Origin of the sequence: Arthrobacter sp. G.S.26 (genome assembly GCF_050847375.1) — a bacterium.
Taxonomy (GTDB): Bacteria; Actinomycetota; Actinomycetes; order Actinomycetales; family Micrococcaceae; genus Arthrobacter.
The window spans coordinates 227554-337718 of record NZ_CP193752.1 but is presented as its reverse complement, the minus strand read 5'-3'; the positions used below and the strand labels follow the sequence as shown (position 1 = coordinate 337718).

General features: G+C 68.1%; 112 protein-coding genes, 1 tRNA gene and 1 riboswitch (2 of these 114 only partly in view). Of the genes, 46 read left to right on the top strand and 67 right to left on the bottom strand.

The window, feature by feature from the left end:
* Both ACRB8A_RS01635 and ACRB8A_RS01630 read left to right on the top strand, forming a co-directional pair.
* Positions 1 to 6, top strand: partial view of a DUF4287 domain-containing protein gene (locus tag ACRB8A_RS01635; protein WP_050684200.1) — the final stretch only. Its footprint begins 204 nt before the window's first position; only the last 6 of its 210 coding nucleotides appear in the window; the start codon falls outside the window, past its left edge; it ends in the stop codon at positions 4 to 6.
* A 29-nt stretch (positions 7 to 35) separates the two neighbouring features.
* The gene (locus tag ACRB8A_RS01630; protein ID WP_432245435.1) at positions 36 to 1202 is read left to right on the top strand and encodes an SGNH/GDSL hydrolase family protein; all 1167 of its coding nucleotides are present in this window, start codon (positions 36 to 38) and stop codon (positions 1200 to 1202) included.
* A gap of 63 nt (positions 1203 to 1265) precedes the next feature.
* Here ACRB8A_RS01630 and ACRB8A_RS01625 read toward each other — a convergent pair.
* A tRNA-Lys gene (locus ACRB8A_RS01625) sits at positions 1266 to 1338 on the bottom strand.
* 187 nt (positions 1339 to 1525) lie between these two features.
* On the opposite strand from ACRB8A_RS01625, the gene ACRB8A_RS01620 reads away from it, so the two are divergent.
* The 4 genes from ACRB8A_RS01620 (at position 1526) to ACRB8A_RS01605 (ending at position 4680) form a co-directional block, all read left to right on the top strand.
* Positions 1526 to 2185 (top strand): hypothetical protein, encoded by a 660-nt coding sequence (locus tag ACRB8A_RS01620; protein WP_050684198.1) that lies wholly within the window; start codon positions 1526 to 1528, stop codon positions 2183 to 2185.
* Between the two features lie 289 nt (positions 2186 to 2474).
* A complete protein-coding gene (locus tag ACRB8A_RS01615) occupies positions 2475 to 3092 on the top strand; it encodes a DUF47 domain-containing protein (RefSeq protein ID WP_050684197.1) in 618 nt (205 codons plus the stop codon).
* A gap of 1 nt (position 3093) precedes the next feature.
* Complete coding sequence (locus ACRB8A_RS01610) at positions 3094 to 4107, top strand: inorganic phosphate transporter (protein ID WP_056601618.1); 1014 nt, start codon at positions 3094 to 3096, stop codon at positions 4105 to 4107.
* Between the two features lie 165 nt (positions 4108 to 4272).
* The gene (locus ACRB8A_RS01605; protein WP_050684195.1) at positions 4273 to 4680 is read left to right on the top strand and encodes a hypothetical protein; all 408 of its coding nucleotides are present in this window, start codon (positions 4273 to 4275) and stop codon (positions 4678 to 4680) included.
* A gap of 69 nt (positions 4681 to 4749) precedes the next feature.
* Here ACRB8A_RS01605 and pstB read toward each other — a convergent pair whose 3' ends face one another.
* From pstB to pstS, 4 genes are all read right to left on the bottom strand, one after another.
* Complete coding sequence (pstB, locus tag ACRB8A_RS01600) at positions 4750 to 5529, bottom strand: phosphate ABC transporter ATP-binding protein PstB (protein ID WP_050684194.1); 780 nt, start codon at positions 5527 to 5529, stop codon at positions 4750 to 4752.
* Between the two features lie 61 nt (positions 5530 to 5590).
* The gene (pstA, locus tag ACRB8A_RS01595) at positions 5591 to 6703 is read right to left on the bottom strand and encodes a phosphate ABC transporter permease PstA (RefSeq protein WP_050684193.1); all 1113 of its coding nucleotides are present in this window, start codon (positions 6701 to 6703) and stop codon (positions 5591 to 5593) included.
* Positions 6704 to 7636 (bottom strand): phosphate ABC transporter permease subunit PstC, encoded by a 933-nt coding sequence (gene pstC, locus ACRB8A_RS01590; protein WP_050684192.1) that lies wholly within the window; start codon positions 7634 to 7636, stop codon positions 6704 to 6706. It lies immediately after the preceding gene.
* A 105-nt stretch (positions 7637 to 7741) separates the two neighbouring features.
* Positions 7742 to 8863: a phosphate ABC transporter substrate-binding protein PstS gene (gene pstS / locus ACRB8A_RS01585; protein WP_050684191.1), complete on the bottom strand. Its 1122-nt coding sequence runs from the start codon at positions 8861 to 8863 to the stop codon at positions 7742 to 7744.
* Positions 8864 to 9096: 233 nt separating this feature from the next.
* Between pstS and ACRB8A_RS01580 the strand changes: the two genes are divergently transcribed.
* The gene (locus ACRB8A_RS01580) at positions 9097 to 10224 is read left to right on the top strand and encodes an FUSC family protein (RefSeq protein ID WP_432245434.1); all 1128 of its coding nucleotides are present in this window, start codon (positions 9097 to 9099) and stop codon (positions 10222 to 10224) included.
* Here the strand turns inward: ACRB8A_RS01580 and ACRB8A_RS01575 are convergent.
* The 4 genes from ACRB8A_RS01575 to ACRB8A_RS01560 all read right to left on the bottom strand — a co-directional run bounded on the left by ACRB8A_RS01575 (position 10221) and on the right by ACRB8A_RS01560 (position 15250).
* The gene (locus ACRB8A_RS01575; RefSeq protein WP_050684189.1) at positions 10221 to 11081 is read right to left on the bottom strand and encodes a PRD domain-containing protein; all 861 of its coding nucleotides are present in this window, start codon (positions 11079 to 11081) and stop codon (positions 10221 to 10223) included. The two genes, ACRB8A_RS01580 and ACRB8A_RS01575, sit on opposite strands and share 4 nt — an antisense overlap.
* Positions 11082 to 11121: 40 nt before the next feature.
* Positions 11122 to 12534, bottom strand: coding sequence for a glycoside hydrolase family 1 protein (locus tag ACRB8A_RS01570; protein WP_285241115.1), 1413 nt, complete (start codon positions 12532 to 12534; stop codon positions 11122 to 11124).
* Positions 12535 to 12582: 48 nt separating this feature from the next.
* The gene (locus ACRB8A_RS01565; RefSeq protein WP_056601625.1) at positions 12583 to 14487 is read right to left on the bottom strand and encodes a beta-glucoside-specific PTS transporter subunit IIABC; all 1905 of its coding nucleotides are present in this window, start codon (positions 14485 to 14487) and stop codon (positions 12583 to 12585) included.
* 175 nt (positions 14488 to 14662) lie between these two features.
* Positions 14663 to 15250, bottom strand: a complete 588-nt coding sequence (locus tag ACRB8A_RS01560; protein WP_050684186.1) for a TetR/AcrR family transcriptional regulator — start codon at positions 15248 to 15250, stop codon at positions 14663 to 14665.
* A gap of 83 nt (positions 15251 to 15333) precedes the next feature.
* On the opposite strand from ACRB8A_RS01560, the gene ACRB8A_RS01555 reads away from it, so the two are divergent.
* Positions 15334 to 15735 (top strand): DUF952 domain-containing protein, encoded by a 402-nt coding sequence (locus ACRB8A_RS01555; protein ID WP_050684185.1) that lies wholly within the window; start codon positions 15334 to 15336, stop codon positions 15733 to 15735.
* Between the two features lie 43 nt (positions 15736 to 15778).
* On the opposite strand, the gene ACRB8A_RS01550 is transcribed toward ACRB8A_RS01555, so the two are convergent.
* Positions 15779 to 16417 carry an ANTAR domain-containing protein gene (locus ACRB8A_RS01550; protein ID WP_056601628.1) on the bottom strand — a complete coding sequence of 213 codons (639 nt, stop codon included), beginning with the start codon at positions 16415 to 16417 and terminating at the stop codon, positions 15779 to 15781.
* Positions 16418 to 16587: 170 nt separating this feature from the next.
* Here ACRB8A_RS01550 and radA point away from each other — a divergent pair, with 170 nt between their 5' ends.
* Positions 16588 to 17961, top strand: a complete 1374-nt coding sequence (gene radA / locus ACRB8A_RS01545) for a DNA repair protein RadA (RefSeq protein ID WP_050684183.1) — start codon at positions 16588 to 16590, stop codon at positions 17959 to 17961.
* A gap of 30 nt (positions 17962 to 17991) precedes the next feature.
* Here radA and ACRB8A_RS01540 read toward each other — a convergent pair whose 3' ends face one another.
* Positions 17992 to 18252: a hypothetical protein gene (locus ACRB8A_RS01540; RefSeq protein WP_056601630.1), complete on the bottom strand. Its 261-nt coding sequence runs from the start codon at positions 18250 to 18252 to the stop codon at positions 17992 to 17994.
* A 117-nt stretch (positions 18253 to 18369) separates the two neighbouring features.
* On the opposite strand from ACRB8A_RS01540, the gene ACRB8A_RS01535 reads away from it, so the two are divergent.
* From ACRB8A_RS01535 to ACRB8A_RS01515, 5 genes are all read left to right on the top strand, one after another.
* The gene (locus ACRB8A_RS01535) at positions 18370 to 18840 is read left to right on the top strand and encodes an NUDIX domain-containing protein (protein ID WP_432245433.1); all 471 of its coding nucleotides are present in this window, start codon (positions 18370 to 18372) and stop codon (positions 18838 to 18840) included.
* 97 nt (positions 18841 to 18937) lie between these two features.
* Positions 18938 to 19825 (top strand): LysR family transcriptional regulator, encoded by an 888-nt coding sequence (locus ACRB8A_RS01530; protein WP_056601635.1) that lies wholly within the window; start codon positions 18938 to 18940, stop codon positions 19823 to 19825.
* A gap of 177 nt (positions 19826 to 20002) precedes the next feature.
* Positions 20003 to 20917 (top strand): 5-dehydro-4-deoxyglucarate dehydratase, encoded by a 915-nt coding sequence (gene kdgD / locus ACRB8A_RS01525; RefSeq protein ID WP_056601637.1) that lies wholly within the window; start codon positions 20003 to 20005, stop codon positions 20915 to 20917.
* A 26-nt stretch (positions 20918 to 20943) separates the two neighbouring features.
* Positions 20944 to 22554 (top strand): aldehyde dehydrogenase (NADP(+)), encoded by a 1611-nt coding sequence (locus ACRB8A_RS01520; RefSeq protein ID WP_432245432.1) that lies wholly within the window; start codon positions 20944 to 20946, stop codon positions 22552 to 22554.
* A 165-nt stretch (positions 22555 to 22719) separates the two neighbouring features.
* The gene (locus ACRB8A_RS01515; protein WP_050683548.1) at positions 22720 to 23553 is read left to right on the top strand and encodes a putative hydro-lyase; all 834 of its coding nucleotides are present in this window, start codon (positions 22720 to 22722) and stop codon (positions 23551 to 23553) included.
* A 6-nt stretch (positions 23554 to 23559) separates the two neighbouring features.
* Here the strand turns inward: ACRB8A_RS01515 and ACRB8A_RS01510 are convergent, their stop codons facing one another.
* Genes ACRB8A_RS01510 through ACRB8A_RS01500 form a run of 3 tightly spaced genes read right to left on the bottom strand, consistent with a single transcriptional unit; the run spans position 23560 to position 25251 of the window.
* Entirely contained in the window at positions 23560 to 23958 is a 399-nt protein-coding gene (locus ACRB8A_RS01510; protein WP_050683549.1) for a hypothetical protein, read from the bottom strand.
* Positions 23948 to 24532 carry an Asp23/Gls24 family envelope stress response protein gene (locus ACRB8A_RS01505; protein ID WP_285241117.1) on the bottom strand — a complete coding sequence of 195 codons (585 nt, stop codon included), beginning with the start codon at positions 24530 to 24532 and terminating at the stop codon, positions 23948 to 23950. Before ACRB8A_RS01505 ends, ACRB8A_RS01510 begins: the two co-directional genes overlap by 11 nt.
* Positions 24523 to 25251 carry an RNA polymerase sigma factor gene (locus ACRB8A_RS01500; RefSeq protein ID WP_050683551.1) on the bottom strand — a complete coding sequence of 243 codons (729 nt, stop codon included), beginning with the start codon at positions 25249 to 25251 and terminating at the stop codon, positions 24523 to 24525. The genes ACRB8A_RS01505 and ACRB8A_RS01500 overlap by 10 nt, the downstream gene beginning before the upstream one ends.
* A gap of 266 nt (positions 25252 to 25517) precedes the next feature.
* On the opposite strand from ACRB8A_RS01500, the gene ACRB8A_RS01495 reads away from it, so the two are divergent.
* From ACRB8A_RS01495 to ACRB8A_RS01470, 6 genes are all read left to right on the top strand, one after another.
* Positions 25518 to 26033 carry an Asp23/Gls24 family envelope stress response protein gene (locus ACRB8A_RS01495; RefSeq protein ID WP_056601644.1) on the top strand — a complete coding sequence of 172 codons (516 nt, stop codon included), beginning with the start codon at positions 25518 to 25520 and terminating at the stop codon, positions 26031 to 26033.
* Positions 26034 to 26184: 151 nt separating this feature from the next.
* Positions 26185 to 26367, top strand: a complete 183-nt coding sequence (locus ACRB8A_RS01490; protein WP_050683553.1) for a hypothetical protein — start codon at positions 26185 to 26187, stop codon at positions 26365 to 26367.
* The gene (locus tag ACRB8A_RS01485; protein ID WP_082484591.1) at positions 26364 to 26765 is read left to right on the top strand and encodes an Asp23/Gls24 family envelope stress response protein; all 402 of its coding nucleotides are present in this window, start codon (positions 26364 to 26366) and stop codon (positions 26763 to 26765) included. Before ACRB8A_RS01490 ends, ACRB8A_RS01485 begins: the two co-directional genes overlap by 4 nt.
* On the top strand, positions 26762 to 27322 hold the full coding sequence (locus tag ACRB8A_RS01480) for a DUF6286 domain-containing protein (RefSeq protein ID WP_056601649.1): 561 nt from the start codon (positions 26762 to 26764) through the stop codon (positions 27320 to 27322). Before ACRB8A_RS01485 ends, ACRB8A_RS01480 begins: the two co-directional genes overlap by 4 nt.
* A gap of 121 nt (positions 27323 to 27443) precedes the next feature.
* Positions 27444 to 28064, top strand: coding sequence for a hypothetical protein (locus ACRB8A_RS01475; RefSeq protein ID WP_056601652.1), 621 nt, complete (start codon positions 27444 to 27446; stop codon positions 28062 to 28064).
* A gap of 270 nt (positions 28065 to 28334) precedes the next feature.
* Positions 28335 to 28508 (top strand): CsbD family protein, encoded by a 174-nt coding sequence (locus tag ACRB8A_RS01470; protein ID WP_082178094.1) that lies wholly within the window; start codon positions 28335 to 28337, stop codon positions 28506 to 28508.
* Between the two features lie 75 nt (positions 28509 to 28583).
* On the opposite strand, the gene ACRB8A_RS01465 is transcribed toward ACRB8A_RS01470, so the two are convergent.
* The 6 genes from ACRB8A_RS01465 to ACRB8A_RS01440 all read right to left on the bottom strand — a co-directional run bounded on the left by ACRB8A_RS01465 (position 28584) and on the right by ACRB8A_RS01440 (position 36452).
* Positions 28584 to 29282: a GntR family transcriptional regulator gene (locus ACRB8A_RS01465; protein ID WP_285241118.1), complete on the bottom strand. Its 699-nt coding sequence runs from the start codon at positions 29280 to 29282 to the stop codon at positions 28584 to 28586.
* Between the two features lie 49 nt (positions 29283 to 29331).
* Positions 29332 to 31062 (bottom strand): acetyl/propionyl/methylcrotonyl-CoA carboxylase subunit alpha, encoded by a 1731-nt coding sequence (locus ACRB8A_RS01460; protein ID WP_285241119.1) that lies wholly within the window; start codon positions 31060 to 31062, stop codon positions 29332 to 29334.
* The gene (locus ACRB8A_RS01455) at positions 31059 to 32753 is read right to left on the bottom strand and encodes a carboxyltransferase domain-containing protein (protein ID WP_285241120.1); all 1695 of its coding nucleotides are present in this window, start codon (positions 32751 to 32753) and stop codon (positions 31059 to 31061) included. Before ACRB8A_RS01455 ends, ACRB8A_RS01460 begins: the two co-directional genes overlap by 4 nt.
* Entirely contained in the window at positions 32750 to 33508 is a 759-nt protein-coding gene (locus tag ACRB8A_RS01450; protein ID WP_285241121.1) for a LamB/YcsF family protein, read from the bottom strand. Before ACRB8A_RS01450 ends, ACRB8A_RS01455 begins: the two co-directional genes overlap by 4 nt.
* 90 nt (positions 33509 to 33598) lie before the next feature.
* Positions 33599 to 34828: a beta-ketoacyl-[acyl-carrier-protein] synthase family protein gene (locus ACRB8A_RS01445; RefSeq protein WP_285241122.1), complete on the bottom strand. Its 1230-nt coding sequence runs from the start codon at positions 34826 to 34828 to the stop codon at positions 33599 to 33601.
* Between the two features lie 10 nt (positions 34829 to 34838).
* Complete coding sequence (locus tag ACRB8A_RS01440) at positions 34839 to 36452, bottom strand: peptide chain release factor 3 (RefSeq protein ID WP_285241123.1); 1614 nt, start codon at positions 36450 to 36452, stop codon at positions 34839 to 34841.
* A gap of 264 nt (positions 36453 to 36716) precedes the next feature.
* Between ACRB8A_RS01440 and ACRB8A_RS01435 the strand changes: the two genes are divergently transcribed.
* From ACRB8A_RS01435 to disA, 8 genes are all read left to right on the top strand, one after another.
* Positions 36717 to 36932, top strand: a complete 216-nt coding sequence (locus tag ACRB8A_RS01435; protein ID WP_050683563.1) for a hypothetical protein — start codon at positions 36717 to 36719, stop codon at positions 36930 to 36932.
* A gap of 184 nt (positions 36933 to 37116) precedes the next feature.
* Complete coding sequence (locus tag ACRB8A_RS01430; RefSeq protein ID WP_235504799.1) at positions 37117 to 38160, top strand: LacI family DNA-binding transcriptional regulator; 1044 nt, start codon at positions 37117 to 37119, stop codon at positions 38158 to 38160.
* A complete protein-coding gene (locus ACRB8A_RS01425) occupies positions 38157 to 39149 on the top strand; it encodes an ABC transporter permease (protein ID WP_050683565.1) in 993 nt (330 codons plus the stop codon). The genes ACRB8A_RS01430 and ACRB8A_RS01425 overlap by 4 nt, the downstream gene beginning before the upstream one ends.
* A gap of 7 nt (positions 39150 to 39156) precedes the next feature.
* Positions 39157 to 40122, top strand: a complete 966-nt coding sequence (locus ACRB8A_RS01420; RefSeq protein WP_050683566.1) for a carbohydrate ABC transporter permease — start codon at positions 39157 to 39159, stop codon at positions 40120 to 40122.
* A 125-nt stretch (positions 40123 to 40247) separates the two neighbouring features.
* Positions 40248 to 41858, top strand: a complete 1611-nt coding sequence (locus tag ACRB8A_RS01415; protein ID WP_285241124.1) for an ABC transporter substrate-binding protein — start codon at positions 40248 to 40250, stop codon at positions 41856 to 41858.
* Between the two features lie 52 nt (positions 41859 to 41910).
* Positions 41911 to 43407, top strand: coding sequence for a glycoside hydrolase family 32 protein (locus tag ACRB8A_RS01410; RefSeq protein WP_285241125.1), 1497 nt, complete (start codon positions 41911 to 41913; stop codon positions 43405 to 43407).
* Positions 43392 to 44351: a carbohydrate kinase family protein gene (locus ACRB8A_RS01405; protein WP_285241126.1), complete on the top strand. Its 960-nt coding sequence runs from the start codon at positions 43392 to 43394 to the stop codon at positions 44349 to 44351. The genes ACRB8A_RS01410 and ACRB8A_RS01405 overlap by 16 nt, the downstream gene beginning before the upstream one ends.
* Before the next feature lie 352 nt (positions 44352 to 44703).
* A complete protein-coding gene (disA, locus tag ACRB8A_RS01400; RefSeq protein ID WP_050683571.1) occupies positions 44704 to 45780 on the top strand; it encodes a DNA integrity scanning diadenylate cyclase DisA in 1077 nt (358 codons plus the stop codon).
* Positions 45781 to 45819: 39 nt separating this feature from the next.
* On the opposite strand, the gene ACRB8A_RS01395 is transcribed toward disA, so the two are convergent.
* Entirely contained in the window at positions 45820 to 46488 is a 669-nt protein-coding gene (locus ACRB8A_RS01395; RefSeq protein ID WP_285241127.1) for a hypothetical protein, read from the bottom strand.
* A gap of 282 nt (positions 46489 to 46770) precedes the next feature.
* On the opposite strand from ACRB8A_RS01395, the gene ACRB8A_RS01390 reads away from it, so the two are divergent.
* From ACRB8A_RS01390 to ACRB8A_RS01380, 3 genes are read left to right on the top strand one after another with little or no spacing between them, the layout of a single operon-like run.
* The gene (locus ACRB8A_RS01390) at positions 46771 to 47589 is read left to right on the top strand and encodes an A/G-specific adenine glycosylase (RefSeq protein ID WP_350224289.1); all 819 of its coding nucleotides are present in this window, start codon (positions 46771 to 46773) and stop codon (positions 47587 to 47589) included.
* A 55-nt stretch (positions 47590 to 47644) separates the two neighbouring features.
* Entirely contained in the window at positions 47645 to 48076 is a 432-nt protein-coding gene (locus tag ACRB8A_RS01385; protein WP_432245431.1) for a DUF3592 domain-containing protein, read from the top strand.
* Positions 48077 to 48100: 24 nt separating this feature from the next.
* Complete coding sequence (locus tag ACRB8A_RS01380) at positions 48101 to 48586, top strand: hypothetical protein (protein ID WP_056601686.1); 486 nt, start codon at positions 48101 to 48103, stop codon at positions 48584 to 48586.
* 17 nt (positions 48587 to 48603) lie between these two features.
* On the opposite strand, the gene ACRB8A_RS01375 is transcribed toward ACRB8A_RS01380, so the two are convergent.
* The 10 genes from ACRB8A_RS01375 to lysS all read right to left on the bottom strand — a co-directional run bounded on the left by ACRB8A_RS01375 (position 48604) and on the right by lysS (position 59265).
* Positions 48604 to 48780: a hypothetical protein gene (locus ACRB8A_RS01375; protein ID WP_164468859.1), complete on the bottom strand. Its 177-nt coding sequence runs from the start codon at positions 48778 to 48780 to the stop codon at positions 48604 to 48606.
* Positions 48781 to 48857: 77 nt separating this feature from the next.
* Positions 48858 to 49547, bottom strand: a complete 690-nt coding sequence (dhaM, locus tag ACRB8A_RS01370; protein ID WP_285241129.1) for a dihydroxyacetone kinase phosphoryl donor subunit DhaM — start codon at positions 49545 to 49547, stop codon at positions 48858 to 48860.
* Positions 49544 to 50176 carry a dihydroxyacetone kinase subunit DhaL gene (gene dhaL, locus ACRB8A_RS01365; protein WP_432245430.1) on the bottom strand — a complete coding sequence of 211 codons (633 nt, stop codon included), beginning with the start codon at positions 50174 to 50176 and terminating at the stop codon, positions 49544 to 49546. Before dhaL ends, dhaM begins: the two co-directional genes overlap by 4 nt.
* 2 nt (positions 50177 to 50178) lie before the next feature.
* Entirely contained in the window at positions 50179 to 51180 is a 1002-nt protein-coding gene (dhaK, locus tag ACRB8A_RS01360) for a dihydroxyacetone kinase subunit DhaK (RefSeq protein ID WP_050684787.1), read from the bottom strand.
* Between the two features lie 229 nt (positions 51181 to 51409).
* Complete coding sequence (locus ACRB8A_RS01355; protein WP_050684788.1) at positions 51410 to 51919, bottom strand: amino-acid N-acetyltransferase; 510 nt, start codon at positions 51917 to 51919, stop codon at positions 51410 to 51412.
* Positions 51920 to 52018: 99 nt separating this feature from the next.
* Positions 52019 to 54136: a prolyl oligopeptidase family serine peptidase gene (locus ACRB8A_RS01350; RefSeq protein ID WP_432245429.1), complete on the bottom strand. Its 2118-nt coding sequence runs from the start codon at positions 54134 to 54136 to the stop codon at positions 52019 to 52021.
* A 145-nt stretch (positions 54137 to 54281) separates the two neighbouring features.
* Positions 54282 to 56774 carry an ATP-dependent Clp protease ATP-binding subunit gene (locus ACRB8A_RS01345; protein ID WP_050683655.1) on the bottom strand — a complete coding sequence of 831 codons (2493 nt, stop codon included), beginning with the start codon at positions 56772 to 56774 and terminating at the stop codon, positions 54282 to 54284.
* Between the two features lie 322 nt (positions 56775 to 57096).
* Positions 57097 to 57426: a histone-like nucleoid-structuring protein Lsr2 gene (locus tag ACRB8A_RS01340; RefSeq protein WP_050683656.1), complete on the bottom strand. Its 330-nt coding sequence runs from the start codon at positions 57424 to 57426 to the stop codon at positions 57097 to 57099.
* A gap of 130 nt (positions 57427 to 57556) precedes the next feature.
* Positions 57557 to 57724 (bottom strand): hypothetical protein, encoded by a 168-nt coding sequence (locus ACRB8A_RS01335; protein WP_164468860.1) that lies wholly within the window; start codon positions 57722 to 57724, stop codon positions 57557 to 57559.
* A 2-nt stretch (positions 57725 to 57726) separates the two neighbouring features.
* The gene (lysS, locus tag ACRB8A_RS01330) at positions 57727 to 59265 is read right to left on the bottom strand and encodes a lysine--tRNA ligase (protein WP_050683657.1); all 1539 of its coding nucleotides are present in this window, start codon (positions 59263 to 59265) and stop codon (positions 57727 to 57729) included.
* A 68-nt stretch (positions 59266 to 59333) separates the two neighbouring features.
* Between lysS and ACRB8A_RS01325 the strand changes: the two genes are divergently transcribed.
* Both ACRB8A_RS01325 and ACRB8A_RS01320 read left to right on the top strand, forming a co-directional pair.
* A complete protein-coding gene (locus tag ACRB8A_RS01325; RefSeq protein WP_050683658.1) occupies positions 59334 to 60188 on the top strand; it encodes an alpha/beta fold hydrolase in 855 nt (284 codons plus the stop codon).
* Positions 60189 to 60239: 51 nt separating this feature from the next.
* Positions 60240 to 61079, top strand: a complete 840-nt coding sequence (locus ACRB8A_RS01320; protein WP_050683659.1) for an alpha/beta fold hydrolase — start codon at positions 60240 to 60242, stop codon at positions 61077 to 61079.
* Between the two features lie 112 nt (positions 61080 to 61191).
* Here the strand turns inward: ACRB8A_RS01320 and ACRB8A_RS01315 are convergent, their stop codons facing one another.
* The 16 genes from ACRB8A_RS01315 to ACRB8A_RS01240 form a co-directional block, all read right to left on the bottom strand.
* Positions 61192 to 62673, bottom strand: a complete 1482-nt coding sequence (locus tag ACRB8A_RS01315) for a DHA2 family efflux MFS transporter permease subunit (protein ID WP_432245428.1) — start codon at positions 62671 to 62673, stop codon at positions 61192 to 61194.
* A gap of 142 nt (positions 62674 to 62815) precedes the next feature.
* Entirely contained in the window at positions 62816 to 63382 is a 567-nt protein-coding gene (locus tag ACRB8A_RS01310; RefSeq protein WP_050683661.1) for a type 1 glutamine amidotransferase domain-containing protein, read from the bottom strand.
* A 122-nt stretch (positions 63383 to 63504) separates the two neighbouring features.
* Positions 63505 to 64095 carry a TOPRIM nucleotidyl transferase/hydrolase domain-containing protein gene (locus ACRB8A_RS01305; protein WP_432245427.1) on the bottom strand — a complete coding sequence of 197 codons (591 nt, stop codon included), beginning with the start codon at positions 64093 to 64095 and terminating at the stop codon, positions 63505 to 63507.
* 33 nt (positions 64096 to 64128) lie between these two features.
* Entirely contained in the window at positions 64129 to 65055 is a 927-nt protein-coding gene (locus ACRB8A_RS01300; protein ID WP_432245426.1) for a 4-phosphopantoate--beta-alanine ligase, read from the bottom strand.
* Positions 65056 to 65057: 2 nt separating this feature from the next.
* Entirely contained in the window at positions 65058 to 65951 is an 894-nt protein-coding gene (locus ACRB8A_RS01295) for a Rossmann-like and DUF2520 domain-containing protein (protein WP_432245425.1), read from the bottom strand.
* A complete protein-coding gene (locus tag ACRB8A_RS01290) occupies positions 65944 to 67476 on the bottom strand; it encodes a PH domain-containing protein (protein ID WP_432246004.1) in 1533 nt (510 codons plus the stop codon). Before ACRB8A_RS01290 ends, ACRB8A_RS01295 begins: the two co-directional genes overlap by 8 nt.
* A 35-nt stretch (positions 67477 to 67511) precedes the next feature.
* On the bottom strand, positions 67512 to 68024 hold the full coding sequence (locus ACRB8A_RS01285; RefSeq protein WP_432245424.1) for a PH domain-containing protein: 513 nt from the start codon (positions 68022 to 68024) through the stop codon (positions 67512 to 67514).
* Entirely contained in the window at positions 68005 to 68538 is a 534-nt protein-coding gene (locus tag ACRB8A_RS01280; RefSeq protein ID WP_050683667.1) for a DUF3180 domain-containing protein, read from the bottom strand. Before ACRB8A_RS01280 ends, ACRB8A_RS01285 begins: the two co-directional genes overlap by 20 nt.
* The gene (gene folK / locus ACRB8A_RS01275) at positions 68535 to 69080 is read right to left on the bottom strand and encodes a 2-amino-4-hydroxy-6-hydroxymethyldihydropteridine diphosphokinase (RefSeq protein WP_050683668.1); all 546 of its coding nucleotides are present in this window, start codon (positions 69078 to 69080) and stop codon (positions 68535 to 68537) included. The genes ACRB8A_RS01280 and folK overlap by 4 nt, the downstream gene beginning before the upstream one ends.
* A complete protein-coding gene (folB, locus tag ACRB8A_RS01270) occupies positions 69077 to 69454 on the bottom strand; it encodes a dihydroneopterin aldolase (RefSeq protein ID WP_050683669.1) in 378 nt (125 codons plus the stop codon). The genes folK and folB overlap by 4 nt, the downstream gene beginning before the upstream one ends.
* A 7-nt stretch (positions 69455 to 69461) precedes the next feature.
* Positions 69462 to 70382 carry a dihydropteroate synthase gene (gene folP, locus ACRB8A_RS01265; RefSeq protein WP_056601714.1) on the bottom strand — a complete coding sequence of 307 codons (921 nt, stop codon included), beginning with the start codon at positions 70380 to 70382 and terminating at the stop codon, positions 69462 to 69464.
* Between the two features lie 10 nt (positions 70383 to 70392).
* Entirely contained in the window at positions 70393 to 71025 is a 633-nt protein-coding gene (folE, locus tag ACRB8A_RS01260; protein ID WP_050683671.1) for a GTP cyclohydrolase I FolE, read from the bottom strand.
* Positions 71026 to 71034: 9 nt separating this feature from the next.
* Positions 71035 to 73098 carry an ATP-dependent zinc metalloprotease FtsH gene (ftsH, locus tag ACRB8A_RS01255; protein WP_050683672.1) on the bottom strand — a complete coding sequence of 688 codons (2064 nt, stop codon included), beginning with the start codon at positions 73096 to 73098 and terminating at the stop codon, positions 71035 to 71037.
* A 206-nt stretch (positions 73099 to 73304) separates the two neighbouring features.
* A complete protein-coding gene (gene hpt / locus ACRB8A_RS01250; protein ID WP_050683673.1) occupies positions 73305 to 73856 on the bottom strand; it encodes a hypoxanthine phosphoribosyltransferase in 552 nt (183 codons plus the stop codon).
* A 31-nt stretch (positions 73857 to 73887) separates the two neighbouring features.
* Positions 73888 to 74943, bottom strand: coding sequence for a tRNA lysidine(34) synthetase TilS (gene tilS, locus ACRB8A_RS01245; RefSeq protein WP_350224290.1), 1056 nt, complete (start codon positions 74941 to 74943; stop codon positions 73888 to 73890).
* Between the two features lie 132 nt (positions 74944 to 75075).
* Complete coding sequence (locus ACRB8A_RS01240) at positions 75076 to 76206, bottom strand: zinc-dependent metalloprotease (protein ID WP_050683674.1); 1131 nt, start codon at positions 76204 to 76206, stop codon at positions 75076 to 75078.
* Positions 76207 to 76393: 187 nt separating this feature from the next.
* On the opposite strand from ACRB8A_RS01240, the gene ACRB8A_RS01235 reads away from it, so the two are divergent.
* Positions 76394 to 76597: a hypothetical protein gene (locus tag ACRB8A_RS01235; RefSeq protein ID WP_285241131.1), complete on the top strand. Its 204-nt coding sequence runs from the start codon at positions 76394 to 76396 to the stop codon at positions 76595 to 76597.
* Positions 76598 to 76614: 17 nt separating this feature from the next.
* Here ACRB8A_RS01235 and ACRB8A_RS01230 read toward each other — a convergent pair whose 3' ends face one another.
* Positions 76615 to 78135 carry a D-alanyl-D-alanine carboxypeptidase/D-alanyl-D-alanine-endopeptidase gene (locus tag ACRB8A_RS01230; protein WP_432245423.1) on the bottom strand — a complete coding sequence of 507 codons (1521 nt, stop codon included), beginning with the start codon at positions 78133 to 78135 and terminating at the stop codon, positions 76615 to 76617.
* Positions 78136 to 78293: 158 nt separating this feature from the next.
* On the opposite strand from ACRB8A_RS01230, the gene ACRB8A_RS01225 reads away from it, so the two are divergent.
* From ACRB8A_RS01225 to ACRB8A_RS01215, 3 genes are all read left to right on the top strand, one after another.
* A complete protein-coding gene (locus ACRB8A_RS01225; protein ID WP_050683682.1) occupies positions 78294 to 78785 on the top strand; it encodes an inorganic diphosphatase in 492 nt (163 codons plus the stop codon).
* 96 nt (positions 78786 to 78881) lie between these two features.
* Positions 78882 to 80207, top strand: coding sequence for a carboxylesterase family protein (locus ACRB8A_RS01220; protein ID WP_285241133.1), 1326 nt, complete (start codon positions 78882 to 78884; stop codon positions 80205 to 80207).
* 7 nt (positions 80208 to 80214) lie between these two features.
* Positions 80215 to 80967 carry a DUF429 domain-containing protein gene (locus ACRB8A_RS01215; RefSeq protein WP_432245422.1) on the top strand — a complete coding sequence of 251 codons (753 nt, stop codon included), beginning with the start codon at positions 80215 to 80217 and terminating at the stop codon, positions 80965 to 80967.
* A 33-nt stretch (positions 80968 to 81000) separates the two neighbouring features.
* On the opposite strand, the gene ACRB8A_RS01210 is transcribed toward ACRB8A_RS01215, so the two are convergent.
* On the bottom strand, positions 81001 to 81591 hold the full coding sequence (locus ACRB8A_RS01210) for a GNAT family N-acetyltransferase (RefSeq protein WP_432245421.1): 591 nt from the start codon (positions 81589 to 81591) through the stop codon (positions 81001 to 81003).
* Between the two features lie 147 nt (positions 81592 to 81738).
* On the opposite strand from ACRB8A_RS01210, the gene ACRB8A_RS01205 reads away from it, so the two are divergent.
* Entirely contained in the window at positions 81739 to 82482 is a 744-nt protein-coding gene (locus ACRB8A_RS01205; RefSeq protein ID WP_432245420.1) for a siderophore-interacting protein, read from the top strand.
* 40 nt (positions 82483 to 82522) lie between these two features.
* On the opposite strand, the gene ACRB8A_RS01200 is transcribed toward ACRB8A_RS01205, so the two are convergent.
* Positions 82523 to 84919, bottom strand: a complete 2397-nt coding sequence (locus tag ACRB8A_RS01200) for a phosphoketolase family protein (RefSeq protein WP_432246003.1) — start codon at positions 84917 to 84919, stop codon at positions 82523 to 82525.
* Between the two features lie 121 nt (positions 84920 to 85040).
* On the opposite strand from ACRB8A_RS01200, the gene ACRB8A_RS01195 reads away from it, so the two are divergent.
* Positions 85041 to 85640 (top strand): MarR family transcriptional regulator, encoded by a 600-nt coding sequence (locus ACRB8A_RS01195; protein ID WP_050683687.1) that lies wholly within the window; start codon positions 85041 to 85043, stop codon positions 85638 to 85640.
* A gap of 50 nt (positions 85641 to 85690) precedes the next feature.
* Here the strand turns inward: ACRB8A_RS01195 and ACRB8A_RS01190 are convergent, their stop codons facing one another.
* From ACRB8A_RS01190 to ACRB8A_RS01150, 9 genes are all read right to left on the bottom strand, one after another.
* A complete protein-coding gene (locus ACRB8A_RS01190) occupies positions 85691 to 86275 on the bottom strand; it encodes a histidine phosphatase family protein (RefSeq protein WP_285241137.1) in 585 nt (194 codons plus the stop codon).
* Positions 86272 to 86412, bottom strand: a complete 141-nt coding sequence (locus ACRB8A_RS01185; RefSeq protein ID WP_285241138.1) for a hypothetical protein — start codon at positions 86410 to 86412, stop codon at positions 86272 to 86274. Before ACRB8A_RS01185 ends, ACRB8A_RS01190 begins: the two co-directional genes overlap by 4 nt.
* Before the next feature lie 12 nt (positions 86413 to 86424).
* Complete coding sequence (locus tag ACRB8A_RS01180) at positions 86425 to 87282, bottom strand: Cof-type HAD-IIB family hydrolase (protein ID WP_050683689.1); 858 nt, start codon at positions 87280 to 87282, stop codon at positions 86425 to 86427.
* Positions 87283 to 87381: 99 nt separating this feature from the next.
* Positions 87382 to 89067: a dipeptide ABC transporter ATP-binding protein gene (locus tag ACRB8A_RS01175; RefSeq protein ID WP_432245419.1), complete on the bottom strand. Its 1686-nt coding sequence runs from the start codon at positions 89065 to 89067 to the stop codon at positions 87382 to 87384.
* On the bottom strand, positions 89064 to 90080 hold the full coding sequence (locus tag ACRB8A_RS01170; RefSeq protein ID WP_432245418.1) for an ABC transporter permease: 1017 nt from the start codon (positions 90078 to 90080) through the stop codon (positions 89064 to 89066). The genes ACRB8A_RS01175 and ACRB8A_RS01170 overlap by 4 nt, the downstream gene beginning before the upstream one ends.
* An 8-nt stretch (positions 90081 to 90088) precedes the next feature.
* Positions 90089 to 91036 carry an ABC transporter permease gene (locus ACRB8A_RS01165; protein ID WP_050683692.1) on the bottom strand — a complete coding sequence of 316 codons (948 nt, stop codon included), beginning with the start codon at positions 91034 to 91036 and terminating at the stop codon, positions 90089 to 90091.
* Between the two features lie 57 nt (positions 91037 to 91093).
* A complete protein-coding gene (locus ACRB8A_RS01160) occupies positions 91094 to 92737 on the bottom strand; it encodes an ABC transporter substrate-binding protein (RefSeq protein WP_056601725.1) in 1644 nt (547 codons plus the stop codon).
* Complete coding sequence (locus ACRB8A_RS01155; RefSeq protein WP_432245417.1) at positions 92734 to 94149, bottom strand: NtaA/DmoA family FMN-dependent monooxygenase; 1416 nt, start codon at positions 94147 to 94149, stop codon at positions 92734 to 92736. Before ACRB8A_RS01155 ends, ACRB8A_RS01160 begins: the two co-directional genes overlap by 4 nt.
* A 13-nt stretch (positions 94150 to 94162) precedes the next feature.
* Positions 94163 to 95260, bottom strand: coding sequence for an LLM class flavin-dependent oxidoreductase (locus ACRB8A_RS01150; RefSeq protein WP_050683695.1), 1098 nt, complete (start codon positions 95258 to 95260; stop codon positions 94163 to 94165).
* Between the two features lie 39 nt (positions 95261 to 95299).
* Positions 95300 to 95408: riboswitch (SAM riboswitch) on the bottom strand.
* A gap of 191 nt (positions 95409 to 95599) precedes the next feature.
* On the opposite strand from ACRB8A_RS01150, the gene ACRB8A_RS01145 reads away from it, so the two are divergent.
* Both ACRB8A_RS01145 and ACRB8A_RS01140 read left to right on the top strand, forming a co-directional pair.
* On the top strand, positions 95600 to 96751 hold the full coding sequence (locus ACRB8A_RS01145; RefSeq protein WP_432245416.1) for an LLM class flavin-dependent oxidoreductase: 1152 nt from the start codon (positions 95600 to 95602) through the stop codon (positions 96749 to 96751).
* A gap of 37 nt (positions 96752 to 96788) precedes the next feature.
* A complete protein-coding gene (locus ACRB8A_RS01140) occupies positions 96789 to 97175 on the top strand; it encodes a rhodanese-like domain-containing protein (protein ID WP_050683697.1) in 387 nt (128 codons plus the stop codon).
* Here the strand turns inward: ACRB8A_RS01140 and ACRB8A_RS01135 are convergent.
* A complete protein-coding gene (locus ACRB8A_RS01135) occupies positions 97172 to 98677 on the bottom strand; it encodes an MFS transporter (RefSeq protein ID WP_432245415.1) in 1506 nt (501 codons plus the stop codon). The two genes, ACRB8A_RS01140 and ACRB8A_RS01135, sit on opposite strands and share 4 nt — an antisense overlap.
* A gap of 202 nt (positions 98678 to 98879) precedes the next feature.
* Here ACRB8A_RS01135 and ACRB8A_RS01130 point away from each other — a divergent pair, with 202 nt between their 5' ends.
* Complete coding sequence (locus ACRB8A_RS01130; protein WP_432245414.1) at positions 98880 to 100253, top strand: PLP-dependent cysteine synthase family protein; 1374 nt, start codon at positions 98880 to 98882, stop codon at positions 100251 to 100253.
* Positions 100254 to 100300: 47 nt separating this feature from the next.
* Here ACRB8A_RS01130 and ACRB8A_RS01125 read toward each other — a convergent pair whose 3' ends face one another.
* The gene (locus ACRB8A_RS01125; RefSeq protein ID WP_432245413.1) at positions 100301 to 100735 is read right to left on the bottom strand and encodes a hypothetical protein; all 435 of its coding nucleotides are present in this window, start codon (positions 100733 to 100735) and stop codon (positions 100301 to 100303) included.
* Positions 100736 to 100993: 258 nt separating this feature from the next.
* Here ACRB8A_RS01125 and ACRB8A_RS01120 point away from each other — a divergent pair, with 258 nt between their 5' ends.
* Positions 100994 to 101530, top strand: a complete 537-nt coding sequence (locus tag ACRB8A_RS01120; protein WP_432245412.1) for a GNAT family N-acetyltransferase — start codon at positions 100994 to 100996, stop codon at positions 101528 to 101530.
* A gap of 10 nt (positions 101531 to 101540) precedes the next feature.
* Here ACRB8A_RS01120 and serS read toward each other — a convergent pair whose 3' ends face one another.
* The gene (gene serS / locus ACRB8A_RS01115; protein ID WP_050683702.1) at positions 101541 to 102821 is read right to left on the bottom strand and encodes a serine--tRNA ligase; all 1281 of its coding nucleotides are present in this window, start codon (positions 102819 to 102821) and stop codon (positions 101541 to 101543) included.
* Positions 102822 to 102910: 89 nt separating this feature from the next.
* Here serS and ACRB8A_RS01110 point away from each other — a divergent pair, with 89 nt between their 5' ends.
* Positions 102911 to 103975: a diacylglycerol/lipid kinase family protein gene (locus tag ACRB8A_RS01110; RefSeq protein WP_050683703.1), complete on the top strand. Its 1065-nt coding sequence runs from the start codon at positions 102911 to 102913 to the stop codon at positions 103973 to 103975.
* Between the two features lie 43 nt (positions 103976 to 104018).
* On the opposite strand, the gene ACRB8A_RS01105 is transcribed toward ACRB8A_RS01110, so the two are convergent.
* From ACRB8A_RS01105 to ACRB8A_RS01095, 3 genes are all read right to left on the bottom strand, one after another.
* Positions 104019 to 104213: a hypothetical protein gene (locus ACRB8A_RS01105; protein ID WP_056601734.1), complete on the bottom strand. Its 195-nt coding sequence runs from the start codon at positions 104211 to 104213 to the stop codon at positions 104019 to 104021.
* Between the two features lie 93 nt (positions 104214 to 104306).
* Positions 104307 to 105284 carry a prephenate dehydratase gene (gene pheA, locus ACRB8A_RS01100; RefSeq protein ID WP_056601735.1) on the bottom strand — a complete coding sequence of 326 codons (978 nt, stop codon included), beginning with the start codon at positions 105282 to 105284 and terminating at the stop codon, positions 104307 to 104309.
* A gap of 60 nt (positions 105285 to 105344) precedes the next feature.
* Positions 105345 to 105671 (bottom strand): rhodanese-like domain-containing protein, encoded by a 327-nt coding sequence (locus ACRB8A_RS01095; protein WP_050683706.1) that lies wholly within the window; start codon positions 105669 to 105671, stop codon positions 105345 to 105347.
* 186 nt (positions 105672 to 105857) lie between these two features.
* Here ACRB8A_RS01095 and ACRB8A_RS01090 point away from each other — a divergent pair, with 186 nt between their 5' ends.
* Positions 105858 to 107264 (top strand): amidase, encoded by a 1407-nt coding sequence (locus ACRB8A_RS01090; protein WP_056601783.1) that lies wholly within the window; start codon positions 105858 to 105860, stop codon positions 107262 to 107264.
* Positions 107265 to 107407: 143 nt separating this feature from the next.
* Positions 107408 to 107854 (top strand): LapA family protein, encoded by a 447-nt coding sequence (locus ACRB8A_RS01085; protein ID WP_432245411.1) that lies wholly within the window; start codon positions 107408 to 107410, stop codon positions 107852 to 107854.
* A 75-nt stretch (positions 107855 to 107929) separates the two neighbouring features.
* Here ACRB8A_RS01085 and ACRB8A_RS01080 read toward each other — a convergent pair whose 3' ends face one another.
* Positions 107930 to 109471: a carboxyl transferase domain-containing protein gene (locus ACRB8A_RS01080; protein WP_432245410.1), complete on the bottom strand. Its 1542-nt coding sequence runs from the start codon at positions 109469 to 109471 to the stop codon at positions 107930 to 107932.
* On the bottom strand, positions 109471 to 110165 hold the 3' portion of the coding sequence (locus tag ACRB8A_RS01075) for a CaiB/BaiF CoA transferase family protein (protein ID WP_285241143.1). 514 nt of this gene lie beyond the right edge of the window; only the last 695 of its 1209 coding nucleotides appear in the window; its start codon lies beyond the right edge, outside the window — the gene reads right to left on this strand; it ends in the stop codon at positions 109471 to 109473. The genes ACRB8A_RS01080 and ACRB8A_RS01075 overlap by 1 nt, the downstream gene beginning before the upstream one ends.

The window sequence follows — 110165 nt, the reverse complement described above, 5'->3', positions numbered from 1 at the left end:
AGCTAAGCCATCGTCGCCATCTTGCGGGGCCGCGCGTGAGCTCCGACCTGTCCCCCGCCGCCGTGGCAGCGGCGGTCCGCGGCGCCCTGGACGTCAGCCACGGGCCCGGGGGGACCGTGATCCGCCGGCTGCCGGCCTGGGCGCAGGCGCAGTTCGGTGGCGACGTTGCCCTGCACAACGCCAATTCCACAGCCTCCGGGGTCCGGCTCGACTTTGAGACGGAGGCGGCCTGGCTGGAAATCGAGGCCACCTTCATCCGGGAGTCCGCCGCCTGGCGGTGGCGTCCGCTGCAGCCCGCAGCCATCAGCGTCACCGGCCCGGACGGGTTCGAGGAAAGCCGCCTGGTCAGCGACGGGGACGTGGTGGAAACCTTTCCCGACCGCCCTCCGGTCCTGACGCCGGGCGCCCCCTCAGTGCTGCGGTTCGAGCTCCCCGGCCCCCGCCGCCGCCGGACCGTTTCCGTTTGGCTGCCGCACCGCGGCCGGCTCAGGATCCATGCTGTCCGCGCCGGGGAGCCGCTGCGGCCGGCGCCACGCCGGGAACCGCGATGGGTCCACTACGGCAGTTCCATCAGCCAGGCCTCGCACGCGGACACGCCACTGGGCGTGTGGCCGGTGATCGCCGCCCGGAACCTGGGCCTGGACCTGTTCAACCTGGGGCTGGCCGGCTCCGCGCACCTCGACCAGTTCGTGGCGCGGACCATCCGGGACCAGCCTGCCGGGCTCATCACACTGAAGGTGGGCATCAACATCATCAACAGCGCCAGCCTGCGGCGCCGGACCTTCGCCCCGGCCCTGCACGGGTTCCTGGACACCATCCGGGACGGCCACCCGGAGACGCCGCTGGTGCTGATCTCCCCCATTCACTGCCCGGAGCACGAGCAGGGACCGGGCCCGTCCCGGCTGGTGGACGGCGCCTTCCTGGCCACGGACCTTCCCCGCCGGCCCAACGACGGGCTGCTCACCCTGCAGGATGCCCGGGACATCATCGCCGGCGCCGTGGCGCAGCGGCAGGCCGACGACGGCAACCTCCACTACGTGGACGGGCTGGAACTCTTCGGCGCCGCCGACGCCGCCCACCTGCCGGACCGGCTGCATCCGGACCCGGCGGGGTACGCCCTGATCGGCCGGCGCTTCACGGACGTTGCCGCGGGTGCCGCCTGGCTGCCGGCCTCCGCTGGGCCGCGGGTTGCCGGCATGTAGTCCCGGAATGCAGAAATCCCCCGGCAACCAGAGCGGCTGCCGGGGGATTACCACGTTCGCGGGTGGGCCCTGTGGGGTTCGAACCCACGACCCACGGATTAAAAGTCCGATGCTCTACCAACTGAGCTAAAGGCCCCAACCGGAGGTCCAAACGCAGAGCGTCGGCATCTTCCGGCCCAGTCCATTTCTGGACGTTAATACTCTAACCCATGAATCCGGCGCCTGGGCACGCGACCCGGGCGCCGCCGTCGTGCCTCTCCCTCCACGCCTGAAGGCCAGGGGGACGCTCGATTTCAGCGGCGGCACAGGAGTAGCGTGGGGGCATGAGCGAGCAAGCAGCACCTACTCCCTATGGCGGCGCAAACCGGCACCACAAGCCGAAGCCTTTCGCCCCCATCGATTTCGAGCCGTTTGCCGGCGGCGCGGACCCGGCGCGGGTCTCCGAGGCCGCCCACCTTGCAGCCCAGGCGCTGGTCCGGCACGGCCGCGACAGCGACGACCCCGTCATCACCGAACGGCTGGTCCGCCTCGCCGACGAACAGGGCCTGGAAGCAATCGCCGAAATGTGGGCCGAAAGCCCCGCCCGGTCCCTGCCCGGCGCCTTGTGGCGGCTTTACGCCCTCCGCGCGGCAACGGTCCAGGATCCCGAGCGGATTTCCGTGTACTTCCGGGCCGGCAAGGACACGGCCCAGGTGGCCAACGTGGTGGCAGGTGCTGCTGAGCCGCCCGGAGCCGAGGAAATGACGGCCATGGCGGACGCCATCCTTTCGGGGGCGTTCGACGGCGAGTTCGACGTTGCGCTGGAACGTTCCGCCGCGTTTTGCCGCGTCGTGGCGCTGGGCCAGGCCACGATCGCCGACGGCGCCGAGCACTCCAACGAAGCCCATGCCAGCAAGCTGACCCGCAACTCCCACCAACTGGTGAAGACGGCCGAGGACCTTGAGCACGCTGCCAACGCCTGGCGGCTGGGCGAACTGGACTGACGGCCGCCCGCACCCGGGCCGCCGGATCTGTCAAGGTTGACTTGCGCGAATCAAAGTAGAACACTGAAACCGGTGCCGAGCCGCGAAACCCCCGGGCTTCAACATTCAGCCGCCTAGAGCGGCCTACCGCCGAGAGGCGTATCCGGTTCGGCACCATTTTTCTGTCCTCTTCCGGTCCCGTTCCAAGGCACCAGACCCGGGCCGGTAGAGTTAGCCCCAGTTGCGCGCCGGCGTCAAGTCACACGGCAGCAAACCCTGCCCTGTACTTTCCCCGGAGACCGGTAAACACGTGAAGCTGCGCCTTTTCCCCCAGGAGCCCGCCGGGCTGAACCTCCTCTCCCAGATGGCGCAGCAGATTGTGCTGGCCACGGCCACCCTGGCGGAAATCCTCGGCGTTCCGGCCTCCGAGCACGGCAAACTCGTTGACGACATGCACAACCATGAAGCCAGGTCCGCGGAACTGCACTTTGCGCTGCTGACCCATATGCGCACCAGCTTCGTGAACCCGCTCCCCCGCGAAGACATGTACGCCCTTTCCCGTTACCTCAACGAAGCCATGGAAAAGATGGACGCGGCAGCGGACCTGGTGGGTCTCTACAAGCTGGACCGGCTGCCCAAGCGCGCCGCGGACCAGCTGGAAATCATCAGCAGGCAGGCGGAGCTCACCGTGGACGCCATGCGCCGGCTGAACAACCTCGATGACCTCGAGGATTACTGGATCGAGATCCTGCGGCTGGCCAAGCGTGCGGAACGGACCCACCGGGTATGGGTTGCGGACATGATCGCCGACATGAAGTGGGCCCAGTACTCCCGCAACCGTGACATTGCCAACCAGCTGGTGGAAGTCACCAAGGACATGCGGCGCATCGCTACCCAGGTGGGTAGCATCATCGTCAAGGAATCCTGAAGTGACAGCTGTTATCTTCGGCGCGGTGGTGGTGCTCACCGCCGCGTTTGCTTTCCTCAACGGCTTCCGCGACGTTTCCACCTCTGTGGCCCTGGCCACCCGGACCAGGGCGCTGACCCCCAGCGTCGCCGTGCTGCTGGCCGCCTTCTTCAACCTGGTGGGGGCGCTCCTGAGCGCCAGCCTCGCCGTGGCTGTCGCCAGGACCTGGATCAGCCTTCCACCCGGCCCTGAGGGCCTGGGGATCCTGACTGCAGGCCTGGTCAGTTCCTGTGCGTGGGGGCTGCTGATGTGGCGGCGCGGAATTCCGGCGTCGTCGACCCACGCTTTGGTGGGCGGCCTGGCCGGCGCGGGGCTCGCGAGCCTGGCCGTCGGCGGCGGTGGCGTGGGAGGGGTGGACCAGTCGCTGCTGTTCCAGGTGATCCTGCCGCTGCTGCTGTCGCCGGTGGTGGCTTACAGCGGAGCTTTCCTGCTGGTTTATCCGGCCACCTGGGGCGCCCGTTACACCCAGCCCAATGTGGTGAACCAGCGCTTCCGGCGAAGCCAGGCCATTGCGGCCGGCGCGGTGGCCTTTGGGCATGGTCTCCAGGACGGCCAGCGCGTCAGTGCCGTCCTCCTGCTGGCACTGCTGGCTGCCGGTTATGCCGACGGCGGCTCCATTCCGGTGTGGGTTGCCCTGCTTTCCGCGGTGATGATCACCGCGGGGACCCTCTTTGGCGGCTGGCGCATCTCCTACACCATTGGCCACAAGATCACCCGGATCGATCCGCTACGGGGTTCAGTCGCGCAGATTTTCAGCGCCGTGATGCTGTTTGTGGGTGCCATCGGCCTGCACTGGCCGCTGTCCACCACGCACCTGGTGACCGCATCGGTCCTCGGCGCCGGGGAGAACCAGAACTTCTCCGTCACCAACCGCCGCCTGGTGATCCGGATCCTGGGTCTGTGGCTTCTGACCCCCGTGGCGGCGGCCGCCCTCGGGTTCGTGCTGGCCCTGGCGCTGACGCCGCTGGAGCACTGAACACCCGCGGGACCCTGTACAGGGCATCCGGGGTGACGTAAATTCGAGCATATGTTCCGCAAGGGGGCCGGAACTGCCGTTCGACGTCGTATGCAGGGCAGCGGACGGGTGCCGCTGCAGCGAATCGGCGGCTACGTATGCACCACATGGAAAAGAGCGCACGCCTTGTCCATCCCGAATCAACGGCGGCTCCCGCCCCAACCCCGGCAGCTCCGGTGCGGCAACTGCGGCACCGAACACCACCTGACCATCCACGCCGTCATTGCCCTGGGCAGTTCCGACGGGGACCTGGTCACGGTGTCCTACACCTGCGACGGCTGCCGGCTGTTCCATGAACACCCGGCATACTCGGCGGACGTCTCAGCAGCCCTCAACCAGGTGCGCGGAATAGCCGGCGTGATGGTTTTTGGCGAGGATTTCATCCACTGCGGATTTCCCATGGCAGGGACGGACCACGAGGTGGAACGGCTCAGCTACCGCAACGCCAACACCAACGCCGGGCTCAGCGCCATTTCGCTGCCAACGCGGGTGCTGAAGTGCCGCTGCGGGTTCCACTTGGAGGTCCCGGAATAACGGCAGGCCCCCGGGCGACGGCCTGCCGGAAACGGAAAACTGCCTCCTGGGTCCGCCGGCACCAGAGGTTTATCCGAAGCGGCCGGAGACGTAGTCTTCGGTGGCCTTCTGGGTGGGGTTGCTGAAGATGCCCTGGGTTTCGCCGAACTCGATCAGCTTGCCGGGCTTGCCGGTGCCGGCGATGTTGAAGAACGCGGTTTTGTCGGACACACGCGCGGCCTGCTGCATGTTGTGGGTCACGATCACCACCGTGTACTGGTCCTTGAGTTCGTTGATGAGGTCCTCGATGGCCAGCGTGGAGATGGGATCCAGGGCGGAGCAGGGCTCATCCATCAGGATCACCTGGGGTTCCACGGCGATGGCGCGGGCGATGCAGAGTCGCTGCTGCTGGCCGCCGGAAAGCCCGGAGCCGGGCTTCTCGAGGCGGTCCTTGACCTCATTCCACAGGTTGGCGCCCTGCAGGGAACGCTCCACCAGGACGTCGGCTTCGCCCTTGGAGATCTTTTTGTTGTTCAGTTTCACGCCGGCCAGGACGTTGTCCCGGATGGACATGGTGGGGAACGGGTTGGGCCGCTGGAACACCATGCCGATCTGCGAGCGGACCGTGACCGGGTCCACGCCGGGGCCATAGAGGTTGTCGCCGTCGAGCAGCACTTCCCCTTCAACGCGGGCGCCGGGGAGCACCTCGTGCATGCGGTTCAGCGTCCGCAGGAACGTGGACTTGCCGCAGCCGGAAGGCCCGATGAAGGCGGTGACGGACTTGGCCTCGATGTTGATGGTGACGTCCTCCACGGCGAGGAAATCGCCGTAGTACACGTTCAGGTCCTTGACGTCGATGCGCTTAGACATGGTATTCCTTCACTGACTGGGATGAATTGATGGGGGGTGGCCCGGGCGGGGCGGCTGGAGGTCAGCGGCCGGCTTTGGGCGCGAAGACGCGGGCGATCAGCCGGGCCGCGAGGTTCAACACCATCACCAGGATAATCAGCACCAGGGCGGCGCCCCACGCCCGCTGCGAGGACGGGTCCGGGTTGGCCGGCGAGGTGGGGTTCAGGATCTGCGTGTAGATGAAGGTGGGCAGCGAGGCCATCCACCCGCCGAAAACGTTGGAGTTGATGCTGGTGGCAAACCCGGCCGTCACCAGGATGGGGGCCGTCTCGCCGATGACGCGGGCGATCGCCAGGGTGACGCCGGACGCGATGCCGGAGATCGCCGTCGGGATGACCACCTTAAGGATGGTCCGCCACTTGCGCACGCCCAGGGCGTAGGCAGCCTCACGGAGTTCGTTGGGCACGATCTTCAGCATTTCCTCGCTGGAACGCACCACTACGGGGATCATCAGGACGGAAAGCGCGACGGCGGCCACGGCGCCGGTCTTGGTGCCCGGCCCCACCACCGCGAAGAAGAAGGCGGCCGCGAAGAGGCCCGCAACGATGGACGGGATTCCGGTCATCACGTCCACAAAGAACGTGATGGCCCGGGCCAGCCGGCCGTCATTGCCGTATTCCACCAGGTAGATCGCGGTGAGCAGGCCCACGGGAACGGAGATGATGGTGGCCAGCAGGGTGATCTGGATGGTGCCGAGGAGGGCGTGGTAAATGCCGCCCAGCACCGGGGCTCCGTCCTCCACCGCCCGGTTGTCATAGACGCCGGTGACGCCGTTCATGGAGCTGGTGAGGAAGCCGGGGGCCAGCAGGCCGGGGACTCCGTTGACCAGGACAGTCCAGATGACCGAGACCAGGGGCAGCAGCGCCACGAGGAACGAGCCAACCACCAGGCAGGTGGCCAGTTTGTCCTTGGCGCGGCGGCTGCCTTCGACGGCGGCGCTCCAGGACACCAGGCCCACGGCGAACAGGACGGCCGAGACGATGCCCCAGCCGAAAGCGTTGAAGCCCACCAGGGCCAGGATGGCGGCGCCGACGATCAATGCGGCCGCCAGGACCACCAGCGGGGCGTACTTGGGCAACTGGCCCTTGGTCAGCGCCGAGCGCTTGCTGCGCACGGGGGTGAGGGTGGAGGTCATTTAGTTGGCTCCCGAGAATTCTTTGTGCCGGCTGATGATCCAGCGCGCGAGCATGTTCACGGCCAGGGTGATGACAAACAGGACCAGGCCTGCGGCGATCAGCGTGCTGACCTTCAGTCCGCTCGCCTCGGGGAAGTTCAGGGCGATTTCCGCTGCGATGGTCTGGTTTCCGGACTGGATCAGGCTGGCGGTCAGTGCCCCGGAGGACAGCACCAGGGCCACGGCCATGGTTTCGCCCAGGGCACGGCCCAGGCCCAGCATGATGGCGCTGATGATTCCCGGCCGCGCAAACGGCAGGACGGACATCCGGATCATTTCCCAGCGGGTGGCGCCGAGCGCCAGGGCGGCCTCTTCATGCAGTTTGGGGGTCTGCAGGAAGATTTCGCGGGACAGGGACGTGATGATGGGCAGCACCATCACGGACAGGACGATGCCTGCGGTCAGGATGGTTTTGCCGGTGGCGGACGCCGGGCCCTGGAAGATGGGCAGCCAGCCCATGTTGTCGGCCAGCCAGTTGTAGATCGGCGAGATTTCCTTGGCCAGGAACGCTGCGCCCCAGGCGCCATAGACCACGGAGGGGATGGCAGCGAGCAGGTCCACCACGTAGCCCAGGCCGGCGGCGAGGCCGCGGGGGGCGAAGTGCGAGATGAACAGCGCCACGCCGATGGCGATCGGGGTGGCGATCACCAAGGCGATGACAGCGGCGATGAGCGTGCCCACCACGATGGGCCCGATGTAGGTGAAGAAGCCTGCGCCGCCCTGTATTTCGTCGGCGGGGGCGGTCAGGGCCGGGATGGCCTGGACCACAAGGAAGAGTGCGACGCCGAAAAGGACGGCGAGGATGAGGCAACCGGCGGCGAGCGCGGCGCCGGAGAAGACTTTATCCCCGGCGCGGCCTGCGCCCTGGGTGCTGGTCAGGGAGGTGGCGGTCATTCGACGGCCCTTCGATCGGGAAATGGAGCTGGCGGATGAAGCGGACACAACCACGTTCCCCGCCCCGCTTTTTGGCGGAGCGGGGAACGTGGGGTCAATGCTTGGTTAGGACTTGACCTTGATGGACTCGATCGCCTTGGTGGCCTTCTCCGCGAGGGCGGCGGAGAGCGGCGCCGACTTGGCGGAGTCCGCTGCTGCCTGCTGGCCGGCGTCGGAAACCACGTAGTTTTCGAAGGCCTTCACCAGGTCAGCCGTTTCCTGGGTGGCGTAGGTGCTGCAGACCACGTGGTAGGAAACCAGGACCACCGGGTAGGCGCCGGCTTCAGTGGTCTTGCGGTCCAGCTTGATGGCAACGTCGGTGGCCGAGCGGCCTTCGACGGGGCTGCCTGCTTCAACGGCCTTGGCTGCTGCTTCGGCGGAGATCTTGACGAATTCCTCGCCGACCTTGATGGCGGCGGTACCCAGCTTGCCGCCCACGGCGGAGTCATCGGCGTAGGTCACGGCGCCCGGGGTGTCGGTGACGGTCTTGACCACACCGGAGGTGCCCTTGGCGTTTTCGCCCTGGAGGGCTGCGGGCCAGACGCCTGCGGACTTGTCGGTCCAGACCTCGGGGGCTGCTGCGGCCAGGTAGTCAGTGAAGTTGGACGTGGTGCCGGAGTCGTCGGAGCGGTTCACCGGGGTGACCTTGAGGTCCGGAAGCGTGGTGCCCTCGTTCAGGGCGGCGATGGCCGGATCGTTCCAGTTGGTGATTTCGCCGCGGAAGATCTTGGCGACGGTGGCGGCGTCGAGCTTGAGCTCGGTGACGTTCGGGACGTTGAAGGCCACGGCGATCGGCGAGATGTAGACGGGAATGTTGATGGCGCCGTCGGGACCGCACTGGGCCTTGGAGGCTTCGAGCTCTTCGTCCTTGAGGTAGGCGTCGGAACCGGCGAACTGGGCGGAGCCGTCGATGATGGCCTTGCGGCCTGCGCCGGAGCCATCCGGGGAGTACTGCACGGTGGCGCCGGAGTTGGCGGCGGTGAAGCCGGCCTTCCAGGCGTCCATGGCTGCGCCGGTGGAGGAGGCGCCGATGCCGGTCAGGGTGCCGGTGACCTTGGGGCCGGCTGAGGTGGAGTCGCCGGCGGGCGTGGTTCCGGTGGCGTTGTCAGAACCGCAGGCGGTGAGCGCGAGAGCGCCGGCTGCAATAACAGCGAGAGCCGCGTGGCGGCCGAAGCGAAGTGCCTTCACAGGATGTACCCCTTCCAGGGTGATTCAGGTGCGGACAGGGAACGGAGAGCCCTGCTGCGCGATGCGTACGTTCAGTACCTTCAAGAAAGCTATGGGGTGCAGGTAACGGGACGGGCGCCCCAAAGTGAACGGAGAATTAACGACCGCGGGATATTGGCTTACAACTGCCGGGTCACCATTGCGCAGATCACACTTCGGGCCGTAGTACACGCCCCCGCCATAGACTGGAACGCATGGCTTCCGCAGCAGGACTTTCAGCAGGCAGGCGGTTCCTGCACGGCCGCATCAGGACCGGGATGATCCGCAGCAGGAACTCCCTGGTCCCGGCCATCCAGATGACGGTCTGCGCGGTGGGCGCCTACGCGTTTGCCGAATACGTGCTGGGGCATTCCGGGCCGCTGTTCGCTGCCACGTCCTCGCTGCTCGCCCTGGGCTTCTCCCGCGAACCCCGGCTGCGTCGGGTGGTGGAGGTGGGGCTGGGCTGCACCATCGGCATCGCCGTGGGTGACCTGCTCCTGCACTGGCTGGGCGGCGGAATCTGGCAGGCCGCCGTCGTGCTTCTTTTCTCCATCCTCCTGGCCCGGTTCCTGGACAGCGGCACCATCTTCACCACGCAACTGGGGCTGCAGTCACTGCTGGTGGTGCTCCTGCCGGCGCCCGACGGCGGACCGTTCACCCGGAGCATCGACGCCGTAGTGGGCGGCCTCTTCGCCCTGCTGATCACGGTGCTGATTCCCAAGGATCCCCGGCGGGAACCGCGCAAGGACGTCCGGAAACTGCTGCACGAACTGGCCGAGGTGCTGCGCGAATGCGGTGACGCGCTGGCCAACAGCGATTCCACGCAGGCCTGGCACGCGCTCATCCGGGGCCGCAACTGCCAGCCGCTGGTGGACGGAATGCGCCAGTCGCTGCGGACCTCCGGCGAGGTGGCCACCCTGGCCCCCGCCTACCGCAGGCACCGCGACGAGCTGGACCGGCTGAAGGAATCGCTGGACTTCATCGACCTGGCGCTGCGCAACAGCCGGGTGTTCGCGCGCAGGCTCACCAGCGCCATCAACCACGCGGCCCTCTCCGACGAGGCCACGGAAAACATCGCCGAGGTGCTGCAGGAAACCGCTGCCGCCATCGAGGAACTCTCCCTTGGCCTGGCTGAACAGCAGGACGGTGCCCGCCGCGCACACCTGCGCACTGCCCGCCGCGACCTGAGCGAAATCGCGTTGCGCCTGCATCCTAAGCTGCTCCATGTGCAGCGGCTGGAGGGCGAAACGGTGGTGATGCTGTTCCGGCCGCTGATGGTGGACCTGCTGGAGGCCACGGGAATGGACGCGCAGGAAGCCCGGGACGTGCTGCCGGCGCTCTAGCCGGCCGTCTGCTGGGACAGGCGGAGATCGTCCGCCATCCGGGCCACATGCAGGGTGAGGTAAGTGACTTCGTCCTCGGTGAGCGGCTCCCCCAGCCGCAGTTCCAGGACCGCCTGGAGCTTCAGGGCCGTGCCGTAGGCATCCGGGTACGCCTGCCGGATGGCCAGGCCCAGTCCGGTGGCGCCTTCGGCGAGCTGCCTGCCGGTGTGGGCGCGGACAAAGAAATACCGAAGGTGCGTGATAAAGCGGGCCGCGTTCACCGTTTCCCGGTCGAAAGCCCGCCCGTAAGCCTGTTCCAGCACCTCGAACAGCTGCGCGAACACCCCTGTCATCTGGTACGTGTGGGAGAGGTCGCCACTGGCAAAACCGGCGTTCACCAGATGCAAGGCAATGGCGATGGCCTCTTCCGGCGGCAGGTTCTCCGCCAGCTGCCGGTTGACGTAGTCAACAATCTGCTGCGCCATCCGGAGTTCGTCCGGGTACAGGTGGGCCACTTCGGCCCGCAGCGGGTAGTCCATGGCCAGGCCCTGGCGGAGCCGTTTGATGGCGAAGCTCAGGTGGTCCGCGAGCGCCACCACGGTGGTGGAGTTCAGCGGCCCGGACATTCCGGCGCGGGCTATTTCCAGGGCCTGGTCCGCCAGGGCCAGGTGTTCGGGCGGGATGGCCGCCACCAGGGCGCCGAAGTTGTCCGCGTTGCGCCCATCCTCCGGGACGAACACCTGAACCACTTTGGCCTCGTCCACCTGCTGGCCGGGCTTGGCCTGGAAGCCCAGGCCGCGGCCGGTAAGGATGACTTCGCCCTTACCGGCCGCGCGGGCGAGGACGACGTTGTTGTTGAATACGCGCAACACTTCCATGTCGTCCTCCATTCTTCGTTGAGCGGGTTTCAGCGGGGTACTACTTTTTCAGGCTGGCGCCGTTCGAAGCGATGACTTCCTTGTACCAGCCGTAGGACTTCTTGGGGTAGCGGGCCAGCGAGCCGGTGCCGTCGTCGTTCCGGTCCACGTAGATGAAACCGTAGCGCTTGCTCATCTGCGCCGTCGAGGCGCTGACAATGTCGATGCAGCCCCAGGAGGTGTAGCCCAGCAGCTGGACGCCGTCCTCGATGGCTTCGCCGGCCTGGACCAGGTGGTCGTTGAAGTAGTCGATCCGGTAGTCGTCAACCACCGTCTTCCCGCCGTCGACCTCCACCAGGGTGTCCACGGCGCCGATGCCGTTCTCCACAATGAACAGCGGCTTCTGCCAGCGGTCCCAGTAGTCGTTCAGGACCACGCGGAGGCCCTGCGGATCGATCTGCCAGCCCCACTCGGAGGCCTTGAGGGTGGGGTTGGGGACGCCACCCATGATGTTGCCGGCGCCCTTGATCTTTTTGGCCGGGTCCGCTGTCTCGCAGATGCTCATGTAGTAGCTGAAGGAGACAAAGTCCACCGTGTGCTTGAGGTCTTCCCTGTCCTGGACGGTGATCTCCAGCTCGATGCCCTGGTCCCGGAACCTGCGCAGCAGGTAGCCCGGGTATTCGCCGCGGCAGTGGATGTCGCCGAACGCGTAGCTGTCCTGGGCGGTGTGCATGGCTGCCACCACGTCCGAGGGGTCCGGGGTCAGCGGGTAGGTGGGCAGCGCGATGATCATGCAGCCCACCTGCGCGGCGGGCATCAGTTCGCGGGCCAGCTTGGTGGCGCGGGCCGAGGCCACCAGTTCGTGGTGGATGGCCTGGTACAGGTCCTGCTGGGTGAGCTGGTCCTTGGGCGTGGGGATGCCGCCGGAGAGGAACGGCTCGTGGATGACCGAGTTGATCTCGTTGAACGTCAGCCAGTACTTCACCCGGGCGCCGAAGTTTTCGAACAGGGCGCGGCAGTAGTTTTCGTAGAAGCCGATCAGTTGCCGGTTGGTCCAGCCGTTGTACTTCCGGGCCAGGTGCAGGGGCGTCTCGTAGTGGCTGATGGTGACCATCGGTTCGATGCCATGCTTTTCCAGCTCGTCCAGGAGACGCGAATAGTACGCGAGGCCTTGGGCGTTGGGGCTGGCCTCATCGCCGAGGGGGAAGATGCGGCTCCAGGCGATGGAGAAGCGGAAGACCTTGAACCCCAGGTCGGCGAAGGCTGCGATGTCTTCCTCGTAGCGGTGGTAGAAGTCGATGGCCACCTGCTTGAGGTTGTCCGGGGTGGGGCCCTCGGTGGGGGTCTCGGTGATGCCCTTGGGCATCACGTCCTGGATGGAGAGGCCCTTGCCGCCCTCGTTGTACGCGCCCTCGATCTGGTTGGCGGCGGTGGCGCCGCCCCAGAGGAAGCCCTTGGGGAATGTGGTGGTCACAGTACGTTTCCTTTGCAGTGCGGGAATGGGGAAGCCGGCAGGTGCCGGTCAGACCTGGACGGTGATGGCGGTGTCGCCCTGGGCCAGGGTGCCGCCGGTGACGGCGTCCACGCTGGCGAGCTGGGCGGTGTTGGTGACCATCACCAGGGTGGTGGTGTCGTACCCGGCCGCGGCGACGGCGGCGAGGTCGACGACGGCGAGCAGGTCGCCGGCGCGGACCTGCTGGCCGCGGGTCACGGCAGCTTCGAAGCCGCGGCCGTCCAGCTGGACGGTGTCGATGCCGATGTGGACCAGGACTTCCACGCCGCTGTCCGACTTGATGCCGTAGGCGTGGCCGGTTTTCATGGCCGCCTTGATGGAGCCTGAGATCGGGGCGTAGATGCGGCCGTCGGCCGGGATGATGCCCAGGCCCTTGCCCATGGCGCCGGAGGCGAAGACCTTGTCCTGCACGTCGGCCAGGGCGATTGCCTGCCCGGCGACCGGGGCGATGATATCCACGGCGCCGGTGACCGCTGCAGCCGGGACGGGCAAAGCCGCCTCCAGCGCAGCCTCTGCGGGCGACGGGCCGGAAGTGCCGGCGTCGGCCGATTCAGGCGCCGCTGCTTCGCGGGGGCCGAAGAAGAAGGTCAGGGCGAAGGCGATGGCAACGGCGACGCCGGTGCCGGCGAGCTGCAGGCCGAAGTTGCCCACCGTTCCGAACGCGGGCAGGCCCAGCAGTGACGGGAAGACAAACGCGGTGGCGCCGCTGCCGCCTGCTGCTGCGATGGCGCCGCCCACCACACCGCCGGCGATACCGAAGTAGAACGGCTTCTTCAGCGGCAGGTTGACGCCGTAGATGCCGGGTTCGGTGATACCGGCCAGGAAACCGGAGAGCGCTGCGGGGCCGGCTACCGCGCGGCGGGCCTTGTTGTGGGTGCGGAACATTACCGCGAGGGTGGCTGCAGCCTGGGCCAGGACCGCGGCCACCAGGGGACCCATGAGGAGGGAGTAGCCCTGGGTGCTGATTTCGTTGAGCATGCCCGGAACCAGGCCCCAGTGCAGGCCGAAGAGGACAAAAACCTGCCAGAATCCGCCCATGATGCCGCCGGCGAGCCAGGGGGCGAAGGTGAAGGCGGCGTTGATGCCGGAGGAGAGGCCCTGCGCGGCGAAGGTGGTGACGGGGCCAACGGTGAGCAGGATCAGCGGGACCATCACAACGATGGTGAGCAGCGGGGTGGTGAAGTTCCGGATGGCGGCGGGGAGCACGCGGATCAGGAAACGCTCCAGGTAGCCCTGCAGCCAGACGGCCACGATGATGGGGATGACGGAGCTGGTGTAGTTCATCATCACCATGGGGATGCCGGCGAAGCTCAGGGGTTCCGTCGCGGCGGCGAGGGCCACGATGCTGGGGTAGACCAGGGCGCCGGCGATGGCCATGGAGGTGAACTGGTTGGCCTTGAACCGCTTGGCTGCGGTGACGGCCAGGAAGACCGGCAGGAAGTAGAACAAGGAATCCGCTGCCGCTGCCAGGACGATGCTGGTCTGCGAAACGGGGTCCAGCCAGCCCAGCTGGGTGGCCAGGCTGTGGAAGGCCTTGAGCAGGCCGGCGCCGGCGAGGGGCCAGATGATGGGTGAGAAGATCGCGGAGATCATGTCGATGAATCGGTTGAACAGGTTGCCCTGCGGGGCGGCTTCCTGCTCCTGCGCGCTGTCATCGCCGAGCCGGGTCAGCTTGCCCAGTTCCGCGTAGACGGTGGGGACGTTGTCGCCGATGACCACCTGGTACTGGCCGCCGGCCTTCATCACCGTGATGACGCCGGGCAGCTTCTCCACTGCCGGGGTATCCGCTTTGGATTCGTCCCGCAGCTTGAGCCGGAGCCGGGTGGCGCAGTGCGTGGCGCTGGCGATGTTGGCTTCGCCACCCACCCCCTCGAGGATATCTCCGGCCAACGACCGGTAGTCCACATTTGCCATCTCAGACCTCTCTGTCTATTTTTGGGCACAAAAAAAGACCCGAGATGCACGGAGTGTGCTTCTCAGGTCTTGCCTCGTTGCCGAGTAACAATCCTGTAGGCGAAATCGCCTTCGGGACCTGACTATACAGGCTGGCGGAAGCTGCGGGCAAGTGCTTTTCCGGTTGGAATACGGTTTATGCGGCGTCCGGGCAGATGAGGGCCAGGGCGCGGCGCGCGTGGGCCCGCGCCTGCTCCTGGTCGGGTGCCGGCGCCAGGCCGAGGAGCCGCCGGCGGTGCGCCTCGCCAAGCAGCAGCGTGTAGAGCGCTTCGGCGGCCTCCCGGGGGGCTGGCGATGGGGTCCGCTCAATCAGCGCGGCCAGGAAGCTGATGGACCGCTGCGGACCGTGCCGGTAGAAGGCCGCAGCCAATCCGGGGAGGCGGGGTGCCTCCGCGATGACCATCCGGTGCAGCGTCACGGCGTCATCCGAATGCAGGCTCTCCACAATCCGCGCGGCCGCCTCCGCCAGGGAAGTTTCCGGCTCCAGCGCCTGCGCCAGGTACGCGTGCTGGCGGTCCACCGCGGCGGTGAACAGCCCCTCCTTGTCCGTGAAATAGGCGTAGATGGTGCGCTTGGTAACCCCGGCCTGATCCGCCAGCGCGTCCAGGGATGTCCCCGCAAAACCGCAGTGGCCAAAGAGCCGGATGGCCAGATCGAGGATCCGCTGCTGCCGCTCTGCCCGTTCGCCGGCGCTCGGCCTGCCGCGCTTGCGTTCCAGTTCCATGCACCGCTCCTTCACTTTGGCTGCAGTAGCGATTCTACGCACTTAATGACACGATGGCGTTTCATTACGAGGAAGGATTCATCATGAGCGGACAGCGCCTGGTCCATGTGGCCATCGAGGATGACTGGGAGGCCTGCGCCCGCTTCGGCGAATACGACGTGGCAACCCGCGCCACCATGTTTGATGACACCGGCTTCATCCACGCCGCCACCGCCTCGCAGCTGGCCTGGGCACTGACGGGGACCTATGCGGACCTGGCCATTCCGCTGGTCCTGGTGGTGCTCGACGAGGAAGCGCTGGCCGCGGAGGGCGTCGCCGTCGCCTGGGATCCGGAAGGGCCGGCCGACGGCGGGACACCCCCGGTGCCACGCCTCCTCGGCGCGATTCCCACGGAGTCCGCGGCAGTGGTGGCCCGGGTTCCGCTGGAGCGGGCCGGCGACCGGTGGCTGGTCCCGGACCTGGCGGGCCTTGGCGTCCGACCCTAGTTCCTGCGGAGGCGGGCTGGTTTGCTGCGTTGACGTGTGGGCCCTACTGGAGCAGCGGGTGATCCGGTGTTGTCCCGCTTGCGGCGGAAGCGGTGGCACGCTCGATGATTTCGAGGGCGATCACGGACACCTTGCGGTTTGATTCGTTGCTCAACTGGCTCATGAGGGCGTATGCCCCGTCCGCATCGACGCCGGTGCGGCCCATCAGAATGCCCTTGGCCTGCTCAATCGCCGCCCTGCTGCGGGCTGATGCGGCAACGGCCTCCGTGGCGAGCTGGTGACGGTCCGTGTGAATCGATTGGGTCAGGTCCGCCACAACGCCCCACACGCCAACCGGCGCATCTCCCTCAAGGATGTAGTCCGCGGAAAACAACAACTTGTGCTGACGGTTTTTGGCGTCGCGGATGGAGAGGTAAATCGATGCGGGTCCCCCCACGGAGGCAACATGATCCCAATACGCCAGGACTGTCGGGCGGTCTGCAGGCTCGATGTGGGCGAGCGCCATGTCCATCGAGGGAACAATCTCCCCTTTTTCGTATCCATAGATACGGTACAGCCCGGCCGACCAGTGGAAGACGCCTTCCGCGAAGTAATACCTGACGGTCCCTGTGGGGCAGTCCAGGAAAGTGTTGTGCGGCGTCACGGGGGTCCGCTGGTCTGCTGTTTCGCTGCTGGATGTCACTGATGGGCCATTCGACGGGCTTAGTCCCGGCCCCTGCTGGACCGCGAACTTCAAGGAATAGATTAGCGGCTCTTTTACCCGCCGGTGCAGTCTCCATCCGGCCAATCATGGGCTCGCGGTGACGTCCTGCAGGTACGGGGATGTCGGTGCCCGCGGCTAGGGTTGGACGCATGGCAACAAAGACTTCCCGGGCGTCCAAGGCGCCAGCCTACAAATGCGCCGAATGCGGCTGGACCACCGTCAAATGGGTGGGTCGCTGCGGCGAATGCCAGGCGTGGGGATCCGTGGAGGAAACCGGCGCGGCGGTGGCCCGGACCACGGCCGCCACCACGGTTCTGGAACCGGCACGGCGCATCGCCGACGTCGATGCCACCACTGCCGCGTTCCTCCCCACCGGCGTGGACGAGTTGGACAGGGTGCTGGGCGGCGGCCTGGTTCCGGGCGCCGTCATCCTGCTGGCGGGCGAGCCCGGCGTCGGCAAATCCACCCTGCTCCTGGACGTGGCGGCCAAATTTGCCCGCACCGCCCAGGACGTCCTGTACGTGACGGGTGAGGAGTCCGCGGCGCAGGTGAAGCTCCGCGCGGAGCGGATCGACGCCGTCGCCGAATCCCTGTACCTCTCGGCGGAGACGGACCTTGGCCAGGCGCTGGGACAGGTCGAGAAAATCGAGCCGCGGCTGCTGATTGTTGACTCGGTCCAGACACTGAGCAGTGCGGACGTGGACGGCAGCGCCGGCGGCGTGTCCCAGGTCCGCGAAGTGGCAGCCTCCATCATCGCCGCAGCCAAACGGCGCAACATGACCACCCTCCTGGTTGGCCATGTCACCAAGGACGGCTCCATCGCCGGCCCCCGCCTGCTGGAGCACCTGGTGGATGTGGTGTGCCAGTTCGAAGGTGAACGTCATTCCCGGCTGAGGCTGCTGCGCGCCGTCAAGAACCGCTACGGCCCCACGGACGACGTCGGCTGCTTCGACCTCAACGAAAACGGCATCGAGGGCCTCACCGATCCCAGCGGACTGTTTGTCAGCCGCACCAAGGAACCCGTGTCCGGCACCTGCATCACCGTCACCATGGAAGGCAGGCGTCCGCTGCTGGCTGAGGTGCAGTCCCTGCTGGCCGAAAGCCCCAACTCCCAGCCGCGCCGGGCCACCAGCGGGCTGGACAGCTCGCGGGTGTCAATGCTGCTTGCCGTCCTCCAGCAACGCGCCGGCTGCCTGCTCCACAAGGACGATTCCTACGTGGCCACCGTGGGTGGCGTGAAGCTCAGCGAGCCTGCCACGGACCTTGCCGTGGCGTTGGCCGTGGCGTCGGCGAAGGCCCGGAAACCCTTGCCCATCCGGCTGATTGCCTTTGGCGAGGTGGGGTTGGCGGGTGAAGTCCGCCCTGTTCCCGGTATCAACCAGCGGATCCAGGAGGCGCACCGGCTGGGCTTCACGCATGCCGTGGTGCCGGCAAGCCACAACGGGCCCGGTCCTGTACCGCCGGGCTTCTCCGTGCGGGAAGTGGAGCACCTGACCGAGGCCTTGAGCCTGCTCATCGGCTAGCGGCAGCCTGGTGTCCGGCCGCCCACGCCGTCACGACTGCCGCGGCTGGTCCGGGGATTCGTCCGCGAAGAGCCAACCGGAGACGTCGTCCCGCAGCACCACCAGGGTTCCACCGGTGGAGCTCACGTTGCCGGTGGACACGTAGTAGCCGCGCCCGGCGCCCGGTCCCCCGGCCGCCCGGTCGATGGCTTCAAGCAGGTGCCGCGGCAGGTGCCCCTGCGGGCCCAGGTTGCGGAGCTCGGTGTGCTCCTCCGGCGTCAGCCGGCCCAATACGTTCTCGATGCTGGCCATGATGGGTCCCTTCGAGCAAAGTGCCTGAGGGCTTAACCTAGATCAGCGCCATGAATTCGGGGTTAACGCCGGACGGCGGATCAGGGCCGGCCGCGCGCCGGCACAGGGAGGAGCCAGATGCCGGTCCGAAGTGCGGGGATCCTGCTCTACCGGCGGGACAGTGCCGCCGGCCTGGAGGTCTGGATCGGCCACATGGGCGGCCCCTTCTGGGCCCGGAAGGACGCCCATGCCTGGTCCATCCCGAAAGGCGAATACACCCCGGACGAAGACCCGCTGGCGGCCACGCTGCGGGAATTTGCGGAGGAGATGGGGACGGACGCACCGGACGCCGAGTACCGCCTCCTGGGGGAATTCCGCCAGTCCAGCGGGAAGATCATCACCGTGTTTGTCGCCGAACATGACTTCAACCCCGGAATTATCGCCAGCAACACCTTCCCGTTGGAATGGCCCAGGGGTTCGGGCACCATCCGGGATTTCCCGGAGATCGACGATGCCCGCTGGTTTTCCCTCGAAGAGGCCCGGCTGAAGCTGGTCAAGGGCCAGCTTCAGGTCCTGGATGCGCTGGTGGAGCTGGCCCGGCTGGATTGACGCGCGGACCGCCCGCCCGCCCGCCGCCGCCGCCGCCGCCGCCAGATATGATGCCTCCAAGGATTTGGCCGTACACCGTTGATACCCGGAAGGCATTATGTTCACCTTCGACCAGCTGGCAGGGTTCGTCGCCGTCGCCGAGGAACTGCACTTCGGCAGGGCCGCCGAACGCCTGAACATGACGCAACCGCCCTTGAGCCGCCAGATCCAGAAACTGGAGGGGATCGTCGGCACCGAGTTGCTGGAGCGGGACAACCGGAAGGTGCAGCTGACCCCCGCCGGGCTGACGTTCCTTGACGAGGCGCGCCGCCTGATCACGCTGGCTGAGCGGGCTCCTGCCACAGCCCGGAGAATCGCTTCCGGTCGTTCCGGGGTCCTGCGGATCGGGTTCACGGCGGCCGGCGGCTTCAGCGTCCTGGGCCCACTCCTGGAGCAGATCTCCGGCATCATTCCGGACGTGGACATCGAACTGCAGGAACTGGTGACCGGCGAGCAGCTGGACGGACTGCTGACCGGCGAACTGGACCTGGGCCTGGCGCGCCCGCCCTTTGACAGCCGGACCTTCGATTCGCGGTTGCTCTCCCACGAAGCCGTGATGCTGGCGGTCCCGGCCGGGCACCCCCTGACGGCGCTGGACCGGCCCATCGGGCCGGAAGACTTCAGTCACGAGGCGCTGATCATGCACTCCCCCACGCAAGCCCGCTACTTCTACGACCTGGTGGTCCGGCTCCTGCCCATCCGCCACGGCAATGTGGTGCACACCGTCAGCCAGATTGTGACGATGGTTTCGCTGGTGGCGGCCAAGCGCGGGGTGGCGCTTGTCCCCTCCTCCGCCACGGTGCTGGGCATCAGCGGCGTCGAGTTCCTTCCCTTGGCGCCCGCACCCGGCAACCAGGTGGAGCTGTACGCCTTGTGGAACCGGAAGGTCAGCAATCCGGCATTGTCACGGCTGCTGCAGGACCTGGAGTTCGACGCCGGCCCGTAGCCCAGCGCGGGCCGCACCGCCCAGTCCTGGTCAGCTAAGCCGTCTGACATCGTAGATACCTGCAAGGTATCAATCTATCCATTAAAAATCTTGGACAGGCATCAAAAGCATTCCTAGGCTGAAGGGAGAAAACAGCCCTCCGCCGGCCAGCCGGCGCCGCAATCAAAGGAACACACCATGGCCAAGTACACCCCCCAGGAACTCGCCGCAACACTCAAGGAGGGACTGCTCTCCTTCCCCGTCACGTCCTTCGACGCCGAGCTGGCGTTCGACGAGGAAAACTACCGTAAGCACCTTGCCTGGCAGGCCAGCTTTCCCGTTGCCGGCCTGTTCGCTGCAGGCGGCACGGGCGAAGGATTCTCCCTGACCCCGGCGGAATCGGCACGCGTGGTGCGTACCGCCGTCGACGAAGTGGGTTCACTGGTTCCCGTCCTCGCCTCGGCCGGCGGCTCCACGGCCCAGGCCATCGAGAACGCGCAAGCCGCCGAGGCCGCAGGGGCCGACGGGATCCTGGTGCTTCCCCCCTACCTCACCGAGGCGGACCAGGCTGGACTGGCCGAGCACGTCAGCGCCATCTGCAGGTCCACCTCACTGGGCGTCATCATCTACAACCGCGCCAACGCGATCTACAAGGACACCACGGTGGCCCTCCTGGCGGACCGGCACGAGAACCTGATCGGCTTCAAAGACGGCGTGGGCGACCTGGAGCACGACGCCCGGGTTTACGCCAAGCTTGGCGACCGGCTCTTCTACCTGGGCGGACTCCCCACGGCGGAGACGTTCGCACTTCCCCTGCTGCAGCTGGGCATGAGCACCTACTCGAGCGCCATGTACAACTTTGTCCCGCAGTTTGCCCTGGATTTCTACCGGGACGTCCGCAACAACGACCGTGCCGCCGTGAACCGGAAGCTCAACGACTTTGTTATCCCGTACCTGGATATCAGGGACCGCGTGAAGGGCTACTCCGTGTCCATCGTCAAGGGCGGCCTGGACGCGGTGGGCCGTTCGGCAGGCCCGGTCCGCACCCCGCTGCAGAACCTGGCGCCGCAGGACCTCGCGGACCTCAAAGCCCTCATCGCCACCCTCTCCTGACCACCTTCCTTCTAGGAGTAAATACCGTGACACTCACCGGACATTCCCTGATCGCCGGCCGGCCTGTCGTCGGCGGCGGCAAAACCGCTTTCGGTTTCAATCCCGCCACGAATGAGCAGCTCGAGCCCGCGTATTCGCTGATCACCGAGGAACAGCTGACGACGGCGACCTCCGCCGCCGCTGACGCGTACCCCTCCTTCAGCACCCTGGACCCCGAAACCCACGCCGCCTTCCTCGAAGCGATCGCGGACAACATCGAAGCCATCGGCGAAGACCTCATCACCCGCGCCACCCAGGAAACCGGCCTCCCCACCGTCCGCCTCACCGGCGAACGCGCCCGCACCACCGGCCAGCTCCGGCTCTTCGCTGCAGTGGTCCGCCAGGGCGATTTCCGCGGCATCCGCATCGACCCGGCCCTTCCGGACCGCACCCCCGCACCCCGGGCGGACATCCGCCAACGCCAAATCCCGCTGGGCCCCGTCGCCGTCTTCGGTGCCAGCAATTTCCCGCTCGCCTTCTCGACGGCGGGTGGTGACACCGCCTCCGCCCTCGCCGCCGGCTGCCCCGTGGTGTTCAAGGCCCACAACGCCCACCCCGGCACCAGCGAACTCGTGGGCCAGGCCATTGTTAAGGCCGTCAAGGACACCGGCCTGCACCCCGGCGTGTTCTCCCTCATCTACGGCCCCGGCGCCAGCATCGGCCAAGCCCTCGTGGCCGACCCCAACATCAAAGCCGTCGGCTTCACCGGCTCCCAGGCCGCCGGCACCGCCCTGACCCGGACCGCCGCCAACCGCCCCGAACCCATCCCCGTCTACGCCGAAATGTCCTCCCTGAACCCCGTCATCGTCTTCGAAGGCGCCCTCACCGGCCCCACCGCCGACATCGACACCCTCGCCCAGCAGTATGTCACCGCGGTCACCGGCAGCTCAGGCCAGCTCTGCACCTCCCCCGGACTGCTCTTCGCCCCCACCGGCGACGCAGGCGATAAGTTCGCCGCCGCCGTCGGCCGCGCCATCACCACCTGCGCCGGGCAAACCATGCTCACCGAAAGCATCGCCGGATCCTGGCACACCGGAGCCCAGGCCCTGGGCTCCGCGGACGGCGTCACCGTCCTCGGAAAAGGCGCCGACGGCCAAACCCGCAACGCCCCCGCCCCGGCCATCTACGCGACCCAGGTCAAGGACTTCCTCACCAACGAAATCCTGCACCAGGAAATCTTCGGCGCAGCCTCCCTGGTTATCCGCTACACCACCACCGAAGACCTCCTCGACGCAATCACCCGCCTCGAAGGCCAACTCACCGCCACCCTTCACCTCACCGACCACGACTACCCCACCGCCGCGCCCCTCATCCCCGCCCTCGAACAAAAAGTCGGCCGCATCATCGTCAACGGCTGGCCCACCGGCGTCGAAGTAGGCCACGCCATGGTCCACGGCGGCCCCTACCCCGCGACCTCCGATACCCGCACCACCTCCGTCGGCACCCTCGCCATCAACCGCTTCCTCCGCCCCGTCGCCTACCAAAACCTCCCCACCGAACTCCTCCCCACCCCCCTCCACAACACCAACCCCTGGCACCTCAACCGCCTCATCAACGGCCAACCCACACTGGCGGAAAAGGCCGCCGTGGACGCCTAAGCAGGACGGGAGGGCGGCGACGGCGGGTACCCTGCCGCCGTCGTTCTCTCTGCCGACGCGTCACGGCGTTCAAATATTGTTCAACAATCTATTGCGTGCTTTGCAGACAGTCACTAAGCTGGAATGGCACCGTGACCCGGATCACCGCCAGCTGGATGGAACACCATGAACCGCACGCAGCCCGCCGCAACCGCCTCCCTGGCCAGCGCCGTCCCCCAGCATCCCGCCGGCCTGGCCCCTGCCGCAGCCCGCGCCCTGTTCAGGGCCGGCCTGGTGGCACCCACGGCCGGCTGGAGCGCCGGCTATGCGCAGGCCAACCTGATTATCGTGCCCAAGGCCCAGGCCTTCGACGTGCTGCTGTTTGCGCAGCGGAACCCGAAGCCCTGCCCCATCCTGGGGGTGCTGGACGCCGGTGAAACCAGCGGCGCGCTGCTTGCCGGCGGAGACATCCGCACCGACGTTGCCCGGTATGTGGTGTACCAAAACGGCATCAAGACAGCCGAGCCCACCCATCTCCTCGATTACTGGCGCGAGGACCTGGTGACTTTCATTGTGGGCTGCAGCTTCACGTTTGAAGCCGCCCTGCAGGAAGGTGGCATCCGCGTGGCCCACATCGATCAGGGGGTCAACGTGCCAATGTACCGGACGTCCCTCCGATGCGAGCCTGCCGGCGGGATGTCCGGGCCCATGGTGGTGTCGATGCGGCCCATCCCCGCTTCCCAGGTGGCCGACGCCGTGAGGATCACCTCCCGGTATCCGGCAGTCCACGGCGCCCCGGTGCACGTGGGCAACCCCGCGGAACTGGGAATTACCGACCTCTCCCGGCCCCACTTCGGCGATCCGGTGGAGATCCCCGAGGGCCATATCCCGGTCTTCTGGGCCTGCGGCGTCACCCCACAGGCTGCCGTGATGGAATCAGGGCCACCACTGGCGATCGGCCACGCGCCGGGACATATGCTGATCACCGATGCCCGGGACAGTTCCTACCTGGTGCCCTGACCGGGGTCAGTGTCCGGGGCTGGCTTCGATGGCCAGGATGGTGACGTCCACGCCGCCCACGCGCAGCCCGTTGCGGCGGATCGTATCTGCGATGATTTCCTGGGCGTGTTCCGCCAGGCCAAGGGCCCGGTGGTCAATTGCGGTGGCGATATCGGCCTGGACGTGGACCAGGCCGTCGTCAACAGTGATGTGCAGCCCGTCCCTCGTGGCCGTTGATGTTTGGCCGCCCGCGGCTTCGGTATCCTGGCGCAACACCTTCGAGGTGATTTTGAACTTCTGCATAACGCTGCGCACCGTAGGTTCGAGCCGGAGCAGCCCGGGTTGGCTGAGGAGGGCAGCCGTCAGCGCATCCGCGAGGACATCGAGGTTGACCACCCGGGCGTCCAGTGGCTGGTCAGAGATCATAAAGGTCCTCCACAATGATATTGATCGAGCCGACGAGCAGTGCTGTCTGGGCTTCCACCACGGCGCCGACGCGTTCGCGTACCTGCGCCAGGGTGTCCGGGATCCGCACTGTCGAAGCCAACGCCACCTGCAGTTCGACGGTAAGTTGGGTTCCCTCGGGGACCGGAACACCGGTGGTCCCTGGTTGCATGGGGGCTATGGAGCACCGCCGGGCGCGGACCCCGGGAAGGGTGGACGCGGCGAAACGGATCAGCGCTGTCAACGCCTGCTCGCTGATGTCGATCCTGCCGAGCGGGGTGTCCTTGAGGGCTGTTTTGCGGCCGCGCCGGATTTCCGCACGGGCAACCATCATCACCGCCTCCTTCACCCGGTTACCCGGCTGAAGTGACGGCTCCGTCCGGTCACGCTCGCGCATTGATTCAGTGACACTGGCCAGGTGGTAGAGGGCGTTGCGTGCGCTCTGGCAGTCCGGGCAGGAGAGCTCATGGCTGGTGGGTGGTTCGTCGATGGTGGCCCAGAACTCATCAAGGTCACGTCCGCATCCCAGCCGGGGACGGTCACTGTTCATCGCCATGGTTCCATCCCCTCTGCAAGGAAGCGTTTGGCCCGTGCAATCCGGCCCCTGACGGTACTCTCCGGGAGCTGCACTATTGCCGCAATCTCCCGGTATGAGAATTCATGGACTTCCTTGAGCAGCCAGCAAGCCCTGGGCCCGGGCGGCACCGTCTGCAGCAAATCCGACAGTGCCCGCATCTGCGCCTGGTTCTCGTACTCCTTCGCAGGATCGGCGCCGGCCCCTTGTCCGATACTAGCGTGGGCGCCCGCAGTGGTGTCTTGTCCCGCGTCGCCCCGGTCCCCGGCCACGCCGGCCTGGCCGGTTCCCGCGGGTGGGCGGCCCTTCCGGCGGCGGAGCAGGTCCAGGCATTTATTGGTGGCCGTCCGGTACAGCCAGGGAACGAACGCCTGCGGGACCGTGAGGTTGGGCAGGGCCCGCCACGCGCTGATGAACGTCTCCTGGACCAGGTCCTCCGCTTCGGTCCTGTCGTCAAGCATCCGCAGGCACAACCGGAACAGGCCACCCTGATAGGCGTTCAGAAGCCATTCAAAGGCTTCAACGTCCCCGTCCTGCGCCCTGGAAACGACCGTCAGGGCATCAAGTTCGTCCAGCGGCGTCCACACCCCGTCGTCCCAGCCGTTCGCCGGGTCCCGCGGTTCTGCACCGAAGGGGGCGGGCACTTCCGGCGGCACGGGATGCAGGTCAGCCTGCAGGTCCGGCTCCGTTGTCTCGTCCATGTGTTCTCTTCCTCGACCGCTTGCCGCTAAACGATCCCCCGTGGCCGGCGTTCCCTGATCAGCAGGCAGCAGGCCACCACCAGCATAAGGTAAGCAGCCTGCCTAACCGGCCGGACCGGTTCAACGGGCACCGGAGGGGATTCCGGGGCTCCCCTTCCGGGGCCGGAAAAAGAATTTGAGAAATTTACCAAACAGGCCGTGAGGATTGCCCACCGGTTGCGTCTTTATCTGTGTACGCAAAAAACTTTGAAGGAGACCGGATTCCCATGGCAGACGAACAGAACTCCCGCCGCGCAGCAGTTGTCCCCGCTACGGGCGAAGAGCAGGAACGCCGCGCAGAGCAGCACTCCAAGGAAACCGAGAAGGCCAGGAACGTCGGCCCGCTGCAGACCGACAAGGGCAACACCACCATCGCCGAAACGGTTGTCCAGAAGATCGCCGGTATCGCCACCCGCGAAGTCCCGGGCGTCTACGCCATGGGCAGCGCCGGCCGCCGGGCGTTCAGCAGCCTCACCGAACGCATTCCCGGTTCGCAGACCAACGTCAGCGGCGGTGTCAGCGTGGAAAAGGGTGAGCGGCAGGCCGCGATCGACCTGACGATCGTGGTGGAGCACGACGCCTCCATCGTCGAAGTCAGCCAGATGATCCGGAAGAACGTCATCGCATCAGTGGAAGACGCCACCGGCCTCGAGGTCATTGAGGTGAACATCAACGTCACCGACGTCCACCTCCCCGAGGACGACCAGGACAAGGACGATTCAAACCACAAGGATCTCCAGTAGCAGTCCCGGACCCAGCTGATCCGGCAGGCCCCCCGAGCCGGCCGGATCTCCACAGGCGGGGAAGGCGCCGCCCCCGCGTCTTCCCCGCCGCCCCGCCACTCCTCCTGCAAGCCAGTCAGGTGCAGGAGCCCCGCAGCAGAAAAGGCATTCCATGAACACCACAGCCCTTGGCCTGATGACAGGCCTGGCCCTCGGATTCGCAGCAGCTTTCGGCGGGTTCTCCGCGTTCCTCCTGGTTGCCGTCTTCGGCGCCCTTGGACTGGCCGCAGCCCGCATCATTGAGGGCAAGCTGGACCTCAGCGCATTGACCGGCCGAGCCAGCTCCCGCAGATGAGCGCGGCAACTAACAGCCATCCGGGCGGATTGGCGGAACCCGCAGTACGGGGATCGCTCACCATCTCGGAGAAGGCCATCGAAAAAATTGCCGGCCAGGTAGCGGCGGGGGTTCCCGGCATTAACGGCACGGCCGGCGGTTTCCTTGGGATCGGCTCGCACCGGGATGACGATGCCCGGCCCAAGGTCAAGGTCCGGCTCAGCGGGAAAGTCGCTGCGCTGCACATCAGCGCCGGGGTGCGCTACCCCGCACCGCTGCGGGCAACGGCTGACCGGCTCCGCAGCGAGGTCAGGGAGAAAGTCAGCGCCGCCTGCGGCATTGATGTCCGGCAAGTGGATATCGACTTCGAATCACTGACCTCCACTTCCGGCGCTTCCGGGCGAAGGGAACTCCTATGAGCACGCAACCCGTATCCCAGTCGCTGCAGCGGCGGTCCAGCCGCACGGTCCCTGCCGCCGCCACCTCCCTTGTCCTGCTGGTCCTCGCGGGGCTGGCAATCTGGGGCGCCGTTGCCTACCTGGCAGGCGGGGCCTGGCCTGGCTTCATCGTGGCGTCCGGCGATGCCGTCCGTGGGCTGACCTGGAACAACCCAGGCGTGTGGGCAGTATCGGTCGTGGCACTGCTGGCAGGGGTGTTCCTGCTCTTTGCTGCGGTGCTTCCGGGCCGGCGCACGGGAGCAGCCATCACCGGCTCTTCCTCCACCGGCCTGACAGAGACGGTCATCAGCCGCCGGGGCCTTGCCAGGCTCGCGGCAGCACATGCTGACCAAACCGACGGCGTCGAGTCCAGTTCGGCAACGGCCAGCGGTAAATCGGTCTCCGTCGTGGTATCCACCAGCCTGAATGAACCCGGATCGTTGTCCCGTGACATCAAGGAGTCCCTGGAGGAGAAGTTCCGCACCGTGGGTCTGACGCCGACTCCACGGGTCAGCGTCCGGGTCAGGAGCAGTGGATGAACCCTCCACTTTCCCAGGCATTAGCGCCTGGCCCGGTCAGGACCACGAACCACTCGATGCCAGCCAAGGTCGGCAGGCGGGGCAGAACAGAGGCCCCGTTGCAGAAAGAAAAGGACACACCATGAGGGAAACAGCAGGCAGGCTCAACCGGGCATGGCTGGCGGTCATCGCGGTAGTGCTGCTCCTCGCCGGCGGTGCCGGTGTCCTGCTCGCCAGTGGGCTGGGTAAGGACCTGGCCGCCGCCGCGAACCTTGCACTGGTCCCTGCCGCACCGGAAAACCCGGTCTTCGCCGGCCCCCCGCTCGACGCTGTGTCGAATCCCGTTGGTGCAGCCTTGATCCTGGCCGGCGCAGCACTCATCGCCCTGCTGGCGCTCTCCTGGCTCGGCGCCCAGATCCCCCGCCGCCACCAGGCTTCCACCCTGCGGCTGCACTCCGACCATGGCCGGGACGGGTATACCAGGTGTGAACCCCGGGTTGTGGCCGACGCGGTCGCCCACGAAGTTGAGGCGTTGCCGGGCGTCACCTCGGCATCAGCACTGATCCGTGGCAGCGCGAACCAGCCCGAGCTGAACCTGGACGTCAAAGTCGAGGACCGGGCAGACATCCAGGACGTCATCTCCCGGATCAACGGCGAGGTAACAGCAAACCTCGAGACGGCCCTTGAGGTTCCGCTCCGCAAAGTGGCAGTACTTTTCAACATCAGCACCCAGCGGGGCAACGACAAAGCCGCGGTTCTGTAGCCCCACACCTGCCTGTCAACACCCCGCCCAACGTCATAGGAAGGAACCTGGTATGAGGAACAAGATCATTACCGTCGTCGTCACCGCCGTGGCCGGGTGGCTCCGTGGCCGCCTGTCGGCAAGGAAAAACACCAGACCGCCCGGACGGCCCTGACCGGGACAGCACGGTCCCACAAAATTTCTGGACAACGTATGACGATTGTCCAGGATCCTCCCAGCAATGGGTGGCCAAATGGAAAAGTAAACGCAGCAACAGGAAGGAATGCAGACATGGGTATCGGAGACAAGATCCAGAACGCAGCCGAGAGCGCTGTAGGCAAGGTCAAGGAAGCTGCCGGCAAGGCAACGGACAACGACAAGCTTGAAGCCGAGGGCAAGGCCGATCAGGCCGGTGCTTCGGCGAAGAAGGCCGGCGAGAACGTCAAGGACGTTTTCAAAAACTGATTTTCCAGCACCAGCCTGTCAGCATGTGTGCGGTGGCCCCGGAAGGGCCGCCGCACACATCGCTTTAATCCGTGTTCACCTGCCGGATGACGGTGCAACCCCAAGGTGCACCAGCAGTTCCTGTTCGGAATCGTCCAGATACCGCCGGAGCCCGGCCGCCGCCTCGTCCCGCTGCCCTGCGCGAAGCTGCGCCACCAGGGCCACATTTCTGTCCACGTAGTGGCTGTGGAAGTCCGGCGTGGGGCCCATGGCGTGGAAGACCAGCCGCATCTCGGCCAGGACCTTTTCCATCAGATCGCTGAGGGATGCACTGCCGGAAAGTTCCACCAGCGCCTTGTGGAGGTCCTGGTTGGCGTCCGCCATCCCCTGCACCGAAGCCGTAACCCTGGCGGCTTGCGCCTTGGCCATAATGGCTTCGAGGCCGGCCAAAGCGGCTTCGTCAATATCGCCCCACAGCACGGCGGCGGGTTCGATCAGGCGGCGGACCCGGTAAATCTCGCGCACATCGTCCGGCCCCGGGGCCGCAACGTAGACGCCCCGGTTCGGGATCCGCTGCACCACGGACTCGCCGGCCAGCACCGTAAACGCCTCACGGAGGGTGTTGCGGGAAACCCCGAGGGCCTCCGAGAGCTTCTGTTCGGACAGTTTTGACCCGGGCGGCAACTGGCCGGCCGAAATCCGGGCGCGGAGCACGCCGGCAACCCACGCCCCGGTATGGGCGTGGGCTGCGTGGCCGCCGTCGGCGATCCCCTGGAGTGCTTCGTTCATGGGCATCCGTCCAATCTACTCAACGTTCCGGGACCGCCAGGCCGTCGAAGGCCGGCTACGAGATCCGGCCCAGAAGATCACCACGTCCGACGGCGGCACCCGCCTCCTGTGCGCCTCGCGTCCAGGTGCCGCTCCGGTGGGCCGTTACCGCGGTTTCCATCTTCATGGCCTCCAGCACGGCGACGGCCTGGCCGGCTTCGACCTGGCCATCTTCGGCCACCCATTTCACCAGTGACCCGGACATTGGCGAGGCCAGGCCGGCGTCGTCCTGCTCCGCAGCGTCCGCCGCTGCCTGGCCGCCCGCGCCGCCGCCGGTGAGGAGCGCCGCGTAAAACTGCTCCGGCAGGCCCAACTGCACGGCTTTGCCGTCAATCTCCACGGTCAGGGTCCGCCGTGCCGCACCGGGGTTGGTGCGGGCGATCTCGGGGGACGCCGCCAGCTCTCCGGCGAAGTCGTTTTCGATCCAGGTGGTGTGGATGCCCAGTCCCTCCTCAGCCGTGAACGCGGGGTGGCGCACCACTGCCCGGTGGAATGGCAGGACGGTGGGCAGGCCCTCGATCCGCATCTCGGCCAGCGCAGCCGCTGCCCGCCGGAGCGCCTGCGGCCGGTCTTCACCGTGGACAATGAGCTTGGCCAGCAGCGAGTCGTATTCGCCGGGCACCACCGACCCGGAGCGGACGCCGGTGTCCACGCGGATGCCGGCGCCGGTGGGCGGTTCGAAGGCCACCACAGTGCCGGGCCCGGGCAGGAACCCCCGGGCGGGATCTTCCGCATTGAGCCGGAACTCGATGGCGTGGCCCTTCGGTTCGGGGTCCGCCGCAAGGTCAAGGGCGCCGCCGGCGGCAATGCGGAACTGCTGGCGGACCAGGTCCACGCCGGAGGTTTCCTCGGTGACCGGGTGCTCCACCTGGAGCCTGGTGTTGACCTCCAGGAAGGAGATGATCCCGTCCGTGCCCACCAGGTATTCCACGGTTCCGGCGCCGTGGTACTCCGCCTCGCGGCAGATGGCCTTGGCCGATTCGTGGATCTGCGCGCGCTGCCCTGCTGTCAGGAACGGCGCGGGGGCTTCCTCCACCAGTTTCTGGTTCCGGCGCTGCAGTGAGCAGTCCCGGGTCCCCACCACCACCACGTTCCCGTGGGTATCGGCCAGGACCTGGGCTTCCACATGCCGCGGCCGGTCCAGGAACCGCTCCACAAAGCACTCGCCGCGGCCAAAAGCCACGGTGGATTCGCGGACAGCCGATTCGAACGCATCCGCCACGTCCTCCATCCGGCGCGCCACCTTCAGGCCGCGGCCGCCGCCGCCAAATGCTGCTTTGATGGCCACCGGAAGTCCGTGTGCCCGGGCGAACGCGAGCACGTCCTCGGCGTTTTCCACCGGGCCGTCGCTGCCGGGCACCAGCGGCGCCCCGGCCCGTACGGCGATGGCACGTGCGGTGACTTTGTTGCCCAGGGAGCGGATGGAATCCGGTGACGGGCCGATCCAGGTGAGGCCGGCCCCGATCACAGCTTCCGCGAATTCTGCGTTCTCGGACAGGAAGCCATAGCCGGGGTGCACGGCGTCGGCACCGGCGCGGCCGGCGGCCGCCAGGATCTTGCCGATGTCCAGGTACGTTTCGGCGCCTGTGCTGCCGCCGAGTGCGTACGCCTCGTCCGCCAGCCGCACGTGCAGGGCGTCAGCGTCCGGGTCGGAGTAAACGGCCACGGACTGCAGCCCCTCGTCGGCGCAGGCGCGGGCGATCCGCACGGCGATCTCGCCGCGGTTGGCAATCAGGACTTTTTTCATGGCTGGGTTCCTTCTGAAGCGGTCTGGTCCGGTTCACCATGGTGGGGAGGTTCCTGGTTTGCCGGTGCGAGGGTGGTGGGGTCCACAACGGTGAACCGGACAGGGTGGCCGGGCTGCAGCTGCGCCGCCAACGGCAGGTCGCCGGGCACAACCACGGCAATCACCGGGTAGCCGCCGGTCACCGGATGGTCGGCCAGGAAAAGGACGGGGTGGCCGTTGGGCGGGACCTGCAACGCGCCGGGTACCGTTCCTTCACTGGGGAGCTCACCCTCGCGGGTCCGGACCAGCGCGGCGCCGGGAGCTCCCGGCGTGGCTGCTTCACCAGCCGGCCAGGCCCCGCCGGAAGGTCCGGGCGTGAGCCGGACCCCGATCCGGTTGGATTGTTCACTGACCAGCCAGTCCTGCCCGGCCAGGGCCGTGAAGGCGGCCGGACCGAACCAGTCATCGCGGGGGCCGAGGGTGACGCGCAGCTCTGTGGGGCCGTCCGCGACGGGCAGCAGGGTGCTTTCCGCCGGGCCCACGGGATGGACGCCGGTCACCGGAGCGATGGGCAGGAACATGCCGGCAGCAAGCGGCGGCGGTCCGATGCCGGACATCGAGTCGCTGGACCGGCTGCCCAGCACGGGCTCCACCGCCAGCCCGCCACGGACGCCCAAGTAGCTCCGCACACCGGTTCCGGGGGCGCCGAGGCTCAGCGTCTCGCCGTCGAGCAGGGCAAAAGGTGTGTGCAGGGCTGGCGTCCGCAGCAACTGGTTGTCGGCGTCGCGGACTTCCAGGCAGACGGCAGCGCCGGCAACGGCCAGGACCTGGTCGCCCCGGGCCTGGACAGCAAGTCCGCCCAGGAGGTTTTCGACGACGGCGGAACCCGGTTCGTTGCCCACCAGCCGGTTGGCCTGGCGGGCCGAGCGCGGGTCAGCGGCGCCGGACACGGAAACGCCGAGGTCGCCGAATCCCGGCCGGCCCAGGTCCTGGACCAGCGACTGCAGCCCCGGAGCCTGCACCAGGAGCCCGCTGCCTGCCTGGTCCGGCGCGGACCCAGGGCCCGGGGCCACGGCCGAACGCACTGCCACCCTCTCGCGGACGGCAACGTAGCGGACGGTATCCCCCGGCCGCACCAGTGCCGGCGATTTCCGGCCCAGGTCCCACATCACGGCGGACGTGTGGCCCAGCAGCTGCCAGCCGCCGGGCGACTGCCTCGGGTAGACGGCCGAGAAGGCCCCGCCCAGCGCCACGGAGCCGGCCGGCACGGCCGTCCTGGGTGAGCTGCGCCGCGCCACCGACAAGGAGTCGTTTTCCCCCACGAGGTAGGTGAAGCCCGGGGCAAAGCCGCCGAAGGCGCCCGTCCACACCTGCCCGGTGTGGGCGGCCACCACACCGTCGGCACCCAGGCCGGTCAGGCGGCCCACCTCGGCGAGGTCCTCGCCGTCGTACACCACCTCGATGGTGACCTCATTGCCCGCGTGGTGGCCGCGGGCCGCCAGGTCCAGGTGCGGCAGCAACCCGCGGGCGGCCCCGGCGTGGAAGCGGGAGCCGAACTTGACCAGCACCGTGGCTGCTCCGGCGACGGCGTCGAGCTGCCCGGGGAGCGGCTCGGCCTGCAGCCGGTCGTGGAGGGCAAGGACGCCGGCCAGCCCGGTGAGCTCCACCAGGACCGCGTTGGGGCCGGACCAGCGGATGCCGGTGATGCTCACGCGAAGCTCCGCACGGTGACGCCGGCGGCGGCAAGGCCTGACCGGACCGCGCCGGCCATGGCCACCGCGCCGGGGGTATCGCCGTGCACGCAGATGCTGTCCGCCTGCACTTTCAGGACGGACCCGTCACGGGCCACGATGGTGCCCTCCGTGGCCAGCCGGACCATGTTGGCCGTGATGGCGGCGTGGTCGTGGAGCACCGCGCCTTCCTCGCGGCGCGACACCAGGGTGCCGTCCGGATTGTAGGCGCGGTCGGCGAAGGCCTCGGACAGGGCCGTCATGCCGCGGGCTTCGGCTTTCTTCTGCGCCACGGCGCCAGGTAGGAGCAACAGCGGCAGCTCCGGGTTGAAGGCGTGGACGGCGTCCACCACTGCCTGCGCGTGGATCTCGTGGTGCACAATCGCGTTGTACAGGGCGCCGTGCGGCTTGACGTAGCTGACCTCGGTGTCGGCGGCGCGGGCCAGCGCCTGCAGCGCGCCGAGCTGGTAGAGGACATCGTCCGCTAGTTCCACGGCGGAGCAGTCCAGGAAGCGGCGGCCGAAGCCGGCCAGGTCCCGGTAGCCCACGTGGGCGCCGACGGTCACGCCCGCCGCCACGGCGTCGCGGCAGGTTTTGGCGATGGTGACCGGGTCCCCGGCGTGGAAGCCACAGGCCACGTTGGCGCTGGTGACGTGCCGGAAGACGGCGGCGTCGTCCCCCATGGTCCAGTTGCCGAAGGATTCCCCGACGTCACTGTTCAGATCGATGTGCGGCATGTGACCCTCGTCTCAGGTTGGATTCTTCAACCATCATGCCTTACGCCACAAGATTGTTCAACAATCTTTCGGCGCCAGTTTGCCGGCCCGTCAGCCGGCGGTGATCACCAGCGCCACACTGTGCCCGCCGAAGCCGAAGGCGTTGACCAGGCCCGCTCGCGGGGCGTCCGCGGCAAGGTTGCGGACCTGTCCGGTCACCACGTCGAGGTCAACTTCCGGATCCAGCGCCTCCATGTTCAGGGTGGCCGGCAGCTGCGAGGTGCGCAGGGCTTCGAGGACCACAACGGCGGCCAGCGCGCCGGCGCCGCCCAGCAGGTGGCCGGTGTGTCCCTTGGTGGAGGTCACCGGAACATTGGGCCCGAAGATGGCGTTGATGGCCTGCCCCTCGAGCTTGTCCCCCACGGGAGTGGAGGTGGCGTGGGCGTGCACAAACCCGATGCCGGCCGCTTCCAGGCCCGCCGACTCGAGCGCTTTCTGCATGACGCGGCGCTGCATCGCCGGATCGGCGGCGACGATGTCGTTGGCATCGGACGTCACGGCCCCGCCGGCCACCGCGCCCAGTATGGCGGCGCCGCGGGCACGGGCGTGGGCTTCGCTTTCCAGCACCACCACACCTGCGCCCTCCGCGAGGACAAAACCGTCCCGGCCGCCGTCGAACGGGCGTGAGGCCAGCTGCGGATCGCCGGGGCGGGTGGACAGGGCGCGGATCTGCGAAAAGCCGGTGATCACCAGGTCGTTGACTGAGGCGTCAACACCGCCGGCAATCACGACGTCGGCAGCTCCTGAGCGGATCATTTCGGCACCCTGGACAATCGCCTCAGCCCCGGAGGCGCAGGCGCTGACCGGAGTCCGCGCGCCGCCGCGGGCCCCGAGGTCGATCGATACCCAGGCCGCCGGGCCGTTGACCATCAGCCGGGTCAGGGTGTGCGGGGAGACTTTGCGCGGGCCGGAGGCGGCCAGTGTCCGGTCCTGCTCCAGGGTGGAGCCCAGCCCGCCGTACGCAGAGCCGATCACCACCGCGAAGCGCTCGGGGTCAACGTCCGGGGCGCCGGCCTGGGCCCACGCTTCCCGGGCAGCGATCAGCGCGAGCTGGCCGCAGCGGTCCATGCGCTTGATCTCGCGGGTGCTCAGGTGCCCGGAGAGGTCCGACGGCGCGCGGCCCGCGATTTTTACAGGCAGCTGCTCCGCCCAGGGTTCGTCCAGCTCCGCGATTCCGGACTTCCCGGCCAGGAGGCCGGCCCAGGTCCCTGCCACCGAGGACCCCAGCGGGTTGATGGTTCCGGCGCCGGTCACCAGGGCACGTGGCTGGACTGCAGTCATGTTTTGGGCCCTACTTTGCGGGGTTGTGCGTGCCGATGGGCACCAGGGTCAGGTCGGGGTGGTTCTTCTCGATCCGGCGCAGGGCCCATACGTCGTTGAAGAGCGCGAGGTATTCGCCGTCGGACCGCAGCAGCACCTCGGCGCCGGTGACGTTGGCCAGGGCAGGCATGGCATCCACCGTCGAAATTCTTGCCAACGAGTACGGCAGGCGCTCAAGGCGCATGGGCGCGCTGAAGTCGTGGGCCATCCGGTCCTCCACCACCTCGAACTGCATGGGGCCTACGGCGGCCAGCACGGGGGCCTGGTCGCCGCGGACGTCAGAGCGGAGCACCTGGATGACGCCCTCGTGCTCGAGCTGCTCGATGCCGCGCCGGAACTGCTTGAACTTGCTGGGGTCCTTGGACCGTGCCACCTGGAAGTGTTCGGGGGCGAACAGCGGGATGGCCGGATATTCCACGGGGTCGGCCAGGAAAAGGCTGTCACCCACGCGGAGGGAGGACGCGTTGACCAGGCCCACCACGTCTCCCGGGAAGGCCTCGTCGATGACTTCGCGTTCCCGGCCGAAAACCTGCTGGGCGTACTTTGTGGCGAACGATTTCCCGGTGCGGGTCTGGGTGACCACCATGCCGCGCTCGAACACACCGGAGCAGACGCGGATGAAGGCGACGTGGTCCCGGTGGGCCTTGTTCATGCCGGCCTGGACCTTGAAGACGAAGCCGGAGAACGGGGATTCCACCGGGCGGGCGTTGCCCGCCACGTCAGGCCGGGGTGCGGCCGGCGGCGCGAAGTCCACCAGGGCATCCAGCAGTTCCTTGACCCCGAAGTTCAGAGCTGCGGAGCTGAAGAGGATGGGGGTGGCGGTGCCGGCGTGGAAGCTTTCCACATCGAATTCGAGGTTTGACTCGATCACCAGGCCGGCCTCGTCCACGGCGTCGGTCCAATCCTTGCCCTGGCTTTCGGCGGCCTGGTCCGGGGTGAAGTATTCGGTGAGGGCGATCTGGGCGCCGGAGTTATTGCGCTGGAACCGGGCGAAGCGGTCGTTGCGCAGGTCCCAGACGCCGCGGAAGTCACCGGAGATGCCCACGGCCCAGGTCAGGGGCATGGGCTGGAGGCCCGTGCGTTCGGTGATTTCGTCCATCAGGGCCAGGGCGTCGAGGCCGGGGCGGTCCCATTTGTTGATGACGGTGATGATGGGGAGGTTGCGGGCCTTGCAGACCTCGAAGAGCTTCATGGTCTGTGTTTCCAGGCCCTTGGCGGCGTCCACCAGCATAACGGCGCAGTCGACGGCGGCCAGCACGCGGTAAGTGTCCTCGGAGAAGTCGGCGTGGCCGGGGGTGTCCAGGAGGTTGATCACGGTGTCGCGGTAGGAGAACTGCAGGGCGGCGGAGCTGATGGAAATGCCCCTGTCCTTTTCCATCTGCATCCAGTCGGAGACGGTTTCCTTGCGGTTGGCCTTGCCGCTGGACGCTCCGGCGGTGCCGATTACCTTGGCGTGCAGCGCCAGGGCCTCGGTCAGGGTGGACTTGCCCGCGTCAGGGTGGGAAATGACAGCAAAGGTCCTGCGGCGGCCCGCCTCTTTGTGGATCCCGGAGATCCGGGCGGGGGTCAGGACTTCTTGGGACACGGTGCTACCTTCGCTGCGGTGGGGTCTGCCCGGGGCTCTGGCGGAACCTGTGGGGCGGCGGAAAAGCCAAGTTCCAGTTTATCGCAGGGCCGCAAACGGCGGCCCGCCCGCTTAACGCCACCGAAACCGGACGTTTAAAACAACGAAATGCAGGCCCGCTAGCGTGGCCGGATGATCACCGCAGCGAACCGGCGCCCCAGCAGGACACCACCCGGGGGCCGCTCCCCTGCCGGCATGCTGCCTTCCTGGACGGGGGCCTGAGCGGTGCACGGCGTTCCGGTTTCCTACAACCCCTTCTTCGATCCGTTCGCAGCGGCCGCCCCGCGCCAGCAGGGCCCAGCCGCCGGCGGATCGCCACCGCCGGCCAACCAGCGCCGGGGCCAGCAAAGCGCCGCGGAGCACCGCGCCCTGCGCGCGGCCTCGCTGCTGCGGGTCAGCTCGGACCTGGAGCGGATGGTCCGCGAGCGCCGCAGCCCCTGACCCTCCCCAACTAACTAGCAGTTGTTGTCGTTTTGGGGGCTCATAACGACAACAACTGCCAGCCAGTTGGGAGTCGGAAGGCGGGGGACTGTTGACGCACCACTATGGCGCAGGTTACAGTTTTTCCTGTTCGCAGTTATACGAATAACTGTCACGTATCACCCAAGGCCCAAGGAGGTGCCAGATGGCAAGGTCCCGACCCCATTCCGGACCCACCATGCATGATGTCGCGGCAGCCGCCGGCGTCTCCCAGGCCACCGTATCGCTGGTCCTCAACCAGGCATCCGGCGGCCGGTTTTCCGAGGAAACCCGCGTCCGGGTCCAGGACGCGGTGCAGGAGCTCGGCTACCGCACCAACGCCCACGCCAAAACCCTGCGCGACGGCGTCTCCGGCATTATCGGCTTCCTCGGCGACGCCGTGGCCACCACCCCCTTCGCCGGCAAGATCATCGAAGGCGCCCAGGAAAGGGCCTGGGAGGACGGGCTCCTCCTGCTGACCATGAACACCGGCGGCAACAAGGCCCTGGAAACCGCGTCGCTGGACTCCATGCTTTCCTACAAGGTGGCGGGAGTCGTTTATGCCGGCATGTACCACCGCCGCCTGGACGTCCCCGAAGCCCTCTCGGGCGTCCCCTCCGTTGTCCTGAACTCGCAGGACCGCCAGCGGCGGCTCCCCAGCGTAGCGCCGGACGAGGAGCTGGGCGGCTACACGGCCACCCGCCGCCTGCTTGATGCCGGGCACCGGCGCGTGGCGATGATCAACATCGAAACGCTGGAAAGCGAACTGCCGGCCGCCGTCGGACGCTTCAACGGCTACGTCCGCGCCCTCGCCGAGGCCGGGCTTCCAGCCAATCCGGACCTGGTCCGTTTTGGCGGCGGCAACGAACTCGACGGTTTCACCCACACCATGGACCTGATGCGCGGTGGCCACCCGCCCACCGCCATCTTCTGCGCCAACGACCGCACCGCCTGGGGGGCCTACCAGGCCGCCTCGGAGCTGCGCATCTCGATCCCCGACGATGTCTCCATCGTCGGCTTCGACAACCAGGAAACTCTCGCCCCGCACCTGCGGCCGGGACTGACCACCCTCGAACTGCCCTTCATCGAAATGGGGCGCCGCGCTGTGGACCTCATCCTGCAGGGCGCCGAACCCGACGGGACCGTCGAATACATGGCTTGCCCGCTGGTGGAACGCAATTCAGTAACACATCCAAAGGAGTTGCCATGAGCCGCATCGCGGCCGGGACAACGCCGGCACCGCCGCCGGCCGCCCCCAACAGGTCCACCCAACGGGCCACACACCGCAAGCCGCTGCCGTTGCGCCTGAAAAGGGCGGCCAGGGCCTGGCAGTTATACGTATTACTACTGCCGTCACTCATCTACATTGCCGTCTTCAAATACTGGCCGATGTACGGCGTGCAGATCGCCTTCCGCAACTACAACCCCGTGGACGGCTTCACCGACAGCCCCTGGGTGGGCCTGGCGCACTTCGTCCGGTTCGTAAACTCGTACCAGTTCGGCCAGGTGGTGGGAAACACCCTCTGGATCGCTGTCCTGGGCCTGGTGGTGGCGTTCCCCATCCCCATCATCCTGGCCCTGCTGGTCAACCAGCTGCAGAGCGAACGGTTCAAGAAGTTCACGCAGACGGTGCTGTATTCACCGGCGTTCATCTCCACGGTGGTGGTGGTTGGCATCATGTTTGTGCTGCTCTCCCCGCGGTCCGGCCTGGTGAACAACGCCATCCAGCTGGCCGGCGGCGAGCCCGTGTTTTTTATGGGCTCGGCGGAGTGGTTCCGGCCCATCTACGTCATCTCGGATGTCTGGCAGAACGCCGGCTTCGCCATGATCGTCTACCTGGCGGCGCTGTCCGGCATCGACCCGGCCCTGCATGACGCCGCCAAAGTGGACGGCGCCTCCAAGCTCCAAAGGATCCGCCACATCGACCTGCCGGGCATCATGCCCGTCATCACGGTCCTGTTCATCCTGGCCATCGGCAACCTGCTCAACGTCGGCTTCGAGAAGGCACTGCTGATGCAGACCAACCTGAACCTGCCGACGTCGGAAATCATCCAGACGTACGTCTACCACGCCGGGCTACAGCAGGCGCAGTTCAGCTACTCGGCCGCGATCGGCCTGTTCAACTCCGTCCTCAACCTGGTGCTGCTGCTCGTCTTCAACACGATTGCGCGCCGGGCCAACCAAGCAACCCTCTGGTGATGCCGCTATGTCCCTGAACACCAAGCCCGTGCCCGCACCGGCCACCCCCGCCCGCCAGGTTCCGGCCCCGAAGCGGACCTTCTCCTTCCGCGACCGGTGGGCGGACTCCGCCTTCAACGTCGCCGCGGTCACCATCCTCACGGCGTCCATCATCGCCGTCGTCTATCCCCTCTACTTCATTGTGATCGCCTCCATCAGCGACCCCAACGCCGTCTACGAAGGCAAAGTCTGGCTGTTCCCCTCCGGCGTCACGCTGGAGGGTTACCAGCGGATCTTCGCGGACAGCCGGATCTGGAATGGCCTGGGAAACACGGTGGTTTACACCGTCCTGGGCACCGCCATCAGCGTCACCACCATCCTGTTCGGCGCCTACGCCCTGTCCCGCAAGGACATGCCCGGCCGGAAAATCCTGATGCTGCTCTTTGTCATCACCATGTTTTTCGACGGCGGCCTCATCACCAAGTACCTGGTGGTCCGCGACCTGGGCATGCTGGACACGGTCTGGGCGGTGGTCCTGCCCGGCGCGGTAGGCGTGTGGAACCTCATCATCGCCAGGTCCTTCTTCGAACACACCATCCCCGGCGAACTCCGCGAAGCCGCCCAGATGGACGGCGCCAACGACTTCACGTTCTTCTTCAGGATGGTGCTCCCGCTGTCCAAGCCGCTGATCATGCTGATGGTCATGGTCCATGTGGTGGCGCACTGGAACTCGTTCTTCGACGCCCTCATCTTCCTTAACGACGACACCAAGTACCCGCTGCAGCTGGTGCTGCGGAACATCCTCATCCAGTCCGACGTCTCCTCGGCCGGCACCACCGGCGGGGACATCGAGTCCTACGCGGCAGCCCAGCGGATCGGCGAACTTACCAAATACGCCATGATCGTGGTCTCCAGCCTCCCGCTGATGATCGCGCTGCCGTTTATGCAGAAGCACTTCACCAAGGGCACCATGATCGGCGCCGTCAAGAGCTGACGCTCCCTTCCGTATCGTCCGACGGCGGCACTCCCCTCGTGCCGCCGCCCCACCTTCCGCACCTCCCGCACCCAGTCCCGCACCAAGTCCCGCACCAAGTCCCGCACCAAGAAAAGGATCGACCCATGGCCACCAGCCGCCGCAAACTCGCCGTCCTTGGCACCCTCATGGCAGGAACAATGCTGTTCACCGCCTGCTCGGGCTCCAAAGGCACCGCCGAGATCCAGGACGCCTCCGCCGAATTCGGTTTCCAGGAGACCGGCTTCCCGATCGTCAAGGACAAGCTGACCCTCACGTTCTCCGGCACCAAATCCGCCCTGGCCCCTGACTACGGCAGCATGTCGCTGGTGCAGCAGTGGGAAACGGACACCAACGTGCACATCGACTGGGAAAACCTCCCCGAAGCGGTGTTCAAGGAAAAGAAGAACCTCATCCTGGCCAGCGGCGACCTGCCGGACGCGTTTTTCAACAGCGGCCTCACCGACGCGGAAATCACCACCTACGCCGCCAGCGGCACCCTGGTCCCGCTGGAGGGCCTGATCGACAAAAACGCCCCGAACCTGGCGAAAATCCTGGCGGACCGGCCGGACATCAAGGCTGCCATCACCTCCTCCGACGGGCACATCTACTCCCTGCCCTCCGTTGAGGAGCTGGGCCTGGTCCAGTTCCCCAACGAAATGGCCATCAACACAGCCTGGTTGGACAAGCTCGGCATCCCGATGCCTAAAACTGTTGACGAACTCCACAACGCCCTGCTGGCGTTCAAGGCCAAGGACGCCTCCGGGACGGGCCGGACCATCCCGCTGAGCTTTATGCCCGGCTCGTGGTGCGGGGACATCGTGGACCTCATCGCCGCCCTGGGCGGGGTCCCCGACAACATGGACCACCGGATCGTCCAGGACGGCAAAGTCATCTACACCGCCACGCAGGACGGCTACAAAAAAGCCATCGGCACCCTGCACCAGTGGTACCAGGAAGGCCTGATCGATCCGGAGTCCTTCTCCCAGGACGACAAGGCGTACCTGGCCAAGGGCAAGGCCGGGACGGCAAACCTCGGCTCGTTCGTCTGGTGGGAAATCAAGGAAATGGTGGGCGCTGACCGGGCGGCCGACTACGCGCTGCTGCCCGTCCTCGAAGGCGTGGACGGCAAGCGGCTGGCCAGCCAGTCCAACAACCAGGAGATCGCCCGCGGCGCCTTCGCCGTGACCCGGACCAACAAGTACCCGGCAGCCACCATGCGCTGGGCCGACAACCTCTACGACCCCCTCCAGTCAGCACAGGCCAACTGGGGCCCCATCGGCGAAACCCTGCAAAAAGACGCCGCCACCGGCCTGCTGACCCAGATCCCCGCTCCGGCAGGGACCAGCGAAGGCGAGCGCCGCCAGAAGGTGGCCCCCGGCGGCCCTAAGGCCAACACCGCCGAAAACTTCGAGAAAGTGGTGGCCCCCGAGCCCCGCGCCGCGGAACGGCAAAAGACCATCCAGGAAAACTACAAACCGTTTGCAGCCAATGACGGCTACCCGCCGGTGGCCCTGTCAAACGAGGAAATCCAGCAGATCGGCACCATCGAAACCGACGTCTCCGCCCTGGTCAAGCAGACCACTGCCAAGTGGATTGTCTCCGGCGGCATCGACAGCGAATGGGACGGCTACGTCTCCCAACTGGAGAACGTCGGCGTGGACCGGATGATCGACATCTACCAGCAGGCCTACGACCGGTTCCAGCAAAACTCCTGACCCAAAACACAGCACGCCAGCCCGTACCTGCAGCACGAAACGAGACGCATCCATGAACCCCGCCACGCCCACCCTTGAGGCCTACCGGCCGGCACGCCACTTCGCCGCCCGGGACACCTGGCTCAACGACCCCAACGGCCTGGTGTTCCTCGACGGCACGTACCACCTGTACTTCCAGAACAACCCGTACGGGAACGTCCACGGCAACCTGTCGTGGGGCCACGCCACCTCCACGGACCTGGTGGACTGGGTGGAACAGCCGGTGGCCATCCACTGCGATGAAACCGAAGAGATCTTCTCCGGCAGCATCGTGGTGGACCAGGAGAACACCTCGGGGCTCGGGGCGGCCGGGACGGCGCCGCTGGTGGCCCTCTACACCAGCGCCTACCGGCCGGCCTCCGAGCACCAGGGCACGCAGGCGCAGTCGGTCGCCTGGAGCGCGGACGGCGGCTACACGTGGACCAAGTACGCCGGGAACCCCGTCCTGACCCGGAACTCGCCGGAGTTCCGGGACCCCAAGGTGTTCCGGTACGAGGGCCCCGCCGGCAGCTACTGGGTCATGGCCGCCGTCGAGGCTCTGGATTTCGCGGTGCTGCTGTACCGGTCGGACAACCTGCTGGACTGGACGTACCTGAGCACCTTCGGGCCCGCCAACGGCACCGGCGGGGTGTGGGAGTGCCCTGACCTCTTCGAGCTGCCGGTGGACGGCAACCCGGAGCGCACCAAGTGGGTGCTCACCGTGAACATGAACCCCGGCGGCCCCAACGGCGGTTCGGCCGGACAGTACTTTGTGGGCCACTTCGACGGCACACGGTTCAGCTCCGAAACCACCGTCACCGAAGGCCTGCAGGACGACTCCCGGCTGGCCGATTACCACTGGCTGGACTGGGGCCGGGACTACTACGCCGCGGTGTCCTTCAGCAACGTCCCGGCCGGCCGGCGGCTGATGATCGGCTGGATGAACAACTGGCAGTACGCCAACCGGATCCCCACCGCGCCGTGGCGGAGCCCCATGAGCCTGGTCCGCGACGTGTGGCTCACCGAAATTGCGGGGCAGCCCCGGCTGGTCCAGGCCATCGCGCCGGAGGTCACCGCAGGAGCGGAGGCCGCCGCCCGCACGGAGGTCGCCGTCGCCGGCAGCCTGGCGGTCGACGGCGGCACCCCGGTCCAGCTGCTCCACGTCACCTTCACGCCGGAATCGGCTGACGTGTTCGGCATTGTGGTCCGCGGCGCCGCCGACGGCACTGCCGGGACCCGGATCAGCATCCGGCCCGGTGCCGGCAGCCTGGTCCTGGACCGGACGCTGTCCGGCGACACCGGCTTCGACCCATCGTTTGCCTCTGCCAGCACGGCGCCCATCCTGCCGGGCCCGGACGGAACCTACTCGCTCCGGATCTTTGTTGACCACTGCTCCGTGGAGGTTTTTGGCCAGGACGGCCTGGTCAGCATGACCGAACTGATCTTCCCGGACCCGGCCCACAGCACCATCAGCCTGTTCGCGGACGGCGGCACCGCCGGCGCCTCGCTGCAGCTGTGGGACGTGGCCTGACCGTGGCGGCCCAGGACACCCGTGGCACCGGCCTTGACGTGGTGGTGGTGGGCGAGGCGCTGGTGGACATCGTCACCACCAGCGCCGGCACCACCGAACATCCCGGCGGTTCCCCCGCCAATGTGGCCTACGGCCTGGGCCGGCTGGGTGTGCCCACGGGCTTCCTCACCTGCCTGGGCACGGACCGGCACGGCGCGCTGGTGGCGGAGCACCTGGTCCGGGCAGGGGTGGGGATCCTGTCCGGGTCGCCGAGGACCGGGCCCACCTCCACTGCCGCCGCCACCCTGGCGCCGGACGGATCGGCCCGCTACAGCTTCAGCATCCATTGGGACCTGCCGGCCTGGGATTCCGCCGCGCTAACGGCGCCACCCCGGGTGCTGCACACCGGTTCGATCGCCAGCTTCCTTGCCCCGGGCGCCGAATCGGTCCGCGGCCTCCTGGAGCAGGCGCAGGGCACCTCCCTGGTCACCTACGATCCCAACATCCGCCCGGACCTGCTGGGCAGCCACGCGGCAACCCTGGCCGGCTTTGAGGACCTGGTCCAGCTGGCGGATGTCATCAAACTCAGCGACGAGGATGCAGCCTGGCTGTATCCCCGCCGCGATCCGGCGGACGTTGCGGCGGAACTGGTGCGGCGCGGCGCACGCCTGGCAGTGGTGACCCTCGGCGCGGAGGGGGCGCTGCTGGCTACCCCGGTCACCACGCTGCATGTTCCGGCGGTACCTTCCGTAGTGGCGGACACCATCGGGGCCGGCGATTCCTACATGGCGGCCCTGATTTCCGGCCTGCTGGCGGTAGCGCCGGGCGAACTGGAACCGGCCACCGTGGAAGGGCTGGGCCGGATGGCCGCGGCGGCCGCGGCGATCACCGTGGGCCGGCCCGGCGCCAACCCGCCCACGGCTGCTGAACTGGCGGCCGCCTTGAAGGTGCCCCACCCCGCCTGATCCCCTTCCCCCCAACTAGGTCGCAGTTGTTGTCGTTATGAGCCCCCAAAACGACAACAACTGCGACCTAGTTGGGTGGGGCGGGGCTTGGCGGTCCGGCAGGGCACACGGCGCCCCGGGCATGCGGCACGGCCGGGCCAAAAGCGCCCTCCCGGGCACAACGCGGGGAGGCATTCGGACCCCCTGCGCCGCTCCCTCCCCACGGGGCACTTTAAGGCTTGCCTGTGCGGATGGACACAATTCTTACCCCTATCATTGAGCTTGCAGGAAACTATGCACTTTTCATCCTGCCGGCAGAGTGCGGAAGCCGGCATTCCGGCGGGCACAGGTCCGCACCTTTGAAGGGACAACCATGGCGCGGAGCCCTGAAGAATCACTCAAGGCAACGCTGGGCAGGGTGGCGCCCGGGACTCCGCTGCGTGACGGCCTGGAACGGATCCTCCGGGGCCGGACGGGTGCGCTGATCGTCCTGGGCTCGGACCGGACCATCGACTCCATCTGCTCGGGCGGCTTCGACATCGGCATCGACTTCTCCCCCACCCGGCTGCGTGAACTGGCCAAGATGGACGGGGCCATCATCTGCGACAAGGACGCGGGAAACATCCTGCGCGCCGCCGTCCAGCTGGTCCCGGACTCCAGCATCGAAACCCAGGAATCGGGCACCCGGCACCGCACCGCGGAGCGCGTGGCCATCCAGACGGGCGTCCCGGTCATTTCCGTGAGCCAGTCCATGCAGATCATCGCCCTCTACGTCAACGGCCTGCGGCACGTGCTGGAGGGCTCGGAAAAGGTCCTGGCCCGCGCCAACCAGGCCCTGGCCACCCTCGAGCGGTACCGCTCCCGGCTTGACCAGGTCACCAGTTCCCTCTCCGCCCTGGAGATCGAGGCGATGGTGACGGTGCGGGACGTCGCCGTCACCCTGCAGCGCCAGGAAATGGTCCGCCGCATCTCCGAGGAAATAGCCCAGTACGTCCTGGAGCTCGGTGAGGACGGCAGGCTGCTCTCCCTGCAGCTGGATGAACTCACCGTGGGCCGCGGGCCGGGCAGCGATGTGATCATCCGCGACTACGCGGGCCCCGATGCCTCCCCCGAAGACATCGAAAAGGCCGTGAGCGCCCTGGTCAACCTGGGCCCCACCGAATTGATCGACCTCAGCAGGATCGCCGGCATGGTGGGCTTCGCCAGCGGCGTGGACAACCTTGACGCCGTGGTCCAGCCGCGCGGGTACCGGCTCCTGTCCGGCCTGAAGGCGGTTCCCAAAGCCGTGGCGGACCGGCTGGTGGACCACTTCGGCGGGCTCCAGTTCCTGATGGCCGCCACCATCGATGACCTGATGACAGTGGACGGCATCGGCGACCAGCGTGCCCGCACGGTCAGGGAGGGCCTGAGCCGCATGGCCGAGGCCAGCCTGCTGGACCGCTTCCTCTAACCCCGGCCCTGCAAAACTGGACCGCGGCCACAAACCGGCTCAGTTGAGCTGGAAAACAGCCTTGGGGCTGGCTTTGGAGCCGAGCTTCGCGGTGAAGATGTAGTAGGCCCCACCGCCGCCGGGCTTGGCCGAAACCGGCTGGCAGCCTTCAACACTCCTGGCCTGCGACCACGGAAAGTTGGCCGTTTCGCTGGCACCGGGCGCGATGGTTTTGATGAGGTCCTCGCTGGTGGACTGGCAGTCCCGGGACGAGAAGATCCGGTCGGCACCGCTGGTGACCAGGAATTCCATCTGCGAGGTGCCGATGTTGACCTCGCAGGGCATGGTGCCGCCGTTGGTGACCTTCAGGGTCAGCAGCGGTTTGTCGTCCGGCCCGTAGGCGCCCTTGTCCGTGGCTGCGGAGACGGTGACCAGGTTCTGGTTGCAGGACGGGGCCGCGGACGGCGTGGGAGTAGGGGTGGCAGCGGCACTGGTTGGCGCGGCGGCCGTTCCGCTGGGAGCGGGGTCCGTGGCTGAGGCCTGCTCCGACCCGCCACCGAAGGCGCCGCCCAGGGCCAGCCCGCCCATCAGCAGGGCCAACGCCAGGAGCAGTGCGCCGCCGGCAAACAGCCGGCGGCGCCGGTACACGGCAGCGCCCGGCCTGCCGGCACCCGTTGCCGCCGAAGCCGCGCTTTTACCGCGCGATGATGTACTGCCTTGCCTGCCCATCCTCCTAGGCTAGAGAACCGGCACTGCTCTGCGGGGCCACCACGCCGCCGGACGGCCAACGGGCTGGTCACATCGCGTTTCAACCCGCCGGAGAACTTCCATTACAGTGTGGGGATCGATACCAAAAACCCCACCACCACAGTTCCCGCGCCGCCTGCCGGCGGCGAAGCCGGGCTCAGTTCCCTGCACGCAAGGATCAACGGCTGGTTTGACGAAACCGCCCGCGACCTGCCCTGGCGGGATCCGGCCTGCAGCCCCTGGGGCGTCCTGGTCAGCGAGATCATGCTGCAGCAGACCCCGGTGGTCCGGGTGCTGCCCGTCTGGCACGAATGGCTGGAACGCTGGCCCACCCCCGCCGCCCTGGCAGCAGTTCCGGCCGGAGAAGCCGTCCGGGCCTGGGGAAGGCTTGGATATCCGCGCCGGGCATTGCGGCTCCACGCGGCGGCGGCCGCCATTGTGCAGGACCATGGCGGCAGCGTCCCCGCAACCCATGCCGAACTGCTCCAGTTGCCTGGTGTGGGCAGCTACACGGCAGCCGCGGTGGCAGCCTTCGCATTCGGCCGCCGCGAGACGGTGGTGGACACCAACATCCGGCGCGTCCACGCCCGCCTGGTATCCGGAACGGCACTGCCGGCCCCCGCCCTGACCGCAGCCGAGATGCGCCTGGCCACTGCGCTGCTGCCGGCCGACGACGGCGCCTCCGTCCGCTGGAACGCCGCGGTCATGGAGCTGGGCGCCATGGTGTGCACGGCCCGGGCACCCAAATGTGTTGCCTGCCCGGTCCGGGGCTCCTGTGCGTGGCTGGCCGCAGGCGAGCCACCGCCGTCGTACATCCCCAAAGGCCAGGCGTGGCACGGCACCGACCGGCAGGTCCGCGGCGCCGTGCTTGCCGTCCTGCGCCTCGCGGACGCGCCGGTTCCCCCGGACCTGTTCCAGGCCCCGCCGGCGGACCTGGGGTTCGCGCCGGAAGGAATCGGTGTGCCGCTGGCTGCCCTGCACCGGCTCAATTCCGCTCCTGAACAGCTGGAACGGGCGCTGGCCGGGCTGCTCGCGGATGGGCTGGCGGAGCTCGCACACGGCGGCTACCGGCTTCCGGCCTGAGGGGCTGCGGCCGCAAAATGGCATACTTCGGACATAACGCAACCAGGGGGAACGCATGAGAATGATCATCTATGGCGTGTGGGCGCTGTTTATGGTGGCCGCCGTTTTCGCGATTATCCGGACCGTGCGGACCACGCGGCGCCAGTCGGAGCAGATGGCCAGCTGGCCCAAGGCCCGGGCCACCGTGACCGGCAGCGTGGCGGGGTGGACCAACGGCGGGGGCGGCTCCAGCCGCAGCCGCCGCTACTTCCCCACGTACCAGTTCACCGACCCGCACGGCACGCTCTTTGTGGGCAAATCCGAGGTTTCCCGGGCAGCAGCCCCCGCACCGGGGTCCCCGCTTGAGGTCGCCTACAACCCGGCCAATCCCAACGAATCCCTGCAGGTTTCGGCCGCCTCCAAGGTTGCGCTGGGCTGCCTGCTCCCGTTTTTCGCCGTCTTCGGTGTGGCTTCGTTCCTCTTCATCAGCTTTTTCCCGCTGCCCTAGGCCAAACTGCCCTACGCTGAAGGCATGCGCAGGCCCGGGGTTCTTCTGGCATTGATCACGACGGCGGGACTCACCGCGTGCGGGCCGGGCGCCGGCGGCGTGGCGTGCCCGGACCTGGGCCAGTCAAACGGTGTGGCCCTCACCGTTGCCGCCAACTACGCGGCGCAGGTTGACGTGGTGCACCTGGTGGCCTGCCAGGACGGCGGTTGCCACGAGGCCGACCTTGAGCTGATGCCGGGCAGCACCTCCGTGGACCAGGGCTGCACCACCGACGGGGTCTGCTCCGCCACGGCCTCGCCGGACGGCACCAAAGTGGGAAACCTCGACCTGGGTGTCCTGACCGAGTCCCCGATCACCGCAACGGTGACCGGAACCGCGGCCGGCGGCGCCCTGCCCGTCCGCTCCCTGGTGTTCAAGCCCAGCGCGGGGTATCCATTCGGGGAGCAGTGCCCCCGATACCTCTCGGCGTCCGTGATCCTGGACAGTGCGGGGCTGCAGCCCGCTTCCTGATGCTGTCCGGGGCGCCGTCAGAAGAGGGCAGGCTGGCCGAAGGGATCCTCGGCAGCTGCTCCGGAGACTGCCTGCGGCTGCGAGGTGCAGGCGTGCCAGTCAAAGCCGAGCTCAGCCAGAAGCTCCTCAACGGACATCTGTCCGTCAAGCACTTCGATCTCGGCAGGGGTTTCTTCCAGGTGGGGCCGTTCCATGGCATCGAGCTTATGGCCAGGGCCGGACAATGCCGCCCTGAACACACCGCCGGGCGCCTGATTGGGGTGGGTCCGGCCTACGGCTCGCCGAAGCCGGCCTGCACCAGCCCGCCGATGTAGTTCACCGCCCGTTCCGCGTCCAGACCCCAGGCCTGGACGTGGATACCCTGGCCCCTGCCAGCCGCGAGGGTCATCAGCGCCGTCATCGATGCCGCGTCCACACCGTTCAGGGTGACCCTGGCATCCAGTGCTGCGACGCCGCCGGCGATCCTGGCCGCCGGCCGGGCATGCAGGCCGGCCTGGTTGATGAGCTCAAAGTCGCCGGTGAAGTCCGGGCCCGGGCCTGTGACCGAGCCCTCGGCCAGCTGCGCTGCCGGAACCTCCGGGCTGCGCGGCGGTGCGCCCGCCGCCTCGGCCGCCCGCTTTACCGCGTGCAGCCCCGCCCCGCCCTGGGCTGCGACCGCCGCAGCCACCAGGCCTTCCACCAGGGGCGCGTCGGCCAGCACCACACCGTGCGGATTATCCACAAACTCCATCGCCGATTCGGCGGTCATCACGGCCGAGCCCAGGTCCGCGAGGACCACCACCCCGCCGTCCGCAGCCTTCTCGAGGGCCGCCAGGACCCTTTCCAGGCTGGTGCCAATGCTGCCGTCCATGGTGCCCCCGGCTGCCAGGATCTGCACATCCGGGGCCATCTGGGCGGCAAGTTCCGCGGCGCCGTCGGCAATTTTTTCACTATGGGACACCACTACCAGGCTGATGGTCATGCCGCGGCCCCCACTGCTGCCCGGAAGATCAAGGCGCTGGAAGCAGCTCCCGGGTCGCGGTGCCCGGCGCTGCGCTCCCCCAGGTAGCTGGCCCGGCCCTTGCGTGCCACCAGCGGGTCTGTGGCCGCAGCACCCGCTTCGGCGGCCTCTGCGGCGGCCACAAGGATCGTGAGGACGTCCGGGGCGCCGGCGTCAACGGCCGCCCGGGCGGAATCCACCGCCGGTGTCCAGGCGTCCACCATTGTTTTGTCGCCGGTTTCGGCCTTGCCCCGGGCCACGATGCCGTCCCGCCCTGCGGCCAGCGCAGCGGCCCATGCCGCGGAATCAATCTCGGTGGCGTCACCCAGGGCGGTTGCGGCGCGGAGGAAGGCCGTGCCGTACAGCGGCCCGGCGGCGCCGCCCACCTTCGACATCAGCGTCATGGCGGCCAGCTTCAGCGCGGCACCCGGTGTTTCCGGCGGCGCTTCGGCGAGCTTTTCCAGGACTGCCTGGAATCCCCTGTCCATGTTCTCGCCGTGGTCCGAATCACCGATGGCCCGGTCCAGCTCGATCAGTTCCATCCGGTGTCCTGCCATGGCCTGCGCGCACAGCGTCAGCCACTTCAGGGTCCAGTTAGTATCCAGCAGCATGCTCAGGCCCCCCAGCGCAGGGCGGCGGTGTGGACCGGCGCGTCCCACAGGGCGGTGAGTTCATCGTCCAGGCGCAGGACCGAGATGGAGCAGCCCTGCATTTCCAGGGCCGTGACGTAGTTGCCCACCAGCGAGCGGGCCACCACGGCCCCGTGGTCAGCCAGTACCTGCGCTGCCCGCCGGTACACGATGTACAGCTCGCTCAACGGGGTTCCGCCCATGCCGTTCACAAACAGGAGCACCTGCTCACCCGCTTCGATCTTCAGGTCGGACAGGACGGGCTCCAGCAGCCGGTCAGTGATGCCGTCGGCGTTTTCCATGGCAATCCGGTGCCGGCCGGGTTCCCCGTGGATGCCGATGCCGATCTCGATTTCGTCCCCGGCGAGGTCGAAGCTGGGCGTCCCGGCGTGCGGTACGGTGCAGGCGGACAACGCCACCCCCATGGTGCGGACGTTGAGGTTGACGCGTTCGCCGATTCCGGCCACCGTGTCCAGGTCATCGCCGCGTTCGGCCGCCGCGCCGGCGATTTTTTCCACCAGCACGGTCCCTGCCACACCCCGCCGGCCCGCCGTGTAGAGCGAGTCCTCCACAGCCACGTCATCGTTGACCAGGACGGTGCGGACGCGGATCCCCTCGGCTTCGGCCAGTTCGCCGGCGGTCTCGAAATTCAGCACATCGCCGGTGTAGTTCTTCACGATGTGCACCACTCCGGCGCCTGAATCCACGGCCATTGTGGCGGGCAGGATCTGGTCCGGCGTCGGCGAGGTGAACACGGCGCCCGGGACGGCGGCGTCGAGCATGCCACGGCCCACAAATCCGGCGTGGAGGGGCTCATGGCCGCTGCCGCCGCCGGAGAGCAACCCCACCTTGCCTGCCACCGGCGCATCCTTGCGGGTGATGAAGGCCGGATCGGCATTAACGCTCACGAGGTCAGCGTGCGCCAGGCCGAAGCCGGCAACACTTTCCCCGACCACTGAACGGGGATCGTTGATGAGTTTCTTCACGGCGTTGCTCCTGGCTGTGCTCCTGAAGGATGTCACAGACGACCCTACTACCGGCAGGCCGGGCAAAGGTAGGCACCGGCCGGGCCCTGGGGTGTTTCAACACGAAAAAGGGACAGCCCCCAATGACTGTCCCTTTCCGGGCCCCCATTCCCGGCCACCGCTAGTTTATCCATCAAATCGAATAAAGCCAAGACAGTGCTGCCTTCGACGTCTTATTCGGAATTCCGGCCTAGAGGACGCGGATCATGCGGGTGTTGCCAAGAGTGTTGGGCTTGACCCGCGCCAGGTCGAGGAACTCCGCGACGCCCTCATCGTGGGAACGCAGGAGCTCTGAGTAGACCACAGGGTCCACCGCCGACTGGTCCGCCATAACCTCGAAGCCGTGGCGCTTGAAGAAGTCCACCTCGAACGTCAGGCAGAAGACCCGGTTGACTCCGAGGGCCCGGGCCCGCTCCAGGAGGCTCTCCACCAGCACATGGCCGATGCCCTGGCCACGCCGGTCCTGCGACGCCGCAAGGGTGCGGACCTCGGCCAGGTCCTCCCACATCACGTGGAGGGCGCCGCAGCCGATCACCTCGCCGTCGGCGGACTCGGCGATCAGGAACTCCTGGAGGCTTTCGTAGTAGGCGACGGTTTCCTTGGCCATCAGGATCCGCTCCTCGGCCAGGGGCGCCACAAGCTTCTTGATGGCGGAAACATCATCGGTGCGGGCAGGGCGGATCTCGAAGGAATTCGTCACAGGCCAATCCTAGTTGGGGCCTTGCAACGGCACCGAAATCCGGGCTTCTTCCGCTCAAGGAAGCGGCCCGGATGACGGTGCCGTAGGGTACGGGGGCGGCTAGAGACCCAACTCCCCGGGCAGTTCGGTTTCCTGGTCCAGCACGTTGCGGGCCAGGAATGACTCCACCACCTGGTACCAGATCTTCGAGTGGTTGGGCTGGAGGACCCAGTGGTTTTCGTCCGGGAAGTACAGGAACCGGTGCGGGGTCTGCCCGTCCCGGTCGGCTGCCAGCTGTGATTTGGACAGCAGTTCGTACCAGAGCCGCAGGCCCTCGCCGATGGGCACACGGTAGTCCTTGTCCCCGTGGATGACCAGCATGGGGGTGCTGATCTTTTCGACGTGCAGATGCGGGGAGTTCTCCCGCGCCATCTCCTCCGTCATTTCCTTCAGCCAGTACTGGGAGGAGTCGGTGGTGGGGCCGAACTGGTCCAGCGCCCAAAGGCTGGCGTGGGTCACAATGGCCTTGAACCTGTCGGTCTGTCCTGCCACCCAGTTCGCCATGTATCCGCCGAAGGACCCGCCCATGGCGGCCGTGCGGGTCCCGTCGATGTCCACCCGTTCCTCTGCCGCGTCGGTGACGGCCATAAGGTCCGTGAACGGCGCCTTGCCCCAGGCTCCCCAGCCGCGCTGGATGTAGGCCTGGCCGTAGCCGGTGGACAATGCCGGGTCCGGGAGCAGCACGGCGTATCCCTTGGCCGTGAGCAGCCAGGGGTTCCAGCGCCAGGTCCACGCGTTCCAGGATCCCAGCGGACCGCCGTGGATCCAGAGCAGCATCGGGGCGGGCGAGGCTGCGGACGCACCCTCCGGCAGTGCCAGGTACGCGGGCACCCGGGAGCCGTCGGCGGCGGTGGCGGCGATCCGTTCAAGCCGTCCGGAGGCCACGGGCCGCTCAGCGGGGGCCGGCAACCGTGTGGTCTCGCCCGTGGCCAGGTCGATCCGGACCGCTTCGGGCGGGAATTCGTAGGAGCTCCGCAGGGCATAGGCTGTGCGGCCTTCCGGGGATACCACAACGTCGGTATACGCCGCGGCGTCCTGCGTTACCCGGGTGATACCGAGTTCAGCCGCAGCGGACGGGACGCTGATCCGGAAAACCGGCGACGCGCCGTCGTCGTCCGCGGTCACCAGGAGGGCGGACCCGTCAGGGAGCCAGGCCGCGGGCTTGGCCCACCGGTCCCAGTCGTGCGCCAGCGGCTGCAGCGCCACAACCCCCCGGCCCGCTGATACGTCCAGCAGGTGCAGCTTGATTTCCGGCGCCTGGTGGGGAGTGGAATCACTCTCACTGACCACCACCAGCGTGCTGCCGTCCGGGCTGACGGGGCCGGGAAAGAAGCTCATGCCTTCCTGGTCCAGTAGGACTTCCTGCGTGCCGGACGCCACGTCCACGGCCACCAGCACAAACCGGCTGTCTGCCCTGGCCAGCGGCTTGGTGTAGCTGGTGTAAATGGTCCGGCCGTCAGGGCTCACAGCGGTTTCCGCTTCCCGGAGCCTGGCACCGGCGTCCGGGGTGAGGTTCCGGAGGGCCAGCGGCGCGGTGGCGTCCACCGTGGCGGGCTTCCCTGGCGCATCGCCGGCCCCGGGTTCCACGGCGAAAATGCGGGGCTGGCCGGGGCCCAGGTCCTCGTCCCAGTACCGCACCGGGTATTCGCTGTGCAGGATGGCGGAAACCTTGTTGTCTTTGCGGGCCTTGCGGCGCGCAGCGTCATCCTCCTCGTCTGCGGACCCGGCCAGGACGTCCGCGGTCACGAAGGCCGCAGCGGCGTTCCTGGCGGTTTTCACGGCCGACACGCCACCGGGCCGGCTCAGGACGATCCGGGCTTCGCCGCCGCCCGCGGGCAGGCGCCAGAGCGCGCTGACGGGCTCGTCCTCCGGGTTCTCCGGATCGGGGCGGGCGGAGGTGAAGTAGACGTCACCGTTGGCGGCGAAGCATGCGCCGGCCTCGCCCTTGGCGCTGCGGGTGATGCGGCGGGCCTGCTGCCGGCCGGCCGGGTCGATTTCCCACAGGGCGGAGGCAAATGCGGTGCCCTTGCTGTTCAGGGTGCCGACGGCGGTGACCAGGCGGGTGCCGTCCGGGCTCAGGCTCAGGCCACTTACCCGGGGGATGGAGAGGTAGTGGTCGAGGTTGTGGAACGGGGTCAGTGGTTGCTCTTCCGGGGTCTCCGGTTTCAGGGTAGCCATGCGTCCGATTCAAACACGTTTTGTGCGCCAGGACACAGTACGCATGGTTTCGTCGCGGCGGGCCCGGCCAGGGAACGGATCCCGGGTTAAACGCGGAAGCCCCGCCCTCTCCTGGTGGGAGAGGGCGGGGCTTTCGTCGTTGGCGCTAGACGCTCGGAGCGATCTCCGGGATGCGTGGCTTGGCGTTACCGGCGAACGTGAACTTGGCTTCGTCGCCGTCGCCTTCCACATCCACCACCACGATGTCACCGGCGTGGATCTCGCCGAACAGGATCTTCTCGGAGAGCTGGTCCTCGATCTCGCGCTGGATGGTCCGGCGCAGCGGCCGGGCGCCCATGGCGGGGTCGTAACCGCGGGTGGCGAGGAGGACCTTGGCCGCGGGCGTGAGCTCGATGCCCATGTCCTTGTCCTTGAGCCGCTTCTCCAGGCGGTTGACGAACAGGTCCACGATCTCGATGATCTCGTCCTGGGTGAGCTGCGGGAACACCACAACGTCGTCAACACGGTTCAGGAACTCGGGGCGGAAGTGCTGCTTGAGTTCCTCCGTGACGCGGGCCCGCATCCGGTTGTAGCCGGTCTGCGTGTCCGTGCCCGACTGGAAGCCGGTGGCCACGGTCTTGGAGATGTCCCGGGTGCCCAGGTTGGTGGTCATGATGATCACGGTGTTCTTGAAGTCCACCACCCGGCCCTGGGAGTCGGTCAGCCGGCCGTCCTCCAGGATCTGCAGCAGGGAGTTGAAGAGGTCCGCGTGGGCCTTTTCCACTTCGTCGAACAGGACCACTGAGAACGGACGGCGCCGGACCTTCTCGGTCAGCTGGCCGCCTTCCTCGTAGCCCACGTAGCCCGGAGGGGCACCGAAGAGCCGCGAGACGGTGTGCTTCTCGGAGTATTCGGACATGTCCAGGGTGATGAGGGCGTCCTCCTCACCGAACAGGAATTCCGCGAGGGCCTTGGCCAGTTCGGTCTTGCCGACGCCGGTGGGGCCGGCGAAGATGAACGAGCCACCCGGACGCTTGGGGTCCTTGAGTCCGGCGCGGGTCCGGCGGATTGCCTGCGACAGTGCCCTGATGGCCTCGTTCTGGCCCACCACGCGCTTGTGCAGTTCGTCTTCCATCTTGAGCAGTCGCGAGGATTCTTCCTCGGTGAGCTTGAAGACGGGGATGCCGGTGGAGTTCGCCAGCACCTCGGCGATGAGGTCCTCATCCACCTCGGAGATGTCGTCCATGCCGCCGGACTTCCAGTGGCGTTCCTTTTCGGCCCGCTCGGTGATCATCTTCTGCTCCTTGTCACGGAGCGAAGCGGCACCCTCGAAGTCCTGCGCATCAATCGCGGACTCCTTTTCCAGCTTGAGCTTGGCGATGCGCTCGTCCATGGCCTTGAGCTCCGGCGGAGCGGTCATGCGGCGGATGCGCAGGCGTGCGCCGGCCTCGTCGATCAAGTCGATCGCCTTGTCCGGCAGGAAGCGGTCCGAGATGTACCGTTCGGCGAGGCTGGCCGCGGAGGCCAGGGCGCCGTCGGTGATGGTGACGCGGTGGTGTGCCTCGTAGCGGTCACGCAGGCCCTTGAGGATCTCGATGGCATGCGCCACGGAGGGTTCCTTGACCTGGATCGGCTGGAAGCGGCGCTCCAGCGCGGCGTCCTTCTCGATGTGCTTGCGGTACTCATCAAGCGTGGTGGCGCCGATGGTCTGCAGTTCCCCGCGGGCCAGCATGGGCTTGAGGATGGACGCAGCATCGATGGCACCTTCGGCGGCACCCGCACCCACCAGGGTGTGGATCTCGTCGATGAAGAGGATGATGTCGCCGCGGGTGCGGATCTCCTTGAGGACTTTCTTCAGGCGCTCCTCGAAGTCACCGCGGTACCGCGAGCCTGCCACCAGTGAACCGAGGTCCAGGGTGTACAGCTGCTTGTCCTTGATGGTCTCGGGGACGTCGCCGCGGACGATCGCCTGGGCGAGGCCCTCAACGACGGCGGTCTTGCCGACGCCGGGCTCACCGATCAGGACCGGGTTGTTCTTGGTGCGGCGGGAGAGGACCTGCATAACGCGTTCCATCTCCTGCTCGCGTCCAATGACCGGGTCCAGCTTGTTCTCGCGGGCAGCCTGGGTGAGGTTCCGGCCAAACTGGTCCAGGACCACCGAACCCGCAGGGGTGCCTTCGGGCTGGCCCGGGCCGACGCCTGCGCCGGTGGTTTCCTTGCCCTGGTAGCCGGACAGCAGCTGGATGACCTGCTGGCGGACCCGGTTGAGGTCGGCGCCGAGCTTGACCAGCACCTGGGCGGCAACGCCTTCACCTTCCCGGATCAGGCCAAGCAGGATGTGCTCAGTGCCGATGTAGTTGTGGCCCAGCTGGAGCGCCTCGCGCAGCGAGAGTTCCAGGACCTTCTTGGCGCGGGGGGTGAAGGGGATATGGCCGGACGGGGCCTGCTGGCCCTGACCGATGATCTCCTGCACCTGCTCGCGAACGCCGTCGAGCGAAATGCTCAAGGACTCAAGAGCTTTGGCGGCAACGCCCTCACCTTCATGGATCAGACCCAAGAGGATGTGTTCGGTACCGATGTAATTGTGGTTCAGCATGCGTGCCTCTTCTTGGGCAAGCACCACTACGCGACGGGCACGGTCCGTAAATCGCTCAAACATTTCGCCACACTCCTAGCTACGACGTACTTTGATGCTACGTGGCCCGCTACAAGATGGGGAGCGTGTTCGCCACGGGGGAAACCGGGACCGGTCCCGAATAGCAGCCGGCCGCCGTTGCCGGCATTTCCGGGGGGTGCCGGCAACGGCCGGCGGCAGGGAAAAATACCCCGGCCCAAATGAATTGACAAATCCGGTGCCGCTTCGGTTAGCCACAACAAAGTATGCGGTTTTTGCGGGCCGGACCGCATTCGCGGTTGGAACACAAAAAACCGCGCTTCCCGGAGTCCGGGCGGCGCGGCTTTCAGTGCATCACTGCGCAGGGCTAGGAATTTGCCTTTTGGTAGGCTTCCTGGATTTCCGCCTGAATTCGGCCGCGGCTGTTAACGGTGTAGCCGTTATCACGGGCCCACTGGCGAATCTGCGCCGAATCATTGTTCCGACCGGCAGCGGGCGCCTTGGCGCGGGCCGCGCGGCCACCGGACGTCTTACGGCCGGCGTCGATAAAGCGCTCCAGCGAAGTGCGGAGCTCGGCGGCATTAGCTGCCGAGAGGTCGATCTCATAGTTGGCCCCGTCAAGGCCAAACTTTACATTCTCGTCTGCGGATCCCCCATCCAGATCATCAACGAGGATGATGTTTACTTTCTGTGCCATTAAAAGACTTCCTTGTGAGGGGTGGATTTTCAGAGAAGCAGGATGTTTCCTAAAAAGTTTTACTCTCTTTATGGCAACGCGTCAAAGTACGCAATGGTTCCTGGCTATATTCCCGGAAAGTTCACAGGGTTTAGTTATTGGAAACCGGACCGTGGCCGGCCGCTTTGGCATCCGCCTCGGCCTGCGCCCGCGCCTCTGCCTGCCGCTCGGATTTGTCCGCATTGAAGATTGACTTCATGGCGAACCAGAACAGCAGGCCTACCACCAGGGAGGGTACAAGGACAGCTACATACTCCACGGTCAGTTTCCTTCGGGCTTCAGGAGTGGGAACAGGATGGTTTCGCGGATGCCGGCACCCGTGAAGAGCATCACCAGCCGGTCGATGCCCAGGCCGATGCCGCCCATGGGCGGGGCGCCGTATTCCAGGGCCCGCAGGAAGTCCTCGTCGAGCTGCATGGCCTCGTCATCGCCTGCGGCGGCGTGCCGGGACTGCTCGGTGAGCCGGTCCCGCTGGATGACGGGGTCGATCAGTTCGGAGAAGGCGGTGCCGCGCTCCATGCCGCCGATGATGAGGTCCCAGGCCTCGATGAGCCGGCCGTCCTCGCGGTGCGGGCGGGCCAGCGGCTGCGCCGAGGGCGGGTAGTCGTAAACGAACGTGGGGTTCAGGAGGGTGGGTTCGACGATTTCGCCGAAGAGCTCCACGGCAAGCTTCTCGGCATCCCACTTGGGGTCAACCTTCACTTCGTGCTTTTCGGCGATCCCGCGAAGCACCTCAACGGACGTGTCCGGCGTGACTTCCTGGCCAACGGCGTCAGAAAGTCCCGGGTAGACGGACAGCCAGGCCCATTCGCCGTCGAGGTTGATCTCCCCGGCGTCGGTCTGCAGCACACGGCCGGCGCCAACGGAATCTGCGGCGTCGAGGATGATTTCGCGCATGCGTTCGGCCATCACGAACTGGTCCGCCCAGGCCTCGTAGCATTCCAGCGTGGTGAATTCGGGGCTGTGGGTGGAGTCCACGCCCTCGTTGCGGAACACGCGGCCCATGTCGTACACCCGGTCGATTCCGCCCACCACGGCACGCTTGAGGTACAGCTCGGTGGCGATCCGCAGGGTCATCTTCTGGTCGAAGGCGTTCATGTGGGTCTCGAAGGGCCGGGCGAGGGCGCCGCCGTGGACCAGCTGCAGGATCGGGGTTTCCACCTCAACGTAGCGGCGCTTGAACAGCGTCTCACGGATGGAGCGGGTGATCGCCGCGCGGGTGTAGACCATCTCGCGGGCCTCGTCACGGACCATCAGGTCAACGTAGCGCTGGCGAACGCGGGTTTCCTCGCTCAGTTCTGCATGCAGCACCGGCAACGGGCGCAGCGCCTTGGAAGCCATGGACCAGGAATCGGCCATCACGGAGAGTTCACCGCGGCGGGAGGAAATCACCTCTCCCTTGATGAACACGTGGTCACCCAGGTCCACCAGCGCCTTCCAGTCGGCCAGCGCCTCCTCGCCCACGTTGGCGAGGCTGAGCATCGCCTGCAGGCGTGCACCCTTGCCGTCCACGCCGCCTTCCTGGAGGGTAGCGAAGCAAAGCTTTCCGGTGTTGCGGACAAACACCACGCGCCCGGTGATGCCTACGGTCTCCCCCGAGGCGTCGTCGGCCTCAAGGTGGGAGTACTTTTCGCGGATCTCCGTCAGCGAGTGGGTCCGTTCCACTCCCACCGGATACGCCTCGGCGCCCCGCTCGATCAGTTTGGCGCGCTTCTCCATGCGGATCCGCATCTGCTCGCTGGCGTCGAGGGGCTCGGGTGCGTTTTTGGGGGCGGGGGTGTTTTGGGAAGTCACAGTCATCAAGTTTACGGGACGCCACCCATCCGGGCTTGCCGGGCCGTCCGGGGCCGGAAGCCTAGGATGGGGTGGTGAAAGAACAGGCACTTCCAACGCACGACGGCGGCCGGCTGGCTTTGTACAGTTACGGCACCGAGGACGCGCCGGGCGAACGCCGGGTGGTGGTTATCGGCGGCGCTTTCCTCACGGCGTTGATTTACCGGCCGTTTTCGATTGCGCTGGCCGACGGGCTGGGACCGGGCTGGGCCGTGGACGTCTACGACCGCCGCGGCCGGGGCAGTTCCACCCCGCAGCCTCCCGGCTACTCCATGGCCACGGAGATCGAAGACGTCCGGACGGTCCTGGACGCCACCGGCGCCCGGAATATCCTGGGCCACAGCCTGGGCGGCTCGGTGGCCCTGAACGCCGTCCAGGAGTTCACCGGGACGGCGTACGTTCCGGACAAGCTGGCCGTGTACGACGCCGCCGTGAACATTGATGGGAGCATCGACACCGCCTGGCTGGACGGGTTTGAGGCGGCGGTCAACGACGGGAAGCTGGGCCATGCCCTGGCTCATGCGAAACGGGCGGTCAATCCCGGATCGGCAATGGCCCGTGTCCCCGAGCCCATCCTGGCGGGACTGATGGCGCTGGTGTCACGGACCAAGGTGAACAAGGTGTTCCGCGACGTTATGCCGAGCGCCGTGGGCGAATTGCGGGCCGCGTACAACGAGGCCGAATCCGCCAGGGATTTCCGGGTGCTGCCGGCAAACACCCACTTCATGGCGGGCGGGAAAAGCCCCGGCTATTACAAGGTCACCGCCGAACGGCTGCACGCGGCCGTTCCCGGCAGCACCTATGAACTCTCGCCGAAGGGATTCCACGGCTCCATCCCGGCCGCGGTGAATGAACTGGTCACCGACATTTCGGAGTACTTCAAGGGCTGAGCATCAGGGTGCGTATCGCCTGCGTCCGGATTGCTCGGCTAGGCTTCGACCATGACGCGCGAGAACATCAGGACCCCCGACGGCGGCACTCTGGAGCTCTTTTCCACCGGCGCTGAACTGGCCAAGGCCGGTTCCGGCATCGTTGTGGTGCCACCGTCCATGGTGACGGCTGCCGACTACACCAAGTTCGCCCAGAAGCTCAGCGCTGCCCTGGGCCGCCCCGTCCACACGTTCAACCGCCGCGGGCGGGGTTCTTCCTCACCCCAGCCGGAGGACTACACGCTGGATGTGGATATCCGGGACCTCGACACCATCATGAAGCACACGTCCAGCACTGACGTGTTCGGGCACAGCTTCGGCGGCGCCGTGGCGCTGCACGCGGCGCGGACCCTGCCCGTGGAGCGGCTCGCCGTGTACGACCCCGCGGTGTCCGTGAACCACAGCGTCACCGCCGATTGGACCGCCGAATACGAACGCGCCGCCGCTGCGGGCGACGACGACCGCGCCCTGGCCGTAATGAAGCGCGGCCTGGAGTCAGGCGGCAGCAGCTTCTCGTCCCGGATGCCGCTGTCCATGCTGACGCTCGCCAACAAGCTGACCGCCGGCACCAGCGAGGGCCGGCAGCAGCGGGACATGATGCGGACGGGCGTCCGCGAAATCAAGGCCATCATCGCCGCGGACATGCCCGCCGAGCCGTTCCTTGAACTGCCGCTGGAAACCCTGATCGTGGTGGGCGAGAAGAGCCCCGCTTACTTCGGCGTGGCCTGCGGCCAGATCCACGACGTGCTCTCCGGCTCCAGCTACACCATCCTGCCCGGCATGGGGCACGACGGTGTGATCAAGGCCCCGGACCGGCTGATCCAGGAGCTGAGCGACTTCTTCGCAGGCTGACGGTTCCTGCGCCCCGGCTCACCAACCTCCCTGAGCATCCCAACTAGCTCGCAGTTGTTGTCGTTTTGACGGGTCTAAACGACAACAACTGCGAGCTAGTTGGGGTGGGGGGTCAGTGGGTGCCGTGACCGCCGGCCGCGCCCGCAGCGTCCGTCTTGCGCATCATGGCGGACAGGACAACGGCAGCCAGGGCAATCACCGTCGCCGTCATAAAGGCGGCACTCATTCCGGCAACCAGCCCGGACGTCGCTGACACCACGGAGAAGATGGACACCAGCAGCGCCGTGCCGGCGGCGCCGGCCACCTGCTGCGTGGTGCTCATGATCGCTGAGCCGTGTGAGTACAGGTGGGGCGGCAGCGGGTTCAGGCCGGTGGTGAAGGCCGGCGTGAACAGCAGGGCCAGGCCCAGGCTGAGTCCCACGTGCAGGGTGATGATCCACCAGACGGGCGTGCCGGCGTCGAGCATGGAGAACTGCCACAGGGTCAGGACCATCATGACGGAGCCGGTGACGGTGAGGGGCAGCGGCCCGATCCGGTCGAACAGCCGGCCCACCACGGGGCCAAGCAGGCCCATGGCCAGGCCACCGGGGAGCAGCGCCAGGCCGGTCTCCAGTGAACCGAGGCCCCGGACTTCCTGCAGGTACAGCGGCAGCAGGATCACGCCGCCGAACAGCGCCATCATGGCCACAACCATCAGCAGGACGGAGACGGTGAACATCCGCAGCTTGAACGCGCGCAGGTCGAGCACGGGCGCCGCGGACTTCTGCAGCCGGACCTGGCGGAGCACAAAAACGGCCAGGCTCGCGACGCCGATGACCAGGGCCGCGATCGCCGTGGTGGCGGGCCCGGCGTCGCCGCCATGGCCGCCGCCGATCTGGCTCAGGCCATAGACCAGGCCGCCGAAGGCGGGAACGGTGAGCAGTACTGAGACGATGTCCAGCTTGGTCTTTTCGGCTTCACCGATGTTGGTGAGGTACTTTGCGCCGATGGCCAGCGCCACGAGGGCCACGGGCAGGACAAACACAAACATGAACCGCCAGGTGAAGTGCTCAAGGATCAGGCCCGAGACGGTGGGGCCCATGGCCGGCGCCACGGAGATGGCGATGCTGACGTTGCCCATCACGGCGCCGCGGCGCGACATGGGAACCAGCGTAAGGATGGTGGTCATCAGCAGCGGCAGCATGATGGCGGTGCCGCCGGCCTGGATGATGCGGGCCAGCAGGAGGATTTCGAAGCCCGGGGCCACTGCGGCCAGCGCGGTGCCTACGGAAAAGAGTCCCATGGCCAGCATAAACACGGCCCGGGTGGAAAGGCTCTGCAGGATGAAGCCCGTGGTGGGGATGACAATCGCCATGGTGAGCATAAAGCCGGTGGAGAGCCACTGGACGGTGGGGGCATCCACCTGGAGATCCACCATCAGGCGCTGCAGCGCCACGTTCATGATGGTTTCGTTGAGGATCACCACGAAGGTGGCCACCAGGAGCGTGGCGATGACCGTCACGGACTCCCGGGACATCTTCTCCGGCGCGGCAGGGGTGGTTGCCGCGGCCGGAGCTGGCTGTCCACTGGTGTTGGGCGATACTTCGGTAGACATGGGTGTCCCCTCAGGGAGTAAGAAGAAGTGGGTGCGCGGGAATCGCCGCTGCAGATGCAAACATTCTAGCGGCCGGACTAATTCCTCCGCACGGAATATTTTCCTTAACCCTGAGGGAACACTGGGGGCCTGGGCCCGGAGATCAGGCGGTCTGGCCTGCGTGCTGCCCTTCGGCGATCTCCTCCACCAGTTTGGCGTTGAAGGCCGGCAGGTCGTCCGGGTTCCGGCTGGTGACCAGGCCCTGGTCCACCACCACTTCCTCGTCCGTCCAGTTGGCGCCGGCGTTGACCAGGTCGGTCCGGAGCGTGTGGTACGAGGTCACGTTCCGTCCGTTGAGCACGCCTGCCTCGATCAACAACCATGGGGCGTGGCAGATCGAGGCCACCGGCTTGTGCTGTTCGAAGAAGTTCCGGGCGAAGCGCTGTGCGTCCTGGTCCACGCGGAGGTGGTCGGCGTTCACCACGCCGCCGGGAAGGACCAGCGCGTCGTAGTCGCCGGCGTTGGCTTCGGCCACGGTGAGGTCCACTTCAAAGGTGTCGCCCTTGTCCGTACCGTTATAGCCCTGCAGCCGGCCGCTGGCGGGTGCCACCAGGGTGGGTTCGCCGCCGGCATCCCTGACGGCCTGCCAGGGGCTGGTCAGCTCGACCTGCTCCACGCCGTCCGTGAGCAGGAACGCTACCTTTTTACCGCTGATGCTGTGTTCTGACATTGGTCCTCCTCGGTGCGGAGCGGGACCGGACCGCGCCCGGAAGGGCGCGGCAAAGGCCGCTCCAAGAGTTGCTTGCCTGACGGTTTCCAGCCTAGGAACAATCAAAGTGATAAGCAAGCTGACTATCTGGGTCCCGAGTGCGGGGTGCTGGCTGCTGTCGCCGCTGCCGCCGGGAAGCAGGCCACGAGGCGGGCCAGCGGCTCCGGCGCGTGCCCGGCCGGCAGGGCGCGGACCAGCAGCGGCGCGTACCTGATCTTGTTGCCGCTGCGGCCGCCGAAGAAACGGTGCAGCTGCGCCGTTTCGGTCCGGTCCCGGAGGGAAGGCTGGCGTTGCAGGAGCCGGAAGGACGGCAGTTCGCCCTGGGCCTCGATGATGCCGAGCACACACTCCACGCCCAGGCAGCGGATGAGCTCGTCTTCCAGATCGGAGCTGCAGATTTGGAAGCCCAGCGACGCCAGGGTGCCCGGCCCCAGGCCTGCCCTGCCGAGCGCGCGGGCAATGAACGTGGACTCGGCTGCATCGCACAGGCCCAGCAGCCGGTGGCCGGCGCCGCCGGGGCCGAAGCGGCGGAGGTACCTGCCGATACTGGTGGCACCGCCCATGGGAACCACCGCGACCTGTTCCGCTGCCAGGTTGTGGCCAAGACCCAGGGCCAGCGCCTCGACCGCCAGCCGGTCACTTTCGCCTTCGACCAACACCGTTGTCGCCTGCATCAGATCAGTATGCCTGATGCCTGCCCGTCCGGGTCAGGAGCTGAGCGGGAGGTTGTCGATCAGCCGCACGGGGCCTACTTTGGCGGCGATCAGGGCCAGCGCCTCGCCGCTGAAGGGGGTTTCGCGGCAGTTCTCGGCCAACGGTTCGAGGGTGCGCGGGTCCACCACGTCGAAGTAATCAAGTTCCACAAGCGGCTGCGACGCGACCAGCGCCTGCGCCGAGCCGAGGTCCAGCGGTTCGCGGGCGTTGGCGCGTTCCTGGAGCAGGCGCAGGGCCCGGGACAGGACCAGGGCAGCGTCCCGTTCCGCCGGGGAGAGGAACCGGTTGCGGCTGGAGAGTGCCAGCCCCTCCGCAGACCTGACGGTGGGCACACCGACGATTTCCACGGGGAAGTTCAGGTCAGCCACCATACGCCGGACCAGGGCCAGCTGCTGGGCATCCTTCTGCCCGAAGTACGCGCGGTAGGCGGGCAGCGCGGCTCCAGCTGAGGGTGTGGGGGCGCCTGCGGCCAGCCCTGCCGCGGGGGTGCCGTAGTGCAGCAGTTTGGCCACCACGGTGAGGGCGCCGTCGAAGTGGCCGGGACGGGACGCGCCCTCCCATTTGTCGCCAAGCCGGCCTGAGGTCAGCCGGACCAGCGGTTCGCCGCCCGGGTAGACCTCGTCCGCGGAGGGGGCGAACACGAGGTCCACACCTTCCGTTTCAAGGAGGGCCAGGTCCGCTTCCAGGGTGCGGGGATAACGGTCCAGGTCCGTGGCGTCCCCGAACTGCAGCGGATTCACGAAGATGGACGCCACCACCACGTCGTTGTTTTCGACGGCGGCCCGGGCCAGGGCCGCGTGTCCTTCGTGAAGGGCGCCCATGGTGGGCACCAGGGCCTGCGAAGCCCCGCTCCGGGCGGCCAGGAGGCGGGCGCTTGCGGCCTGCAGGCCGGTGACCGTTGTGACGAGTTCGATGGCCATGCTCAGTCTTCCGTGGTGTCGAGGGCCTGGCGGAGGCCGGCAGCCTGGTCCGGTGTCAGCAGTCCCCGCCGTTCGGCGCGCTGGGCGGTGGCGCCGGCCATGGCCGTGTAGGCGGCCAGCACGTCGCCGTGTGCCCCGGCGTCGAACTCCCGCAGCGCCTCCGCGTGTGCGCTGACTGTTCCCAGGTCCCCGCGCGCCACCGGGCCGGTAAGGGCTGATTCACCGGAGGCGAGCGCGTTTTCCAGCGTGGCGCGCAGCAAGGGGCCCAGCATGCGTTCGGGGAATTCGACGGCCACTTCGCGGAGCAGCTCGGAGGCCTGCGCCACCAGGGTGACCAGGTGGTTGGACCCGTGTGCCAGGGCAGCGTGGTACAGCGCCCTGTCCGCCTCGGCGATGGCCACCGGCTCGGCGCCCATCTCCACCACCAGTGCCTGCGCGATAGGAAGCATGGCCGCGTCCGCGGTCACCCCGAAGGTGCAGTCCAGCAGCCGGGTCAGGTCCAGGCTCATTCCCGTGAACGTCATGGCCGGATGCAGGGCCAGCGGGATGGCGCCGGCGGCCCGCACCGGACGCAGCACGCCCACGCCGAACCTCCCGGAAGTGTGCGCCACAAGTTGCCCCGGCTGCCACGCGCCCAGCTTGGCCAGGCCGTCCACCAGGTCCGGCAGGGCGTCGTCGGGCACCGCGAGCAGCACCAGTTCCGCGCGCTCCACGATGTCCTGGACCTCAAGGACGGGCACGCCGGGCAGCAGGGCCTCGGCCCGGTCCCGGCTCGCCTCGGAGACGGCCGAAACGCCGATGACGGCGTGTTCGGCGCCGCGCAGGGCAGCGCCGAGGACCGCGCCGACTTTGCCTGCGCCGATGATTCCGACGCCCAGGCGTCCGGGCTTAGCCATGGGGGTGGCCTTCCTGTGGCGGGAGGGATGGGTGTTCCGGGCCGCTGTGGGCGGCCGCCGCAACACTGCTGCCCGGCGGCGCCACCTCCCGCAGCCATTGCTCGGTGGTTTGCCGTTTCCGGGCGAGCCGGGCACGTGCGGATTGATCGTTGAACAGGGTCCGGGCCTGCTCCAGTCCGGCTTGGTAGAGGCGCGGCGCCACTGGCCCTGCCGTGGTGTGGAGGACCAGGTCGGCCACGCCGAACCGGCGGGCCAGCGGCCCCTGGTGCAGCGCCATGGACTGGGTGCGCTGATGCGGGACCACAACAAGGGCCCGCCACCAGCGGCCGGAGCGGATCAGCAGCGCCGTGTCCGTGGCCGCATACGCGTTCCGCCGCCAGCCCAGAGGAGCCAGCAGCCGGGCCCCACGGGGCGTGGTGACAAAGCCACCATCGGAATCCAGCCCCGCCAGCCCGGCGCCGAAAACCACGTCCGGCTCGCTGGTGCCCGGGTCGGGAAGCACCAGGGCCAGCATGGCCATGGCATCTGCCTGCTTGCCGACAGGCAGCAGCGTGGTCCGTGCGGAATTGCCGCCGGCGCCTTCCACTGCCCCGTAGCCGGCCACGTTGACCTGGATCCGGTACCAGCCGAAGATCCGCCACAAGGGCGGCTGGCTGATTTTGAGGGCCTGGATACGGCCGGGCGGGAGGGTCTGCGCCTGGGTGTCCAGCAGCCCGTAGCGAAGCCTGATCCCGTCCGGGGAGATGGCCGCGGTGAAGTTGTAGCCCTTGTTGAACAGGCTCCAGTAACTGGCGGCCAGGCCCAGTGCCGCGGGAATCAGGTAGAAGTAGAAGCCGCGGTTGTCGGTTACCGCGGAGAGGACCACCGCTCCCACGCCGCCCAGGAGCACAAAGAAACTCTGCTCGCTGAGCAACAGCGACCCGATCAGGCGCGGCGGCGCAACGGACAGGACCTGGTGTTCCGGCGCCTCGGGCGCCTCAGCGTCCGGGGTGTCCGGCCCGACGGTGACGCCTGCGGCGCGCGCCAGGATGGTGGCCCGCAGCTGGCGGGCCTGGTCCACCTTGAGGTATGCCAGGCGGACGGCGGACTCGCCGGCGTCGGCCACTTCGAACTTAAGCTCGGCGAGCCCGAAGATGCGTGCCAGCAGGGGCTGGACGATGTCGATGGCCTGCACCCGGTCCAGCCGGGCCTGCCGCTGCTGACGGAACACAAACCCGGAGTTGACCCGGACATACCCGCCGGACACCTGGTACTTGGTGAAGTACCAGGTAAGGACAAAACCGAGAACGGCGATGACCAGCACAATCCCGCCGCCGGCGATCAGCCACGGCGCGCGGGCGGCGAAGTTGCCCTCGAACATCGGCCGGCCCTGCAGGGTTCGTTCAAAAATGTCCCTGCCGAAGAAAAATGCGATGGCGGCCAGGGCCACCCAGCCGCGCACAAAAGGCGACGCCGGATGCACGCGCAGCCACGCGCCGTCGGCCGCTTCAACGGCGGGCCCGTCCAGCGGCGCCGGCCCGTCCACGGGAGCCGCCCCGTCAAGGGCTGAAGGACGCTCCGTCACAGCCCGGCCAGCCTTGCTTCGCCGCGCGCCGTCAACTGCTCACGGAGCCGTGCCCCCTCCGCTGCAGGAAGGCCCGGGATGTGGGCGTTGGTGCCGGGCGATGCGGTGTGCAGCTTCAGGGTGCACAGGCCAAGCCCGCGCTCCACCGGCCCCACGCCGATGTCGACGTATTGCATACGGCCATACGGCACGGCCATGGTCCGCTGGAAAAAGATGCCGGTCCGGACCAGGAGGTCATCGTCCCGTTCGGCGTAGCCGATGGCGCGGACCTGCCGCGGAATGAGGACCAGCCGCCACAGGGCGGCCGCCAGGAGCACCGCCGGAACAGTGATGGCCAGCCACAGCGGCGGCCACCGCCACCAGCCCAGGAGGACAAAGACCAGGGGCAGGCAGAAGACGAGGATGCTCAGCAGGTTGGCCAGCGCCCACTGCACCAGCCTGACGGTGACGTACTTCGGTGACACACGGACCCAGGTTATCCCTGGTGGATCAATCGCCTCTGTACGCATATTCGCCTTCCCCCGTGGCTTCTCCGCGGACTGCCCGGCCGGGCTTTCCGTCAATGTTCTTGGTGTCGGTGTCTTCGGGCGGGATCCTGCAGAACCGCTCCACGAGCAGGCCCACAACGATCATCACCAGGCCGCCGCCGGCCATGGCCAGGGCCAGCCAGGTGATGCCCTGGTTGCTCCGCAGCGTCCAGATCCGCAACTGGTCCAGGAAAATGCCAACGTGCCAGCCCAGCAGCACGGTGCCGGCGTAGGCGCAGGCCTGGGCAAGGACCAGGGTCCTGGCGGCCAGGAGCGGGTCCAGCACAGTCTTTTTGGTGGTGCTGTTGCGCCAGCGGAGCACCCGGATGCCCAGGACCAGGGTGATCACCACAATGACGCCCATGGTGGCCAGCGCCGTGGCGGGAAGGACGGGGGTGGCCATGCTGTAGCGGCCGGTCACCACCGTGGCGGACCAGCCGGCCACCGCCAGGATCACCACAATGAGCAGCAGGCGGACGGGGCTCAGGGGTTTCATCGTTCCTCCACCGCACCAGCCGTGGGCAGGCCGTCGAAATCGCCGAACCCGTCGAACGGGACCAGGTCGCCGAAGTCGGCGGCCCGGGCGGCCAGGGTGCTGACGCGCTCACCGTTCAGCATGGCGGCGGGTTCAATGGTGGACCAGGGGTAGAGCACAAAGGCGCGCAGCGCCGCCCGCGGATGCGGCAGGGTCAGGACCGGGTCATCGCTGGCGAGCTCGCCGTAGGTAATGATGTCCACGTCGAGGGTGCGCGGCCCCCACCGGACCTCACGGACGCGGTGGTGCTTGTTCTCCACCGCCTGGCAGTGGGCCAGCAGTTCCAGGGGGCTCAGGCTGGTTTCGACGGTGATGACCATGTTCAGGAAATCGGGCTGGTTCGCGGGTCCGCCCACGGCTTTGGTCTGGACCGCGGAGGAGACCGCCAGGAGCCGGACCTCAGGCGGGTCCACCAGGTCTGCCACCGCGCCGGAAAGGGTGTCGTTGCGTTCGCCCAGGTTGCTGCCCAGGGCAAGCACTGCCTTGGCGTAGCCGGCGGTCATGCCGGAACCCCTGCGGCGGGCCGTTCGCGGTGGACGGCGACCGTGACATCGCCGAACGGCACCTCGATGGGCGCCTGGGGTTTGTGGACGGTGATGTCCACCGCCTGCAGCGGGAATTCCGCCAGCAGGCTATCCGCGATGCGCACGGCCAGGGCTTCGATGAGGTTCAGCGGCTCGCCGGTGATGTGGTCGGTGATCCGCTGCGCCACCTCCCCGTAATGCGCGGTGTCGCTGACGTCGTCGGACGCGGCGGCGGGACCGAAGTCCAGGTACAGCACGGCATCCACCACAAAGGGCTGGCCGTCGCGGCGTTCGAAGTCGAAGACGCCGTGATGGCCGACGGCGGTCACTCCGGTCAGCGTAATCCTGTCCATGGCGCGCCTACCGGGAGGGTCGTGGCGGGGCCATGCGTGCAGCGGCCTTGACGGCGTCAAGGCTGGGACCGACGTTGTGCACGCGGACCGCCCAGGCGCCGCGGAAAGCGCTGACGGCGGTGATGGCGGCGGTGGCGGCGTCGCGTTCCTCCGGCGCGGCAGCCTTGCCGGCCACGGTAAGGAGGGTGCCGAGGAACCGTTTGCGGGAGGCGCCCACCAGGACCCGGTGGCCCAGGCCGTCCAGGCGGTCCAGCTGCTGGAGCAGCTCCCAGTTCTGCGCATCGTTTTTGGCGAAGCCCAATCCCGGGTCCACGATGATCTGGTCCGCTGCCACGCCCGCGGCCAGGAGCTTGTCCCGGACGCCGGCCAGTTCCGCGGCCACTTCCCCGGCGACGTCGGTGTATTCGGCCAGCGAATCCATGGTGCGGGCATCGCCGCGGCGGTGCGTGAGGATGTAGGGCACCTTGGTGGCCGCTACCAGCTCGGCCATCTCCGGTTCCATGGTCAAGCCGGAAACGTCGTTGATGATGGCCGCGCCGGCCTTGACCGCAGCCGCGGCGGTGGCAGTGCGCACAGTGTCGATGCTGACCAGCGCGCCGGCCTTCACCAGCGCTTCGATAACGGGAAGCACACGGCGCTGTTCCTCGTCGGGGCTGACTTCCTCGGCGCCGGGCCGGGTGGATTCGCCGCCCACGTCGATGATGTCCGCTCCCGCGTAGAACATCCGCAGCCCGGCGGCGATGGCAGTGTCCGCCGTAGGGTGCTTGCCGCCGTCGCTGAAGGAGTCCGGGGTGACGTTGAGGATCCCCATGACCAGGGTGCGGCCGGTTGGCAGGTCATCGAAGCGGGCTGCCGGGCGCGGTTTGCGCAGGACGGGCAGCGGGGAGGTCGCGGGCCCGGTGCCCGGGTTTGCGGCGAGTGAATCCATGGTCTGTTGGTTACCTTCCGAGGATGAGGCTCATGGCTTCGGCACGGGTAGCCGGGTCATGAAGCTGCCCGCGGACCGCACTGGTGACGGTCTTCGCTCCGGGCTTGCGGATACCGCGCATCGACATGCACATGTGTTCGCATTCAATAACGACGATCGCGCCACGGGGTTTGAGGTGGCTGACCAGCGCTTCGACGATCTGGGTGGTGAGCCGCTCCTGGACCTGGGGGCGGCGGGCGTAGATGTCCACCAGCCGGGCCAGCTTGCTGAGCCCCGTCACTTTTCCTTCGTGCGACGGGATGTAGCCCACGTGGGCAACGCCGTGGAACGGCACAAGGTGGTGCTCGCAGGTGGAGTAGAAGGGGATATCCTTGACGAGGACGAGTTCCTCGTGGTCCAGGTCGAAAGTGGTGGACAGGACGTCGGCGGGGTCGTGGTGCAGGCCCGCGAACATCTCCGCGTAGGCCTTGGCCACCCGCTTGGGGGTGTCCAGGAGGCCGCCGCGGCCCGGATCCTCGCCGATGGCCAGCAGGATTTCGCGGACGGCCGCTTCGATCCTGGGGCGGTCAACCGCAGGGTGGGACCCGCCCTCCGCCTGGTATCCGGCGGAGGGGGGCACGTCGTCGTCGTCGAAGAAAGTCACAGGGAAAGCTTAGCCGCGAAGGGTGTCCGGCCCCGAGCCGGTGACGCCGCCCTGGAACGGTGCGTCGTTGCTGACGCCCTGCGGGTGCGGGGGCTGGGCGTCCAGCGGTTCATCCAGGCGGGCCTGGGTGGCTTCCTCCTGGGCTTCGCGCTCAGCCTTTTCGCGGCGGCTTTCCACGGGACCCGCCGCCTGCACGGGGCGGGTGTCCTTGGACAACCAGACCTGGCGGAAATCGCTCTTGCGGACATCGGTGAAGATCTCCGCCACTTCCGCCTGGTTCAGGGTTTCGCGTTCCAGCAGTTCCACGGCGAGCCGGTCCAGGACATCGCGGTTCTCGATCAGGATGGCGTAGGCCTCGTCGTGGGCCTGGTCGATCAACCGGCGCACTTCCTCATCCACCACAAACGCAACCTGGTCGGAGTAGCCGCGGTCACTGCCGCTGTCGCGGCCCATAAACGGTTCGCCGGCACCCTGGCCCAGCTTGACGGCGCCGATCCGCTCGCTCATGCCGTATTCGGTGACCATCTTGCGGGCCGTGGAGGTGGCCTTCTCGATGTCGTTGGACGCACCCGTGGAGGGGTCGTGGAAGACGATTTCCTCGGCGACGCGGCCGCCCATGGCGTAGGCCATCTGGTCCAGGAGTTCGTTGCGGGTTACGGAGTATTTGTCGTTGTCCGGGACCACCATGGTGTAGCCGAGGGCGCGGCCGCGGGGCAGGATGGTGATCTTGGTGACCGGCGCGGAGTTGCGGAGGGCACCCGCCACCAGGGCGTGGCCGCCTTCGTGGTACGCGGTGATTTTGCGCTCGTGTTCCTTCATGACGCGGCTGCGCTTCTGCGGGCCGGCCATCACGCGGTCGATTGCCTCGTCCAGGGCGCGGTCATCGATGAGGTTCGCGTTGGAGCGGGCGGTCAGCAGCGCGGCTTCGTTCAGGACGTTGGCCAAGTCCGCACCGGTGTAGCCGGGCGTCTTCTTGGCAACACCCTTGAGGTCAACGCCCGGCGCCATGGGCTTGCCCTTGGCGTGGACCTGGAGGATCTGGTCGCGGCCGATCAGGTCCGGCGCTTCCACCGAGATCTGCCGGTCAAAGCGGCCCGGGCGCAGCAGCGCGGGGTCCAGCACGTCCGGCCGGTTGGTGGCGGCGATGAGGATCACGTTGGTCTTGACGTCGAACCCGTCCATTTCAACCAGGAGCTGGTTGAGGGTCTGCTCGCGTTCGTCGTTGCCGCCGCCGATGCCGGCGCCGCGGTGCCGGCCCACAGCGTCGATTTCGTCAACAAAGATGATGGCCGGCGAATTGGCCTTGGCCTGTTCGAAGAGGTCGCGGACACGGGAAGCACCCACACCCACAAACATTTCCACAAAGTCGGAGCCGGAGATGGAGAAGAACGGGACGCCGGCCTCGCCGGCCACGGCGCGGGCCAGGAGCGTTTTACCGGTACCGGGAGGGCCGTACAGCAGCACACCCTTGGGGATCTTGGCGCCCACGGCCTGGAACTTGGCGGGTTCCTGGAGGAACTCCTTGATCTCCTGCAGTTCCTCCACGGCTTCATCGGCGCCGGCAACATCGGCGAAGGTCACCTGCGGCATGTCCTTGCTGACCATTTTGGCCTTGGACTTGCCGAACTGCATGATCTTGGAGCCGCCACCCTGCATCCGGGTCATCAGGAACCAGAACAGCGCACCCAGCAGGATCACCGGGATCAGCAGCGACAGCAGGCCGGAGAACCAGTTGCTTTCCACCGGCTGGTCCGTGTAGCCCTGGGCGGGCTTGGCGTCGGTGACGGCCTTGACCACGTCCGCGGCGCGGGCATCCACAAAGAAGAACTGGACGCTCTTGCCCTTGTCCTGCCCGTCCACCTGGTAGTTGTCCTTCAGGGTCAGGTCCACCCGGTTTTCACCGTCGAAGATCTTTGCCTGCTCCACCTTGTCGCCGGTGAGCAGTTCCAGGCCCTTGTCCGTGTCGATCCGTGCCGCACCGCCGGGAGCAAGCGTTGCAAAAGCCACAAGGAGCAGGCCGACCACAACGATGATCCAGATGCCCGGGCCCTTGAAGAAGTTCTTAGCTTTCATCTGTTCGGGGGCTGGCCCCGTCCCTTCCGGTAGTGCTGCACGGCGTGTGTTTCGCGCGTGATGGTGCTGCGTCAGCTTCTAGCTATACACCGTCCGGAGTAAATCACGCTCGGTGGAAACCAAAAGTTCCCTGTGGGCGTAGCGGCTTAACGCACGACGGCGGCCCGGAGGCCGCCGTCGTCAGCGCGCTTTAAGTCCCCTGCGCCTTACTCGTAAACGTGCGGGGCGAGGGTGCCCACGAAGTCCAGGTTGCGGTACTTCTCGGCGTAGTCCAGGCCGTAGCCCACCACAAACTCGTTGGGAATGTCGTAGCCCACGTACTTGACGTCGATTTCCACCTTGGCGGCGGTGGGCTTGCGGAAGGCGGTGCAGATCTCCACCGAGGCGGTGCCGCGCGATTCCAGGTTGGTCTTGAGCCAGGACAGGGTGAGGCCGGAGTCGATGATGTCCTCAACGATCAGCACGTCCTTGCCCATCAGGTCCGTGTCCAGGTCCTTGAGGATCCGGACCACGCCGGAGGACTGGGTGCCGGAGCCGTAGGAGGACACAGCCATCCAGTCCATGGACACGTGGCTGTGGAGGGCCCGGGCCAGGTCTGCCATGACCATAACGGCACCCTTCAGCACCCCCACAATGAGCAGTTCGCGGCCCTCGTAGTCCTTGTCGATCTGGGCAGCGAGCTCGGTGATCCGTTGCTGGATCTGCTCCTTGGTGTAGAGAACGTGCTTGAGATCTGCATGGACGTCGTTTGAATCCACCAATGGCTCCTGTGTAGATGCGGGGGTGCGACTAATTCTTGGGCGGTTTTTTGGACCGGAATACTAGCTTCCCACAGCGCGCGGGTTCGCGGGGACCGGTGGCCTGCGGCGCCTGCCCTGCGGGGCCGCCTGCTCCGGTGGCGTCCTGCAGCTGTGCCAGCGACAGCCGGTACACGGACACCGCGCCGGGCAGTTCCACGGGGCCGGCGGATCCCTTCCGGCGCAGCAGCGTTTCCGCCGCCAAAAGCCGCTGGTAGCTGGGTTGCTGGCCGCCGACGTCGGCCGCCGCCCGGGCGATCACCCGGAACCGGATGGCCGGGGCCAGGGCGCGCAGCGGCTCCTCCGGCAGGGCCACGTCCGTTCCGTCCCGCTCCACCAGGGACTCGAAGGTGGTTTTTGCCACATCTTCGAGGTAGTCAGCGTCCAGTTGCAGGATTGCTGCGGTGCGGGCCAGGGATTCGGCCACCCCCGGGCCCAGGTTGGCTTCGAGGTGCGGCAAGACATCAACGCGGGTACGGGACCGGGCAAAGGCGGGATCGGAGTTGGTGGGATCGTGCCACGGCTGGAGCTCCTCCACGTCGCAGATCTCCTCGGTGTCCGCGCGGCGCAGGGTCAGGAACGGCCGGAGCAGCAGGCCCCGGGCGGGCCGCATGCCTGCCAGCGACCGGGTGCCGGACCCGCGGGCCAGGCCCAGCAGCACCTGTTCGGCCTGGTCATCCAGGGTGTGGCCCAGCAGGACAGCGCCGGCGCCCTGGTCCCTGGCTGCGGCGTCCAGCGCGGCGTGCCGGGCGTCCCGGGCTGCGGCTTCGGGGCCCATCCCGGTGCGGTCCACCGTGACGGTGCGGACCTGCACCGGTTCCAGGCCCAGGTCCCGGAGCGCTGCTGCCGTCCGGGCGGCCACCCCGGCGGACCCTTCCTGCAACTGGTGGTCCACCACCACGGCGCCCACGGTGACCGGGTGGCCGTCCACGTGGCCGCGCCGGGCGAAGTACCCGGCCACGGCGGCCAGCGCCAGGGAATCGGGCCCGCCGCTGCAGGCCACCACCACGTGCGAAGGGTAGCCGGCCCCGGCCAGGGATTCCTGCAACCGTTTCCGCGCAGTGCCCACAACCGGCGCCAACCTGCCGGGCCGCCGTCGTCCGCCCTGGACGCCGGGGACGCCGGGGACAGCGGCCTTGCCGGCCGGGACACCGGCGTTGCCGGCGGGAACGTCAGGCAATTAGAGGCCCATCCGCTCAAGCCACAGCTTGGCGTCGTGGATCTCGGGTTCGGTGGGCAGGTGGTCCGCCGATTCCCAGACCCGGTTGAAGCCTTCCATGCCGGCGGCGGCCACCACGGCACGGACAAAACGGGCACCGTCCGAGTACTGGCGCATCTTCGCGTCCAGGCCCAGGAGGTTGCGAAGGAACTTCTCCAGCACACCGCGGTCCTTGCCGCGGGCGTTGAACCGCTGCCTGATGGTCTTCACGGACGGCACGATGCTGGCGTCCACGGCGTCCATAACCACGTTGGCGTGCCCCTCGAGCAGGCTCATCACGGCGGTCAGGTGCGAGATGGCCGCCTTCTCCTCCGGGTCCTGCAGCAGGTCCAGGATGGCGCCGCGGCCCGGGGTGTCGCCGGTGGCTGAGCGGTCCTTGAGCGAGCGGGCTGCTGCCCCTGCCCGGTCCATCAGGGAATCGACGTTGCCCAGCAGGTGCCCGCTGAGGTCATCGATCTGCGCCAGCATGTGGTGGCGCAGCCAGGGGGCGGCGGCGAACTGCACCCGGTGGGTCTGCTCATGCAGGCACACCCACAGCCGGAAGTCCTCCGGCGTGACGTTGAGTTCGCGCTCCACGGAGACGATGTTGGGGGCCACCAGCAGCAGCCTGCCGCCGGCGGGCGCCTTGGAACCTTCGGCGAGCGCGGCAAAGGGATCGTACTGGCCCAGGACCTTGCTGGAAAGGAACGCCAGCACGGCGCCCAACTGGCTGCCGGTGATGGCGCCGCTGACCCCGGCGGCGGCCGGGCTGATGGTGCCCCGCCGGCTCTCGACCATCTTTTCCATGGCCGGCCGGAGCATCACGGCAAAGCTTTGGGTGTTGGCCTTGGCCCAGGAAGCCCTGTCCACCACCAGCACGGAGGAGTCCCGGAGGTCCCGCGCTGCCTCCAGCCCGGTGATCTCGTGGACGTGCGGAACGGACTTATCAGCCAGTTCCCGCAGGCTGTCCACGGCCTTGCCGATGTCCGCCGGGGACAGTGTTGGCCCGGCGGGGGTGAGCCGGGCCGCGGTGGACGCGGCCAGGTCCCAGTTGATGAGGGACTGGGCAGATGCGGACAACGGTTGTGCCGACTCGCGCGCGGTGGTCTCCATAAGTCCCATCAGAACACAGCATGCTGCTGATCGGCCTTAAGTTCGCTGACCGGCGAACAGCCCGCGGCTCACAGCGGGCGCATAGGCCGGCGAAAGCCCCGGCCTATGCACGCCGGGCAATGTTGGACCCATCAAGCACACCGGCGGCTCCCCCGCACGGACCCCACACACTCGCCAGGAGGACCCCATGATCCCGTACCGTCCCATCGCTCCCCTGACCGCAGGCCCGCGGAAGGGCTGGACGTCCGTGCTGGCCGCCGTTGTCCTCGCAGCCCTGCTGGGCACCACGGCTCCGGCGGCCCTGGCTGCCGACACCGGCACGGCGTCTTCCGTGGCGGCCGCAGCCGCCGCCCCGCTGGTGGCCACGGAACCCGTCCGCCGGGAGTCCTGACCCGACCCTGTTGCCGCCTACCGGCAGCCGCAGGCCGCGAGGGCCGTCGCGGCCCGGTCCAGCGCTGCCCGGTTCCCTGCCGCGCCGGGGGTCAGTCCGTTGCCGATGAAGGAGAACACCAGCAACCGGCCGTCGGCGTCCACCACATATCCGCTGAGCGCGATCACAGTGTTCAGCGTCCCTGTCTTGGCCCGGACCAGCCCGGCACCGCGGACTGTGGCGTCGTCGCCGTACCGTGAGTCGAGGGTGCCGGAGACGCCGGCCACCGGGAACCCGGCCAGGGCAGCCCGGAGCCGGTCATCCAGGCCGGAGGTGATGGCAGTGACCGCCCGGACAAACGTGCCTGCCGGGACCTGGTTTCCCATGGCCAGCCCGGACACGTCCGCCAGCTGCAGTGGCCCCGGGGCGATGCCCGCCGCCACGGCCTCCGCCCCGACCACGGCGGTGGCCCCGTCATTGCTGCCGGGCCGCCCCGACGCAAGTGCCGCCAACCGGCCCAGTGCCTCGGCCAGGTAGTTGTCGGAATCCTGCAGCATGGCCCCTACCTGCTCCGCCACGGTGGCCGAGTCCGCCGCGGCCAGGACTTCCTGCCCTGCCTCGCCCCCGGTTCCGGTTCCGGTTCCGGCCGGAGCAGGCGCGCGTTCGACGGCGGCCGCCACCGTCAATCCCGCCGGTTCGACTGCCGCCCGCAGTTGGCCGGCAAACTCGGCCGCCGCGGCCGCCGCCGGGTCCTGGGGCCGCGGCCCGGTGGTCACGGCGGGATCGTAGCGGGCCGCGTTCAGCGCCAGCGGAGCCAGCGGAGCCACTTCGCCGGCGGCCACGTCCCCCAGGCCCCAGGCCGGATTCAAGGCCGGCCCGCTGAACAGCGAATCATCAAAGCGCACCGTGATTTCGCCCGTCACCCCGGCACTGCGCAGGGAATCCGCCGTCCGCGCGGCCAGCGTCGCCAGGCCGGCATGGCCGCGCACCCCGTCGGGGTCCGAGGCGCCGGCCCCCAGCAGCACGTCTCCCCCGCCGGTCAGGACCACCTGGCGGTTGTCCGGACCGGAAAGGACCTTGGTGCTGAACCGGTGATCGGGGCCAAGGGTGCGAAGGGCAGCGACGGCGGTCAGAAGTTTCAGGTTGGAGGCCGGCACCCTGGCGTCCGCGCCGCCCCTGTCGAACAGGACTTCGCCGGTGAGCGCATCCTGGACCTGCCCCGTAAAGTTTCCGCCGCCGTCGGCCGCCAGGAGCGGATCCAGCTGCGCCGCGACGGCTGCGGGCCGCGGGATGGCTGCGGCAGCCGACAGCGGCGCCAACGCCGGCACGGCGGACAACGTGGCCGGGACCTGCTGCCAGGCGGGTGCCGCCGGCGCCGGGGCGGGCTGGTCCGGGGCAAGGAAGCCCGGCACCACCAGCAGCGCCGAGGGGATGGCCACTGCCAACAGGACCGCGACCAGGAGCGCCGCCGGCCAGGACTTCCGGACGCGCGCCACCACCGCGGCGGCAGCCCTCCGGGCACGGTGCCGCCGGGGTTCCGCGCCTGCTGTTTTGGTCATGCCAGTGCCGGTCCTCACGTCCTGAAATATCCCCACAAGTTCCTGATTCCAGGGCCGCTCGCTATATCCTCAATAATAGTCGGCGGCACGGACACCCCATTTTTGGCGGCGGTCTCCCCTGTGCCGCGCACCCCCTGCCATTGCCGAGGAGCATTTCCATGAAGCATGACGTCACCATCGAGATCCCCAAGGGATCCCGCGTCAAGTACGAAGTTGACCACGAGACAGGCCGCGTCCGCCTGGACCGCGTCCTGTTCACCTCCATGCAGTACCCCACCCACTACGGCTTCTTCGAGAACACCCTGGGCGAGGACGGCGACCCGCTGGACGCACTGGTGCTCCTGCAGGACTTCGACCTGCACCCCGGCGTCATCGTCGAGTCCCGGCCCATCGGCGTCTTCAACATGACGGACGACGGCGGCGGCGACGCCAAGGTCCTCTGCGTCCCCGTGGATGCCCGGTTCGACCACATCCAGGAAATCAGTGACGTCAGCGACTTCCTGATCAAGGAAATCGAGCACTTCTTCACCCGTTACAAGGACCTGGAGCCCGGCAAGTGGGTCAAGGCCGAAGGCTGGGGCGACCGCGCCGCCGCTGAAGCCGAGCTCGAAGCCTCCATCAAGCGTTACGTGCCGGCAGCCGGCCACTAAGGTCCAGCAGCCGCCAATCACCGCGGGGCCACTTCCGGTTCGATGCACCCGCTGCATCGGACCGGAAGTGGCCCCGTGTTGTGGTTAAGGTGGAGGGTGAGCTCCGAACCCCTTTTCGCCCCGCCCTCCGGACCGGTCATCGGCCGCCGCGACGGCGATGTCATCCGCGCCACCGGCATCCCCTACGCAACGGCGGCCCGGTTCCAGCCGCCCACCCATGCGCCGGACCGGACAGCACCACTGGTTGCCACGTCCCCGGCGCCGGCCTGCCCGCAGGCGCCGGTGCCGTTCCTGGACGACGTGCTGGGCACCAAATACGGCGAGCTGCCCGGCAGCGAGGACTGCCAGAACCTGTCCATCACCCTCCCGGCCGGCACCCCGCCGGACGCAAAGCTGCCGGTCATGGTGTGGATCCACGGCGGCTCGTACACCACCGGCTCGGGCGACCTGGCCATTTTTGATCCGGCAGTGCTGGCGGCGGAGAACAATGTGGTGGTGGTGTCGGTGACGTACCGGCTGGGGCTGTTCGGTTTCCTGTCCACCCACAGCGGCAGGCCGGGCAACCTGGGCCTGCTGGACCAGCTTGAGGCCTTCCGCTGGGTGCAGCGGAACATCGCGGCATTCGGCGGCGACCCGGGCCGGGTCACGGCCTTTGGGCAGTCCGCCGGGGGCGACGCCATTGCCCACCTGATGGCCGTCCCCGAGGCGCCCCGACTGTTCCAGCGCGCCATCATCCAGAGCGCACCGCTGGGCATCTCCCGCGGCCGGGCCAAAATGAACCACGCCATGGGGATCGCCGCCGGGTCCGTCACAGCGGACACCCCGGCCATGGACGTGGTGGCCGTCGAGGAAAACGTGGCACAGGTGGCCCGCAGGTTCGGCATGCTGGCAGCCATGCCGTTCGGCACCCAGTACGGCCATGACCCCCTTCCGGCGGAAGCCGACATCGAAGCAGCCTGGGACCGGACAGCGCCGGGAATCGAGGTGCTGATCGGGCACACGTCCCAGGAAGCGCGGCTCTTCCTCCCCCGCAGCCCGTTCCTCAGCCGGCTGGAACAGGTTCCGCTGGCCGGCAAAGGCGCCCTCCGCGCCGTCAACCGGGTGGTCACCGAGGCGGTTTACGGGCGCGCGTCCAGGCGGTTCGCACGCCGCCACACCGCGGCCGGCGGCACGGCGCACCACTACGTCCTGGACTGGCACGCACCGGACAACGTCTACGGCTCGGCCCACACCATCGACCTGCCCCTGCTGTTCGGCAACCGGGGCACCTGGGACGGGGTGGGCCTGATCCGGGGCGCCACGTGGGACGAGGTGGACGCCGTGGGCCGGAAGGTCCGGGCGCTGTGGGCAGGCTTCGCACGGGACGGGAAGTTGGATGCCGCGGGCGGCATTCCGGGCGTCCTGCGGTACCGGGCAGCGTGAGTGCGCCGTGAAGTCGCTGGGTGTTGACCTCGCCGCGGCGGCCGCAAAGACTGCTGTGGCGGTCCTCGAGTGGGGCCCGGCCGGGGCTACCCTGGCTCACCTGGCACTCGGGGTTGACGACCAGGAGATCGTTGACCTCTTCGGCGCCACCGACGTCACCGGCATCGACTGCCCGGTGGGCTGGCCGGACGCGTTGCTCCCCTTCCTGACCGGGCACCTGGCGTCCGACGCAGGACCGGTCCTGCAGCACGACGGCATCGCCGGGCGCCGGCTCCTGGCCTACCGCGACACCGACCGGTTCGTCACCGCACAGACGCGCCTGATCCCGCTGAGCGTCTCGGCTGACCGGCTGGCGCACCCCGCCATGCGGTGCGCTGTGCTCCAGGCCAAAATCGCCGGCCTGCACGGGCCCCAGCCCAAAGACGGCTCAGGCAGGCTGGCCGAGGTGTACCCGGCCGCTTCGCTGCGGATCTGGGGCCTGAACGGGCGCGGCTACAAGGGCCGCGGCAGCACCGAAACGGAACGGCTGGCCGCACTCCTCGCGGAGCTGCGTGCGCAGGCGCCCTGGCTGGACCTGGCCGGGAACGAGGCCCGGCTGGCAGGGTCTGATGACCTGTTTGACGCCGTCGTGGCCGCCCTGACGGCACGCGCCGTGGCCTGCAACCTGACCCTGCGCCCCGACGCTGCGCACGCTGCGGCGGCGGGGACCGAAGGCTGGATCCATCTGCCCTCGTGCGGGCTCGACGGGCTGCCGGACTGACGCGTGCCGGCCTGGCTCCAGCAAGCGGGGCTGTCAGTTACCCGCGAGCATGGCCGGCGTCAGGAAAGCCAGCTGGGCTTCCTTGTCCGCCAACTGCACGACGGGGCCGAGCTCGAAGGATGAGGCAAGGAGCCGCCGGATGGCCTTGCCGTTGCGGGCGTCGGGCTCGGCGATGATGCGCTCCGTGCCCGGGTCCGCGAAAACGAACCGGGTCAGCGCCGCCGCCAGCACCGGGGTGAAATGCGGGATGAATCTCGACGCCGGGCCCAGCAGCAGATGCGTACCCGTGTCACCGGGCAGTGCAGGGTAGGCCTCGCCCACCGGATCGTGGATGGCGCGGTAGGTCTGGAAAATGCCGAATGGTTCGCCGGCCAGGTCGATCAGGTAGGCGTGGTGGGTGTCCAGCCCGGCCAGGAATTCGTAGACTTCCCGGACTTCCGCCACCGTATAGCCGGACATACCCCAGAACCTGGCGCGCTCCGCCGTGACCCAGCCGTGGAGAACAGCGGCGTCCGCCACGGGGTCGATGGGCAGCAACCGGAGCAGCCCCCAGGTTTCGAACTCCTCCTGGTAAGCAGGGGTCCGCCGGGCGGCTTCGGGTGCCGCGATTGGGCTGGTGGACATGGCTCTCCTCGGAATAGTCCTGCGGGCTGAATTTTGCCGTAACGCCGCTGCAACGGGACCAGCGGACAGCGCGGGTTAGGTTAGGCTGTCCTCATTAAAGCATCGATTCCCGTTTTGCGTGCCCAGCGTCCGGGCAGAAGGAGAACCATGAAGCGCAGCTGGGAAGGCGCCGTCCTCAAAGTCTTCGGGGCCAAGGATTTTTCCTTGGCCGTGACGGGCCGCGAGCAGATCGGCCCGCAGTTTATGCGGATCCGCGTGGACGGCGGTTCGCTGCTGGCTGACTGCGGCGTCCATCCCACCATGTGGATCCGGCTGTGGTTCGACGACAACGGCAAACCGCACCAGCGCGCCTTCACCCTGGTCAACCCGGATGCCGCGGCCGGGACCTTCAGCCTGGACTTCGCCCTCCACGAGGGCCGGGCCGCCGACTGGGCGCGGGCCGTAAAGGCCGGGGAAACCATCGATGCCACCGTCCAGGGCAGCAAATTCGACCTCCCGGACCCGGCGCCCACCGCCGCGGTGCTGGTGGGCGATCCCGCCTCAATCCCGGCCATCAACTCACTGCTAACGGTCCTCGGCGACATACCTGCCACCATCTGGCTCGAATACAGCCACGACCCGGACCGTTCCCTGCCGGTACATGCCAGGGCCACGGATACGGTGTCCTGGGTGCCGCGCCAGGACGGCGGCGACCGGCTGGTTGGCGAGGTCTGCGCTGCGTTGACCGCCCGCGCCGAAGCGACCGGCCCGGGCATGGATACCGGCTATTACTGGCTCGCCGCCGAGGCCGCCAGCACCCGCGCCATCACCAGGCACCTGCGGAAAACCCTGGGCGTGGACAAACGCCGGATCAACGCGTTGGGCTACTGGCGGTCCGGCGAAGCTTCCTGACCCGCCGGCGGCGCGGCCCCGCCGTCGGGCGCCCTCCTGCCTACGCCCCGCCGAGGGTCCAGCCGGTAATTTCCTCCGGATCCTCACCGTACGTGCGGGTGTGCTCGAAGGCCTTGTTTTTGCGGTCCAACAGGTCCTGGCGCAGGATCGAGTGCCGCGCCGCCAGTCCCGGCACGCGGTCGATCGCGTCGACGGCAAGCTGGAACCTGTCGATCCCGTTGAGCATGGCCATGTCGAACGGCGTGGTGGTGGTCCCCTCTTCCTTGTAGCCCCGCACGTGCAGGCCCTCCTGGTTCGTCCGGCGGTAAGCCAGCCGGTGAATCAGTGCAGGGTAGCCGTGATAGGCGAAAATGATGGGCTTGTCCGTGGTGAAGATGCCATCGAAGTCCTTGGCGGGCAACCCGTGCGGGTGCTCGGATTCGTCCTGGAGCCGCATCAGGTCCACCACGTTCACCACCCGTACCTTGAGTCCAGGGGCTCCCAGCCTGAGCAGTTCCGCCGCCGCGACGGTTTCCACCGTGGGCACATCGCCGGCGCAGGCCATCACGACGTCGGGCTCCTCTCCGGGGACTTCCGAGCCGGCGAACGTCCAGATTCCCAGGCCGCGGCGGCAATGGTTGGCGGCGTCGGCCGGGCCAAGCCAGGTGGGTGACGGCTGTTTGCCGCTGACCACGATGTTCACATAATCCGTGGAAGCCAGGCAGTGCTCCATCACGGAGAGCAGCGTGTTGGCATCCGGCGGCAGGTAGGCACGGATCACCTCCGCCTTCTTGTTCACCGCGTGGTCGATGAAGCCCGGGTCCTGGTGGGAAAAACCGTTATGGTCCTGCTGCCACACGTGGGAGGACAGCAGGTAGTTCAGGGAGGCAATGGGCTGGCGCCACGGCAGCGTCCGGTGCACCTTCAACCACTTGGCATGCTGGTTGAACATGGAGTCGACAATGTGGATGAACGCCTCGTAGCAGCTGAACACGCCGTGCCGCCCGGTCAGCAGGTAGCCTTCCAGCCAGCCCTGGCAGAGGTGCTCGCTGAGCACCTCCAGGACCCTGCCGGAACGCGCCAGGTTCTGGTCGACGTCCTCAATCCGGTACTGCCAGACCTTGTCGGTGACCTCATAGACGTCCTGGAGGCGGTTCGAGGCCGTCTCATCCGGGCCGAAAAGCCGGAAGTTTTCCATGTTCAGTGCAATCACGTCCCGCATCCACGAACCCAGCGTGATCATGGGGCTGACGCGTTCCGTTCCGGGCCGGGCCACCTCGACGGCGTGGTCCCGGTAGGCGGGCAGCAACAGGTCCCTGCGGAGCAAGCCGCCGTTGGCATGCGGTGTGGCGCTCATCCGGAAATCCCCTGCGGGGGCAGCCTCGGCGACGTCGGCACGCAGCCTCCCGTCGGCGTCGAACAGTTCCTCCGGCCGGTACGACTGCAGCCACTGCTCCAGCATCTTCAGGTGCCCGGCGTTGGTCCGCACCTCCGAGAGTGGCACCTGGTGGCTGCGCCAGGTCCCTTCCACCTGCAGTCCGTCCACAACCCGCGGACCGGTCCAGCCCTTCGGTGAGCGCAGCACAATCATGGGCCAGCGGGGTGCCGGGTCCTGCCCGGCACCGTCCGCTCCGGCGGGGCCGGCGGGGTTCCGGCGCCGGTCCTGGATGGCGCGGATGTCCGCCATGCAGGCGTCCAGTGCCTGCGCGAAGTCCTGGTGGGCCTGTTCCGTGGCGTCCGGATCCGCCACCGTGACGAAATACGGTTCGTGGCCGTAGCCGCGGAGCAGCTGGTCAAGCTGCTGTTCGGGCATCCGGGCCAGGATGGTGGGGTTGGCGATCTTGTAGCCGTTCAGGTGCAGGATGGGCAGCACGGCCCCGTCCGCGACGGGGTCCAGGAAGTTGTGCGAGTGCCAGCTCGCGGCGAGTGGTCCGGTCTCCGCCTCGCCGTCCCCGATCACCACGGCCGTCACCAGCTGGGGGTTGTCGAACACGGTCCCGTAAGCATGGGCCAGCGAGTACCCCAGCTCGCCGCCTTCATTAATGGAACCGGGAGTTTCCGGCGCCGCGTGGCTGGGGATGCCGCCGGGGTAGGAGAACTGCCGGAACAGTTCGGCCATACCGTCAGCATCGTTCCCCACGTGGGAGTAGATCTCCGAGTAGGTCCCTTCCAGCCAGGAGTTGGCGACGACGGCGGGACCGCCATGTCCCGGACCGGCAACAAAGAGCATCTCGGCGGCGTCACGCCGGATGACGCGGTTCAGGTGGGCATAAACAAAGTTCAGCCCGGGGGTGGTGCCCCAGTGTCCCAGCAGCCTGGCTTTGGTGTGCCCCGGTTGGAGCGGTTCGCGCAGAAGGGGGTTGCTTCGCAGGTAGATCTGGCCCACGGACAGGTAATTCGCCGCCCGCCACCATCTGTCCAGGAGGTCCAGTTCGTTCGGTCCCATGCTGCCGGCCATGATGGTCCTTCCGTCGATGGCGCCGCCCTGGGACGGCATTACCACCCATCGCACCAGATGGGGAAACCTGGTGCAACCCTGCTTGCCTGCCCGGCACTGCCAACGGGTAGTCTTTGGTTAAATGTTCACGTTGACCATCAACCAAACGGATAGCCGGCGCGACGGCGACCGCGTCCCTCAGCTGTTGAAGGACCTGCGGCACATCCCCGCGCGCCTGGATTTCGACAGGTCCGTGGAAGATGAAGTCCAAGGCATTGTGGACTGCCCGCACCAGGCAGTGGAAGCAGCCCTGGTGGCCCTGCGTTGCGGCTCCTGGTTCGTGGGGATCGGGGTGGGGCCGGTGAACGAGCCGCTGCCCAACCAGATCAAGGACGCCTCCGGGCATGGCCTGGTTTATGCCCGGCGGGCCGTGGACCGGCTCCGCAACGGCAAGGAACGGGTGCCTGTTGCGGTGGAGGGCCCGGTGGCGGACATTGCGCACGACGCCGAAGCCGTACTGCGCCTGCTGGGCCTGATAGTCCGGGACCGGTCAGGGGCCGAGTGGCGGGTGCTGGACCTGCTCACACCAGGGGTCCGTGGCCAGCAAAAAGCTGTGGCCCAGGCGCTGGGCATCACCACGCAGGCCGTCAGCAAGGCGGTGGCGCGGGCGCAGTGGAACGAGGAGCACGCCGCCAGGCCTGCCGCTGCCCGGCTGTTGGCGTTAATCCTCGAAGCCAGGTAGCCGGCGCCGGCTGCTATGTGTTCCGCGGGCCGGCTGGGCGTTGTCAGGTGCTAGCTGCCTGCGGTGGCCAGAACCGGTTCGCCGTTGAAGAATTCCAATTCCCAGCCGTGGACGGCGTGGTGGTGGGCCAGGTTGAGTGCGGCGTTGTCCACGCTGGCGAGGGTCCGGCCGGTGGCCCGCCCCAGGCTGACGCGGAGCAGGGTGCCGTGCGTGACCACCAGGACGCGCTGGCCGCGGAATTCGTCGGCCAGGGCTTCGAGGGCTGCCAGGCCGCGGGTGGCCGCTTCGTCTTCGCTCTCGGCTCCCCGGAACCCGCCGGGAATGCGGAGCGCCTCAAGTTCAGGACCCGCCTGCATGCCCTCCGCGAGGCCGAAGCTGCGCTCGGTCAGTTCGGGGACGCGCCGCGACACGGTCAGCCCCAGCCCCGCGGCAATCAGGTCGGCGGTTTCCGCCGCGCGGCTCAGCGGCGAGGACACCACGGCGTCCCATTCGTAGGGTGCCAGGACGGCTGCGGCGTCGCGCGCCTGTCCGCGGCCCACGTCGTTGAGCGGGATGTCGGTGGCACCCTGCAGCCTGCGTTCGGCGTTCCAGTCGGTCTGGCCGTGGCGGACCAGGGCGAAAGTGGTGAGGCTCATGGCTTCCATTCTGCCTTGCGGGGCGGCCCGGACGGGAACCGGCCCACGGGCGCGCCGGCGATGAGGGCAACCTGGAAGACAGCGAGTCCGGCAAGCAGGACGCAGGCGGCCAGCGCCGCCGTCTGGACCACTGTCATCCCGGTGTGGCGCTAAAGGAGGCTGTGGAGCACACGGGCGGCGCCGTCGTCGTGCACGGAAAGGGTGACCTCGTCCGCAGCGGCGAGAACTTCCTCCGGCGCCTGCCCCATGGCCACGCCGCGGCCGGCCCAGGTGAGCATCTCGATGTCGTTCCGGCCATCACCGATGGCGACCGTCTGCTCCGGCCCGATGTCCAGCCTGGTGCGCAGGTTTTCCAGCGCACTGGCCTTGGTGACGCCGGCGGCGGCGATGTCCAGCCAGGCAGTCCAGCCCACGGAGTAGGTGACGCCAGCGAGGCCGATGTGGCGGATGGCCTCGTTGAACTCCTCGGGGGTGTTGTCCGTGCTGAACACCACCACGCGGACGGCCGTGGCAGCCAGCATGGTCTGGAAGTCGACGCCCACGGCCTCAACACCAAAACTGGCGTCCTGGAACCGCTCGGTGGAGAGGAAGTTGCCGTCCTCGTCCTCCAGCGCGTACTTGGCTGCCGGAAGCCGCTCGCGGAGGGCGCGGAGTGCGGGAGCGGGGTTGAACGTGGCTTTGTGGATGATCTCGTAGCCCTTGTCCAGTTCCGGGTGCAGCCGGAGGGTGACGCCGCCGTTGCAGCATACGGCGTAGCCGTGTTCGATGCCGATCAGCTCGATGATGGGCAGCGTGGCGTTCAGTGACCGGCCGGTGGCAATCATCACTTCGTGGCCTGCGGCCACCACGGCCTGGGCTGCGTTGCGGACGGCCGGGGACATGTGCCCGTCGTGGTTGACCAGGGTGCCGTCCACGTCCAGGGCCACCATCAGCCGGGTGTCGTTGTTGTTGGGGTTCTCTCGCCGGTCATCGTTGCCGGCGACTGAGGATTCAGTCAGCGTTGTCATTGAACAAGTGAAGCAGACGCCCGGCATGGCCGCTAGGACGCGCGCCACAGCTTTGTTGAACGTCCGGTTAATATTCACAGGTTGTCCCCGGTGTGGGTATTAACCCTGGCGGCCCCGGCCCGGGACGGCGGCGATCAGCTCCCGGGTGTACTCATGTGCGGGACGCTCCAGCACCACCCCGGCGGGTCCCTCCTCCAGCAGTTCCCCGCCCCGCATCACGGCCACGCGGTCCGAAATCTGTTGGACCACGGCGAGGTCGTGCGAGATAAAGAGGTAGCTCAGGCCGTCCTTGGCCTGCAGCTCGGCGAGGAGCGCCAGTATCTGGGCCTGTACCGACACGTCGAGTGCCGACACCGCTTCGTCCAGCACCACCAGGTCGGGCCGGAGCGCCAGCGCCCGGGCAATGGCCACCCGCTGCCGCTGTCCGCCGGACAGTTCGACAGGCTGCCGGGCACCATAGGTCGCCGGTAGGTGCACTGCCTCCAGCAGCGAGGCAACACGTGCCCGCCGGTCCGCCGTGGTGCCTTCCCCGAAGGCCCGGAGCGGTTCACCCACGCTGTCCGCGACGCTGAAACGCGGGTCCAGGGAAGCGTAGGGGCTCTGGAAAACCACCTGGAAACGCCGCCGCAGCTGGCGCAGCTGTTCGCCCCTGGCAGCGGCGAGGTCCACCCCGTCAAAGTGCACCGAGCCGGAGGTTGGCCGGTCCAGCCGGAGGAGCAGCCGTGCCACGGTGCTTTTTCCCGACCCACTCTCCCCCACCAGCGCCAGCGTCTCGCGCCGGCCAATCTGGAGCGAAACGTTGTTCACGGCCGTCAGGGTTTTGGGTCCCTTGGCGGTGCGGGGCAGGTGGAAGAGCTTAAGCAGGTCCGTGGCCACCACCAGCGGCTCCGCAGCAGCGGCAGCAGCACGGGGCAGGCCGGCTGGATCGGACAAGGCGCCGGGCACATCGGTGCCAGGGCCACCGGCAACCGCCGGCCGCAGCCGCCGCGGGTTCAGCCCGGGCGCAGCCGCAATCAACTGGCGGGTGTAGGCGTGCTGCGGGTTGCCCAGGACGTTGGCCACCGGGCCGTGTTCAACGATGTCGCCGCTGCGCATCACGATGATCCGGTCGGCCCGGTCCGCGGCCACCCCAAGGTCGTGGGTGATCAGCAGGACGGCGGTTCCGCGTTCAGCGGTGAGGGCCGAGATGTTATCCAGGATCTGCCGCTGGACCGTCACGTCCAGGGCGCTGGTTGGTTCGTCCGCAATCACCAGCCGCGGCGAGGCGGCGAGCGCCGTGGCAATCAGAACCCGCTGGCGCATCCCGCCGGAAAACTGGTGCGGAAACTGCCGGGCCCGCGTTTCCGGGTCCGGGATGCCGCTTTCGGCCAGCAGCCGCACGGCACTTTGCCGGGCCACCTTCCGCGGTTCCAGCCGGTGGATGGTGAGCGCCTCGGCCACCTGGACTCCTACGCGCTGCAAGGGGTCCAGGGCAGCTGTGGGATCCTGCGGGATCAGGCCGATCTCCTTGCCCCGTACCCCCTGCCATTCCTTCCGGGTGAGCTTTGCCAGGTCGGCGCCGGCAAACACCACGGAGCCGGCGTCAGTGCTGGCGTTGGCGGGCAGCAGGTTGATGATGGCGTGTGCGGTGGTGGTTTTGCCGGAGCCGGATTCGCCCACAATCGCCACAACCTCGCCGGCGTGGACCTCGAAGCTGACACCATGGACCGCTTCGGTGGTTTCCCCGTTGACGCGGTAGCTGACGCGCAGGTCCTCGACTCTAAGCAATGGCTGGGTGCCGGTCATGTCCGGTTCCTTTCGGGGTTGGCGAATGCGTGCGATACGCGGTTGGTGGCCAGCACGACGGCGGCAATCACCACGCCCGGCAGCGTCACCAGCCACCAGGCGGCCACGAGGTAGTCCCGCCCGCCGGCCACGAGGGATCCCCATTCGGCCGACGGGGGCGGGGCGCCGAAGCCCAGGAAGCTCAGCGAGGAGATGGACAGCACCGCCATGCCGAATTCGAGGGCCGAGAGTGCCAGGACCGGGCCGGCGGCGTTGGGCAGCACGTGCCGGAGCAGGATGGTGTGCCAGCGGACGCCGGCGGAGCGCGCCGCTTCGACGTATACGGCGGTCCCCACCCGCAGGGCCTCCGCCCGCATGATCCGGGCGAAGTTGGCAACACTTGCCACCCCCACGGCGATGGCAATGTTCACCGTGCCGAACCCGAGCACGGTGATGAGCGCCAGGGAGAGCAGCAGGCTGGGGATGGCGAGCAGGACGTCCATGACCCGCATGATCGCGTCATCCACCCGGCCGCGCAGCGAGCCGGCCAGCAGCCCCAGGAGGGAGCCTGCCACCAGGCCCACCCCAACGGCGACGGCCGTCGCCGCGAGCGAAGTGGCGGCTCCGTGCACCACCCGCGAGTAAAGGTCGCGGCCCAGGCTGTCGGTGCCGAACCAGTGGGCGGCTGATGGCGGTTGCAGCCGGTCGGCCGGAACCCCGGTGTCCGGCGGCCAGGACGAGAAAGCCCCGGGCACCACGGCCCACAAAACCACCACACCAAGGACCAGGCCGGCCAGCACCAGGCCGGGGGCACGGCCCAGCCTGCGGCTGGCGGCGGCCAGGCGCGGGAGCGCTGCGCGCCCGACGCCGGCAGCCCGGCCGGGTGCGCGGCGGCCGGTTCCGGGCGTTCCCGGCGAAGCCGGGGAGACGTCCGGGGCGGGACCGGAAGCTGTTGGGACTGGACCGGTACCCTCAACTGCAGGGTCCCCGGGACGGGTCTGTGCCGGACTGGGCCGGACGAGTTGCTGCGGCATGGTGCCTCCTAAACCGATACCCGGCGGGCGGTGTTGATGCGCGGGTCAACCAGTGGGTAGATCAGGTCCACCAGCAGGCTGGTGAGTACAAAGATGGCGGCGGCGAGGACCACAAGGGTCTGCACCACCGGGATGTCCCTGCTGTTGACAGCGGTGACGGTGAGCCGGCCGATGCCGGCGCGGGAGAAGACGGTTTCACTGACCACGGCGCCCGCCAGCAGGTTGCCCACCAGGATCCCCAGCATGGTCAGGGTGGGGATGGCGGCGTTCCGGAGGGCGTGACCGAAGTGGATCAGGGCGTCGCTGGCGCCCTTGGCCCGGATCTGTTCGATGTAGGGTTCGCCCAGCGTCCGGTGCAGGCTGCGGGACAGCAGCTGGGCGATCACGGCGGCGGTGGGAATCGCCAACGTCAGGGCGGGCAGCACCAGGCTCGCCACGCCGTCGTTTCCGATGGCCGGGAACAGCCGGAACCGGAAGGAAAAAAACTGCAGGAGCAGCAGCCCAATCCAGAACGTGGGCACGGCGATGCCCAGCGGAGGCAGGGCGGCAAAGGCCTGCCGGAGCCAGCGGTTCCTGCTGAACGCGGCCCCGATGGCCAGGGCGCTGCCCAGGATGACGGCGAGCGCAAAACCGGCCGCGGCGAGCTTGATTGTTTCTGGCAGGACCTCCGCCACGGCCGCCGTGGCGGAGACGCCGTTCTTGATGGAAATGCCGAAATCGAGCTGCAGCGCCTTGACCAGCGCAATGAGGTACTGCTCGGGAAGTGGCCGGTCCAGCCCGTATTCGCTTCGGAGCCGGGCAACCAGCGCGGGGTCAACCGCGTTTTGCTCGTCGCCGCTGGCCATAATGCTGACCGCGTCGCCGGGCAGGAGGTAGAGGATAAAGAAGGACACGGTGTAGGCCGCCCAGAGCACGAAGGCTCCCTGCAGCAGGCGTCGTCCGATGAAGCGGATCATGGTGGTCCTTGGGATCGGGCGGCGGCTGGCCTGTGAGGGGCCGGCCGCCGCTGCTGCCTAGTTGCTGAGCCAGGTGTCGTAGAAGTCCAGCCGGCTGGACGCCTCGAAGGTCAGGCCGTGCACTTTTTCGCTGGCCGAGATGGTGGTGGAGAGCTCGTACAGCGGGATGGAGTGGGCGTCCTTGATCAGCGTTTCCTGGGCCTGGTCCACCAGCTTCTGCCGGGCGGCCTGGTCCAGGGCTGCTGCCTGTTCGCCCAGGGTGTCGTCCACCGGAAGCTGTTCCCTCAGGTTGCTGCCGCCGCGGGCGGTGGCGGAGGAGAACACTGTCCGCAGCACGTCCGGATCACTGCGGGTCAGGTTGCCGTAGGAGAAGTCATAGGTCTTGTCCGCCTGGGCGGCCGTGACATCCGCGATGGTGGTGAATTTCAGCTGCAGGTCCACCCCCACGGCCTTGAGCTGCTGCTGCACCAGTTCCAGGACTTCCTTGGGCGACTGCCAGTAGGTGACCTGGAAGGAGAGCTTTTCGCCCTCCTTTTCCCGGACCCCGTCCGGGCCTTCCTTCCAGCCGGCGGCGTCCAAAAGTTTCCTGGCGCCGTCGGGATCATGGGCCAGCAGCGGGCTGAGGTCCGTGAAGTACGGCGTGGTGTGGGACAGGACGCCCTTGGCCGGCTGGTCGGCATCGGTCAGCAGGGTGCTGGTGATTTCCTCCCGGTTGATGGCCTTGGAAATGGCCTGGCGGACGGCGGTGTCCTTGAGCTTGGGGCTGGACTCGTTGGGGTAGAGGTTGTAGACCACCCCGGGGTTGGCGCGGGTTTCGGTGCTGAAGCCGTTGCCGTTGAACAGGGCAACGTCCGCGGCGGAGATGGCCGCGGTGGCGTCGATCTGGCCGGACTGCAGGGACCCGGTACGGTTCCCGGCCTCGGGGATGATCTTGAACGTGACAGTGTCCAGGTACGCCTCGCCCTTGTTGGTGTTGGTGGCTGCAGGCCAGGAGTAGCCGGGCCGGCGTTCCAGGACTGCTTCCTTATCCACGGTGTAGCTGCGGACGCTGAACGGTCCGGAACCGGAGAATTTACCGGCGCAGCGGTCCGCTTCGGACAGGGCGGCGGCCGCCGGGGAGAGCAGGCCCAGGGTGAACGTGGACGTGGCCTGCAGGAACTGGGCGTTGGGCTTGGAGAAGTCCACCACCACGGTTTTGGCGTCCGGCACCGTGATGGCGCTGACGTCGCTGAGGTAGGTCGAACCCAGGGTGGCCTTCGCGCCGAGGGCCTTGATGGCCTCGAAGTTGGTCTTCACGGATGCCGCGTCGATGGCGGCTCCGTCGGCAAACGTGGCCCCGTCCCGGAGGGTGAAGGTGAAGCTGGTGGCGTCGGCGTTGGCCTCGAACTTTTCGGCCAGCCACGGCACGATCTCCCCTGTTTTCGGGTCCTGCGACGTCAGCGAGGCAACTGTCTGCCGGGCCACGGCGATGGCGTCGTTGTTGCCCGCCTGTTGCGGGTCAATGCAGCCGCGGTCCACAGAAAGGGCGAAGTTAAGGTTTCCGCCGGAAACAGGGGTGGCATCGGCGGCCGGTTCGGTGCCGGCGCCGGCCGTCCCGCCGCAGGCGGACAAGAGGAGGGCCGCAGCGAGGAGGCCGCCCACGACGGCGGGCCTGCTGGTGGGGCGATTGGCGGTGGTTCCAGCGGGGTTGAAGGGGTTCATGCGACATTTTCGCTTTCCTGGCGGCCGGCCGCGGACAGGGTGCCGCGCCGGTGTGATGAGGGGACCCGGAGTCCCAGGTTTTCGCGGAGGGTGGTGCCTTCGTATTCGGTCCGGTAGACGCCGCGGTCCTGCAGGCGCGGGACGAGTTCGTTGACAATGTCGTCCAACCCGCCGGGGACAAGCCAGGGGGTGATGTTGAATCCATCCACCGCTCCGGTCCTGGCGTATTCAGCCAGCAGGTCGGCGACGCCGTCGTAGGAGCCCACCAGGCCGCGGCCGTTCAGGCGTGACCGGGCAGCAACGAACTGGCGGATGGACTGGCCCTTCCCGCGGGCCTCGTCCCGCCACTGGCCAGCGAGTTCAATTGCGCTTTTGCCGTGGAAGGCGTTTCCGCGGGTGGGGTTCGTGACGTCCACTACGGGGTCGATCTCAGGCAGCGGCCCGTCGGGGTCATACCCGTCCAGGGTCCGGCCCCAGAACTGTTCAAGGTAGGCGATTGCCGTCTCCGGGCCTACCTGCTGCTCCCGGACCCAGTGTTCCTTCTCCGCGGCCTCCTTTTCTGTGGCGGCGAGGATGAATTCCTGGCCCGGGAAGATTTTGACGTCATCCGCGGGGCGGCCGGCCTTTAGTGTGCGGGCCACGATGTCCGCCCGGAACACCTTCGCATCCTCGAGTTCCGCGTGCCGGGAGAAGATAACGTCGGCGTTGCGGACAGCGAAGTCGCGGCCGTCGGGTGAATCCCCCGCCTGGAAGAGGACGGGGTGGTGCTGGGCGGACCGCGGCAGCCGTCCCGTGATGTCCACGTCGAAGCTTGCGTCGTTCCGGCGCACCGGGGTGATGCTTCCTTGCCGGAGCCAGCGCCCGTCGCTCCGGGACCCGGCGATTGCGCCGTCGGCCCAGGAGTCCCAGATGGCTTTGGCGGTCTGGACAAAGGCTTCGGCCCGGACGTAGCGGTCCTCGTGCTTGAGGAACCCGCCGCGGCGGAAGTTGGCGCCGGTCCAGGCATTGTCCGTGGTGACGATGTTCCAGGCAGCGCGGCCGCCGGAGAGCAGGTCGAGGCTGGCCAGCCGGTGGGCCAGGTCCGCGGGATCGTTGTAGGTGGTGTTTTGGGTGGCCACCAGGCCGATGTTGGTGGTGACGGCGGCGAGTGCCGCCAGGGCAGTCTGCGCGTCCGGGCGGCCCACCACGTCCAGGTCGTGGATTCGGCCCAGGTGTTCACGGAGCCGCAGTCCTTCGCCCAGGAAGAAGGCTGAGAACAGCCCGCGTTCGGCGGTCTGGGCCACGCGGCGGAAGGATTCAAAGTCGGTCTGGGAGCCGCTGTCCGGGGCTTTCCAGACGGTGGTGTGGTTGACGCCCTGGAAAAAGACGCCGAACTGGATCCGGCCGTTGCCGGTGGGACGGTGCGTGGTCATGGGGTGCTCTCTTTCAGGCCGCTGCGTAGCGGTTGGCGGGGCGGGGAAGGCCGAAGGACCGGCGCAGCGTGGTGCCGGCGGCGGGCGCGCTGACCAGGCCGGCGGCGCGCAACGCGGGCAGGACGTTGAGCGCCAGTTCCGGCAGGTCGACGTCCACGACGGCGGGATGCAGCCGGACGCCGTCCGCGGCATCGAAGAGCCGGGCCAGCAGGGACACGAGGCCGGCGGGGCTGCCCACGTACCGGGCGCCGCCGGTCCACGGCTCGTGGCGGTCCAGCTCCGCGAGCCGTTCCGCGGCCGTTTGGCCGCGGGCGTCGAGGATCACGTCGAGCTCCACGAGGGTCCGGGGAACGCCGGTGGCGGCCGCCGCTGAGGCTGCTGCGGCGAGCCCGTCAACGGTGGCGGCTGAAGCGAGTGCCACGTCGGCTTCCACGGTGGAGAGCAGCGCCGCCGGAGCGATGACCACCAACTGCCCCTGCAATGGCCGGGGAATGATCGCCGGGCCCTTGACGGCGAAGCGCTCCCCTTCGAAGTCGGCGTAGTGCAGTTTGTCGCGGTCCAGGTAGCGGCCGGTGGAGGCGTCGCGGATAACGGCGTCGTCCTCCCAGGAATCCCAGAGCCGGCGGCCGGCTTCCACGGCGTCCGCGGCTTCGAGGGGCGCTGCGGCGGCGGCCAGCTGCTCACGGCCCACGGCGCGGGCTTCTTCGGGCGCGTTGGCCGCGCTGACCAGCCAGCCCGCCCTGCCCTGGGAGGCGTAGTCGAGGCTGGCCAGCTGGGTGGCGACGTGGAATGGCTCGGTGTAGAGGGTGTCCACCTCGGGTACCAGGCCGATCGAGCCGGTGATGGGGGCAGCGAAGGCGGCCCGTTGCACGGCATCGATCCGGCCGGGAATCCCGGCCGTGCCGGCATCCACCACGCGGGAATCGCGGAAGGTGGCCAGGTGGAAGCCGGCGATGTCTGCGGCCTGGACGGTGCCGCTGATGCGGGCACCGCCCAGCAGTCCGTCCGGAAGGTGGTGGGCGTGGCGCCACGCGGCGGGGTGCGCCCCGTCGCCGTCGAGCTCAACGGCCACCACGTTGGGACGGTTTTCGGGTACTGGTAGTGAAGGCATGGCTTTCCTCTTTCAGGGGCCGCTGGTGCGGCCGGGACGACATTTCACTTGCCGCAGTGCGGCCAGGTCTGTTTCCGGAGCACCCCGCCACTAAATGCCTGAGGGTTGCCGCAGCACGAGCCGGTCCTTGGCGTGCTGACTCTTGACCTATGGCTCGAATGTACGATCCCCGAATGACCCCCGCAACCGCCGTTGTCGCACGAGGTCAACGCGCGAAACGCCACGTCAAGCGACGGCTTAAACCGTCATCTGGCGGCGCCTGTGACGGCCTGTTGCGCACCGTTGAGTCCGGTGACATGGCGCTTTGGGCGCCGGAGCCGGCGTCCGTAGGGTCAAGCCATGAGCCCAACGGATGCCCTGCTGTCAGTTCTCGATCTGAGCCCCATCCCGGCGGGGGTGGACGCCGGGCAGGCGCTGCGCAACAGCGTGGAGCTGGCCGTCGCTGCCGAGGACCTCGGCTACCACCGCTATTGGCTGGCCGAGCACCATCTCAATCCCGGCGTCGCGGGTTCCGCCCCGCATGTGCTGTCCGCCCTGGTTGCTGCCGCCACCCGGACCATCCGGGTGGGGACGGCTGCCACCATCCTGGGCAACTACCGACCGCTGCAGGTAGCCGAAAACGTCGGAACCCTGGCGGCAGTGTTCCCGGACCGGATCGATCTGGGATTTGGCCGCTCCGGCCAACCCGCTTCCCCGCCGGCAAGCACCGGCGGGGAAGACCTCCGGACTGCCGGCGAACCCGCGCCGGAGGACGCGGGCCGGGTGGTGGCGGGCCTGGTGGTCCCCGCCAAACGGCAGCCGTTCAGTTCCGTGCTGCCCCGGAAGTTCCGGCTCCAGGCCGAGCTCCTGGGCCGGGAGCCCGGGGATGCGGACAACTTCGAGAGCGACGTGCAGGACGTCATCGGCTTTTTCGACGGCGGCTACCGCACCCGGCACGGCGAGGGGATCACGGTGACACCTGCCCTGGGACATGCCCCGCAGTTCTGGCTCCACGGTTCCACGGCGGGGCCCAGCGCCCGGCTTGCCGGGAAGCTGGGCCTGCGGTTCGGCGCGAATTACCACGTGTCGCCGGCCACGGTACTGGAGTCGGTGGCCGAATACCGGGCCCACTTCCGGCCCTCGGCGGCGGTGCCGGAACCGTACGTCACGGTATCCGCGGACGTGCTGGTGGCCGAACGCGAACAGGACGCCCGGCGGCTCGGCGCGGGCTTCGCCGCCTGGGTGCACAGCATCCGCAGCGGCCAAGGCGCCATCGCCTATCCCGCCCCGGCCGACGGCGGCCGGGTGGACGCCGCGGTGGGCTCCCCGGAGCTGGTCCGGGACCGCGTGGAAACACGGTTCGTGGGCGCCCCCGGGACGGTCACCGCCCACCTGAGGGCGCTGCAGCGGGCCACGGGCGCCCAGGAGCTCCTGATCACCACCATCGCCCACGGGCAGGCGGAGCGGGTGGCATCCTACGGGCTGCTTGCCGACGCCTGGGCCCGCGGCTAAGACCCCGGTCCAACCAACCCATCCTCAAAGGAGAACCATGAGCACCGAAACCGACACCCAACTGGTCAGCGCCGCTGACGCCGCCCGCCTCATCGCCGAAGGGGCCCTGCTGGTTGACGTCCGCAGTGACGCCGGCCGGAACAGCACCGGGGCGATCCCCGGGGCGCTGGTGGTCAACCGGGAGCGGGTGGACCAGGACTTCGGCCCCGACTCCCCCGAACTGTTGCCCGAAGTGGAAGCCGCGGGCCGGAACATAGTGGTGTTTTGCGGCTCCGTCAACGGCTCCCGCCCTGTAGCCGAGAAGCTGAAGGTGCTGGGCTACGCCAACGCCGTCCATGTGGACGGCGGCTTCCCGGCATTGCGGGAGGCCGGGGTGCCCACCACAGGCCCCACGGACCCGGGCGCCCAGAGCCCGGCCGCTTAAGGACCGGCCCGCCGGCGCTTCGAAGGCTGCCGGCGGGTGGCCTGCCGCCCGGCGACAGCGGCTGTGCGGAGCCAGTCCGCACTGCCGGCCAGCACAGCGACGCCCAGCAGCACCGAGCAGAGCACCACACCCTGGTGGAAGGCCCGGCGGGGGTCCGCGCCGGCGGTGAGGAACATGCCGGCGGCGGCCGCTGAACACAGCGCCGCCGTGAACCGTTGGCTGAGTTGGTAAAAGCCCGCGGCCACCCCCGTGGCACCGGGCGGGGCCTGGGCCAGTGTCAGGGTCTGGTTGGGGGCCACCACCAGACCCACGGCTAGCCCCTGCAGGAGCCCGACGGCGGCCACCGCCATCGCAGCGGCTCCGCTGTCCAGGTACTGGACGGCCAAGTCCTTGCCGGGCAGGCAGGCCAGGCCGGCCACCAGCGCCCAGACGACACCGCCCCGCCCGTAGCGGCCCAGGAACCGCCAGCTGAAGCTGGAGGCCAGCAGCATCCCTGCGGCCTGCGGCGCCAGGATCGCGGCGGCCGCCAACGGCGGCAGGCCGGTGCCGGCAAGGAAGTAGAACGCGGTGACCGCGGCCATGGCCGCGCCCACGCCAAACTGGCACAAGGCAACCACGGTGCCAAGGACGTAGCCGGGCGAGCGGACCAGTGCCGGGACCAGCAGCGGGGTCCGGCCGCGCCGGTGGTACAGGACCTCCCAGCCGGCAAACACGGCCAGCGCCACGGCGCTGCTCCCCAGCCAGATGGGCGTTTCCGGACCCGGGCCCTGGATGGTGGGCACCAGCGAGGCCAGCACCACGGCACCCAGGAGCAGCGCGCCTACTGCATCGATGGTGGGCCGGCGTTGGCCGGGCACCGCCGGCGACCGGGACCGGCGCGGGAGGAACACCAGGGCCAGCGGAACCAGGACCAGGACCAGCGGAACGTTGACCAGGAACAGCAACCGCCAGCTCCCTTCCTGGCTGCCCACGGAGAGGATCACGCCCCCAATCAGCGGACCGCACACGGCAGCCGTTCCGCCCGCCGCCGCGTAGTACCCCAAGGCTTTGGCCCGGCCGGCACCGGCATGGACATCCTGCAGCAGGCCCAGGACCTGTGGGTTGAGGGCCCCTGCACCGAGGCCCTGCAGGAGCCGTGCCCCAATGACGACGGTCGGATCGGTGGCCAGGCCGCCCAGCAGGCTGAACGCGCCAAAGACGCTGAGCCCTGCCACGAACAGGGTGCGGCGGCCCACAAGGTCACCCAGCCGGCCCGCCGGTACCAGCGCCAGCCCGAACACCAGTGAATAACTGGCCAGGATCCATTGCACCTGCCCGGCGTCCGCCTGCAATCCGGCGGCCATGGCCGGTACTGCCAGGACAAATACCGACTGGTCCAGCAGCGTGATGAACCCGGCCCCCAGGCACAGCCACAGGACAGTCCGGGGCGGCACCTGCCGCTGCGGGGTTTCCTGGCTGCGGCCACCGCTGGGTTGACGTCTTTGCTGGATTCGGAGGGCCATGTCCGGACTCTATGGCGGGTTTCCGGGCGTTCCGGAATTTCGAGTCGGGACGTGAATCCCAGTGACCGCAGGTGACATCAGCGGACCTGGGAGGGCATATTTATGACGGCTGCAGGGCCATTGCCGGACGCATTGGCTCATCCTGCGACACCCGGGGAAACGCAGCTTTGGGCCCCTGCCGGCTGCCCCCTACCGTGGCCCCATGACCGTTCACGAATCAGTCCTCGACGCCATCGGCGGCACACCGCTGCTCCGCCTCCGCAGGCTCGGCGCCGGCCTCAGCCCGCGGATCTACGCGAAGCTCGAGTTCCAGAACATCGGCGGCAGCGTCAAGGACCGGGCAGCGTTGTCGATGGTCAGGGCTGCCGAAACTGCCGGACACCTGCGGCCGGGAGGCACAGTGGTGGAGGGGACCAGCGGCAACACCGGCATCGGGCTGAGCCTGGTGGCGGCGCAACTGGGCTACCGGTCGGTGATTTTCGCACCGACGGCCACGGCGGCGGAAAAGATCAGCCTGCTCCGGGCATACGGTGCCGAGGTCCACCTGGTGGCTGATTTTGTGCCGCGCGGACACCCGGACCACCTGGCCAGCCGCGCCGCGGACTTCGCTGCCGCCACCCCGGGAGCCTGGTTGGCGCAGCAGTACGACAATCCTGCCAACCCGGCAGCGCACCGGGAATCCACCGGGCCGGAAATCTGGGCGGACACCAAAGGCACTGTTACCCATTTGGTGTCCAGCGTGGGAACCGGCGGCACACTGTCCGGAACGGGTGGACACCTCAAGGAGGCCAGCAGCGGCCGGATCCGGGTGGTGGCCGCGGATCCGGAGCACTCCCGCTACGCCGGTGGCGACGGCGCCCTCAAGTATGTGGAAGGTGCCGGCCACGCGCTGCACCCGGATTCCACGGAAGACATCTGGCCCGAAGCGTTTGATACTTCGGTGGTGGACCAGTACGTTCGGGTCAGCGACCGGGAAGCCATCTTCACCGCCCGCCGCGCCGCCCGGGAGGAAGGGCTCCTGACGGGGGCAACCGGCGGCCTGGCCCTGGCCGCAGCGCTCCGGCTGGCCGGGACCCTCGATGCGGATGACACCATCGTGGTGGTCCTGCCCGATTCCGGCCGGAACTACCTTTCGACCTGCTTCGACGACGGCTGGCTCACCCGGCTGGGCTTCCTTGAACCACCGGACCCGGCAGGAACGGTCCGGAGCCTTCTGGCGGGCCGCGAACCGGCCGGCGTGCCCATCCTCCCGGCCTCGCTGACAGCTGGCGAAGCCATCGCGGCGGCAGCGGCACTGGGCCTGGAACCCACGGCGCCGGTGTTCCTGGCCCTGGACCGGGGAACCCGGCACGGCACAGTGCATCCCCGCGAGGTCCGTGCCGTGGTCACGCCGGAGTCCCTCCGGCAACTGGCCGCCGGCTCCGGCAGCCCGGAAGACGCCGCCTTGGCTGGAGTGGCGTACCAGGCCCTGGGTGCCGGGGAGCCGGCGCCGGGGCGCCGGCCGGACGCAGCGCCGGGTTTCCTCGCGGTCCTGGTGGATGGCCGGATCGCCGCCGCGGCGCCGTGGCCGGCTTGAAGTCAAGCCAGGCCAGGTCTCGTCAGCTTGTCCGCAAAGCCCAGGCTTTAGGTCCCTGAGCTGCGGACAAGCTTAGGAACTGCGCTGGATGCGGCCTTGAGCCGGTAATGGAACACCATGCCGTTTTCGTCCTCGTGCCGGGCACTGATCCCCGCCACGACCAGGGCGGGGGCTGCCACAGCGTCCGCCCAGGCGTGCGCCTCATCCCAGAACACATCCAGGGGCCACCGCTGGTAGTCCAGCAGCAGCGAAACGGCCAGGGTCAGCACGGGCGGACCGGCCGCCGGTTTGGTTCCGAAACCCACAATGGTGACGGATGAACCCTCCGTCAGGAGGGCGGGCCTGCGCTGCAGCGCCGTAACGGCACTCTCCAGGCCGCCGCTGTACATGTCCTCCCGGGCCAGGGCGGCAAGCTGGGACCGGAAGGTTGCCAGTTCGCCGCCGCACAGCCTGGTGATCCGGTGGGTGAGGGTGCCGGCCATCCGGTCTCCTTGTTCATTGCGGGGCCGACGGCGGCCCGGGGCCTTTTCCAACCAGCCAACCACCGGGCAGGAGGCTTTCCAACACGGACGCAACCCGCCGACGCGCGGCGCAACAGATGTCCTCCCGTTTCCTTGGATGACAAGGCGCGACGCCCCGTTGCGGCCCGGGATGACCACGGGCTGCTGGCATGCTTAGCCTGTCGGTCAGGGAACCCGCGCAGCCGGTGCGGGGCCGGCCGAACACGAGAGGGCGCCACCATGACCGCCACCGCCACCACGTCCACTGAGCCGCTGATCGTCAGGCGGGCCCGCGAATCCGAGTACGCAGCGGTGGGTGAGCTGACCTACCGCGGGTTCGGCCACCACCTGCCGGCGGCGGACCAGCCGGACAGCGAGCGCCTGAACCTGCTGGTGGATGCGGAGGCACGCGCAGATGCGGGCACCCTGCTGGTCGCCGAGGACGTGCGGACGGGAAAGCTGGTGGGCACCATCACGGTACTGCTGCACGGATCACCGCTGGCCCGACAGGCTGAACCAGGGGAGGCGGAGGTTCGACTGCTGGCGGTCCTGCCGGAGGCACGGCGCCAGGGTCTGGGCCGGCTCCTGCTGGAACACTCGGTGCAGCTCGCAGCCCGGAACGGCGCCCGCAGCGTGGTCCTGGACACCGGCGTGGACAACCTGGGCTCCCAGGAGCTCTACCGGCAGTTCGGCTTCATCCGCCGGCCGGACCGGGAAAAGCCCCGGCCCGCGCCCAAGGTGCAACTGGTGGTCTACACGCTGGACCTGGCCGGCTGACCGCACCTGGCTACAGGACGGGCAGTACTTCCAGCCCACCCAGGTACTTCTGCAGCGCCTTGGGGACGTTGACGGAGCCGTCCGGGTTCTGGTGGTGCTCCAGGATGGCCACGATCCAGCGGGTGGTGGCCAGGGTTCCGTTCAGGGTGGCGACAGCCCTGGTGCCCTTGGCCACGCCGGCGTCGTTGACGGTGCGTTCGCGGATGTTGAGGCGGCGGGCCTGGAACGTGGTGCAGTTCGAGGTGGAGGTGAGCTCCCGGTAGGCGCCCTGGGTGGGAACCCAGGCCTCGCAGTCGAATTTCCGGGCCGCGGACATGCCCAGGTCACCGGCTGCGGTGTCGATGACGCGGTAGGGCAGCTCGCACTTGGCCAGCATCTCCTCTTCCCAGGCCAGCAGCCGCAGGTGCTCGGCAGCGGCTTCCTCAACGGTGGTGTAGATAAACATCTCCACCTTGTTGAACTGGTGCACCCGGATGATGCCGCGGGTGTCCTTGCCGTGCGAGCCCGCCTCACGGCGGTAGCAGGAACTCTGCCCGGCGAACCGGATGGGCCCGGCGCTGAAGTCTAGGATTTCGTCCGCGTGGTAGCCGGCCAGGGCCACCTCGGAGGTGCCCACAAGGTAAAGGTCGTCTTCGGCGAGACGGTAGATCTCGGCGTCGTGCTTGACGTCGAAGCCGGTGCCCTGCATGGTTTCGGGGCGCACCAGGGTGGGCGTGATCATAGGGACAAAACCGGCGTCGATGGCCTGTTCCATGGCCATCTGCAGCAGTGCCATTTCCAGCCGGGCGCCCACGCCGCGGAGGAAGTAGAACCTGGAGCCGGACACTTTGGCGCCGCGCTCCATGTCGATGGCGCCAATCAGCTCGCCGATTTCCAGATGGTCGCGGGGTTCGAAGCCGGCGAATTCCCGCGGCTCGCCCACTGTCTTGACCACCACGAAGTCGTCCTCGCCGCCTTCGGGGACGCCGTCTTCAATAACGTTGGGGACGGCGCGGAGCAGTTCCTCCTGCTTGGCCTGCGCGGCGTCGGCTTCCGCCGAGGCTGCCTTGACCGAGTTGGCCAGCTCGCGGACCTCGGCAAGCAGCGCCTGCTTTTCCTCACCCTTGGCCTGCGCCACCTTCTTGCCGAACACGTTCTGCTCGGCGCGGAGGTTTTCGTAGCGGATCAGCGCAGCCCTGCGGTCCGAATCCGCGGCGATGATCGCGTCCACCACTGATTCGTCGGCGCCGCGGGCGCGCTGGCTGGCACGGAACTTGTCCGGGTTTTCGCTGAGGTCTTTTACGTCGATCACTCCCCAAGGGTATCCAATCCAGCGCACGACGGCGGGCAGCCGGGGCGGGCGCGCGGGTGCGGCGCCCGCCGGGCTACTGTTGAAGCACCATGAGCGACTGGATCCTGTACCTTCTGAGCGCGGCGGCGCTGGCCTTCGCCGTCTCCAGCTGGTGGGGGGTGCGGCGGCTCAAGGCCCTGCACATCCGCAGCGCCGTGGGCGGCGACGCGCACGAGTCCGGGCTGGCCCGGCAGCGCGTGGCAGTGATCCTGAACCCCATCAAAGCCCGCGCCGGCGAGGCCAGGGCCACCATCCAGCGCGCCTGCCTGTCCGCCGGCTGGGACGAGCCGGTGTTCTTCGAGACCACCGCCGAGGATCCGGGGTATTCCCAGGTGAAGGCGGCCCTGGCCGGCAGCCCGGACGTGGTCCTGGTGGGCGGCGGCGACGGCACCGTGCGGGTTGCCGCCGAATCGCTGGCGCACAGCGGCGTGGCCATGGGCCTGATCCCGCTGGGAACCGGCAACCTCCTGGCCCGGAACGTGGACCTTGATGTCCACGACCTGCACAGCAACGTCCACACGGCCCTGTTTGGCCGGCAACGCTACATCGATACCGCCCGGATGGGGATCGAGAACTCACGGACCGGGCATTCCTCGGAGCACGTGTTCCTGGTGATTGCCGGAATCGGCGTGGACGCCGAAGTCCTGGCCGACACCAACGACGGCCTCAAAAAAGCGGTGGGCTGGCTGGCGTACACGGAAGCAGGGGTGCGCCACCTGCCGGGCCGGCGCAAGAAGGTTTCCATATCACTGGACGGCAACCCGGAACAGGTCCGGAACATCCGCAGCGTGCTGTTCGCCAACTGCGGCCTGGTTCCCGGCGGCATCGACTTCATCCCGCAGGCCATGATCGACGACGGGATGCTGGACGTGGTGGTGATGAGCCCCCGCAGCGCCCTGGGCTGGCTGCTGATGTACCTGAAGGTCATCTTCAAGCACAGCGGCAAACTGCCCATCATGACTGTGTACCGGTCAGGCCGGATTGTCATTAAATGCCCCGAGCCCATGCCCACGCAGCTGGATGGGGACACGTCCGGGCTTGCCACCCGGCTCACTGTCCAGGTCAAACCGCAGTCCCTGCTGGTCCGGGTGAAAGGGCCCGCGGCGGGGCACTGAACCGGCACCTGCCGGAATGCGGCGGACCTGCAACGTGCGGGCGTCAGTCCCCTGCGGCCTCTGCGGCGGCTTTCGCGGCAGCCCTGGCCTCGGACTGCTCACGGATCATCGCCTGTTCCTCTTCAAAGCGCAGGCGGTCGGCGCGGTCGGCATCGTCTCCGTCCCAGTCCTGGTTGTCGGCTGCAGGCTTGGGGTTCACAATCATTCCCTGGCCGTCATCGGTGCTGTTCGCAGTCATGACCCGCTCCCTTCATTCGGGGCCATTCCCCGGTGGATCAAGCAAGCTTACGCACGGCCGGAGCCCTAAGGAAGTACTCGGAACGGTATTCACCTACGCTGTGGGCGAAGTGGTGGAACCGCTTTCCGGTCCTGTTGATGCCGGTTGGAGAATGCCTTGGACCCAGGCCTGCGCAGCGCCGAAGGCGTCATCGGACGTGTGCGGCTCCACCACCGCAGCCTGTCCGTCGGCCCGGGGGTAGGAGCCCAGGAACCGGGTGGCGGGGCTGATGCGGTGCAGCCCGGCCAACGCATCCGCCATGCGGGCGTCGGCGGCGTGCCCGTCCGCGTCGATACTGAAAAAGTAGTGCCCAAGGTACTGTCCGGTGGGCCTGGATTCGATCCGGCTCAGGTTCACGCCCCGGGTGGCGAACTGGTCCAGGATCTCCATCAAGGCACCCGGCCGGTCCGCGGGCAGCGGCACCACCACGGTGGTTTTGTCGGCGCCTGACGGGGGCGGCAGGGCGCCGGGCCTGCCCACCAGGATAAAGCGGGTCACGGCCGCGGGATTATCGCCGATGTCAGTGGCGAGCACCTCGAGGCCGGGCTGTGCCTGCGCCACCAGCGGTGAGCAGATGGCAGCGTGGTAGGGGCAGTCTGCCACCAGCAGACCGACGGCGGCTGCTGCCGTTGAGGATGCCGGGACATATTCTGCTTCCGGAATATTCCGCTCCAGCCAGCCACGGCACTGCGCCCAGGCGTGGCCGTGGGTGGCCACGCTGCGGATGCCCGCCATTGGTGTGCCGGAACGGACGGCCAGCACAAAGCTGATGGGCACCAGGACTTCACGGAGGATGCGAAGTTCCGCACCGCCGGCGATCGCGTCCAGGGTTGCGGTGACGCCGCCCTCGACGGAGTTTTCGATGGGCACCATGGCCGCGTCCGCCGTGCCCCGGCGGACCAGGTCCAGGGCAGCGTTGACGTTCGAGGCGGGGATCCGGGTGGCCCCGGCCGCATCCGGCACCTGCAGGAGGGCCGCTTCGGTGAACGTCCCCTCAGGTCCCAGGAACGTGTACGTGACGGGTGGCGGCATGGTGGAGCCCTTCGGCTGGTGGTTGGTTGCTGCCCGGACGCGGGCCGGAGGGCCGGGGGCTCAGAGCACCAGCGGCTTGAGCCCGTTGTCCGAGACCAGGGGCTTGCCGGCCTCCAGCCACTGGTCCATGCCGCCGGAAACGTTCAAGGCGGAGTAGCCCTGTCCGGTCAGCCACTGGGCCGCCCGGAAGGAACGACCGCCGGTACGGCAGATGACGTAGAGATCCTCATCAGGGTCCAGTTCATCGAGGCGCGCGGGGAGCTGGTCCAGCGGAATGTGGCGGGCGCCGTCGGCGTGCCCGGCCACCCACTCGTAGTCTTCGCGGACGTCAAGGATTGCGGCGCCGGCGGGGACGTCATGGACGGGGACGGTGTCAAAGTCGCTCATTGGAAGTCCTGTCGTGGCAGATCGGAAGACACCATTAAGCCTAGTGCTTCCGGCGTCCGCCGGCCCCGTTGCCGGCCGCGATACGCTACGTGAAACGCTTGGAGGATGCCATCACTGCAGTTCAGCCCGCCGGACCGGCCTTCTTCCGCGCCGCAAACAAGCCCGGGCAGCAGGACCCAGGCAACCGTGGCTGAGCTGCACGAGCTGGGGGCCGTGGAACTGCGGGACCTGCTGCGCCGGGGTGCCGTCTCCGCGGGCGAGGCCGCGGCGCATTTCCTGGCCCGCATCGCTGACCGGAACCCGCTGCTGGGTTCATTTGTGACCGTCACCGGAGAGCAGGCCATGGCCGGCGCCCGGGAGGCCGACGCGCTCCATTCCCGCTCCAGCGCCGGGGACCTTCCGCTGCTCCACGGGATGCCGGTTGCGTTCAAGGACCTCACGGATGTGGCAGGGGTGGTGACCACCCACGGCAGCGCCGCCCTGGACCACAAACCGGCCCCGGCGGACGGGCAGCTGGTGGCCGTCCTCAAGGCCGCGGGCGTGGTGTCCCTGGGCAAAACGCAGGTTCCGGAGTTCGGACTGACGGCGTACAGCGAAAACCGGATCGCGCCGCCGTCGCGTAATCCGCACGCTCCCAGCAGGAGTTCCGGCGGTTCCTCCGGCGGCAGCGCAGCGGCTGTTGCCGCGGGCCTGCTTCCGGTGGCACCCGGGACGGACGGCGGCGGATCCGTCCGGATTCCCGCTGCTGCCTGCGGGTTGGTGGGACTGAAGCCGGGACGCGGCGCCGTGCCGGCCGCGGAATCCCAGGGCGATCCTGCCCGGCTGGTGGTGCCGGGCCCGCTGGCAAGGAGCGCCGCGGACGCCGCGCTCCTGATGGACGCCATGGTGCCCGGGGCGGGCTACCTGGCAGCACTGGGCCCGGACCCGCGGAAGCTGAGGATCGGCCTGACACTGGAGTCCCCGTGGGCCGGAACGTTCCCGTTCACCGTGGAGCAGGAGGCGCTGGACGCGCTCCACACCGGGGTGGAGCTGCTGGCCCGGGCCGGGCATGTGGTGGCCGAAGCCCCGGTCCGGTACGACAACCGCTACCCGGACGCCTTCACCACCGCCTGGACCGCAGGGGTGGGCAGCGCCCGGATCAGCCCCACCAGGGAGGCGCTGCTGGCCCCGCTGACCAGGACCTTCCGGCGGCGGGCCCAGCAGCGGAGCCCTGCCAAGCTGCAGGAAGCGCTGGCGTTCCTGCGCAGGTTCGAACATGACACGGTGGCCCAGTACGCCCAGTGGGACCTGATGCTGATGCCTGCACTTGCCCAGACACCCCGCCCGGTGGGCTGGTTCACGGGAACAGTCCACGGCGGCGACAGGTGGCCTGCGGCGCAGTGGCCCGGGGATGCCGACGGGGATTACCGGAAGCAATGCGAGTACGCGCCATGGTCCTCCATGGTGAACGTGTGCGGCCTGCCCGCCATCACCATTCCCGTGCACTGGACGGGCGGGGCACCCGGGCAGGGGCTGCCCATGGGCATCCAGCTGGTGGGGCCGGCCGGCTCAGAGTCGTTGCTGCTGCAGGTGGCGCATCAGATCGGATTCTGAAAGCCCGTGGCGGGATCCGGCAGCCCGCCAACTCCGCCCTAACATGTGGAGAGCCGGTGGGAGCCTTCCCGGAGCAGTTGTTCCCGGCAGCCCCGCCAACTAAGGTTGCACCATAAGCATGCTTATTAGTTAAGGGGAACAACATGAGTTCTGGACAGTACACCCCCGGCACGGACGGCCAGCCGGATCCCGCCGGGCAGGTGCCGGCGGTTCCGGACCATGAGCCCGCAGCACCCGGGACCGAACCCCAGGCGGGCACCGCGGAGACCCGGAAGCAGGACTCCCGCAGGCAGGAGCCCCGGCAGCCAGCGACCCGGCCGGCGGAGGAGCCCAAGGTGACCCGCGCCGGCGTGGTGTGGGCCGCCGTCGTGGCCTCCCTGGTCCTGCTGATCCTGCTGATCATCTTTATCCTGCAGAACCAGGACCAGGTCCTGGTCCGGTACTTCGGCCTGGAGGGTCAGCTGCCACTGGGCATGGCCCTGTTCATCGCCAGCGTCACCGGCGGCGTGCTGGTGGCCGCGGCCGGCGGGGTCCGGATCCTGCAGCTCCGCGCCACGGCGCACCGGACCAGGGCCGCGAACCGCCGCTGAGGCGGGCCGCAGCGCGGGCCCGGGCGGTAAGCTCCGGGCCCGCCTGCCCGGCGCAGGCCTGGAAGCGGCGGGAGCCTAGAAGGGGCCCAGGTTCCGGTACTTTTCCGCCCGGGACGCCACCAGCGACGCAACCGGCGCCCCGGCCAGGTTTCCCAGCTCGTACTCGATGGCCCGGGCCATCCGTTCGCAGAATCCGGCGGGCTCCAGCGAAGCGTCGCCGCGCTCGTCAACAATGTGGTCCACCAGGCCGTTGGCGTACAGCGATGCCACGTTTACACCCTGTGCCTGTGCCATGGCCGGAGCGTGGGCGGTGGTGCGGTGCACGATGGCGCTGGCGCCCTCCGGCGGCAGCGGCGACAGCCAGCTGTGCTGCGCCGCGATGGTCCGGTCTGCGGGCAGCAGGGCGAGCGCCCCACCGCCGGCACCCTGCCCCAGCAACACCGAGACGGACGGTGATTCCAGTCCGATCAATTCGTGCAGTGAGCGGGCAATCTCCCCCGCCAGGCCGCCCTCTTCGGCTTCCCTGGACAGATCCGCGCCCGCAGTGTCAATGACGGTCAGCAGGGGCAGCCGGAGTTCCTCGGCGAGCTTCATGCCCCGCCGGGCCTCCCGCAGCGAGCCTGGGCCCATGCCGGCGGCGTCCTTCCGCAGCGGCCGGGCGTGGCCCAGCACAATGCAGGGCTGGCTGCCGAACCGGGCCAGCGCCAGGAGCAGCCCGGGATCCTTTTCCCCCTGGCCGGTACCGTTGAGGGGCAGCGCATCGCTGGCGCCGTACTTAAGGAGCTGGCGGAGGTCCGGCCGCCGCGGTTTCCGGGAGATACCGATGGAGGTCCAGGCGTCAACAGTTGACGGCCGGACGGCAAGGGTTTCCGGCGGAGCCGGTTTGGCAGCCGGACCGGACCCCTCCGGGCCCACACCGGTACCCGGCGCTGCGGCCAGGATGTCCAGGGCCCGTGCCACCAGGTTGGCCAGCTGTCCGGGCGCCACCACACCGTCGATAAGGCCCTTGCTGAACAGGTTCTCCGCCGTTTGCACGTTGTCCGGAAACGCCTCCCCGTACAGCGCCTCGTAGACGCGCGGGCCGAGGAAGCCCAGGAGGGCGCCGGGTTCCGCCACGTTGATGTGGCCCAGCGAGCCCCACGAGGCCATCACCCCGCCGGTGGTGGGGTGCCGCAGGTAGACCAGGTACGGCAGGCCTGCCTGCCGGTGGGCGCGGACGGCGCCGGTGATCTTGACCATGGACAGGAACGCCAGGGTGCCTTCCTGCATCCGCGTTCCGCCCGAAGCGGGACCGGCAAGCAGCGGAAGCCCCTCGGCGGTGGCCCGTTCCACGGCCGCCACGATCCGCTGCGCGGCCGCGTGCCCGATCGACCCCGCAAGGAACGCAAACTCGCTGACGATGACCGCCACGCGGCGGCCCTGGATCAGCCCGGCCCCGGTGAGCACCGACTCGTCGGTGCCGCTGCGGTCGCGGGCCCTGGCCAGGTCGGCGGCGTACCCGTCGGACACGGGCGGCTGCTCCGCGGGCGCGTCCCAGGAAACAAACGACCCCGGATCCACCACGGCCGACAGCAGCTCGGCGGCGCCCAGGTGCCGGACCTTCTCCGACGTAGGCATTACTTGGTGCCCGCCGCGGCGGTGAGGCCAAGCCACTCCCGGATCGCGCCGCCGTCGGCGTCCAGCAATGGCGGCGCGCTGTGGCTGGTGATGGTGGTTTCCGCGCTATCGCCTGCGGCGAAGAAGCGCAGCGGCGGGCCGGGAAGGCTGACGGTGCCCAGCAGCGGATGCTCCACGTCCACCACCAGCCCCTGCGACGCCACCTGGTCCCACGCGTAGACCTCATCCAGCGAGCGGACCTTGCCTGCCGGGATCCCGGCGTCGTTCAGTTTCTGCAGCAGTTCCGCAGCGCCATAGGCGGAGAAGGCGCGTTCGACGGCGGCAATCACCCCGGCGCGGTTGCGCACCCTGTCCGCGTTGCTGGCAAAGCCGGCGGCCGCCGGGTCCAGGCCGAAGGCCGCTGCGAACGCCGCCCACAGCTTCTCGCTGCCCACGCTGATCTGAACGCTGCCGTCCTTGCAGGCGAACAGGCCGTAGGGGGCGATGGAGGGATGGTGGTTGCCCTGCGCCTGCGGCACCTCGCCCGCCACGGTGGTCCGGGTGCCCTGGAAGGCGTGGACCCCGATCAGCGAAGCCAGCAGCGAGGTGCGCACCACCTGCCCCTTGCCGGTCCGGCCCCGTTCGACCAGGGCCGCGAGGACCCCGGACGCGCCGTTCATGCCGGCCAGGAGGTCGGCGATGGGGACACCCACGC

What these genes read in the sequence shown, in the direction of transcription:
- ftsH (WP_050683672.1), bottom strand. Translation starts at nt 73,098, where the DNA reads ATGAAAGCTAAGAACTTCTTCAAGGGCCCGGGCATCTGGATCATCGTT.
- ACRB8A_RS01160 (WP_056601725.1), bottom strand. Translation starts at nt 92,737, where the DNA reads ATGAACCCCTTCAACCCCGCTGGAACCACCGCCAATCGCCCCACCAGC.
- ACRB8A_RS01280 (WP_050683667.1), bottom strand. Translation starts at nt 68,538, where the DNA reads ATGAAACCCCTGAGCCCCGTCCGCCTGCTGCTCATTGTGGTGATCCTG.
- ACRB8A_RS01475 (WP_056601652.1), top strand. Translation starts at nt 27,444, where the DNA reads ATGAGGGAAACAGCAGGCAGGCTCAACCGGGCATGGCTGGCGGTCATC.
- ACRB8A_RS01145 (WP_432245416.1), top strand. Translation starts at nt 95,600, where the DNA reads ATGAGCCCAACGGATGCCCTGCTGTCAGTTCTCGATCTGAGCCCCATC.
- ACRB8A_RS01375 (WP_164468859.1), bottom strand. Translation starts at nt 48,780, where the DNA reads ATGGAACGGCCCCACCTGGAAGAAACCCCTGCCGAGATCGAAGTGCTT.
- ACRB8A_RS01380 (WP_056601686.1), top strand. Translation starts at nt 48,101, where the DNA reads ATGCGCAGGCCCGGGGTTCTTCTGGCATTGATCACGACGGCGGGACTC.
- ACRB8A_RS01515 (WP_050683548.1), top strand. Translation starts at nt 22,720, where the DNA reads ATGAACCGCACGCAGCCCGCCGCAACCGCCTCCCTGGCCAGCGCCGTC.
- ACRB8A_RS01350 (WP_432245429.1), bottom strand. Translation starts at nt 54,136, where the DNA reads ATGGCTACCCTGAAACCGGAGACCCCGGAAGAGCAACCACTGACCCCG.
- ACRB8A_RS01180 (WP_050683689.1), bottom strand. Translation starts at nt 87,282, where the DNA reads ATGACAACGCTGACTGAATCCTCAGTCGCCGGCAACGATGACCGGCGA.
- folB (WP_050683669.1), bottom strand. Translation starts at nt 69,454, where the DNA reads ATGGACAGGATTACGCTGACCGGAGTGACCGCCGTCGGCCATCACGGC.
- ACRB8A_RS01120 (WP_432245412.1), top strand. Translation starts at nt 100,994, where the DNA reads ATGACCGCCACCGCCACCACGTCCACTGAGCCGCTGATCGTCAGGCGG.
- ACRB8A_RS01430 (WP_235504799.1), top strand. Translation starts at nt 37,117, where the DNA reads ATGGCAAGGTCCCGACCCCATTCCGGACCCACCATGCATGATGTCGCG.
- ACRB8A_RS01085 (WP_432245411.1), top strand. Translation starts at nt 107,408, where the DNA reads ATGAGTTCTGGACAGTACACCCCCGGCACGGACGGCCAGCCGGATCCC.
- ACRB8A_RS01390 (WP_350224289.1), top strand. Translation starts at nt 46,771, where the DNA reads ATGCTGCAGCAGACCCCGGTGGTCCGGGTGCTGCCCGTCTGGCACGAA.
- ACRB8A_RS01095 (WP_050683706.1), bottom strand. Translation starts at nt 105,671, where the DNA reads ATGAGCGACTTTGACACCGTCCCCGTCCATGACGTCCCCGCCGGCGCC.
- ACRB8A_RS01535 (WP_432245433.1), top strand. Translation starts at nt 18,370, where the DNA reads ATGCCGGTCCGAAGTGCGGGGATCCTGCTCTACCGGCGGGACAGTGCC.
- ACRB8A_RS01165 (WP_050683692.1), bottom strand. Translation starts at nt 91,036, where the DNA reads ATGATCCGCTTCATCGGACGACGCCTGCTGCAGGGAGCCTTCGTGCTC.
- ACRB8A_RS01555 (WP_050684185.1), top strand. Translation starts at nt 15,334, where the DNA reads ATGAGCGGACAGCGCCTGGTCCATGTGGCCATCGAGGATGACTGGGAG.
- ACRB8A_RS01385 (WP_432245431.1), top strand. Translation starts at nt 47,645, where the DNA reads ATGAGAATGATCATCTATGGCGTGTGGGCGCTGTTTATGGTGGCCGCC.
- ACRB8A_RS01450 (WP_285241121.1), bottom strand. Translation starts at nt 33,508, where the DNA reads ATGCCGCACATCGATCTGAACAGTGACGTCGGGGAATCCTTCGGCAAC.
- ACRB8A_RS01190 (WP_285241137.1), bottom strand. Translation starts at nt 86,275, where the DNA reads ATGAGCCTCACCACTTTCGCCCTGGTCCGCCACGGCCAGACCGACTGG.
- ACRB8A_RS01575 (WP_050684189.1), bottom strand. Translation starts at nt 11,081, where the DNA reads ATGGAAGTGTTGCGCGTATTCAACAACAACGTCGTCCTCGCCCGCGCG.
- radA (WP_050684183.1), top strand. Translation starts at nt 16,588, where the DNA reads ATGGCAACAAAGACTTCCCGGGCGTCCAAGGCGCCAGCCTACAAATGC.
- ACRB8A_RS01320 (WP_050683659.1), top strand. Translation starts at nt 60,240, where the DNA reads ATGACGCGCGAGAACATCAGGACCCCCGACGGCGGCACTCTGGAGCTC.
- ACRB8A_RS01195 (WP_050683687.1), top strand. Translation starts at nt 85,041, where the DNA reads ATGTTCACGTTGACCATCAACCAAACGGATAGCCGGCGCGACGGCGAC.
- pheA (WP_056601735.1), bottom strand. Translation starts at nt 105,284, where the DNA reads ATGCCGCCACCCGTCACGTACACGTTCCTGGGACCTGAGGGGACGTTC.
- ACRB8A_RS01240 (WP_050683674.1), bottom strand. Translation starts at nt 76,206, where the DNA reads ATGGAGACCACCGCGCGCGAGTCGGCACAACCGTTGTCCGCATCTGCC.
- pstC (WP_050684192.1), bottom strand. Translation starts at nt 7,636, where the DNA reads ATGACCGCCACCTCCCTGACCAGCACCCAGGGCGCAGGCCGCGCCGGG.
- ACRB8A_RS01135 (WP_432245415.1), bottom strand. Translation starts at nt 98,677, where the DNA reads ATGGCCCTCCGAATCCAGCAAAGACGTCAACCCAGCGGTGGCCGCAGC.
- ACRB8A_RS01540 (WP_056601630.1), bottom strand. Translation starts at nt 18,252, where the DNA reads ATGGCCAGCATCGAGAACGTATTGGGCCGGCTGACGCCGGAGGAGCAC.
- kdgD (WP_056601637.1), top strand. Translation starts at nt 20,003, where the DNA reads ATGGCCAAGTACACCCCCCAGGAACTCGCCGCAACACTCAAGGAGGGA.
- ACRB8A_RS01295 (WP_432245425.1), bottom strand. Translation starts at nt 65,951, where the DNA reads ATGGCTAAGCCCGGACGCCTGGGCGTCGGAATCATCGGCGCAGGCAAA.
- ACRB8A_RS01210 (WP_432245421.1), bottom strand. Translation starts at nt 81,591, where the DNA reads ATGTCCACCAGCCCAATCGCGGCACCCGAAGCCGCCCGGCGGACCCCT.
- ACRB8A_RS01235 (WP_285241131.1), top strand. Translation starts at nt 76,394, where the DNA reads ATGATCCCGTACCGTCCCATCGCTCCCCTGACCGCAGGCCCGCGGAAG.
- pstA (WP_050684193.1), bottom strand. Translation starts at nt 6,703, where the DNA reads ATGACCTCCACCCTCACCCCCGTGCGCAGCAAGCGCTCGGCGCTGACC.
- ACRB8A_RS01460 (WP_285241119.1), bottom strand. Translation starts at nt 31,062, where the DNA reads ATGAAAAAAGTCCTGATTGCCAACCGCGGCGAGATCGCCGTGCGGATC.
- ACRB8A_RS01110 (WP_050683703.1), top strand. Translation starts at nt 102,911, where the DNA reads ATGAGCGACTGGATCCTGTACCTTCTGAGCGCGGCGGCGCTGGCCTTC.
- pstB (WP_050684194.1), bottom strand. Translation starts at nt 5,529, where the DNA reads ATGTCTAAGCGCATCGACGTCAAGGACCTGAACGTGTACTACGGCGAT.
- ACRB8A_RS01345 (WP_050683655.1), bottom strand. Translation starts at nt 56,774, where the DNA reads ATGTTTGAGCGATTTACGGACCGTGCCCGTCGCGTAGTGGTGCTTGCC.
- ACRB8A_RS01185 (WP_285241138.1), bottom strand. Translation starts at nt 86,412, where the DNA reads ATGACAGTGGTCCAGACGGCGGCGCTGGCCGCCTGCGTCCTGCTTGCC.
- ACRB8A_RS01500 (WP_050683551.1), bottom strand. Translation starts at nt 25,251, where the DNA reads ATGGACGAGACAACGGAGCCGGACCTGCAGGCTGACCTGCATCCCGTG.
- ACRB8A_RS01300 (WP_432245426.1), bottom strand. Translation starts at nt 65,055, where the DNA reads ATGGCCATCGAACTCGTCACAACGGTCACCGGCCTGCAGGCCGCAAGC.
- ACRB8A_RS01340 (WP_050683656.1), bottom strand. Translation starts at nt 57,426, where the DNA reads ATGGCACAGAAAGTAAACATCATCCTCGTTGATGATCTGGATGGGGGA.
- ACRB8A_RS01305 (WP_432245427.1), bottom strand. Translation starts at nt 64,095, where the DNA reads ATGCAGGCGACAACGGTGTTGGTCGAAGGCGAAAGTGACCGGCTGGCG.
- folP (WP_056601714.1), bottom strand. Translation starts at nt 70,382, where the DNA reads ATGGATTCACTCGCCGCAAACCCGGGCACCGGGCCCGCGACCTCCCCG.
- ACRB8A_RS01155 (WP_432245417.1), bottom strand. Translation starts at nt 94,149, where the DNA reads ATGACCACGCACCGTCCCACCGGCAACGGCCGGATCCAGTTCGGCGTC.
- ACRB8A_RS01080 (WP_432245410.1), bottom strand. Translation starts at nt 109,471, where the DNA reads ATGCCTACGTCGGAGAAGGTCCGGCACCTGGGCGCCGCCGAGCTGCTG.
- ACRB8A_RS01425 (WP_050683565.1), top strand. Translation starts at nt 38,157, where the DNA reads ATGAGCCGCATCGCGGCCGGGACAACGCCGGCACCGCCGCCGGCCGCC.
- ACRB8A_RS01445 (WP_285241122.1), bottom strand. Translation starts at nt 34,828, where the DNA reads ATGACTGCAGTCCAGCCACGTGCCCTGGTGACCGGCGCCGGAACCATC.
- ACRB8A_RS01505 (WP_285241117.1), bottom strand. Translation starts at nt 24,532, where the DNA reads ATGGCGATGAACAGTGACCGTCCCCGGCTGGGATGCGGACGTGACCTT.
- ACRB8A_RS01530 (WP_056601635.1), top strand. Translation starts at nt 18,938, where the DNA reads ATGTTCACCTTCGACCAGCTGGCAGGGTTCGTCGCCGTCGCCGAGGAA.
- ACRB8A_RS01485 (WP_082484591.1), top strand. Translation starts at nt 26,364, where the DNA reads ATGAGCGCGGCAACTAACAGCCATCCGGGCGGATTGGCGGAACCCGCA.
- disA (WP_050683571.1), top strand. Translation starts at nt 44,704, where the DNA reads ATGGCGCGGAGCCCTGAAGAATCACTCAAGGCAACGCTGGGCAGGGTG.
- ACRB8A_RS01580 (WP_432245434.1), top strand. Translation starts at nt 9,097, where the DNA reads ATGGCTTCCGCAGCAGGACTTTCAGCAGGCAGGCGGTTCCTGCACGGC.
- dhaM (WP_285241129.1), bottom strand. Translation starts at nt 49,547, where the DNA reads ATGACCATCAGCCTGGTAGTGGTGTCCCATAGTGAAAAAATTGCCGAC.
- ACRB8A_RS01490 (WP_050683553.1), top strand. Translation starts at nt 26,185, where the DNA reads ATGAACACCACAGCCCTTGGCCTGATGACAGGCCTGGCCCTCGGATTC.
- ACRB8A_RS01285 (WP_432245424.1), bottom strand. Translation starts at nt 68,024, where the DNA reads ATGCGTACAGAGGCGATTGATCCACCAGGGATAACCTGGGTCCGTGTG.
- lysS (WP_050683657.1), bottom strand. Translation starts at nt 59,265, where the DNA reads ATGACTGTGACTTCCCAAAACACCCCCGCCCCCAAAAACGCACCCGAG.
- ACRB8A_RS01125 (WP_432245413.1), bottom strand. Translation starts at nt 100,735, where the DNA reads ATGGCCGGCACCCTCACCCACCGGATCACCAGGCTGTGCGGCGGCGAA.
- ACRB8A_RS01465 (WP_285241118.1), bottom strand. Translation starts at nt 29,282, where the DNA reads ATGCCCATGAACGAAGCACTCCAGGGGATCGCCGACGGCGGCCACGCA.
- ACRB8A_RS01415 (WP_285241124.1), top strand. Translation starts at nt 40,248, where the DNA reads ATGGCCACCAGCCGCCGCAAACTCGCCGTCCTTGGCACCCTCATGGCA.
- ACRB8A_RS01310 (WP_050683661.1), bottom strand. Translation starts at nt 63,382, where the DNA reads ATGTCAGAACACAGCATCAGCGGTAAAAAGGTAGCGTTCCTGCTCACG.
- ACRB8A_RS01130 (WP_432245414.1), top strand. Translation starts at nt 98,880, where the DNA reads ATGACCGTTCACGAATCAGTCCTCGACGCCATCGGCGGCACACCGCTG.
- ACRB8A_RS01420 (WP_050683566.1), top strand. Translation starts at nt 39,157, where the DNA reads ATGTCCCTGAACACCAAGCCCGTGCCCGCACCGGCCACCCCCGCCCGC.
- ACRB8A_RS01470 (WP_082178094.1), top strand. Translation starts at nt 28,335, where the DNA reads ATGGGTATCGGAGACAAGATCCAGAACGCAGCCGAGAGCGCTGTAGGC.
- ACRB8A_RS01175 (WP_432245419.1), bottom strand. Translation starts at nt 89,067, where the DNA reads ATGACCGGCACCCAGCCATTGCTTAGAGTCGAGGACCTGCGCGTCAGC.
- ACRB8A_RS01170 (WP_432245418.1), bottom strand. Translation starts at nt 90,080, where the DNA reads ATGCCGCAGCAACTCGTCCGGCCCAGTCCGGCACAGACCCGTCCCGGG.
- dhaL (WP_432245430.1), bottom strand. Translation starts at nt 50,176, where the DNA reads ATGCTGCTGGATACTAACTGGACCCTGAAGTGGCTGACGCTGTGCGCG.
- ACRB8A_RS01620 (WP_050684198.1), top strand. Translation starts at nt 1,526, where the DNA reads ATGAGCGAGCAAGCAGCACCTACTCCCTATGGCGGCGCAAACCGGCAC.
- ACRB8A_RS01395 (WP_285241127.1), bottom strand. Translation starts at nt 46,488, where the DNA reads ATGGGCAGGCAAGGCAGTACATCATCGCGCGGTAAAAGCGCGGCTTCG.
- ACRB8A_RS01150 (WP_050683695.1), bottom strand. Translation starts at nt 95,260, where the DNA reads ATGCCTTCACTACCAGTACCCGAAAACCGTCCCAACGTGGTGGCCGTT.
- ACRB8A_RS01140 (WP_050683697.1), top strand. Translation starts at nt 96,789, where the DNA reads ATGAGCACCGAAACCGACACCCAACTGGTCAGCGCCGCTGACGCCGCC.
- ACRB8A_RS01480 (WP_056601649.1), top strand. Translation starts at nt 26,762, where the DNA reads ATGAGCACGCAACCCGTATCCCAGTCGCTGCAGCGGCGGTCCAGCCGC.
- folK (WP_050683668.1), bottom strand. Translation starts at nt 69,080, where the DNA reads ATGACCGCCGGCTACGCCAAGGCAGTGCTTGCCCTGGGCAGCAACCTG.
- ACRB8A_RS01200 (WP_432246003.1), bottom strand. Translation starts at nt 84,919, where the DNA reads ATGGCCGGCAGCATGGGACCGAACGAACTGGACCTCCTGGACAGATGG.
- ACRB8A_RS01495 (WP_056601644.1), top strand. Translation starts at nt 25,518, where the DNA reads ATGGCAGACGAACAGAACTCCCGCCGCGCAGCAGTTGTCCCCGCTACG.
- ACRB8A_RS01560 (WP_050684186.1), bottom strand. Translation starts at nt 15,250, where the DNA reads ATGGAACTGGAACGCAAGCGCGGCAGGCCGAGCGCCGGCGAACGGGCA.
- ACRB8A_RS01230 (WP_432245423.1), bottom strand. Translation starts at nt 78,135, where the DNA reads ATGACCAAAACAGCAGGCGCGGAACCCCGGCGGCACCGTGCCCGGAGG.
- ACRB8A_RS01410 (WP_285241125.1), top strand. Translation starts at nt 41,911, where the DNA reads ATGAACCCCGCCACGCCCACCCTTGAGGCCTACCGGCCGGCACGCCAC.
- ACRB8A_RS01225 (WP_050683682.1), top strand. Translation starts at nt 78,294, where the DNA reads ATGAAGCATGACGTCACCATCGAGATCCCCAAGGGATCCCGCGTCAAG.
- ACRB8A_RS01565 (WP_056601625.1), bottom strand. Translation starts at nt 14,487, where the DNA reads ATGGCAAATGTGGACTACCGGTCGTTGGCCGGAGATATCCTCGAGGGG.
- ACRB8A_RS01510 (WP_050683549.1), bottom strand. Translation starts at nt 23,958, where the DNA reads ATGATCTCTGACCAGCCACTGGACGCCCGGGTGGTCAACCTCGATGTC.
- ACRB8A_RS01315 (WP_432245428.1), bottom strand. Translation starts at nt 62,673, where the DNA reads ATGTCTACCGAAGTATCGCCCAACACCAGTGGACAGCCAGCTCCGGCC.
- ACRB8A_RS01205 (WP_432245420.1), top strand. Translation starts at nt 81,739, where the DNA reads ATGAAGCGCAGCTGGGAAGGCGCCGTCCTCAAAGTCTTCGGGGCCAAG.
- ACRB8A_RS01105 (WP_056601734.1), bottom strand. Translation starts at nt 104,213, where the DNA reads ATGACTGCGAACAGCACCGATGACGGCCAGGGAATGATTGTGAACCCC.